The organism is Psychrobacter sp. VH5 (assembly GCF_050572635.1).
Taxonomy (GTDB): domain Bacteria; phylum Pseudomonadota; class Gammaproteobacteria; order Pseudomonadales; family Moraxellaceae; genus Psychrobacter; species Psychrobacter celer.
Genome location: NZ_CP192145.1, coordinates 2249185 through 2364527 on the forward strand (window position 1 = coordinate 2249185; position 115343 = coordinate 2364527).

General features: G+C 47.7%; 87 protein-coding genes, 2 tRNA genes, 1 other RNA gene and 3 pseudogenes (2 of these 93 only partly in view). 34 read left to right on the forward strand and 59 right to left on the reverse strand.

Features of this window, described 5'->3' with window-relative positions; all coding sequences use genetic code 11:
- The 3 genes from mfd to ACNFVB_RS09440 form a co-directional block, all read right to left on the reverse strand.
- Positions 1–1563: the start of a transcription-repair coupling factor gene (gene mfd / locus ACNFVB_RS09430; RefSeq protein ID WP_430737316.1), read on the reverse strand. 2121 nt of this gene lie to the left of the window's left edge; only the first 1563 of its 3684 coding nucleotides appear in the window; it begins with the start codon at positions 1561–1563; its stop codon lies off the left edge, out of view.
- 165 nt (positions 1564–1728) lie between these two features.
- A complete protein-coding gene (rraA, locus tag ACNFVB_RS09435) occupies positions 1729–2244 on the reverse strand; it encodes a ribonuclease E activity regulator RraA (protein ID WP_430738514.1) in 516 nt (171 codons plus the stop codon).
- Positions 2245–2343: 99 nt separating this feature from the next.
- Positions 2344–3045 (reverse strand): NAD-dependent epimerase/dehydratase family protein, encoded by a 702-nt coding sequence (locus ACNFVB_RS09440; protein ID WP_192994995.1) that lies wholly within the window; start codon positions 3043–3045, stop codon positions 2344–2346.
- Between the two features lie 509 nt (positions 3046–3554).
- On the opposite strand from ACNFVB_RS09440, the gene rpsT reads away from it, so the two are divergent.
- Positions 3555–3821: a 30S ribosomal protein S20 gene (gene rpsT, locus ACNFVB_RS09445; RefSeq protein WP_010200097.1), complete on the forward strand. Its 267-nt coding sequence runs from the start codon at positions 3555–3557 to the stop codon at positions 3819–3821.
- A gap of 198 nt (positions 3822–4019) precedes the next feature.
- Here rpsT and ACNFVB_RS09450 read toward each other — a convergent pair whose 3' ends face one another.
- The 20 genes from ACNFVB_RS09450 to ACNFVB_RS09545 all read right to left on the reverse strand — a co-directional run bounded on the left by ACNFVB_RS09450 (position 4020) and on the right by ACNFVB_RS09545 (position 27350).
- The gene (locus ACNFVB_RS09450) at positions 4020–4856 is read right to left on the reverse strand and encodes a histidine phosphatase family protein (RefSeq protein ID WP_198336506.1); all 837 of its coding nucleotides are present in this window, start codon (positions 4854–4856) and stop codon (positions 4020–4022) included.
- A gap of 126 nt (positions 4857–4982) precedes the next feature.
- Positions 4983–5780 carry a metallophosphoesterase gene (locus ACNFVB_RS09455; protein ID WP_430737317.1) on the reverse strand — a complete coding sequence of 266 codons (798 nt, stop codon included), beginning with the start codon at positions 5778–5780 and terminating at the stop codon, positions 4983–4985.
- Between the two features lie 182 nt (positions 5781–5962).
- Positions 5963–6661, reverse strand: coding sequence for an orotidine-5'-phosphate decarboxylase (gene pyrF / locus ACNFVB_RS09460; protein ID WP_430737318.1), 699 nt, complete (start codon positions 6659–6661; stop codon positions 5963–5965).
- A gap of 129 nt (positions 6662–6790) precedes the next feature.
- Positions 6791–7195: a lipopolysaccharide assembly protein LapA domain-containing protein gene (locus tag ACNFVB_RS09465; protein ID WP_430737319.1), complete on the reverse strand. Its 405-nt coding sequence runs from the start codon at positions 7193–7195 to the stop codon at positions 6791–6793.
- 134 nt (positions 7196–7329) lie between these two features.
- Complete coding sequence (locus ACNFVB_RS09470; RefSeq protein WP_075100701.1) at positions 7330–7635, reverse strand: integration host factor subunit beta; 306 nt, start codon at positions 7633–7635, stop codon at positions 7330–7332.
- A 355-nt stretch (positions 7636–7990) separates the two neighbouring features.
- Positions 7991–9673: a 30S ribosomal protein S1 gene (rpsA, locus tag ACNFVB_RS09475; protein ID WP_430738515.1), complete on the reverse strand. Its 1683-nt coding sequence runs from the start codon at positions 9671–9673 to the stop codon at positions 7991–7993.
- Positions 9674–9972: 299 nt separating this feature from the next.
- Positions 9973–10752, reverse strand: coding sequence for a (d)CMP kinase (gene cmk, locus ACNFVB_RS09480; RefSeq protein WP_105246338.1), 780 nt, complete (start codon positions 10750–10752; stop codon positions 9973–9975).
- A 199-nt stretch (positions 10753–10951) separates the two neighbouring features.
- The gene (gene tadA, locus ACNFVB_RS09485; RefSeq protein ID WP_430737320.1) at positions 10952–11596 is read right to left on the reverse strand and encodes a tRNA adenosine(34) deaminase TadA; all 645 of its coding nucleotides are present in this window, start codon (positions 11594–11596) and stop codon (positions 10952–10954) included.
- Between the two features lie 6 nt (positions 11597–11602).
- On the reverse strand, positions 11603–12340 hold the full coding sequence (locus ACNFVB_RS09490) for a uracil-DNA glycosylase (protein WP_430737321.1): 738 nt from the start codon (positions 12338–12340) through the stop codon (positions 11603–11605).
- A gap of 401 nt (positions 12341–12741) precedes the next feature.
- A complete protein-coding gene (clpA, locus tag ACNFVB_RS09495) occupies positions 12742–15306 on the reverse strand; it encodes an ATP-dependent Clp protease ATP-binding subunit ClpA (protein ID WP_430737322.1) in 2565 nt (854 codons plus the stop codon).
- A 426-nt stretch (positions 15307–15732) separates the two neighbouring features.
- Positions 15733–15900 (reverse strand): hypothetical protein, encoded by a 168-nt coding sequence (locus tag ACNFVB_RS09500; RefSeq protein ID WP_430737323.1) that lies wholly within the window; start codon positions 15898–15900, stop codon positions 15733–15735.
- A gap of 22 nt (positions 15901–15922) precedes the next feature.
- On the reverse strand, positions 15923–16321 hold the full coding sequence (locus ACNFVB_RS09505) for an ATP-dependent Clp protease adaptor ClpS (protein WP_430737324.1): 399 nt from the start codon (positions 16319–16321) through the stop codon (positions 15923–15925).
- A gap of 126 nt (positions 16322–16447) precedes the next feature.
- Positions 16448–17323 carry a hypothetical protein gene (locus tag ACNFVB_RS09510; protein WP_430737325.1) on the reverse strand — a complete coding sequence of 292 codons (876 nt, stop codon included), beginning with the start codon at positions 17321–17323 and terminating at the stop codon, positions 16448–16450.
- Positions 17324–17436: 113 nt separating this feature from the next.
- Positions 17437–18504 carry an N-acetyl-gamma-glutamyl-phosphate reductase gene (argC, locus tag ACNFVB_RS09515; RefSeq protein ID WP_430737326.1) on the reverse strand — a complete coding sequence of 356 codons (1068 nt, stop codon included), beginning with the start codon at positions 18502–18504 and terminating at the stop codon, positions 17437–17439.
- Positions 18505–18684: 180 nt separating this feature from the next.
- The gene (gene hemE / locus ACNFVB_RS09520) at positions 18685–19821 is read right to left on the reverse strand and encodes a uroporphyrinogen decarboxylase (RefSeq protein ID WP_288996685.1); all 1137 of its coding nucleotides are present in this window, start codon (positions 19819–19821) and stop codon (positions 18685–18687) included.
- Positions 19822–20101: 280 nt separating this feature from the next.
- Positions 20102–21274 (reverse strand): glutamate 5-kinase, encoded by a 1173-nt coding sequence (gene proB / locus ACNFVB_RS09525; RefSeq protein WP_201584713.1) that lies wholly within the window; start codon positions 21272–21274, stop codon positions 20102–20104.
- A gap of 78 nt (positions 21275–21352) precedes the next feature.
- The gene (gene cgtA, locus ACNFVB_RS09530) at positions 21353–22561 is read right to left on the reverse strand and encodes an Obg family GTPase CgtA (RefSeq protein WP_198336484.1); all 1209 of its coding nucleotides are present in this window, start codon (positions 22559–22561) and stop codon (positions 21353–21355) included.
- Between the two features lie 226 nt (positions 22562–22787).
- Positions 22788–24233 (reverse strand): glyceraldehyde-3-phosphate dehydrogenase, encoded by a 1446-nt coding sequence (locus ACNFVB_RS09535; protein WP_430737327.1) that lies wholly within the window; start codon positions 24231–24233, stop codon positions 22788–22790.
- A gap of 192 nt (positions 24234–24425) precedes the next feature.
- On the reverse strand, positions 24426–25673 hold the full coding sequence (locus ACNFVB_RS09540) for a lipocalin family protein (RefSeq protein WP_430737328.1): 1248 nt from the start codon (positions 25671–25673) through the stop codon (positions 24426–24428).
- 525 nt (positions 25674–26198) lie between these two features.
- The gene (locus tag ACNFVB_RS09545) at positions 26199–27350 is read right to left on the reverse strand and encodes an NUDIX domain-containing protein (RefSeq protein ID WP_430737329.1); all 1152 of its coding nucleotides are present in this window, start codon (positions 27348–27350) and stop codon (positions 26199–26201) included.
- A 323-nt stretch (positions 27351–27673) separates the two neighbouring features.
- Here ACNFVB_RS09545 and hemP point away from each other — a divergent pair, with 323 nt between their 5' ends.
- Positions 27674–27832, forward strand: a complete 159-nt coding sequence (hemP, locus tag ACNFVB_RS09550; protein ID WP_227672156.1) for a hemin uptake protein HemP — start codon at positions 27674–27676, stop codon at positions 27830–27832.
- A gap of 193 nt (positions 27833–28025) precedes the next feature.
- Here the strand turns inward: hemP and ACNFVB_RS09555 are convergent, their stop codons facing one another.
- Complete coding sequence (locus tag ACNFVB_RS09555; protein ID WP_430737330.1) at positions 28026–33020, reverse strand: translocation/assembly module TamB domain-containing protein; 4995 nt, start codon at positions 33018–33020, stop codon at positions 28026–28028.
- 67 nt (positions 33021–33087) lie between these two features.
- Entirely contained in the window at positions 33088–36705 is a 3618-nt protein-coding gene (locus ACNFVB_RS09560) for an autotransporter assembly complex protein TamA (protein WP_430737331.1), read from the reverse strand.
- Positions 36706–37036: 331 nt separating this feature from the next.
- Here ACNFVB_RS09560 and ACNFVB_RS09565 point away from each other — a divergent pair, with 331 nt between their 5' ends.
- The 7 genes from ACNFVB_RS09565 (at position 37037) to ACNFVB_RS09595 (ending at position 46369) form a co-directional block, all read left to right on the forward strand.
- The gene (locus ACNFVB_RS09565) at positions 37037–38368 is read left to right on the forward strand and encodes an MFS transporter (protein WP_430737332.1); all 1332 of its coding nucleotides are present in this window, start codon (positions 37037–37039) and stop codon (positions 38366–38368) included.
- A 115-nt stretch (positions 38369–38483) separates the two neighbouring features.
- Positions 38484–39128, forward strand: coding sequence for a 2-polyprenyl-3-methyl-6-methoxy-1,4-benzoquinone monooxygenase (gene coq7 / locus ACNFVB_RS09570; RefSeq protein WP_207968914.1), 645 nt, complete (start codon positions 38484–38486; stop codon positions 39126–39128).
- Between the two features lie 223 nt (positions 39129–39351).
- Positions 39352–40446: a tetratricopeptide repeat protein gene (locus tag ACNFVB_RS09575; RefSeq protein WP_430737333.1), complete on the forward strand. Its 1095-nt coding sequence runs from the start codon at positions 39352–39354 to the stop codon at positions 40444–40446.
- Between the two features lie 179 nt (positions 40447–40625).
- Complete coding sequence (locus tag ACNFVB_RS09580) at positions 40626–43091, forward strand: esterase/lipase family protein (RefSeq protein WP_430737334.1); 2466 nt, start codon at positions 40626–40628, stop codon at positions 43089–43091.
- 500 nt (positions 43092–43591) lie between these two features.
- Positions 43592–45088 (forward strand): cytochrome ubiquinol oxidase subunit I, encoded by a 1497-nt coding sequence (locus tag ACNFVB_RS09585; RefSeq protein WP_430737335.1) that lies wholly within the window; start codon positions 43592–43594, stop codon positions 45086–45088.
- Positions 45088–46104: a cytochrome d ubiquinol oxidase subunit II gene (cydB, locus tag ACNFVB_RS09590; protein ID WP_274631647.1), complete on the forward strand. Its 1017-nt coding sequence runs from the start codon at positions 45088–45090 to the stop codon at positions 46102–46104. The genes ACNFVB_RS09585 and cydB overlap by 1 nt, the downstream gene beginning before the upstream one ends.
- A 148-nt stretch (positions 46105–46252) precedes the next feature.
- Positions 46253–46369 (forward strand): DUF2474 domain-containing protein, encoded by a 117-nt coding sequence (locus tag ACNFVB_RS09595; protein ID WP_372046312.1) that lies wholly within the window; start codon positions 46253–46255, stop codon positions 46367–46369.
- A gap of 120 nt (positions 46370–46489) precedes the next feature.
- Here the strand turns inward: ACNFVB_RS09595 and murU are convergent, their stop codons facing one another.
- Together murU and ACNFVB_RS09605 are read right to left on the reverse strand one after the other, a co-directional pair.
- Positions 46490–47233: an N-acetylmuramate alpha-1-phosphate uridylyltransferase MurU gene (murU, locus tag ACNFVB_RS09600; RefSeq protein ID WP_274631646.1), complete on the reverse strand. Its 744-nt coding sequence runs from the start codon at positions 47231–47233 to the stop codon at positions 46490–46492.
- Between the two features lie 102 nt (positions 47234–47335).
- Positions 47336–48418, reverse strand: a complete 1083-nt coding sequence (locus tag ACNFVB_RS09605) for an aminoglycoside phosphotransferase family protein (RefSeq protein WP_430737336.1) — start codon at positions 48416–48418, stop codon at positions 47336–47338.
- Between the two features lie 398 nt (positions 48419–48816).
- Between ACNFVB_RS09605 and lptD the strand changes: the two genes are divergently transcribed.
- Both lptD and ACNFVB_RS09615 read left to right on the forward strand, forming a co-directional pair.
- Positions 48817–52071, forward strand: coding sequence for an LPS assembly protein LptD (gene lptD / locus ACNFVB_RS09610; protein ID WP_430737337.1), 3255 nt, complete (start codon positions 48817–48819; stop codon positions 52069–52071).
- A gap of 174 nt (positions 52072–52245) precedes the next feature.
- Positions 52246–53631: a peptidylprolyl isomerase gene (locus tag ACNFVB_RS09615; RefSeq protein WP_430737338.1), complete on the forward strand. Its 1386-nt coding sequence runs from the start codon at positions 52246–52248 to the stop codon at positions 53629–53631.
- A 325-nt stretch (positions 53632–53956) separates the two neighbouring features.
- Here the strand turns inward: ACNFVB_RS09615 and ACNFVB_RS09620 are convergent, their stop codons facing one another.
- From ACNFVB_RS09620 to ACNFVB_RS09640, 5 genes are all read right to left on the reverse strand, one after another.
- Positions 53957–54697, reverse strand: a complete 741-nt coding sequence (locus tag ACNFVB_RS09620; RefSeq protein ID WP_430737339.1) for a MauE/DoxX family redox-associated membrane protein — start codon at positions 54695–54697, stop codon at positions 53957–53959.
- A 103-nt stretch (positions 54698–54800) separates the two neighbouring features.
- Entirely contained in the window at positions 54801–55271 is a 471-nt protein-coding gene (locus ACNFVB_RS09625; RefSeq protein WP_226940946.1) for a DUF305 domain-containing protein, read from the reverse strand.
- Positions 55272–55397: 126 nt separating this feature from the next.
- Complete coding sequence (locus tag ACNFVB_RS09630; protein ID WP_430737340.1) at positions 55398–56306, reverse strand: copper resistance protein B; 909 nt, start codon at positions 56304–56306, stop codon at positions 55398–55400.
- A 164-nt stretch (positions 56307–56470) separates the two neighbouring features.
- Entirely contained in the window at positions 56471–58174 is a 1704-nt protein-coding gene (locus tag ACNFVB_RS09635) for a copper resistance system multicopper oxidase (protein ID WP_430737341.1), read from the reverse strand.
- A gap of 56 nt (positions 58175–58230) precedes the next feature.
- Positions 58231–58842: a DUF411 domain-containing protein gene (locus tag ACNFVB_RS09640; protein ID WP_430737342.1), complete on the reverse strand. Its 612-nt coding sequence runs from the start codon at positions 58840–58842 to the stop codon at positions 58231–58233.
- Between the two features lie 254 nt (positions 58843–59096).
- Here ACNFVB_RS09640 and ACNFVB_RS09645 point away from each other — a divergent pair, with 254 nt between their 5' ends.
- Complete coding sequence (locus ACNFVB_RS09645; protein WP_430738516.1) at positions 59097–59807, forward strand: heavy metal response regulator transcription factor; 711 nt, start codon at positions 59097–59099, stop codon at positions 59805–59807.
- Positions 59804–61285, forward strand: a complete 1482-nt coding sequence (locus ACNFVB_RS09650; RefSeq protein WP_430737343.1) for an ATP-binding protein — start codon at positions 59804–59806, stop codon at positions 61283–61285. Before ACNFVB_RS09645 ends, ACNFVB_RS09650 begins: the two co-directional genes overlap by 4 nt.
- A 132-nt stretch (positions 61286–61417) precedes the next feature.
- Here ACNFVB_RS09650 and ACNFVB_RS09655 read toward each other — a convergent pair.
- From ACNFVB_RS09655 to msrB, 4 genes and pseudogenes are all read right to left on the reverse strand, one after another.
- A tRNA-Asp gene (locus ACNFVB_RS09655) sits at positions 61418–61494 on the reverse strand.
- A gap of 49 nt (positions 61495–61543) precedes the next feature.
- Positions 61544–61619 (reverse strand) — tRNA-Val (locus ACNFVB_RS09660).
- Positions 61620–62115: 496 nt separating this feature from the next.
- Positions 62116–62280: pseudogene (locus tag ACNFVB_RS09665) on the reverse strand (glutathione peroxidase); the annotation flags it as partial.
- Positions 62277–62702, reverse strand: coding sequence for a peptide-methionine (R)-S-oxide reductase MsrB (gene msrB / locus ACNFVB_RS09670; RefSeq protein WP_430737344.1), 426 nt, complete (start codon positions 62700–62702; stop codon positions 62277–62279). The gene msrB and the pseudogene ACNFVB_RS09665, both read right to left, overlap by 4 nt.
- Before the next feature lie 541 nt (positions 62703–63243).
- Between msrB and ACNFVB_RS09675 the strand changes: the two genes are divergently transcribed.
- A complete protein-coding gene (locus ACNFVB_RS09675; protein WP_430737345.1) occupies positions 63244–64887 on the forward strand; it encodes an aminotransferase class I/II-fold pyridoxal phosphate-dependent enzyme in 1644 nt (547 codons plus the stop codon).
- Between the two features lie 170 nt (positions 64888–65057).
- Here ACNFVB_RS09675 and ACNFVB_RS09680 read toward each other — a convergent pair whose 3' ends face one another.
- A complete protein-coding gene (locus ACNFVB_RS09680; protein ID WP_430737346.1) occupies positions 65058–66665 on the reverse strand; it encodes an inorganic phosphate transporter in 1608 nt (535 codons plus the stop codon).
- A 352-nt stretch (positions 66666–67017) separates the two neighbouring features.
- On the reverse strand, positions 67018–68673 hold the full coding sequence (locus tag ACNFVB_RS09685; protein WP_430737347.1) for an ATPase: 1656 nt from the start codon (positions 68671–68673) through the stop codon (positions 67018–67020).
- A 782-nt stretch (positions 68674–69455) separates the two neighbouring features.
- Between ACNFVB_RS09685 and ACNFVB_RS09690 the strand changes: the two genes are divergently transcribed.
- The 5 genes and pseudogenes from ACNFVB_RS09690 to ACNFVB_RS09710 all read left to right on the forward strand — a co-directional run.
- The gene (locus ACNFVB_RS09690; protein WP_289056190.1) at positions 69456–70169 is read left to right on the forward strand and encodes an FFLEELY motif protein; all 714 of its coding nucleotides are present in this window, start codon (positions 69456–69458) and stop codon (positions 70167–70169) included.
- Positions 70170–70594: 425 nt separating this feature from the next.
- Positions 70595–71326 (forward strand): annotated as a pseudogene (ubiE, locus tag ACNFVB_RS09695) (bifunctional demethylmenaquinone methyltransferase/2-methoxy-6-polyprenyl-1,4-benzoquinol methylase UbiE); the annotation flags it as partial.
- Between the two features lie 171 nt (positions 71327–71497).
- Positions 71498–72202 carry a ubiquinone biosynthesis accessory factor UbiJ gene (locus ACNFVB_RS09700; protein ID WP_100749894.1) on the forward strand — a complete coding sequence of 235 codons (705 nt, stop codon included), beginning with the start codon at positions 71498–71500 and terminating at the stop codon, positions 72200–72202.
- An 83-nt stretch (positions 72203–72285) separates the two neighbouring features.
- Complete coding sequence (locus tag ACNFVB_RS09705; protein ID WP_430737348.1) at positions 72286–73938, forward strand: ABC1 kinase family protein; 1653 nt, start codon at positions 72286–72288, stop codon at positions 73936–73938.
- A 280-nt stretch (positions 73939–74218) separates the two neighbouring features.
- Positions 74219–74824 (forward strand): annotated as a pseudogene (locus ACNFVB_RS09710) (FAD-binding oxidoreductase); the annotation flags it as partial.
- A gap of 130 nt (positions 74825–74954) precedes the next feature.
- On the opposite strand, the gene ruvB reads toward ACNFVB_RS09710, so the two are convergent.
- The 5 genes from ruvB to ACNFVB_RS09735 all read right to left on the reverse strand — a co-directional run bounded on the left by ruvB (position 74955) and on the right by ACNFVB_RS09735 (position 80322).
- Positions 74955–75935 carry a Holliday junction branch migration DNA helicase RuvB gene (ruvB, locus tag ACNFVB_RS09715; protein ID WP_430738517.1) on the reverse strand — a complete coding sequence of 327 codons (981 nt, stop codon included), beginning with the start codon at positions 75933–75935 and terminating at the stop codon, positions 74955–74957.
- A 177-nt stretch (positions 75936–76112) separates the two neighbouring features.
- The gene (ruvA, locus tag ACNFVB_RS09720) at positions 76113–76733 is read right to left on the reverse strand and encodes a Holliday junction branch migration protein RuvA (protein WP_348549945.1); all 621 of its coding nucleotides are present in this window, start codon (positions 76731–76733) and stop codon (positions 76113–76115) included.
- A gap of 188 nt (positions 76734–76921) precedes the next feature.
- Positions 76922–77959 (reverse strand): class II fructose-bisphosphate aldolase, encoded by a 1038-nt coding sequence (gene fba / locus ACNFVB_RS09725; protein ID WP_075100769.1) that lies wholly within the window; start codon positions 77957–77959, stop codon positions 76922–76924.
- 502 nt (positions 77960–78461) lie between these two features.
- Entirely contained in the window at positions 78462–78848 is a 387-nt protein-coding gene (locus tag ACNFVB_RS09730; protein ID WP_430737349.1) for a hypothetical protein, read from the reverse strand.
- A gap of 271 nt (positions 78849–79119) precedes the next feature.
- Positions 79120–80322: a phosphoglycerate kinase gene (locus tag ACNFVB_RS09735; RefSeq protein WP_430737350.1), complete on the reverse strand. Its 1203-nt coding sequence runs from the start codon at positions 80320–80322 to the stop codon at positions 79120–79122.
- A 458-nt stretch (positions 80323–80780) separates the two neighbouring features.
- Between ACNFVB_RS09735 and ACNFVB_RS09740 the strand changes: the two genes are divergently transcribed.
- Positions 80781–81110 (forward strand): TraR/DksA C4-type zinc finger protein, encoded by a 330-nt coding sequence (locus ACNFVB_RS09740; RefSeq protein ID WP_430737351.1) that lies wholly within the window; start codon positions 80781–80783, stop codon positions 81108–81110.
- An 88-nt stretch (positions 81111–81198) separates the two neighbouring features.
- On the opposite strand, the gene ACNFVB_RS09745 is transcribed toward ACNFVB_RS09740, so the two are convergent.
- Entirely contained in the window at positions 81199–81879 is a 681-nt protein-coding gene (locus ACNFVB_RS09745) for a thiamine phosphate synthase (protein WP_430737352.1), read from the reverse strand.
- A 134-nt stretch (positions 81880–82013) separates the two neighbouring features.
- Positions 82014–83102, reverse strand: a complete 1089-nt coding sequence (locus ACNFVB_RS09750; RefSeq protein WP_430737353.1) for a serine hydrolase — start codon at positions 83100–83102, stop codon at positions 82014–82016.
- Between the two features lie 412 nt (positions 83103–83514).
- Between ACNFVB_RS09750 and ACNFVB_RS09755 the strand changes: the two genes are divergently transcribed.
- From ACNFVB_RS09755 to ACNFVB_RS09765, 3 genes are all read left to right on the forward strand, one after another.
- On the forward strand, positions 83515–84150 hold the full coding sequence (locus ACNFVB_RS09755; RefSeq protein ID WP_288999281.1) for a response regulator: 636 nt from the start codon (positions 83515–83517) through the stop codon (positions 84148–84150).
- A 92-nt stretch (positions 84151–84242) separates the two neighbouring features.
- A complete protein-coding gene (locus ACNFVB_RS09760; RefSeq protein ID WP_430737354.1) occupies positions 84243–86012 on the forward strand; it encodes a sensor histidine kinase in 1770 nt (589 codons plus the stop codon).
- Between the two features lie 130 nt (positions 86013–86142).
- On the forward strand, positions 86143–87858 hold the full coding sequence (locus ACNFVB_RS09765) for a sigma 54-interacting transcriptional regulator (protein ID WP_430737355.1): 1716 nt from the start codon (positions 86143–86145) through the stop codon (positions 87856–87858).
- Positions 87859–87910: 52 nt separating this feature from the next.
- Here ACNFVB_RS09765 and ACNFVB_RS09770 read toward each other — a convergent pair whose 3' ends face one another.
- Both ACNFVB_RS09770 and gpmI read right to left on the reverse strand, forming a co-directional pair.
- On the reverse strand, positions 87911–89365 hold the full coding sequence (locus tag ACNFVB_RS09770; protein ID WP_430737356.1) for a S41 family peptidase: 1455 nt from the start codon (positions 89363–89365) through the stop codon (positions 87911–87913).
- A 373-nt stretch (positions 89366–89738) separates the two neighbouring features.
- Positions 89739–91394, reverse strand: coding sequence for a 2,3-bisphosphoglycerate-independent phosphoglycerate mutase (gene gpmI / locus ACNFVB_RS09775; protein ID WP_288996626.1), 1656 nt, complete (start codon positions 91392–91394; stop codon positions 89739–89741).
- Positions 91395–91560: 166 nt separating this feature from the next.
- Between gpmI and ssrS the strand changes: the two genes are divergently transcribed.
- A non-coding RNA gene (gene ssrS, locus ACNFVB_RS09780) (6S RNA) lies at positions 91561–91756 on the forward strand.
- 125 nt (positions 91757–91881) lie between these two features.
- On the opposite strand, the gene ACNFVB_RS09785 is transcribed toward ssrS, so the two are convergent.
- Positions 91882–92502 (reverse strand): FxsA family protein, encoded by a 621-nt coding sequence (locus tag ACNFVB_RS09785; protein ID WP_192995148.1) that lies wholly within the window; start codon positions 92500–92502, stop codon positions 91882–91884.
- Between the two features lie 153 nt (positions 92503–92655).
- Here ACNFVB_RS09785 and ruvC point away from each other — a divergent pair, with 153 nt between their 5' ends.
- Positions 92656–93240 (forward strand): crossover junction endodeoxyribonuclease RuvC, encoded by a 585-nt coding sequence (gene ruvC / locus ACNFVB_RS09790; RefSeq protein ID WP_105243865.1) that lies wholly within the window; start codon positions 92656–92658, stop codon positions 93238–93240.
- A gap of 138 nt (positions 93241–93378) precedes the next feature.
- Here ruvC and ACNFVB_RS09795 read toward each other — a convergent pair whose 3' ends face one another.
- The 4 genes from ACNFVB_RS09795 to ACNFVB_RS09810 all read right to left on the reverse strand — a co-directional run bounded on the left by ACNFVB_RS09795 (position 93379) and on the right by ACNFVB_RS09810 (position 98667).
- Positions 93379–94311 (reverse strand): META domain-containing protein, encoded by a 933-nt coding sequence (locus ACNFVB_RS09795; RefSeq protein ID WP_430737357.1) that lies wholly within the window; start codon positions 94309–94311, stop codon positions 93379–93381.
- Positions 94312–94957: 646 nt separating this feature from the next.
- On the reverse strand, positions 94958–95620 hold the full coding sequence (locus ACNFVB_RS09800; RefSeq protein WP_430737358.1) for a glutathione S-transferase family protein: 663 nt from the start codon (positions 95618–95620) through the stop codon (positions 94958–94960).
- 295 nt (positions 95621–95915) lie between these two features.
- Positions 95916–96554 (reverse strand): peroxiredoxin, encoded by a 639-nt coding sequence (locus tag ACNFVB_RS09805; RefSeq protein ID WP_430737359.1) that lies wholly within the window; start codon positions 96552–96554, stop codon positions 95916–95918.
- Positions 96555–96939: 385 nt separating this feature from the next.
- Positions 96940–98667: a glutamine--tRNA ligase/YqeY domain fusion protein gene (locus ACNFVB_RS09810; protein WP_430737360.1), complete on the reverse strand. Its 1728-nt coding sequence runs from the start codon at positions 98665–98667 to the stop codon at positions 96940–96942.
- A 227-nt stretch (positions 98668–98894) separates the two neighbouring features.
- Here ACNFVB_RS09810 and ACNFVB_RS09815 point away from each other — a divergent pair, with 227 nt between their 5' ends.
- Together ACNFVB_RS09815 and ACNFVB_RS09820 are read left to right on the forward strand one after the other, a co-directional pair.
- Positions 98895–99410 carry a peptidylprolyl isomerase gene (locus ACNFVB_RS09815; protein WP_430737361.1) on the forward strand — a complete coding sequence of 172 codons (516 nt, stop codon included), beginning with the start codon at positions 98895–98897 and terminating at the stop codon, positions 99408–99410.
- A 57-nt stretch (positions 99411–99467) separates the two neighbouring features.
- The gene (locus ACNFVB_RS09820; protein ID WP_430737362.1) at positions 99468–100310 is read left to right on the forward strand and encodes a UDP-2,3-diacylglucosamine diphosphatase; all 843 of its coding nucleotides are present in this window, start codon (positions 99468–99470) and stop codon (positions 100308–100310) included.
- 145 nt (positions 100311–100455) lie between these two features.
- On the opposite strand, the gene orn is transcribed toward ACNFVB_RS09820, so the two are convergent.
- Positions 100456–101043 carry an oligoribonuclease gene (orn, locus tag ACNFVB_RS09825; protein ID WP_075100646.1) on the reverse strand — a complete coding sequence of 196 codons (588 nt, stop codon included), beginning with the start codon at positions 101041–101043 and terminating at the stop codon, positions 100456–100458.
- Between the two features lie 207 nt (positions 101044–101250).
- On the opposite strand from orn, the gene rsgA reads away from it, so the two are divergent.
- From rsgA to secB, 4 genes are all read left to right on the forward strand, one after another.
- Positions 101251–102354 carry a ribosome small subunit-dependent GTPase A gene (gene rsgA, locus ACNFVB_RS09830; RefSeq protein WP_430737363.1) on the forward strand — a complete coding sequence of 368 codons (1104 nt, stop codon included), beginning with the start codon at positions 101251–101253 and terminating at the stop codon, positions 102352–102354.
- A gap of 150 nt (positions 102355–102504) precedes the next feature.
- Positions 102505–102960 carry a rhodanese-like domain-containing protein gene (locus ACNFVB_RS09835; protein WP_093068718.1) on the forward strand — a complete coding sequence of 152 codons (456 nt, stop codon included), beginning with the start codon at positions 102505–102507 and terminating at the stop codon, positions 102958–102960.
- A 486-nt stretch (positions 102961–103446) separates the two neighbouring features.
- The gene (gene grxC / locus ACNFVB_RS09840) at positions 103447–103710 is read left to right on the forward strand and encodes a glutaredoxin 3 (protein ID WP_075100643.1); all 264 of its coding nucleotides are present in this window, start codon (positions 103447–103449) and stop codon (positions 103708–103710) included.
- Positions 103711–103940: 230 nt separating this feature from the next.
- Complete coding sequence (secB, locus tag ACNFVB_RS09845) at positions 103941–104393, forward strand: protein-export chaperone SecB (RefSeq protein ID WP_075100642.1); 453 nt, start codon at positions 103941–103943, stop codon at positions 104391–104393.
- A gap of 205 nt (positions 104394–104598) precedes the next feature.
- Here secB and adk read toward each other — a convergent pair whose 3' ends face one another.
- The 6 genes from adk to ACNFVB_RS09875 all read right to left on the reverse strand — a co-directional run bounded on the left by adk (position 104599) and on the right by ACNFVB_RS09875 (position 111584).
- The gene (gene adk / locus ACNFVB_RS09850; RefSeq protein WP_172953130.1) at positions 104599–105252 is read right to left on the reverse strand and encodes an adenylate kinase; all 654 of its coding nucleotides are present in this window, start codon (positions 105250–105252) and stop codon (positions 104599–104601) included.
- Positions 105253–105484: 232 nt separating this feature from the next.
- Complete coding sequence (ccmI, locus tag ACNFVB_RS09855) at positions 105485–106765, reverse strand: c-type cytochrome biogenesis protein CcmI (RefSeq protein ID WP_430737364.1); 1281 nt, start codon at positions 106763–106765, stop codon at positions 105485–105487.
- Positions 106762–107325 carry a cytochrome c-type biogenesis protein gene (locus tag ACNFVB_RS09860; RefSeq protein ID WP_430737365.1) on the reverse strand — a complete coding sequence of 188 codons (564 nt, stop codon included), beginning with the start codon at positions 107323–107325 and terminating at the stop codon, positions 106762–106764. The genes ccmI and ACNFVB_RS09860 overlap by 4 nt, the downstream gene beginning before the upstream one ends.
- A complete protein-coding gene (locus ACNFVB_RS09865; protein WP_430737366.1) occupies positions 107322–107981 on the reverse strand; it encodes a DsbE family thiol:disulfide interchange protein in 660 nt (219 codons plus the stop codon). The genes ACNFVB_RS09860 and ACNFVB_RS09865 overlap by 4 nt, the downstream gene beginning before the upstream one ends.
- Positions 107982–107985: 4 nt before the next feature.
- Positions 107986–110013, reverse strand: a complete 2028-nt coding sequence (locus ACNFVB_RS09870; RefSeq protein ID WP_430737367.1) for a heme lyase CcmF/NrfE family subunit — start codon at positions 110011–110013, stop codon at positions 107986–107988.
- Positions 110014–110249: 236 nt separating this feature from the next.
- Positions 110250–111584 (reverse strand): hypothetical protein, encoded by a 1335-nt coding sequence (locus tag ACNFVB_RS09875; protein WP_430737368.1) that lies wholly within the window; start codon positions 111582–111584, stop codon positions 110250–110252.
- 574 nt (positions 111585–112158) lie between these two features.
- On the opposite strand from ACNFVB_RS09875, the gene mrdA reads away from it, so the two are divergent.
- From mrdA to rplM, 3 genes are all read left to right on the forward strand, one after another.
- On the forward strand, positions 112159–114126 hold the full coding sequence (gene mrdA, locus ACNFVB_RS09880) for a penicillin-binding protein 2 (protein WP_430737369.1): 1968 nt from the start codon (positions 112159–112161) through the stop codon (positions 114124–114126).
- Between the two features lie 57 nt (positions 114127–114183).
- The gene (gene rsmD / locus ACNFVB_RS09885) at positions 114184–114888 is read left to right on the forward strand and encodes a 16S rRNA (guanine(966)-N(2))-methyltransferase RsmD (RefSeq protein WP_430737370.1); all 705 of its coding nucleotides are present in this window, start codon (positions 114184–114186) and stop codon (positions 114886–114888) included.
- A gap of 261 nt (positions 114889–115149) precedes the next feature.
- Positions 115150–115343 carry the 5' portion of a 50S ribosomal protein L13 gene (gene rplM, locus ACNFVB_RS09890; RefSeq protein ID WP_075100632.1) on the forward strand. 235 nt of this gene lie beyond the right edge of the window, so 194 of the gene's 429 nt are visible here — the first part of the coding sequence; the start codon lies at positions 115150–115152; its stop codon lies beyond the right edge, outside the window.

Genomic DNA, 115343 nt, shown 5'->3' on the forward strand with positions numbered 1-115343 from the left:
AGTCTCACTGATCACCACCAAACGCTCAGGAATATACACCCCGCGCTCGATAGGCGCCACCGTCAGCCCTACCTGCGGCAAGTTGTTGTCATTGAGGGTCGTGACCTTATCAGCGGCCAAAAACGCTTCAAAGCTATCATACGCTTTGGTGTCTATCTTACCCTTAAACAGCTCTATCAAAATCTCACGGCGCCCTGCTGTCTCGGCAACGATCAGCACCGGCGTCGCTGTTTGTGCTTGCTGTAGCAAAAATTCTAGCAAATCAGCCAATGGCTCTGCTTTTTGGTGATTGACCGCCAGCTGCGGCGGTTGTTGCGCCGTGAGTGTGACCAACCCTTGTCGACTAGAGGCAGCCTGTGCGGTCGATGAGGCATCATTGTCTATCGCCGCGCGCGTCTCATGCGCACTGAGTATCACCCGCGGATAGTGGTTAAGATGCTCGTTTAAGGTATTTGATAATAAATATAACAATTCTGGGGCGACAATAGGTTTGTCGATATCGTGCCTGCGCTCTTCATAACGGCGCTGAATCTGCGACCAATAATCCGCTTGTGTTTCGTGGATTCGCTCATCGATGATAAACAGAGCTTCATCTGGCAAATAAGTAAACAAGCTGCTGTCAGCTTGCCAGTCATCCAAATCAAAAAACAATGGCTGATAGTACTCAAGCCCGCTACTGGCGATACCCGCCATCACATCTTTATGCAGCTCAGACTTGCGACTGCTGGTATTGGGAAACATTGCAGCAAAGTTGGTCCGAAACGTCTCGCGCCCTTCATCGAGCGGAAACTCTTTGGCAGGTAGTATCTGAAACTGCTGAATAGGTTTTGAGATATCAGGTAGTTTATGCAGTAGCGACAGTGACTCTTTGCCGATGCTACTGTCGTTACCACTCATCATGTTTTTTAGATCGTCGACGGTCAGCGTACGCTGCGTCTGCGGATTAAAAAAGCGAATGGTTTCGATTTCATCATCAAACAAGTCTAAACGTAGCGGAAATGGCTGCCCCATGGCAAAAATATCGACAATACTACCGCGTACCGCAAACTCGCCTGGCTCAAAGACGTTTTCGACCGCACGGTAGCCTGCCTTTGCAAGCAGCTCGCGCTGGGTATTGATATCAAATCGATCACCGACACTCAAATCAAAATGCTGCCCTATCAGCCAACTTGGCGGGGCGACCCGATGCATGAGCGCCTGCACCGAGATAAGCAGCACGCCTTTAGTGGGCATATCGGTCAATAGGTTGATACGCTCGCTGACGATGTCTTGATGCGGGGACAGTTCATCGTAGGTCAGCGTCTCCCAATCAGGAAACACATAGGCATCGACGCCGCAAAACGCCAGCTCGGTTTCTATCTGATTGAGCTGGTTTTGATCGCGCGTTACCACTACTTTTAGACGCTCGGATACGTCCCATACCAACGCTTGCATCAAGCTTGCCAGCCATAGACTACTGACCGCACCATAAACAGGGGTCAGCCAGCGCCGCTCGGCATGAGTGATTGGAAACAACTGCTGGTTAATAGGGTCAAACGCGTCAGTCAAAGCAGTGATAGGCATAGAGGATAAGATCAAAGTTAAGAATCAGAAAGCTATTATACGAATATTTATGCAATTACCAAAATTTATGCCGTAACGGTTTGTCACTCAGCACATCACGCACAAAAACCTCGACGCTTAAGCCGAGGTTTTATATTGATAGTTGGACTAGGCTTGACCATAGGCTTAAAGCAGAGGCTTGTCGCTCGCGATAATGCCGTTGTTATCTGCATAGACAAACATGCCTGAGTTTAGGGTCAAATCCCCAAAGATAATCTCGAGATCAGTTTGGCCTTCGTCACGGCGCGTCGATTTACGCGGGATACAGCCAAGCGCCATGACACCGATATCCATCTGTGCCATATCATCGACATCACGGACACAGCCGTACACGATGACCCCAGCCCAACCATTATCAATCGCCGACTGAGCAATCATATCGCCGAGCAGCGCACAGCGCATCGAGCCACCACCATCGACCACCAGTACCTTTCCATTGCCCTTATTGTCTTTACCATCGCTGTTTAATAGTGACTTGACACGGCTGTTGTCTTCAAAACACTTAACCGTCACAATCTCACCGCAAAACCGATCTTTGCCACCAAAACTATAAAACGACTTACCTTCGATATTTGGCAGACACACCTGCGACTCAGGATTGGCATCCAATAAATCACAAGTCACAAAATTGTCTTGGTTCATGGTAGGCTCTGTTGCTGCGTTTGACATGAGTACACTCCTTGTTCGTTGTTGGCTAGGATTAAAGGGTATAAAAAGTATGATTGATATTTTTTACTTAGGCTATTTTTTGACTTTAGTCATTGCCAGCATTTGTTTATTTTCGATGATATCTGTGGTGGTAATCGCAGGCTCACGGCGGTACTTACTACGCTCATAGATATCATGAGCGCTCATAGCCATGGCGATAGCGACACGTTTTGCAGAAATAGGATGCAGGGGTAATGACTCCGGCACCAAAGGCGAGACGAGCTTAAAGGCTTTTTGACTTAGGCTCTCAAGCGGGCGACCTTTGTGCTTACCGAGCAACAACGACGGCCGAAAAATCACCAAATGGGCAAAATTTAGCGCCATGATGGATTGCTCGGTCTCTGCCTTGACTCGGTTGTATAAAAACCGACTGTCGATATCAGCATTCATCGCAGACAATAAGAAGAAGTTTTCTACCCCTTTCTCGCGGCACAGCGTAGCAAACGTCACATTGTAGTCATGATCCACTTTATGAAAGGCTTCATCACTGCCAGCTTGCTTTTTGGTCGTACCAAGACAGCTAAAAGCATCGGTGCTGCGATCAGCGCCGACACTGGCGAACACCTCAGCCAAGTTGTCAAAATCATTGACCTGATAAAACCTCATGCTAGCATTGATATAGCGTGGCGGACGCCGTGCAATCACAATCAACGTGTCATAAAGCTCACTTAGCTGCTTGACAAGATGTTGTCCTACCAATCCTGTCGCGCCAATCACAATTGCTTTTCGCTGCATATCTTGTCCATTCGTATCGTATGAGATATGAGAGCACTCTTATACAAAGCATTCTCTTGATTTATCGTATCCGCTTATCCGCCAGCATATCTGGGCGTTATTTTAACCTTCCGCTTGCGTATCATACCTAAAATCACTCAGCGGTGAGGGTATTATAGCGAATTTATTGTAAGAGATTTTATCCGTCAAGCCTTTTACTGGCCACGACCTTTGAGAGTAGATACATGAAAAAACCGAATATTGATAAAATAGCATAACTTCTTTACCGATTAACCATCAAATATATTGTCCTAAGCGCAATAATTTGCTAAGATAACCGGCTTTACACGTCAACGCTGTTTAATTATTCCAAACAGTTCTGACGCTTGCGATGACTACCGATATTAGATACTTTAGTATTGGACATCGACATCATGTTTGACGAGACGGCTGCTCGTCACCGATGATTGTTAAACCCATTATTGCAATCAACATTCATATTTTTATCTGTCTTTATCAAGGAGATACGCGTGGCTAATACTGCACAAGCTCGTAAACGCGCCCGTCAAAACACCAAACGTCGTCAGAACTCTGCGTCACAACGCTCTATGGTTCGTACTTACTTAAAACGTGTTGATGCGGCTATCGCAGCCAAAGATTATGATGCGGCTACCGAAGCTTACAAAAAAGCGGTACCTGTTCTTGATCGTATGGCTGACAAAGGTATTATTCATAAGAATAAAGCTGCTCGTCGTAAGAGCCGCCTAAACAAAACCATCAAAGGCTTACAAGCTTAAGATAGGTTGCGTTTAGACCGCATCACTCTGTTTGGGTGATGATCAAAACCTTGTCATTAGCTCTTATGCTGAGGCAAGGTTTTTTTATGCCCAAAAACCATAAACACAATGCCTTGTCTATAGAAAATAAACATTAAGCAGCCGTAAACAGTCACAGAATAAAAAGCGATAAACAAAAAAACCATGGCTGTGCTAAGCTTAGTCCCACTTCACCTCTGGTGGCAACAGCAATGTATTTGGATGAAACCCTGCTGCGCGGTACCCTTCTAACAATGTCACAATCGGCCGTATATAGACCTCACCGCGCCAAACGAAGTGGGCACTGGCTTGTTCAAATGGCTTATCATCAAACCACAAAAACACCCCTTCCATCATCTTTGGCCAATCATTCCAATCAATCTCTACCACATCAAACATCACCGCCAAAAATGCTGAAAGCAACGTATCGTGACTGACCGCCAGCATAAGATGCCCAGGCTGCGGCTGATGCTGATAAAACAACGATAAAATATCAAGCCCACCTTGATAGGCGTTTTTGGTGCCAGCAAGATTGCCTTGTAAAAAACGATTGATAAAGTTGAGCACGCCGATTTCTTTAAATACTGGATTGGCAATCTCAGGGTCAGTGACAAGACTACCAGGCTCTACCAACAGCGACTGGTGCATGATGTCACGCTGTAACCCTGCACCTGCTTGCATAAGCTGCGCGGTATCAATACAGCGGCCAATAGGGCTTGAGATGCTATCCACGTCTAGAGAATAAGGCAGATGACCTGCCAACCAGCGCCCCCAAGACTTGGCCAAGACGCGACCTTTAGGAGTCAATGGCAACTGATAACTGGCAAAGCCGTTACCGTCAGAGCGCTCACGCAGGGAGTGTCTGGTAAATAAAATCAGGCGCTTGTCTTCAGGCAACAGGCTCACTGAAGAGATCATACTATCAGGCAGGTGCGACGGCGCGGGCGCGCTTGGCGTATGACTGGCACGCCTTTCTGCAGATAGTTTCGATAAAGTGTTGTGGAAGTATTTGCTCATGCCAGCAAGCGTAGCAGATTTTTTGTGAAGAATGAACAAAATATAAATTCAGTTGCAAATAAGCAAAACCGAAATGAAAACCACCTAGCACTGCTACGCGCTTTATCTCAAGCAAGAGTATGCTATCTAATCAAGCTCAATCACTTTATCCCAAGCAAATGCGATCTCGGTACTACTGACTTCGTTGGGATACGCACGTGGATTGACAACCACTCGGGTACGACCAATACGATAATCAAAGGCTTCATGGGTATGGCCATGCACCCATAGCGCTGGCGCCCATTCCTCCCGCATCCAGCTTGACAAGTCACTCACAAAAGCGGCATTACTGGGTAGATTGGCATATTTCTCAGATACCGACAACGGGCTGATGCTGTGATGACTCATGACGACGGTCTTTTTGCCAAGCGGTTGAGCGGTTTTTAATGCTTGCTGTAGCCATTGACGCTGCTTAGCATGCAGTTGCATGGACACCTCAGGGGAAAACAACTCGCTACCGGCATAGATTTGTTTATAATCACGCATAAAACGCTTGGCAGCTGCCATGGTTTCTTCATTGGCCTGATACTGATAATCCGTCCATAAGGTGCAGCCCAAGATACGTACGTCTCCAATATCGATGTGTTGACACTGTAAAACCCGCACGCCTTGCTGCGACTTGGCATCATAGTTATCCCAAATGGCCAGCTTTTTATCAAAATGCAGCACGTCTTCATTGAAGTATTCATGATTGCCTGCAATGGTGATCAAAGGCACCTGCAGACGTGCCGCTTGCGCTTGTAACCACGGCATACCGCTATCGCTATTGGCCGTATCGCCTGCGACCAGCACCACATCGGCATCAGTCTTGGGGATATGTCCCATCGGATGCGACTGACGCGCATAGCTATCAATATGCAAGTCACTTAAAATCTGTAATTTCATACCTTCCAATAGTGTCTTAGGACATCACGGACAAAAATCAATCAGACGATGCGTAGAAGCATAGCGTATTTTTTGTCATAGATATCAACATAAATTTTAAGTAGTGTAGCACCTTTTATCTATCCGCAAAAAGCAAAAAGACAGCGGCTTAGGCTGTCTCTTTTCTTCGTTTTTGACTCAGGCTAGATACCCTCAAGTATCCGCTGCAGCTTGGCCGCTGGGTCGGCCGCCTGCGTGATAGAACGTCCGATCACCAGATAGTCAGCACCATCTTGTAGCGCTTGTGCGGGCGTACAGATACGTTTTTGGTCGTCAGCATTGTCCTCAGCGAGGCGAATGCCAGGCGTCACAAGCTTAAAATCCTGACCACATAGCGCCTTTAGGCTCTGAGCTTCTTGTGCTGAGCAGACCACGCCATCGAGACCTGCTTGCTTGGTCAGCTGTGCTAGGCGACTGACTTGTGTATCCAGCCCATCGGTAATACCCGTCTGCATCAATGCTTGATTGTCCATAGAAGTCAGCACCGTGACCGCAATCAGCAAGGTATCTAAGTTATTATTCAGCAAGCGCTGTTTGGCAAGCGACATTGCCTCTAAGCCTGCGCTCGCATGCACATTGACCATCCACACACCCAAATCAGCTGCCGCGAGTACCGCCTGTGCCGTAGTATTAGGGATATCATGAAACTTAAGATCTAAAAACACCTCAAATTGACGCTGATGTAGGGCTTTGATGATATCAGGGCCACAACGCGTAAACAGCTCTTTGCCCACCTTTAAACGGCACAGCGCTGGATCGAGCTTGTCAGCCAGCGCAAGCGACGCTTCCATTGTCATATTGTCTAAGGCGACAACGACAGGAGATTTGATTGTATTATTCATAGTGTTGCCACATTTATATCGAAGTTAAAAAAACCAAATAGCGACCAAACGCATGGCTATCAACTCACCTGTCTCGCAAGTTTGTATCATAAGGTGCCTAGCTGACGCTGTATTCAGACTTAGTCAGATTTAGTCGCGTTTTTGTTTGGTCAGTGTCGCCTCTTCCTCTTGAGCGGCGTGATTATCGTGCACGTTGGTCGCTGTCGAACCATACACCGCCTCTTCTACTGAAGGCGCAGTCGCTTGACGATCGATGACCACATTGGCTTGCGTCAGTTGTTCTTGCAGATTGGTATTGGCTTTTTGTAGACGTGATATTTCCCATTTGTTTTGTAAAACACGAAAAAGCAGCAGCGCAAGTAGCATACCAATCACAATACCTAGTATCAGACACAGGATCAGTAATAAGCCCAAATTCATCGTCGGCGCTTGTGAAAACAGTAAATTTACGCCAACCTCGGTATTATTGGCCAATACCAACCCTAATGAATAAGCAAAGCTTAAAAACAGTAGTACAAACAGTAAAAAGCGCATAAGACATATACCTTGGTTTGATGGGTTGCAAAGGACTCAAAGACCGCGTTTTGTCACAAACAGCGATGCTACTTTTTGACTGGCACGCTACTGTTAATGAATACTACCCAACGCTGCCATAACGATCGTATTATCTATCCATTAGCTACTTTGTCATTGACCGCTTCGCGCAGGGCTTTGCCTGGCTTGAAATGCGGAATGGCTTTGGCAGGTACTGGTACACTCTCCCCAGTCTTAGGATTGCGGCCCATACGGGCACGGCGATGATGTAAACAAAAGCTACCAAACCCACGCACTTCTACTCGGCCATCATTGGCCAGTGTATCGGTCATTAGGTTTAATATTTCACGCACTGCATCATCGACCACGCTATCAGTCATATTGTCACAGTTCGCACTCAAATTACTAATAAATTCAGACTTATTAATCGCTTGCTGCATTGTTACGCTTGCCTTGTTAATTGATGGATAAGATGATTGTAAACCAAGTTACTATTTTTTAAAGGTTTTTAAAGGTTTTAACCCTTCATATAGCCGTATAAGACCATACTGAAAATCGAAACAAAAAGCAAAATAACGATCAATAGTGCTAATACGGCTCTCATCAGTAAGCAGTGATTTACATCTCGTTACTCAATGCTGCAAATGATAGCGGATATTATCATAAATGGAAATAAGAGTTTGCTTTGTTTTTCGCAAAAACCTTGAAGATGTAACGCATACCAAACACCCATTCATAAAAAAAAGCGACCGGAGTCGCTTTTTTTATATTACTTTTATATCAATAACTTATCGCTTACTGCATTTGCTCTTTGATCAAATCACCAATGGTTTTTGGTTGAGCATCAGCTGCTTGTGGCGCATTGCTACCTAGATCTTTAATCGCTTGACGCTCTTCAGCTTCGTCTTTAGCTTTGATAGACAAGCTGATGTTACGCGTTTTGCGATCAACACTGATGATTTTCGCTTCAACGTCATCACCAACAGATAGATGCTTAGTCGCATCTTCGACGCGGTCACGTTGAATCTCAGAGGCACGTAGATAGCCTTCAACTTCATCAGCAAGTTCAACAGTCGCGCCTTTAGCATCAACTTCTTTGACTTTACCATTAACGATAGCGCCGCGATCATTAGCAACTAGGTATTCGTTGAATGGATCAGAGCTTAACTGCTTCACGCCTAAGCTAATACGGTTCGCTTCTGCATCTACAGACAATACCATAGCTTCAACGGTGTCGCCTTTGTTGTAGTTACGGATAGCTTCTTCGCCAGTCTCATTCCAAGAAATATCAGATAGATGAACCAAACCGTCGATACCGCCATCTAGACCGATAAAGATACCAAAGTCAGTGATTGACTTGATAGTACCAGTGATTTTATCGCCACGCTCATGTTTCTTATCAAACTCTTCCCATGGATTTGCTAGGGTTTGCTTGATACCCAAGCTGATACGACGACGCTCTTCATCAATATCTAGGATCATCACGTCAACTTCATCACCCACTTGAACCACTTTTGATGGGTGGATGTTCTTGTTAGTGTGATCCATCTCTGATACGTGTACTAGACCTTCGATACCTTCAGAGATCTCAGCAAAGCAGCCGTAATCAGTTAAGTTGGTAACGCGAGCTTTAACAATACTACCAACTGGGTAAGTAGCGCCAACGTTATCCCAAGGATCGGTACCAAGTTGTTTTAGACCTAGGCTTACGCGGTTGCGCTCACGGTCAAACTTCAATACTTTAACTTTTAGGTCTTGACCAACTTCAACTACCTCAGATGGATGCTTGATACGGCGCCATGCCATGTCAGTGATGTGTAGCAAGCCATCGATACCACCAAGATCAACGAACGCACCGTAATCAGTTAGGTTTTTGACGATACCTTCGATCTCGATACCTTCTTCAAGCTTGTTCAATAGCTCTTCGCGCTCAGCTGAGTTTTCAGCTTCCATTACTGCACGGCGGCTAACCACAACGTTGTTACGTTTTTGGTCAAGCTTGATGACTTTGAATTCTAGCTCTTTGCCTTCAAGATGTGTGGTGTCACGAATCGGACGTACATCAACCAATGAGCCTGGTAAGAACGCGCGTACTGAACCCACGTCTACAGTAAAACCACCTTTTACTTTGCTAGAAATGATACCTTTTACGATCTCATCGTTCTCATAGATTTTTTCAAGGACATTCCACGTCTCGACGCGCTTGGCTTTTTCGCGTGATAGTAGGGTTTGACCCATACCATTATCAACCGCTTCAACCACGACATCAACGCTATCGCCAACTTCAACTTCAAGTTCGCCTTCTTCGCTTAAAAACTCTTCACGAGCGACGATACCTTCAGATTTAAGACCAGTATCTACTGTGATCCAATCGCTATCGATGGCCACAACAGTACCTGTAATGACCGAGCCACGCTCGATATCCAGACCCTGCTCTTCAATGCTCGCTTCAAATAGTTCAGCAAATGATTCCATTATGTCTACCTTTGTATAGCCGTATCCTGTCCAGCACAGTACGGATCAAATTTATGATTGCATAAAACGAGAATACTGGTTTTATATCTTATGCAGTCATATAAAAAACCTTTGTTGCTAATAAGCGAGCATCTCATCACACTCATTAGCAACAACTGTCTTTACTGCCCGCTCACATTTCTACTCTTGGTTTAATGTTGGCTTTGGCTTATTGCACATCTCTACTTATACAATTTTATACTAAAACCAAAGCCTGTAGCAAATTTTTTGGTAGTGAGTTGGTAGTTACTGTATTGTTTTTATTAATTATTAAAACAAATGCCTTTGTCCTGACAGTATTTTTTGACCTGTGCATATACGCTGTCGGCATCCAAATATGAGCTGTCTAATAATAAAGCGTCTTTGGCAGGCTTCGACGGTGCTGTCGCGCGGTTTTCATCACGCTCGTCACGCGCTTTGATCGTTGCTAAAATCGCCTCAAAATCTGCGGTTTGCCCTGCACTTAGTAGCTGCGTGACACGGCGCTCAGCACGCGCTTTGGCACTGGCTGTCAAGTACACCTTAACATCGGCATCAGGGAATACCACTGTTCCCATATCGCGGCCGTCAGCGACCAACCCTGAGCGACTGGCCATTTTTTGCTGTAGCGTGAGCAGCGCCTGACGCACTTTAGGGAATACCGCGATCTTTGAGGCATAACCGCCAACGGTTTCGTTACGGACTTGCTCGCCAACGGCATCGCCATTGACGATGATGTCTACGCGGCCTGATGCCTCATTGGGCACAAACACAATATCTAAACCTTGGGTCAATGTCAGTACTGCCTGCTCGTCAATGTCTTGACAGCCATCGGCACCGAGCAATCCTGCTTCAAAGGCTTTGAGCCCGACGATGCGGTATAGCGCCCCTGAGTCTAATAACTGATAACCCAATGCTTGCGCTAAGCGCCAGGTGACTGTGCCTTTACCAGCCCCGCTTGGACCATCAATACATATCACAGGATAACGCTGTACCGCTTGCTCAGAGGGATCACAATCCTGCAAAGCATTATCAGGCGTAAAGTCAGGTGTAGAGACAGTCATCATGTTTACTCAATTATAAAAACAACATATATCGCCCACTGCTAAGAACAGCGCGATATTCACCACCTTATCAAACGCTTAACAGCCATCTGATAATCGCAGCGCCAAATAGGGCGGTATTATAGCAAGAAAACCCTATCATCACCATAACTGATGCTTATATTTGCAGGCAGTATGTTTTGTAGAGACGTAAAAGCCCTTATTTTTTAACATCTGATTTTTTTTGCTTGGCCAGCTGACGACGCGCTCGAAAAAACCCCTTAAGTAGCTGACTGCTATGCTCACTGCACAAACCCCGTTGTACGGTAATGACATGATTATAAAAATCTTGTGCCGATAGATCCATCTGACTACCCACCATACCAGCTCGCGGCTCATTGGCCGCATACACCAGCCGCGCCACTCGCGCATGGATTAGCGCGCCCATACACATGGTGCAAGGCTCTAAGGTCACGTACAAGGTGGTGTTTGATGGTAGGCGGTAGTTTTTTAGGTGGCTACAGGCATCTCTTAGAGCGACTATCTCGGCATGAGCGGTGGCATCATGGCGTCCGATTGGCTCATTAAAGCCTTTACCAATCATCTGCTGCTCATGTACCAGTATCGCGCCAACTGGCACCTCGCCCAGCTCAGCGCCACGCTGAGCCAATGCCAACGCTTGATGCATCCACTGTACATCTTCTAGCGTCCAAAACTGCTGAGTGCTCAGCTCAAGCTGATGTCGAGCACGGCTACCAGCAACGTCCACAGACAAGCTATCGGGGCTTGAGTGGTAACTAATACCATCAGGCAGACAACAATGATGTGCCTGCAGTGTCTCTGCGGCAAAAAAAGGAATGGTCATAGATAACTACTGTGGCAACTGCCAATCAATGGGGGTACGGCCATGCTGCCGGAGATAATCATTGGTCTTCGAAAACGGCTTGGTGCCAAAAAATCCGCCACGGTTTGCCGCCAGCGGCGATGGGTGGACAGCTGTTAAAATTAAATGTTTATCAGCATGGATGTATTTGCCTTTTTTCTGGGCTTTACTACCCCACAAAATAAACACCGTATGCTCTGTTTGTTCGTTGATCACATCGATCACTGCATCGGTAAATTGCTCCCAGCCTTGATTTTGGTGACTGTTTGGCTCACCTTCTCGCACAGTCAACGCACTGTTTAGCAGTAATACACCTTGCTGCGCCCAATAAGTCAAGTCCCCATGCGCTGATGGCTGAACACCGATATCATCGGCCATCTCTTTTAGCAAGTTGTTGAGTGACGGCGGTTTTGGAATGACTTTGGGTACCGAAAACGACAACCCCATGGCCTGACCTGGGCGATGATAAGGGTCTTGCCCTAAGATGACCACTTTAACGCGAGATAATGGCGTGAGATTAAAGGCATTAAACATCAGTGGCGCTGGTGGATAGATGCTATCTGGCGACTGATAAGCTTCCTTTAAAAAAGCCCGTAGGTTGTCCATATTCTCAGAAGTCAGCTCATCTGCCAAGGCCATCTTCCAGTCTTCTGGCAAACGTACTTTGTCTAAGATGGCTTTTTTTTGTGCGGCTGTTTTTGGCGCTTTTGCATCGAGAGGTTCCATACTGTGTCCTTTTTTAGTTGTTATAATCAATTGAAAATAAAACTGTTATATAAGTTTAAACGCGCTACTGGTATAAATTTTACTTGCGTGCTGCGTTCCCAGAGGCTGCGCAACCTACGTTTAAAAATAGCATCCCAGTAGCGCTATGACATTTTTAGAGTGTATCGACTATATATTCTTTTTAGAGTGCATCGGCTATATATAGGCCGTATCTTCAATTCAATCGATAGTTATCTAAACGGGTTCACTATCTATAAAAGTTGGCTGGCTACTACCTACAAGACCCTTACTTTTAGTAAAATCAATCAACATAAATAAAAATGAGTTGATGAATTATAACAATAAAAAAACGGCTACCGCACGAATATGGTAACCGTTCTTATTATCTTAGTAGCAAAGCCTTAGCTGGCTAATGACTCAGAGTCTGGGTGTGGCTCGTGCGTCTCCACCACCGTCAGCACGATACGACTGTCTGCTGAGCCTGTATTGGCGCTCTGACCTTTTTCTAATGCGACAGCGTTTTCGTCTGTTTCGTCTGTTTCGTCTTGTGCCTCAGGTGCCAAGGTCAGATGTACGACCCCGCCATTGACCAAGTCACCAAACAAAATCATACTCGCAAGCGGCTTTTTGATTTCATCCTGTATCAAGCGCTGCATCGGACGCGCCCCCATTAGACGATCATAGCCTTTGTCCGCCAGATAGTCACGTACGTCATCGTCGATCTCTAATGTCACTTGTTTGTCATCGAGCTGTACTTGTAGCTCAACCAAGAACTTATCGACCACTGAGACCACGACCGAGGTATCTAATGGATTGAACTGAATAATCGCATCCAAACGGTTACGGAACTCAGGGGTAAAAACCCGTTTTAACGCCTCAGTATTGTCACGGCTATGATCTTGCTGGGTAAAGCCCATGGACGAGCGGCTGATACTCTCCGCACCGACGTTGGTCGTCATGATGATAATCACCTGCTTAAAGACAGCAACGCGGCCATTATTATCCGTCAACGTACCATGGTCCATCACCTGCAGTAGCAAGTTAAAAACATCAGGGTGGGCTTTTTCGATCTCATCTAGTAGCAGGACGCAATGCGGATGCTGATTGATTTTTTCGGTCAGCAAACCGCCTTGATCATAGCCAACATAGCCAGGAGGCGCGCCAATCAAACGTGACGCGGTGTGCGCTTCCATGTATTCTGACATATCAAAACGTACCAGCTCCACGCCGAGCAGGTTGGCCAACTGACGCGATACTTCTGTCTTACCTACCCCTGTTGGGCCGGCAAACATAAACGAGCCAATCGGCTTATCTGGCGCTTTGAGTCCAGCTCGCGACAGCTTGATGGCATCTGCCAAAGTCGTGATGGCTTCATCCTGACCAAACACCAAGTGCTTAAGGTCACGGTCCAAGTGCTCCAAGATACTCTTGTCATCACTGGACACCGATTTGGGCGGAATACGGGCAAGCTTAGCAATGATGGCTTCGATATCTGCCACATCGATTTTCATCGGTGCTTTTTTCACCTCAGTGGCTTGAGAGTCCTCATGAGACTTCTCGTTCGCATAGGCTTGATCATCGGCTTTGGCAGTGTTTGCCTCCGCTTGCATCTCGCTGCTATAGTCTGTCTCAGCATCGTCCGTTGCTGCAACTGGTGTATCAAAATCCTGCTCTAAATCAGCGATGAAGCTTTCTTCTGCCGCGACATCATCAGCATCAGGGACGACACCCAAACGCTTATAGGCACCTGCCTCATCGATGACATCTATCGCTTTGTCTGGCAAAAAACGCTCATGGATGTGCTTGGCTGACAATTGAACTGCTGTGACCAATGCTTCATCACTATACTCAACATTATGAAACTCTTCGTAACGCGGTTTAAGCCCGCGTAAAATATCGATAGTATCGTCGACACTTGGCTCTTTTACGTCGATTTTTTGGAAACGACGAGAAAGAGCATGATCCTTTTCAAACACCTGACGATACTCGGTAAAGGTGGTCGAGCCGATACAGCGCAGCTCGCCGTTGGCAAGGGCTGGCTTGATCAGGTTTGAGACATCCATATTGCTACTCATCGATGACCCTGCACCGATAATCATATGAATCTCATCAATAAACAAAATCGCATTGGGTTTTTTCTTTAGCGCATCAAGCAAGGATTTCATGCGCTTCTCAAAATCACCGCGATACTTGGTGCCAGCGATAAGCGCGCCGATATCCAGACTATAAATCACGCAGCCATTCAACGGCTTTGGCGCTTTTTCGTTGATGATAAGCCACGCCAAACCTTCAGCGATAGAGGTCTTACCTACGCCTGGCTCGCCCACCAATAGCGGGTTGTTTTTGCGGCGACGGCATAGCACCTGTGCCGCCCGCTCAATCTCAGACGCGCGGCCGATAAGCGGATCGGTCTTACCTTCCGCGGCACGCTGGTTTAGATTGGTAGCGAACTCAACTAGCGGATCTTTACTGGTCTTTTCTGAGGCACCGCGGCGCTCACCTGTCATCGATGCACGTGGCTCTGATGGTTCATCTTTATCTTGACCATGCGAGAGATACTGCGTCAGCTCTAGACGGCTGATGCCTTGCTTTTTGAGCAAATATACTGCATAGGTGTCGTGCTCTGAAAACATCGACACAAGAATATCCGAGCCTTCTACCAGACGGCCGCCGCCGATAGACTGTACGTGAAAGATAGCACGCTGCAAGATGCGATCAAAGCTTTGGGTTGGCTGCGGGGATTGCTCGGTATCAGCATCCACCGTCGGCGTGTGCTTATTAATATAAGCCTCAAGCTCGGTGCGTAGCGCTGAAACATTGGCATTACAAGCGGTTAGGGTGTTGGCGGCATGAGTGTTTTCTAGTAGCGCCAACAATAGATGCTCAACAGTGAGATACTCATGCGATTTTTGGCGCGCAAGCGTCATTGCTAAACGCAAAGAAACTTCAAGATGACGACTTAACATAAGGGCTTCCTACGGTTGTACCTATCTTTATAATTGATAGCTTTATGAATGAGTTAGTAAGTAAATCAGGGCGATAGATGGATTGTTCAAGGGCAATGGCGGCATAATTGCTTGATATCAATCAATAATGCTGACCATAACCTCCTTGTTTTGGATACCCTTACCGATAAAAAGAGTCATCTATCGACGATTAAGCCTGCGCCGAGCAGTCGAGTACAGGGCATTATGACTCATATTCGCTTTTCTTTATCTCAACACGATATTTACCCATAGTCAATCTATTAACATCGACTAAAATGTATCGAAGCATATTGCGTCAAGACAGCAAGATAACAAGATAGACAAACAGGCAGGATAAGAAAGCAAACAACAAGGAGGCAGAGATACAGAAGTAAGGTGAAGAATGGGGATATGATAGCAAATTGGTTATAAGAACAGTACAGCGAGATAAAACATCATTTTATTATCTAACGCCGTAAAACCACGTCCTTCTAGGGCGTGGATATCAGGCATCAGTCGTTGTCGTACAATATTGTGAACCCCTTGATAACCAAACGTATTGATTTTTTGAGGCTTACGTAAAGGTGTTGGCATCAGACGTCGCTATTATCCTTTATTACCCTTCCCCTTGATGTGGTTCGATTTGGGTCAATAACGGATACCCTTCGCGGTGAGCCAGACTGTTGACTTTTTTGGCCTTAGTTTCAGCGATATCTTTTGGGTAGATACCCGCGATACCTTTGCTACTATTATGAATGGTCAGCATAATCTCCACAGCAGCATCCATACTATGACGAAACTCCGACTGCAGGACATACACTACAAACTCCATCGGTGTGTAGTTGTCGTTGTACATGACCACTGCATACATCGGCGGCTTGGCGATTTCTGGCTCAGCCACCAGTACGTCTGCTTGCGGTGAGGTTTCCTCTTCTGTATCACCATCTTGGGCACGGTGGGCGGGCAGGTTTGGAAAGTGCCAATCGCATACCGTTGGCGTATCTTGTAGTGTCATTTGTTTTATCATAATCAAAGTATAATTATAAGGTAAATTTGAAGTTGTAGAAGTGATAAAGGTGATAACAAGCAGGCAGACTATTATCGTCTATTACTGATGTCGATCTGAACAGACAGATGGCCGCTAGTCTGTCGCACTCTTTGGTTCAATCGGGCTTTCATCCACCTCAGGCAGATCCAACAAAGACAGCGGCATATTGTCCACCCTGTCGCCCAGCTTCCAGTCATACAGCTGCTCTACTTGCTGATTGCCTGCTTGCAAGCTGAGTTTGACTTGTAGAGGTTTAAAGCCTGATGGCATCATAAAGCGACCACGAATACGTACGATACCTTCTATCATATGGTTTGCCGGCTCAAGTGGCACTTCGACTAGCTCGCCATCATTGAGCAAGGTCAAAGTTGGTCTTAGACGTTTGGCTGAGCCATCCGCACTGAGCATACCAATATCAAACCCATACTCAAAAGCATTCTCAGGTAGCGGCTCAATCTTAGCCCCCAGTACTTTTAGTGGCATGCCGCCTTTTTCAGTGAGCGCCTCTGCATACACCTCATTTAGCTGCGTCAGTTGGCGATTTTCTACTGTCAGAGCTTGCTGGTTTTCACGCAGTTCATGTAAGTTTGCTAAGCTAATAGCCAGCTCTTGCTTAGCAGTGGCGGCTTGATTGGTCGCAATCTTATTACTCAGACGCAAATCCTCAAGCTCTTTACTGGCCTCTTTGCTATCAATGATCGCCTGCTTTGCTTCGTTTTGCATCGAGTGAGTACCGCGCTGATAGCCAAGTTTGTGACCAAACATCAGCCCCACAATCGCGGTGACCAGTATCACCACCACAAACAAAGCCAATACCAACGACGAAGCACCTTGCTGCGTGCGCCCGATATTGCTCGCCACGCTGTTTTTAAAAGACTGCTTTCTTTGCTCCATATCGCATGGAGCAAAGGCTTGGCATGATACACATGCTGACTGCGGGCTAAGGCGTAGTGCAATCTGAATACGCATTTAGACAGTATCTCTTAATAGTAAGGGCAAGTTAGTATAACGGAATTTATAATCAATACCTAGCACCATAAATGTGAATAATAAGGTAAGAAAAAAGCGAACAAAACAACACCTTAAGGAACAATAGGTGCAAAATTCAATCCCAATGACTCCTCAAGCCCAAACATGACATTCATATTTTGTACCGCTTGTCCTGCTGCTCCTTTTACGAGGTTATCCTGTACCACGATCACTGTCAGCTCAGCGCGCTCGTTGTCTTGATGTATCGCTATACGCAGACGGTTACTGGCGCGGACACTGCGGGTATCTGGATAATTGCCTTTGGGCATGACATCGATAAATAGCTCACTTGCATAAGCATTCTCAAAGGCTTGCTGCCAGTCAATAGCCGTCCCAGCCTCTGTCATCTCCATATGAATGGAGCTGAGCATACCGCGTATCATCGGCACCAAATGCGGTAAAAAACGAATACGATGCGTAAACTGACTGCCTAGTAACTGTGCCACACCCTGCTCGATCTCAGGCAGGTGACGATGCCCCTCAACGCTATAAGCCTTAAAATTATCTGTCGTTTCGGCATAATTGAGCGCAAGTTTTGCCTGACGTCCAGCGCCTGAGACACCAGATTTTGCATCAATGACAATACGCGGCTCGATCAGCCTATCTGCTTGGGTGTTTTGTTTTTCGATAATAGGCTTGAGACCTAAAATCGCCGTGGTAGGATAGCAGCCAGGGTTGCCTACGACCAGCGCCTCGGCAAGCTTGGCACGATTGACCTCAGGTAAGCCATAAACAGCCGTTTTTAGCCGCTCAGGGCAAGCATGCGACTGCTGATACCAGTGCTCAAAATCCGTCAAGGACTGCAAACGAAAATCAGCAGCCAAATCGATGACCTTAACGCCCACTTGCGTGAGCGCCTCGGCCTGCTTCATCGCCACTCCATGAGGGGTCGCAAAAAACACCACATCGCACTTTTGTAACGCCCCAAGTGTATCTTCACCCAAATCACTAAAAACGATGTCTGATATACCGCGTAAGCTTGGGAATATCTCATCAGCGCGCGTACCCGCCTCGCTACGTGACGTTAGCAAATCAAGAGACACGTTGGGGTGGGCAGACAATAAGCGAATAAGCTCAATACCTGTATAGCCTGTACCGCCGACAATAGCTGCTGAAATCATAAGATATCCTTTTTTACTTGTTTTTTTACTTGAGTAACATCATGCCTAAAAATAAAGTAGCCAGAAAACAAACGCAAGTATCGCTCTACTCTCATCAAGCTCGCTGATAGTACCCGTCGCGGGATTCGACTGGCGATAAGCATTTGCTCTCACATCAAAGCATGGCTCATACGCTATAAACTAAAGTTTATAGTCATGAACCGCATCAATAAATACCTTGGCATTGTCAGGGTTGACCCACTGCGTGATACCGTGACCTAAGTTTGCCACGTAGCCTGTTTTTTCGCCATCTGCATAGGCTCTATCGAGCATCGCCGTTACTTCTGCGCGGATGGTGGCAGGCGAGCCGTACAAGGTTGCTGGATCTAAGTTGCCTTGTAGTGCTTTGCTGCTCTGTAGTTTTTTGTGCTGCTTGGTCAATTGACGCTGGCTCTCATTGAGCACTTGGCGCGCGCGATCTAGCGGCATGGTCCAGTCTAGCCCGAGTGCGTCCGCCTGACTGTCTGCTTGCACATCGAGCCACAGGCCACCGCCTTTGGTAAATAGCACCACTGGGATCTGCGGGTGACGAATCTTTAGCTCAGCGACGATACGCTTATTATAGGCATGAGAGAAGTCAACGAACTGACGATGACCAAGCGTGCCGCCCCAGCTATCAAATATCTGTAAAATCTGAGCACCAGCGACCACTTGAGCATCCAAGTAATCCACCACTGCGCTAGCCAACTTATCCAATAACTGATGCAAAAACTCAGGATTGCTATACAAAAAACCTTTGGTATAACGATAGTCCTTTGAGCTGCCGCCTTCGATCATATAAGTGGCTAGCGTCCAAGGGCTACCAGAAAACCCAAATAAAGGTACTTGGCCATTTAGCGCCTGACGAATACTGGTCACCGCACGCATGACATAATCAAGCGAGTCATTCATATCCAGCACTGGCAGTCTATCAAGGTCTGCCTGCTGACGAATCGGGTACTTGAACTTTGGGCCTTCGCCTGTCTCAAAGTACAAACCCAAACCCATCGCATCAGGAATGGTCAAAATATCGCTAAATAAAATCGCCGCATCCAAATCATAACGACGCAGTGGCTGCAAGGTGACCTCGGTGGCACGCGCAGTGTCTTTACACAAGCTCATAAAATCGCCAGCCTCTGCCCGCGTGGCTTTATATTCTGGTAAATAACGGCCAGCTTGACGCATCATCCAAACAGGGGTGGTATCAACAGGCTCAAAGCGTAAGGCACGTAGCAATCTATCGTTTTTTAACGGCGCAAACGTTTGCTGGACCGAATGATTATTGTCTGAAGCACTCATGTACAAATCTCCAAAACCACACAGTATTTATATCTCTTTGCATACTGTACTGGATAAATAAAGTGAATAAAAAATGATAAACGCTGATAACGTATAGATGGCGGCATATAAATACTAAAAACCGTCTCATGAGTTGATAGGAGCGCCCAAAGCTTAAGCTTAAGATTAAATGCCATTTATTATTAGGGCGTGTCCTCAATCAAATATCTATCGATAGATATCGATAAAAATAAGGACACGCCTTCGTCATTGAAAATAGCGATCAGACCGCTAAATAGGATCAGACGGTCAGTGCTAGATTGTCTCGGTGCACCATGACTACGCGCTCTTCATGATTGCCAAGTATCTTATCAAACTCCTCAGTTCGCTCACGAGCTACACGGTGCGCATCACGAGATGAAAAGTTGACTTGGCCGACCGCGATACGCTCGCCTGTGTCTTGGTGCACCACTTCTACCACATCGCCTTCATCAAAATCGCCGCGTACCTCTACCACCCCGACAGGCAATAAGCTCTTATTATGCTCGACCACCGCCTTGGCCGCTCCAGCATCGACGATCAGGGTGCCTGACATGCGTAGATGGGCAGCCAGCCACTGTTTGCGGGCGATGATTTTGTCTTCATCATTGGTGGTCAATAGCGTACCCACCGCCTCGCCTGAGACCACTCGCGTGATGACATCATCGATCGCACCACTGACAATCACCGTCGGACAGCCGCCCATAGCAGCAAGGCGACCGGCGCGGATCTTAGTCAGCATACCGCCGCGCCCAAGCTTGCCGCCATCACCTGCGATATCAAACAAATAATCTGCCATCGCGCGCTCTTGGCGAATCATCTTGGCATTGGGGTTGTCACGCGGGTTGTCTGTAAAGACGCCTTCTTGGTCTGTGAGGATAATATACAAATCTGCATTGACCATCGCCGCTGCCATCGCGCCCAATGTGTCATTGTCACCAAACTTAATCTCATCAATAGTGATGGTATCATTTTCATTGATGACCGGCAGGACGCGCCAGTCCAACAATTGGGTCAAGGCGCCAGTAGTATTTAGATAACGACTACGGTTGGACAAATCATCGTGTGTCAGCAAAAGCTGTGAGCTTTGGATACCGTGTTGAATCAAAGCCGACCACCAGGTCTCAATCAAACCCATCTGACCAATAGATGCACACGCTTGCAAGGCGGCAAGCTTCCGTGGGCGCTCCTCAAGGTTCATACGTACCACACCTTCGGCAACTGCACCAGAGGACACCAGCAGCACTTCCACGCCTTGCTTATGCAGCTTTGCAATTTGCTTGGCCCATTCGTAAATGGCAGTTCGATCCAGCCCTCGGCCGTTATTGGTTAATAACGATGAGCCAATCTTGACAATAACGCGCTGAATATCAAAGTTGCGAGTTTGCTTAATAAACCTTGCTTCTTCGGTCGTATTTGCTATGTCATCTGCCATATAAACTCCTGTGTCTTGTGTCAATTGATTACGGGGGTTACTCTAAACATTTAAGTATATCAGCTTAAGCATCATAGCTTAAGGCACATAAACCACCTCAACGCCATCTTCGTCGTCATCTAAACGATCATCGCTGTTATCTATACCTTCACGCGCAGCTCGGCGAGCGGCTCTATATGCTTCGCGCTGGGCTTCGGTATTTAGGCGAACTTCTTCTTCTAAACGCGCGAAACGCTCTTTTTGTGCTTCAGCAAAGATAGGGTCTTCTATCTCACGCTCGCGCTCACGCTCAATATCGTTCATCAGGTGGTATTTGACCGCGTCCACCCCCTCCCCAGTCAAGGTAGAGGTGCGAAAGACCATACCTGTCCAGCCAAGCTCAGCCACGATATGCGTACACAGCTCGTTTAAGTCTTCATCATTAACCTGATCGATTTTGTTGAGTACCAAAATCTGCGGGAGGTTGGCCAGCTCAGGAGAAAAACGCTCAAGCTCATTTAAGATCACGCGGGCGTTTTCTACCGGATCACTGCCATCGACGGGCTTGACATCGACTAAGTGTAGCAGACGACGCGTACGAGCCACGTGCTTTAAAAAGCGAATACCCAGCCCAGCCCCTTCGGATGCGCCTTCAATCAAGCCTGGGATATCTGCCATGACAAACGAGCGATGGCGACCGATATCAACGACACCTAAGTTTGGCACCAACGTGGTAAAGGGATAATCCGCCACCTTTGGTTTGGCAGCCGAGACCTGACGGATAAAGGTGGATTTACCCGCATTGGGCAAACCGACCAATCCCACATCAGCGACGACTTTTAGCTCAAACTTAAGTACTTTTAATTCGCCCTCAAAACCTGAAGTCGCCTTGCGCGGTGCTTGGTTGGTCGAGCTTTTGAAATGGGTATTGCCCAGACCACCATCGCCGCCCTTAGCAACCAATAGCGTCTGACCAATTTCGACCAAATCTCCTAACACTTCGTCCGTCTCGGTATCGACCACCGTCGTACCGACCGGCACAGGCAGATAAATATCCTCTGAGCCTTTGCCTGAACAGTTTTTACTTTGTCCATTTTCACCGCGTTTTGCATCATAGCGGCGCGTATAGCGATAGTCCACTAGGGTGTTGGTGTTGTCATCAGCAATGACATAGACATCACCGCCGCTACCACCATCACCGCCATCAGGGCCACCACGTGGGACATATTTTTCTCGGCGAAAACTGGCGATTCCGTTACCACCGTCACCTGCTTTTACCGTTACGACGGCTTCATCAATAAATCGCATCTTACGTTCCTTAATTTACAATCCAGTCTATAACTGGCTACAACCAGCGGCTGTATTTTAGGTTTTTGCTAAGGGGTGTTGTCATGACGACTGCCAAAATCCTATTGTTGGTGCTTAGCGCTTAATAGTTAGCACTTAGCCTTCATGATGACAATAACACCCGATAACCAATCGGACTATCGGGTGCTTTATATTATATTTGAGTTTGCAGCGCTTAGCTTACGTTTTATGCAGGAATTTGCGTATAGCTAATGCCAGCCATCTGGGTAGCCAAACGCAAGACCTGAGTACTATAGCCTACTTCGTTGTCATACCAGATATATACGATAGCATGATTATCAGTCAAAATAGTTGCTTGCGCATCGACGATACCAACATGAGTGGTCCCAACAAAGTCGGTCGACACCGCTTCAGTCGAGTCTGTATAAGCGATTTGCGACTGCCAAGTGTGACTGTTGGCGATTTTGCGCATAAACGCATTTAACGCATCAGCACTCTCTGGCGCGGTTTTTAGATTTAAGTTCAAAATCGCAAGACTCACGTTGGGGGTCGGAACGCGAATGGCATTGCCAGTTAGCTTACCACTGAGCTCCGGTAATGCTTTACCAACTGCTTTTGCAGCGCCTGTGCTGGTGATGACCATGTTCAATACGGCACTACGGCCGCGGCGGTCTGATTTGTGATAGTTATCAATTAGGTTTTGATCATTGGTAAATGAGTGAATGGTCTCGACGTGACCGTTTTCGATACCGTACTCATCGTTTAGTACTTTTAGCGTTGGGGTAATAGCGTTGGTGGTACAGCTGGCTGCACTAACGATAGTATCATCGCCGACTGTGTCATTGTTGACACCATACACGACGTTTTTGATATCACCGCCTGCTGGTGCGGTTAGGAGTACTTTTTTGACACCAGTAGATTGTAAGTGCTTACCAAGGCCATCTTCGTCTTTCCAGATACCTGTGTTATCGATCACCAATGCATCAGCGATACCATAAGCGGTATAATCGATGGTGCTTGGGTCATTGGCATAAATCACTTGTACAAAGCGACCATTGATGATCAGGCCGTTGTTGTCTTCATCAACCGTCACGCCGCCAGCAAAACTACCATGGATAGAGTCGCGCTCTAACAACGACGCACGCTTGGCCAGATCGCCTGCTTTTGCAGGACGTACGACGATGGCTTTTAGCTGCAAGCCTTTGTCACTAGATGCTTGCGATAACAATAGGCGAGTCAAGATACGACCGATACGGCCAAAACCGTATAGTACCACGTCAGTGGCGCTGTTCATCGCCCCTTGCTCGTGATTGACGGCTTGCAGAGCAGCCTGTACGTCAGTGTCAGAGGCGATTAGCTGGCCGACATCGATACGAGCGGCTTGAAGGCCTTTATTTTCTGCCAAAGTTTTTACCATGGCCAAAGTGTCAGCGACCTGGATAGTCTTTGCGTCTTGCTCACGCAGTGCTACTTTTTGATGCAGTGCCAATATTTGACCCACTGAGCTGGTATCTAGCGTTTCGCCGAACAAAGTCACTTGTACGTCTTGCTCATTATAAAGCTTATTTAGCAGACCCATTAGCTCAATGGCTTGTTGTTCTTGGGTGTTGTAGTTGCTTAAGTGGTCTTGATGTAATTGGCGTAAGGTATCAGCGTTGCTCACGAGAAACATCCTTATGGTCAGTAATGTATGATCAGTAAAGTGTGAAGAAAAATAAATAGATGGGCAGTATAGGCTCTAAGCGTTGACACTTATGGAGTCATCAAGACTCTCGATTTTGGTTATTTGCGTTAGAGTATGTAGAGCGCCTAGATTTTAGCCTAAAACGCCCTATTTTGCCAGTCATTAACCACGCGAACAGGATTATGGGACCAAGTTGACCGTTTGTTTGGACTGCGGTGTCAGCTTAAATTCTTTTAAATCGTAGCCTTGTTGCTGGGCAATTTGACGATATTTGGCGTACGTTTCTTGAGCGATATCTGGTGAGCGTGCCAGCAACCAAAGATAGTCTTTGTCAGGCGTCCCTACCAAGGCAGTTTTATATTCGCCATCACGTGCCAGCACCCAATAGTCGGCACGACCCACTGGCAGCCAGCGTATCCACGATGGCAAAAACGTAACCTCGAGTTTACTACCAGTGGCATCGGCAGGTTTGGCCAAGCCGTCAGCAACGATCTCTGCGCCGTCACTATCCAAGCACTTGTTGGTGACGATAACGCCAGAGCCGTCCGTCTTTTGCGTATAGTTGGCGGTCACATCGCCTGCACAGTTACGTTGAAAATACATCGGCAAACGACCTATCTCATACCACGTCCCCGCGTATTTGTTTAGATCCACACTATCGACTGTGGTCGGCGTGGTCGCAGATTTATGGATGATATCACTTGGCTGCACAGCTAGTGCCTCTGTCATTTCAGCACTGCTGGTCTTTGCCACTGTGCTTGATTTTGCCGCTGTGGTTGTCTCAGGCGAAGCAGCATAAGCAGAAAATGCCGCCAGAGGTATGATAATCGCTAATGCTATGCCTGTGTGCTTGATCAATCCATTCATAAATACGCGCTCCGGTATTTCGCTGTATGAGTCTGTATAAGACGTAGAACCGTAGGATGTCTGTCCATCAGCTGTTGATGAGCTAGGCTTTGATGACGCGCCTACTTTCTTAGACTTGTCGTAGGTATTAAGGTCGTAGGTATTAAGAGCGTCTTGCTGCACAGTATTGTCCGCAGGCGTTTGTCCATGACCCGTCAGGCACTTTGACGTTGTGTGCTTATCTTTTGGCAGCGAGGTTGCTTGGATGTCATCCATCATGGCAGAGTCTTCTATTTTGGCAGGTTTTTTGCTCACCTTTTTATAACCAAAATAATTGTCTTGTAAAGACACCTGAGTGGGCGCTGGCTGCGAATACCTGCTGCTCGCTATCTCATCTACCAGATCATCACGATAGCTGGCATCATTGCTGGCAGCATGACTGACATTGTCTGTTTGCTGTGCGCTGCTTTTGGTCAATTCACTGTGTAAATAGCAGTCGCTAAATGAACTGCTCTGCTGAGATTGAGAACCAGCTTCCTGTGAATCAGACCAAGCTGATTTAGGTAACTTATTGGTTTTCATAGATATACCGTATTTATTATGTCTGTTAAATATGCTTGATACACTGTCAATTTTATACATTGTAGATAACACCTAATGGGTGTAGTCGTGGTCTTACGTCTTAACCTAAGCCTATAGTGGCGCTATCGTCGATTCTAAATAAAGCAGATACACTATATGTCAACGTGGGACTGGTATAAACACATAAGAATATCAGTAAGTATCAGCGCGCTTTTTTACTAAACGCTATTTACTAAATGCTGTGTCTGCCATACTGTTTTTATAATAAGGTATCGTTTGGATAAGCGATAAATAGTTAGCTGCTTAGGGGCGTTTTAATCGGTATTTAATTGACTTTGTTAGACGGTATATATTAAGACCAGCCACCCCACAAAAACAGTGTCGCAATGTAGGGAAACGCAACGGTTTGTAAGTAAATATGTGTTTATGATGCAATATAAATACATGTTTACCAAACAGATAAATACGCTAAAAAATCAGTGGCTTAGCCGACTTAATATTTGTTGTGTTTTCGCGGTTTTAGGCCTATAAAAACTGACGAATACCCGCCACACTGACGCCGCCGTATTGCTTGGCCTTATCGATCATTGACGGCGATAATCCACCCAAACCAATGACGGGCATGTCAGCCAGTTTGGTCAGTGCAGACCATGCCTGCCAACCAAGTGGCGCAGTATCGGGATGGGTTTGGGTAGACAGGATGGGCGATACAAAAATACCGATGACGGGCGGCAGTTGCTGCTGGATGCGCATGCGTGCCAGCTGATTGGCGGCGGCGATGCTCTCGGCATCATGACAGCTGACGATAAGTGGTTGCCCTGCGGGTATTGAGTCGGCAGCGGCCGTCTGACCATATTGGCTATGTTGCCAGCGCAGCAGCTCCGTGTGAGTCAGATGGTATGCGCTGATGGGCTGGTGTGCCATTAGCGCCTGAGAGGTGGGCGCCTCCCTGATCTCAGCGCTACTAGAGCCATCATTAGTCAATGGCAAAATAGCCTGAATATCTGGTCGCCTCTGCATGAGCTGGGCAATTGTGCGGTCAGCGCGTGACACACTTGCGTCTTTGAGCCGTACATACACCCACGCACTGGGCAAAAGGTGCTGCTGGTGGTAGGCCAGCCATGCTGCCGCTGGATCGGTGTGGCCGCCAAAATGCGCTAAGGGATAAGTGATGGCGATGGCAGGTGGCAGCTGCAGCCACTGTAAAATCGTACGATTGGCCGCTGGCAATGGGTACTCACCTGCCAGTAACGCTCGCTTATCCACCCACTTGAGCGCCTGACCCTCTAGACCATACTCAGCCAGTTTATGCTGCTCGTATTGCTCTGCTGTCAGCTCAACTTGATATACCTGCAAGCTGACCTGCTTGTCACCATAGTCGTGATGGATACGGCCAAGCTTGACTATTAAGTTATTATCGACGTTGATGCCTGTCTCTTCGGCGACTTCTCGTATTAACGCCCGCTCGGCACCCTCCTGTGCTTCGATCTTGCCACCGACAAACTCATAAAGATTGCCCTGATGCTGCGCGGCATGACGAAACCCAAGGAGATAGCAGTTTTTATAATAAATGACCGCCACGGCGACATTGACAACGTTGGCGCTAGCATTGGCTTTGGTGCTGGCAGGCATGTGGGCAGTGTTGGTAATGAGCGAAGGATGGTTTATGCGGGTCATGAGGGTCCTTGAGGGCATTAATAGCTACTTGGAAATAGTAATGATAGTAGTGATGGATGATATTGATGACGAAATACCAACTGCGCTCTGACTGTCTTTAGCGGTGCGCTGATTTTAGCAAACGGCTGGCTTTCGATATTCGGCGAGCACAAAAAAGTGGTTGATAGCAAGGGATTTATATAAGTTTACATAATAACTGCATTTTATTTTATCAATTGGCTTGCAAAATTATTAAATCTAAATGATAATTATTATCGTTAAAGGTAGTAGTTCTATTGCCACTTATTGTTTTATAACTTTATCAAAAGGAATTTATTATGAGCATGGTCATCTCTCGTTACTTAAACTGTCGCGAAAATCGTCTGCCTACTTTGCAGTCGCAGCACCTATTTGCCTTAACCAAAGAAGTCCGTATCGAACATGAGGGCGAAGAGTATCGCCTGCGCCTAACTCGTAATAACCGTTTGATTTTGACCAAATAAATTGATATCTGCCTGTTATCAGACATCCCCGATAATAAAAAACGCCTTGTATCAAAGGCGTTTTTTATTGCAGCGTGCCCCTGTTTTAAAAATAGGGATAGCAGTGAGATAGATTGCAGCCAAATAAGGAAAATGTATACCAGTCGCGACTCTCAACCTATAACTGTTTCATGTTCAACTAACCATATCCCTTTTAGAACTGCCAACTATACACCACATCCACTGCGTTTTCTGCAGCTGAGGTAGCCTCGACGTAGATGCGCCGTGTCAGCTGATAACGAATAGACAAGCTATTCTGGGCATTAAACACCCCCACGCCATAGCGAATATACAGATCCGGTGTCACATAACCTGTGACATTGACGTTGGTGTCTTCACTACTGCCTGAGGCATCTACGGTCAGACTTTGCAAACCAAACACCTGACCTATCTGGTTGGTCAAGCTGCGCGTGCCGCTAAGCCCAAAGCTCAAGCCAGCCGCCGCCAAGTTGTTGGTGACCTGCGACTTAAAGCCTTGCTCACTGATTTGGGTGGCGCTCTTGTTATTGATTCTACCGGTGACTAGAGCATTCATCGCTTGCTGCTGGGTGAGTCCTGCATTATTAAAGACGATGATATTTGGGTTTTCTGTATTACCCTTAACCCGTAAGCCCACCGTCTTACCACTGATGGTTTTGACCGCCTCGATACTAAGGTTGGGCTTCATCACATCGCCATTAAAGCGTACTTGCCCATAGTTTAGCTCCAGACTTTGACCAAAAGCGTTGATATTGGTGCGACGTGACACCTGCACTACCCCTTTTGCGCGCATGATACCAGTGCCATTTTGATTGATGTTAATCGCCCCAGCCAAAGGAATGACCGCGCCAAAGCCGCGGAAGTTAATATCGTCACCCAAGTCGACACCGATATCGGCATTGATCGACCAAGGCTTGGAGACTGCTAATACCTCATCGATATTGCCAATCAAGCGGCGGTCAAGAACGACAGCATCTTCTGTCTGAGTGATGATATCTTCGCTGGCCTCTGGCGGACGGATGGTCGCTGACGGCACGCTCACCGCCCCTTTGATATCGACATAACGATCGCCTGGGCGCACGATGATATCGATGTCAGGGTTGAGCTCAGCGACGAGCAAAGGCGGCTGGGTGATGACCAAGCGCTCACCGACGACACTAAGCTTGGCTTGCAGGTTTTGCTGCCAATTCACCGTGCCTGTCAAAGTACCTGTGCCCGAACCACTATTAAAGGTACCATCGATGGTCGCCTGTGTGCCGCGGATTTTGGCCTCAGTATTGACATTGGTCAGATTGACGGGCAAATCAAGCATGGCAATACGGCCATCTGCCAGTTTGACATCACCATAAAACTGCGGTTTATCCAATGTACCGCCTAGACCACCTGCCATCGTGACATTGCCCTCCAATACTCGCATGCCTGGGAAAAACGGCTTAAATATCGCTAAATTCAGCTCATTGAGTACCAGCGCGCCAGAGATTGGCTTGGGTGTCTTATAGGGGTCTACAATCACCTCAGCATAGCCACGGGCGCCGCGCCCTGTATTGATATCTGTGCGTAGCTTGATACCTTCAGGCACCGACAACGCAATCAGGGACACGCGTTTGTACGGTAATGTCACCGACGCACTATCACCATCTTGAATCAAGCCGATTTTGCCATTGTCCGAGTATAGCGTAGTATTGATGGTCGGTGGACGACCACGCTGCCAGCCGACGATGGCCTTACCATTTATCTTGCCATGCCATTCAATATCTTTGGGCAAAAACACTGAAAATAGCGTGGTATCAAGGTTTTGTAAGGCAATATTGACTTCGCCTTTGTCTGGTGAGGCAATTAAGTTGTCGCGTAGGCACAGCTTGCCACTTTGGTCAGACGCTTGCCAGCAGTGTGCGGCCAGCTGTACTTTAAAGTCGTTGCGACTGCCGTCTTGCTCATGAGGCAAGTTGACAATCAGTTGAGCAGGCTGCAGCTGGTTTAGGGTAGCGTATTTAGACTTTATACGCCCTTTACCGATGACCCCTGACCAGACAAGCTTGTCACGATTAAAGCCGCCTTTGAGTCTGGCACCAATATCGAGCTGCTCATTAACCACATCCAGATCGACCACATGGGCCTGCTCGGTACCATTAAAGGATGCTTTGACACTTTCAAAGCTTTGCTCTGCTGCATCCAGACCTTCTGCCGTCACGATAAGCTGGCTTGGACTGTTTGCTAAATTGACAAGCTTGCCGCGCACGCGGCCTTGACGCAGGATAAATCCTGGCAGCGCGATGCGCTCACCGACCAAATCGATATAAATGGTGGGCAGTGCCTGTCCTGCTGGCTGCGATAAGGTTGCGCCGCCTGTGACTTTACCCGCAAGTTTGTCTGATAGCTGATCAAGGCTTGTGATATTGATTTTGGTTTGTAGCTGCTGGGCGTTGCCATCAGCAGTGACGTAGTTGTCGCCCCAGCGTAGCACCAAATTATCGGCATTTAAGCTATCGATTAGCGCATTGACTTGTTTATATTGCGCTTGCGCATCCTGTGTTTGTAAGCGCTTAAAGTAGCTTGCTAGATCTTTTGGCAACCGCATTTTCGCCGTCAAGCTGCCTTTGGCACTAAGCGGCTGGCCTTTTAATCGACCACTTAGATCTACCTGTCTGATATTGACGGTTTGCTGATTGTCACCCCAGCGGCCATCCGTATCGATCGTACCAGTGATGAGGCTTGGCGTATCTTTTAGGAAGTATCCGATATTAAAACGATCCATGACCGCCTTGATATCCCACGCGATGCCTTGACGTACATCAACCGTACCTGTCGCATCGATGCTACCTGCAGCGCCTATATGACGCAGACGCTTGATACGAATCAACTGAGCATCGCCGTTGGCATCTATCGTCAGCTGACCCGCTGGCAGCTGCTCGGCGTCTAACACGCCATCGAAGTTTATGGCAAAACGCTGCAGCTTTCCTGAGGCGTTGGGGTTGTTTTTGGCAGCCGTTTGCCACGCACCGCTGGTGGTCAAGTCGCCTGTGATAATCGCTGGATTATTGGGTAAAAAATACCCCACATTAAACTTGTCAAAACGACCATCTACTGTCCAGCCGATATGGTTGCGCAGGTCGATGACACCCTTGGCATTGACCGCCCCTGCTTCACCGTTATAGGTTACGTTTCGAATACTGATGAGTTTTGGCGTGCCCGCTGCGTCAATTGAGAGGCGACCTTTTGGTACATCAGCGGTATCGACCTGACCAGCAAAACGAGCGTCAAACACCGACAGCTCACCTCCGACGATATCGACACTGGCATCGCCTGTGCCTGTCAGCCCAATACGACGGCCGTCTTGTGTGGTATCGAGCGCTGCTTGTAAGTCAGTATTGTTTAGGGTGACGATATGACGCTGGCCGCGCGCGCCGCCCTTATTGATATTGAGCAAACGACCGCGCGCGCTGATACTGCCAGTCAGGCGCTCTAGCGGCAAGTCGCTACGATACGCTTTTGGTAGCAAGCCATTGGTACGTGCATCTATCTGCCATGTCAGCGGACGGTTTTTGCGCGCCAATTGGATCTGGCCGGTGCCAGACAAGTCGCCCACCACACCATTGTAGTTGAGGCGATTGATATCAATGACGTCGCCAGCTTTACGCACGCGTACATCATAATTGCCTTTAGGGGCAGCGTTTAGCTCATTGATGGTGGCATTGGCATCGACCGACAGACGCGAGCCGCGAATGATGACGTCTGCTTGCCCACGTGGGCTGTCGATATTGCCGATGCTTGGTACATCACGGCGGATGAGGTTTTGCCAATTGGCATCGATATACCAAGGCGCGGCTTGTGTGGATTTGGCCGATACTTTACCACGCGCGATATTGGCGTTGACGTGCTCGCCATCACGCTGGCGCAAATCAGCATCTATCTGTAGATTACCATTACTGTCTTGCTGCTGATAATGGACTGACAGTCTGCCATTTAGTTTTTGCGGTGCATATGCTTTAAAGTCGGCGTAGTCATCTGGAATGGCACGGCGAATATCAAAGTTACTGCCAGTGGCGCGCACTTTGGCATCAAAGCTGTCTTGCCAGTCCAAGATGCCTTGTAATACAAGATTACCCGCGGGTACTTGAGCATATAAGCTATCGACGCGCAGCTGACTATTGGCAATGATACCGCGGCCTTGATAATGTCCTGATGGGATATCTTTGGCAGTCAGCTCGGTATTGATGCGCAGACGTATTTCGGAGATGACCCCTGTGGCTGTCGCTGTACCGCTTTGTAGGCGGATGTTTTGGCTCTCAGCATACGGAATCAAAATATCATCCCATTGCAGCTTTGCCTGAAACGGCGAGCCGTCATCTAAGCCCTGAGCGACAAAACTACCGCTGACGTCGCTGTCGTTATAGCGGCTACGCACTTTACCAACGGTGCGTTTTAGCGTACCTGTGGCCGTGACATTGAGCGGATCGATATAGGCTTTTTCTAGCGCGCTGACCTCTACGATAGCGCTCAAATCTAGCGGGTAATCACCCTGCAACTCAATCTCACCTTGCAATGCGCTGACGTTGACGATATCAGCATACTGCAAGTCGCCGCGACCCAAAGCGACCTGTGTACCAACCCACGTCAAATCACGGGCGGCGATATCATGCACCACGATAGGCTCTTTGGTCACTTGTTTATAAATGATGTTGTTTATTTTGGCCTGATCAAAACGCAGGTTCACTGGTAGTTGCAGGGTTTTATAATCAAATGGCTCGCCCGTTGGCGGCTGGTTGTTGATGATCTCGATGGTATGAATGTCTGCATCGCGCAAATGCACTTCTTTGGCAAACATCGCACGCCAGCCTATTTTGACATACGCCTTATCGACCAAAATCTCAAGGTCGTCAGTCGCGTTGATATCGATATCGCTGACCCAAATACCATCGCGTAGATTGCCACGGCCATATTTGAAATCAATGCCTGTCTCAGCGCTGACTTTTTCTAAAATAAACTTCGTGCCCGACTCAGTACCTGCAGCATAAAAAAACGCCACCAACATAATCGCCAAGACGATGGTGATGAGCACCAGCAGTTTGAGCAAAAAAGACAGCGGATACCAACGCCTGACAGCACGAGCATCGCGCTGTGCTGGGTCTTCATCTGGTGCGTTATTGGGCGGGGTGTTTTTTGTCAGCATGACACTCAACTACGTTAAAAAATGATGACCAGCAATGGCACGATAAATACGAAAAATGACAATAAAGCTATAAGGGCGAACCAATAAAGAAGTGCAGTCTAACCGGAATACTCTCCTCTGTCACACCCGCGGCGACATCCACCCGTACCACACCGACGGGGGAAGCCCAGCGGATACCGACACCGACGCCGACCTTGGTATCTGTCTCAAAGTCTTTGTCGTAGGCATTACCCACGTCCGTAAAGAAAGCGCCGCGAAACCCTGGTCTAAACTCATAGTTATACTCAGCGCTACCGACTGCCAGCACCTGCCCGCCTGTCAAGTAGCCCTTATCTAGCGGGGATAAACTCTCATAATCGTAGCCGCGAATGCTTTGGTCGCCGCCTGCAAAAAAACGCAGCTTATAAGGCACATCATAAAAATCATCTGCCCAAATATAGCCTGTATTGAGACTGCCTAATACCTGATGTTTTTTATCGTCACCAAAGCTATAAATACCACTGACACCAGCGCGAACGATGGCCAAGTCGGTGTCGCTCAGCGCTTTGTCAGTCCCAGCTTCGAGCGAGTAATACTGGCGGATACCGCGAGTCGGGTTGGTCGTACTGTCCACGTCGGTTTTGTTCATGCCATAGCCAAACAGTAATGCTCGCTGTTTGGGTTTAGAAGACGTAAAGCGAATGGGCAGGTCATCAAGCTCTGTCTCATCTACGCCCGTCTCTAGCTCATCTAAGCGATAACGCATAGAGTAGCTGCGGTTCCAGCCACTGTCGCGGCGGATGTTACGGGCAATGGCCGCTTTTAGCGTTTTGGTGGACAAATCAAAGTTACCTTCGCCTTGATCAATAACCTCTTCTTCATAGGTCAGACGTCCATCTAACTTATCATTGAGCGGATGTTTCCAAGGCCTACTGCCATAGACAGCGACATTTTTCGTGATTCTTGAAACCTCAGTCTCTGCCCCCGCTTGATAGCCTTGACGATTGAGCAAATTATAATCTATTTTGGCAGTGGCCCTGACACCTGTGTCTGTCCCATAACCTAGACCGACTTGCGCATCACGCGGCTTGTTGGAGGACACAAAAACATACAGCGGTACTTTTTTGCTTTCAGCTACGTCTTGCGGGGTTTTACGTCCTGCCAGCGTGGGCGGTACAAAGTTTTCGTCGGCCAGTAAGTTTTTTTCATCTGGAAATATCTTTTGTGCCACATTACTGATGGAGTCACTGATTTTACCCAAGATGCTATCCGCCTCTTGGTCTTTTTCATCGAGTACGCGATCGTTTGGCAAGCGGCTTAAACGCTCAGCTTTTTGTTTGATGACTTGTAGTTTATCCAGCGTGGCTTCGTCTGCCTCAAACTCGATGGCCGCGATATCGGCAGGGTCGACCGTCGCACCGCTATTACTGGCCGAGCTTTCGCTTGCGACACCGCCGTTTTCTGCACTCATACGCCCGTCATTACTGACTGTGCTGGCTGCCGTAGCGGCATTGTTGGTCGTACCATTATTGACATCATTGTCATTGACATCATTGTCCAACACCTCATCGCCATTGGCAGTAGGCGCATTGTCAAAAGCCAACGTGCTCGCCTCACTACTCTCATCAGGTGGCAAAATGGACTCTACGTTGACGGTGTTAAAATAACGGGTCGCCGACAAATCGTTACTAAATTTGGTCACCGCTGGCCGATAAAACTTGTCGCCCGGCTCAAAGCCGATGAGCTGCTGTAACAATGACATCTCAACAGGTAGCTTGTCAGGGTCTCGTGTCAGGGTGTTGGTCGCTTCATCATAAGTAAAAAACACCACGTCATCAAACTCGTAACGATCGCCTGTGTTATAAACCAAAGCGACGTCGGCGGTGTTGTCTGGCAAGATGATATCAACCGATTTGTTTAGCCAATACTCATCAAAATAACCATAAGTGTTACTCAACGACTCCAAAGCCGCTTTGCTGTTTTTGTAGACGCGGTGGTTAAAGATATCGCCCTCTTGTGGTGGCAAGTCCGGTTCAAGCGCAGCAAACTCCGGCTGCTCACCGCCTTCGCCGCGAATCTCGACGATGCGGCTGTCCACACGCACCGGCTCTCCCAGATTTTCGATGATGACATCAATCCTATCGCTGTTAGGCTGACGCAAGCGCAAAGTCACATCATAATACCCCACTGCTTTTGCCGCATCTAATGCCGTCTGACGCAGGCGAGGCAAAGCTGCAGTAAAGTCAACGACCGACTGAACTGTCGTATCATCCAGCGCCGCTTTGATGTTTTTTATCGGTTGGGTATCGTCATCAGCTTTTTTGAGCTTTGGTTTGCCATCGCCTGTATCTGCTGCCTGCTGTAGATAGACAGTGGTGTCGACATGCGGCAACGCCCTCACCCCCCCATTAAACAGGCGATTATAAAGGCGCTTGATGATATTGCCATTGTTACGGGCTAGCGGTCTTTTTTCATCAGCTTGCTCGATACTTTGGCTGACCGCCTGCGTATCGGTTTGATAATCTGGCAAATAGTCATCAGGATTGATGTCTTGTGCTGCGGCACTTTCTCCATTAGCGGCGCTGGTATTGGCCACAATCTCGCTATCAATCGCTTCATTAGTGCGGCCACTGCTGACCGAATCACTAACATCGATCGGACGCGACATCACTTCGTCTGTCTGCGCTTGTGTTGCCGCGCGCTCATCTTTCTCATTTTTACCCAGCGTCTCCAAGTTACTTGGGGTTGGCAAATTGGTGGCATCCAGCGCCATATCCAAACCCACAGGCGGAGTGGTATCATCCAAACTGGCAATCGGAGCGTCAAAGTCTCTGTCATAGCGACCAGCACCGTCAAGGGGGCTGACATTGCTATTGCCAGTCACCGTGCTATTACTCTCTAGCATGTCATTATTTTGACGATTAATAGCTGCCAGCTCACGCTCTATCTGCTCAGGCGTCATCATCTGATAACCCTGCTGCTGTACCTCAGCGGCCTGCTGCAACAGATTGTCGTTCGCGCCTGTATTAGACATATCACTAGCCAGCGCATCATTATTTAGAGCATTGTCGTTAGGTGAATTGTCGTTAATTGAGTTGTTATTCAGCGCATCGTTGTCGACACCATCTATCATACTTCCCTGATTTTTTTGATGACGGTCAGCGCCATTTGTGTTATTCGTCTGGTTATTCGATCGGTTTGAGGGGTCGTTAATTGAAGAGTTACTATTTACAGCATTTGACGTTTCAGTGTTTGAGTTTTTAACGGTTGATTTTTTGAGACCTAGACTTTGCTCACTATACTCATCGAGCACAGATTGATCGACAATACCTTGCTCCACCGCTTTTTTTAGGCGTAGCGCGTCTAGTGCAGCATCTACTTGCGAGCCGTCCTCTAACGGCTCACGCGGCGCTGAGCTAGCGCTTGCACGACTGTTAGCAGACTGAGTGGCAGGAGCTTTAACCATGACCGTAGGCGGCGCATCAGCCCATACCGTAGGCGCTACCCCAAAACCCACCAAGCTGGTCGTCAGCGCGGTAAATAATGCTGAGCGTGTAAAGTGCGCGCACACGGCGTGAGGTCGAGCGCTGTTATCAGAGCGGATAGCCGTACTGGCACTCGCGCTATGAATACTCACGCTATGAGTATAGGTATGCTGCGGCGTCAGCAATACGTTGTGCGTTAGAGTTGATGGCTGGTGCTTCATGATTGGTTCCTATCAGCTCACGCGGTACCGTATCAACAACGATGGCCATTGTTTAGCATTACCGGTGAATAAACTTATCGCAGTGGTCTGAATTATCACTATATTTGGCAATATAGCCATGTAAATTTACAAATCATAACTTAGATAATTATGAAATCATAGCGTTGTACGCATGTATTTTTGGCAAAGCCTTGCTATTATACGGCTTAACAGCTACAAACCCTATGCTATATTTTTATAAGTTATTGATATTAATAATAATCAAAATCATCCGACTGTTTTATTTGACGGTTTTTTACTCAGCAACCGCGACCCATCGGTAGGAATTTTCATGGCAAATCAGTTTCAATTATTTAAGCATCGCCGTTTTAGCGCCATGTTTTTTACGCAGTTTTTGGGCGCCTTTAATGACAATATTTTTAAGCAAGCGCTGATATTGGTACTGACGTATACGGCGGCAAGCCAGCTGGGTATGGAAGTCAGTATCTTAAACAACTTGGCCGCCATGCTGTTTATTTTGCCCTATTTTTTATTTTCAGCATTGGCAGGCCAAATCGCTGATAAGTTTGAAAAATCCAAGCTGACGCAGTTTATTAAATTACTTGAGCTGGTGATTATGGCGGTGGCAGCCGTGGGTTTTGTCTTTGAATGGTATGGTTTGCTGTTTGTGGCGCTGTTTTTGATGGGCACGCATTCGACGTTTTTTGGGCCGATCAAGTACGCTTATCTGCCACAAGCGATGAAAGAAAATGAGCTGGTCGGCGCTAATGGCTTGTTTCAGATGGGCACTTCACTGGCGATTTTACTGGGGATGATAGTCGCTGGGGTATTGACGCAACTCTCCGCATCGCTTTATTGGATCAGTGCGACGGTGCTGTTGGTGGCTATGCTCGGCTATTTGGCCGCGCGCTTTATCCCGCTGATGCCTGCAATGCAGCCGGCGCTGACAATCAACTGGAATATCTTTACCACCAGTTTGAGTACGGTACGCTATCTATATTCCTTGCCGTTTTTGTTTTTTGTCATTCTTGGCAACAGCTGGTTTTGGTTTTATGGCGCGACGTTTTTGACGCAGACGCCAGAGTTTAGCAAGGTCATCTTGCACGGCGATGAGTCGGTGGTGATTTTTTTATTAACGCTGTTTTCAGTTGGCGTATCGATCGGTTCACTGCTATGTAAGTCACTGACCAAAAACCAAGTCAGCTTGCGGCTACTGCCGTTTGGTATCGCAGGTTTGAGTATTTTTGCTGTCGATTTATATTGGTCCTTATCTAGCCTAAATATGGCTGTCGCTGATGGCACACTGCTGGGTATTGGTGAGTTGGTTGGGATGAGTGGCACGTGGCGCGTCTTTGCCGACTTATTCTTTTTGGGTTTTAGTGGCGGCTTGTACATCGTGCCACTGTATGCGTCGATGCAGGCATATGCGCCAAAAAGCCACCGTGCTCGTATCGTGGGTGCCAACAATATCTTTAATGCGATATTTATGGTCACCTCAGCGATTTTTTCGATTGTTATTTTAAACACCTTGGGTTTGACGCTACCGCAGTTGTTTTTGGTGACAGGCCTGCTAAATATCGCCTTTGGCGTGTTTTTGTATATCAAGCTGCATAAACATATCAAAGCGGCGGTCATCCAAACTCATGATGCGAGTGTTTTATAATACATTTCGCAGACGATATGTAGGCACGTGCATAATAAATAGTGGTGCTGATATTTTGGATTGTTTACTATAGTAATGTTTGTTGTTTTTGATTATAAGTCATGAGGAGTGAATTATGGCCCCGCGTCCTTTGTCCAAAGTCGACCAGTTGTTAGTTGGGGTCGATAAGGCGTTACGAGCTGTCGTCCCACATTCAAATCCTAGCACGCGCCCCTTACCGGTGAGTAGTGATGAGATTCCTGAGCTGAGCATCACCGAGGCGCGTCATGTCGCAGGGCTGATGCGCATCAATCACACAGGCGAAGTATGCGCGCAAGGCCTGTATCACGGTCAAGCCTTTAGCGCAAAAGACGACGGTGTCAAACAAGCCATGCAGCAGTCTGCCGAAGAAGAAGTCGACCATCTGGTATGGTGTGAGACTCGGCTAGACGAGCTTGGTAGCCATGCCAGTATTTTTACGCCGCTGTGGTACGGCATGTCTTTTGGTCTGGGTGCGGTGGCAGGTGCTATCTCCAATGAGTTTAGCTTGGGGTTTGTCGCTGAGACAGAAGCGCAAGTCAGCGAGCATTTACAAGATCATATCACCCAGCTACCAGAGCAAGACCAGCGTTCAAAAGAGATATTGGCACAAATGGATATCGAAGAGCTGCATCACCGTGAGCTGGCGCTCGCAAATGGGGGTGCGGCGCTGTCACCCGCTGTACGCCAGACGATGCGCTGGATGGCCAACCGTATGAAGGCCACCGCTTACCACTTATAAAGGCTGTCGTATTAACAATCCTACTACTGATAGCGATCAGTTTAATTTGCTAGGGTATGAAAAATTTGTACGCTTTTGCCCTGAGATGTCTCAGGTATCTGGTATTTTCAGATGAGTAAATACTGCCCATCAGCTACATTATAAAATCATACAACAACTGACCTATGAATACTAATAAACACTAACTTACTAATATTGACTTACTAATAAGGTAGCTATTTTTATGAAAACCACTACATTATCGACCAGCGTATCTCCCAAGGCGCCAGCGCTGGCAACTCTGACAGCCGTTGCTGCCGCTTGCGCTATGATGCTCTCTGCGCCTGCTCATGCAGCCGAAGCACAAGCTGCGAGCAGCGCGACTGATGCCACTAACGCCGCCTCTGTACCGAGCGCCATCGATTCAAGCAAACGTGTCATTCGTCTGGCTCAGCCAAAGGCAGATAACGCGGCTAGCACAAACAATGCACCAGCCCCTCAAGCTGCCGCACCGCAGCCACCCACCGTACAAAACCGCCCGCCGATGAGTACGTTGCAGCCACAAGACGTCAGACCACCAGCGACGCCTGAATTCACTGGTACCACACGTGTCTACGATCCAGGTCCGATGAATGCCACTGGCATCGACCTTCGTAGTGGTCAGCTGACCAACATCCCCACGCCGCAAGCACAACTGTCTGATGTCAGCTTTGTACCAACGGTACTGATTCCGCAACAGACGGGCGATAATAATGACAAGCTTGATGTCAGCCTACTCGATGACTTTATCAAAGATGTCTCACCCAACGCTCGTCATTACCCACCCAACTTCCCTAACCGCTCACAGCGTCACTACACCCGCGAAAAAATCAAGGTGTTGGCAGAGTGGATTGAGCCTTATGCCAAAGAGCCAAACGCGTCTTATGATGTACTGATTCGGGCCGCGAAGCTCAATGGCATGGGCCGTAACCTAGACTTGGGCTCGGACTATACCATCCGCGGTGGGCAGTATGTGGATCGCGCCATCAAAATTCAGCCAGACAGCGGCGAAGCCAACTTCTTATATGGCATGATGCTCTCAGAAGGTGGCGGGTTTAAAGAAGGTCAAAAGTACTTAGACCGTGCCGTCTCGTTGGGCTACACCGAAGCAGAGCAAAGCTTGGCACAATCAGACCTTCTTAGCGATCGCCGTGACAAAGCCTTGGAGCGTCTGCGTCGCCTCGAAAGTCAGAACCCCGACAACGACATTATTCCTCAGCAAATCAAACTTATCGAAGAAGGTAAGTTTTATATCTGGGATATTCCTGCCCCTGACATCAATGTCAAACCAAGCGTCTAATCTGCTGTACATCAGCCTGTTTGACCGATAGCCCCTATAGCGCCTTCATTTTCTCACTAAAAATGAAGGCGTTTTTTTGTTGGATAATAAATAGTCTAATCACAAAAGTTACGCTACACTTATCTGCACGCCTGCCGGCACTCCTTCGCCTTTTTGACACTCGTTTTTGGGATTGACTTATGACGCCGTTTAGCCTTATCAAACCGATGATGCACACCAATCAAAAAATGCGGTCGATGACCCTAGCAGTCTTGCTTGCCGCAGTAGCGCTACTGCCTGCCTGCAGCACGGTGTCTGTCAACAAACAAACCTCCGCAAAGACCATCACCGACCAGCGCGGCAATATCGTCACTGACAAAAAACTGAGTAGTGACACCGCCTCAGCGCTGCTATCTGCAGGGCTAAACGAGCAAGCCTGTATGCAGCAGTTTGACCTGTGCTTGACGCAGCTGACCGATAGCATACTAAATAAACACTACCGCCCTGCTTTAGCGATTTTTGCCGAGCTACACTATGCCAAAGCCCGTCAGCTGGCACGCTCGCAGGCTTGCCGCGACGCCTTGTCTCGTCCGCCGCTTGATCCCTACTATGCCAATGCGCCGCTAAGTGCAGAAGACGCCAAAGCCCAGCAACAAAACACCAGTCGCTGTCTCAATGACTATCAAGAGCGGCTATTTGATTCAGTAAAATCGAGCTACACCTATTTATTTTATGACGCGCTCGTACACGATTTTGAGGGAGCGGATAAGGCCAGCGGACAGTCGCAGCAACAAAACCGTATTCCCAATGATACGGATATTCAGACCCAAGACATATATAACGCGGCCAGCAACGATATTATCACTCAGCTGTACAAGTCCGCTGATGGCACGGACAAACTGATGGGCGAGGCACAGATAGAATACCTCCCCATCACCTCAAGCAAGCATGATAGCAGCGAGCAAGCAGCCATCGCCAATTCATCACCGCTCACAGGCAAACCCACTGACCAAATCAAAGTGATGAAAATAGCCGTCGATGACTATCAGCTTGGCGTCTATCTGCCAAACGAAACTAGCTACTTACAAAATGCGCACAAGCAAGCCTCAGCACTTGCTGACCTAGTCTCCACTTACGAGCTGCGCCTCTCTGGCCTAAACTCTATCAGCAAACGTCCGGGGCTGGGCATCAGCCTAGTGGCATCGTTAGATGATCGTTATACCACAACGATTCGGCAACTATTGGCGTCGTCGTTGGCGGGGCGCTTGTCCTCTGAGCAAAACAGCGACAGCGTCAATGAGAATGAGAGCGACCCAAGCTCGCGTATCTATCCTACAGGCCATTTGTTATTGACCGGTCTTATCAAGCCCAGCGGCAATAGCGTTTTAGACACGCTGAGCAGCCGCACGCTCGATATCCATCTTTATAACCCGTATCAAACAGAGCATGTCAATATCTTGGGTGATAACCACCCCATCGCAGCCAATTTTTCGGCAGGCTATGGTCTTTGGTTGGCAGAAAACCAGCTGGATGGTGTCGGTTATCTTAATCTCATCACTCGCCAGCCTGAAGCCCGACTGCCCAAGCTGTTTATGCTCGAGCCCTATGACCCTGATAAGCGCGTGCTGATTATGCTGCACGGCCTCGCCTCTAGTCCTGCAACGTGGGTCAATTTGACCAACGATATCTTAAACGATGATAAGCTGCGTGATAACTATCAAGTCTGGCAGATATTTTATCCCACCAATCTACCGATTTTAGAAAACCGCTATCAAATTCAGCGCCTGATCAATAGCACTTATGCCCAAACCGACCCACAAGGACAGAACCGCGCCAGTAAAAATAGCGTGATTATCAGCCACAGCATGGGCGCTGTCATCGCCCGTATGATGCTATCAGACGACAATCTGGTCGACGATTTAGACAGCTTAGACGATCAAAACCTGCTCTCTAATAGCGAAAAGCGGCAAATTCGCGATGCTCTTAAAGCCTCATTTGGTGAGACCGAGCTCAAAGAGCGCTTTGAGCTCACAACCTTACCGCAAGTGGATACAGCGGTGTTTTTATCAGCACCGTTTCGCGGCACCGATTATGCAGACCGCTGGTTTACCCGTGCGCTACGCCGCATTGTGTATCTGCCCGTTGGGCTGGTCAAGACGGTCACAGACAATCTGGCGACCATTGCCACCCAAGGCGACTTGGCACAAAACCCACTTGGCGCTTTATACCTACAAAACGGTGCCAGCCAACTGAGTGACAAATCCTCATTTATCCAACTAACCAAAGATATCTCTATTAACGATCGTATTACCTATCACTCCATTATCGCTAATAACGATTCAGATATCACCAAAGGGCTGGCACAGATGCAGCCAGGCAATGCCAAAATCGACTTGTCACAAGCCATAAAAGACGAGAAAGACAGTACCGCCGACGCTGCTAACGATAAAGCATCGACACAGCCGCTGGTGGCCGCAGTCACTGTCAATAAAAACATCAGTCAAGCGTTGACTGAACGTCTATCAGACGGCATCGTACCTTATACCAGTGCGCACTTAGACGGTGCAGCTTCTGAGACCATTATAAATGGGGGTCATAGTATTCAGAGCAACCCCCAGACCATCTTGACGCTACGGCGGATCTTGCACAAGCAATTACAAGAATAACACTCGAGCCGTTGCCGCAGATAATGAGCAGCTGACTGTAAGGAAATGTAGAAGCGCTACAAACTGATAACATGTTGCAGATTTGCATCTCACTCGATGATAGACAGGCATAATAGCCGCCCTGATAGTAGTGCAGAAACTTTATCACAACTAATTGTTTTTACTGTTATTTTAAAGAAGCTGTCTGTTTTTTAGCACAAATACTCGTGACTACTAGGTAGGCCACCAGGGTGCTGCATCGCTTGCGTGTGTACCGAGGGAGGCGCATAATATATTGAAAGCACATAATAGTCATGTATTAATTTATAAGGATGTAAATTACTTAATTCAGCTAAACAGTCGTTAGCTTAGCCACCATGTATCATTTAGGTCGCGTGCTAATCCATACTGAAACACAATCTGCCTATTGCCTATATATAAATAAAGACAGTATGCAGACTGTTATTTGAGCGTTTGAGGGAAGCCTGCGCTATTCAGCTAACAGATAAGGGTAACCGTTTATGTTCGCTACGTTTATGATTGACCAGCTCGATGCGCTGATGCTTGCGCGTATCCAATTCGCTTTTGTTATCTCATTTCATATTGTTTTCCCCGCCTTTTCTATTGGTCTGGCCAGCTGGCTGACGGTGCTTGAGTTCCGTTGGTTAAAGACCGGCGAGCCTATTTATGCTGAAGTCTATAAGCATTGGGTCAAAATATTTGCCGTGGTGTTCGGTCTTGGCGTGGTATCAGGCGTGGTGATGTCCTACCAGTTCGGTACCAACTGGGCGGTGTTTTCGGACAAGGCTGGTAACGTTTTAGGTCCCCTACTTGCCTATGAGGTATTGACCGCGTTTTTCTTAGAGGCGTCCTTTTTGGGGATTATGCTGTTTGGGTGGGGGCGCGTCAGCAAACGCATGCACTTTGCCTCGACGGCAATTGTCGCTGTCGGCACGCTGATATCAGCCACTTGGATTTTATCAGCTAATAGCTTTATGCAGACGCCGCAAGGCTTTATGATAGGCGCTGATGGCCTTCTGTATCCAACCAATTGGCTTGAGATTATCTTTAACCCCTCCTTCCCTTACCGTCTTGCACATATGGTGACGGCAGCATTTTTGACTACTGCCTTTGTCATCGGCGGTATTGGTGCCTATTACCTGCAGTCCAAAAAACATCAAGATCATCGCCAGCATGGCCGCGTGATGCTAGGTATGGCGATGATTATGGCGATATTTGTCGCGCCAGCACAGGTGCTCATTGGTGATGAGCATGGCTTGAACACCCTTGAACATCAGCCTGCAAAAGTGGCGGCGATGGAAGGTATTTGGGAAGATGAGCGCGGCGCGGCTCTGCGCTTGTTTGCGTTACCTGATCAAGAAAACCAAACCAATAAGTACGAGGTAGCCATCCCTTATGTTTCAGGCTTGATTCTCACCCATTCGTTTGATGGTGAGGTTAAGGGTCTCAAAAACTGGGCACCTGAAGATCAGCCCCCTGTGGCTATTGTATTTTGGGCGTTTCGTATTATGGTGGGTATTGGTATGCTTATGGTGCTTGTTGGCTTATTTAGTGTTTACAAGTACTTTAAAAAACAACAATTTAATCCTGATAGTAAATGGTTCCATAGGGCTTGGATGTTTATGACGCCGATGGGCTTTATTGCGATACTAGCTGGCTGGTTCGTCACCGAAACAGGACGTCAACCCTGGACCGTCTATGAAGTCATTCGTACTAGCGAGAGTATGTCGCCCATTGCAGCACAGCAGGTGGCGACGACTTTAATTGGCTTTATCGTACTCTATATCTTTGTCTTTGGCGCAGGGAGTTTTTATATCTTGCGACTGATCGCGCAGGGGCCAAAACCGTTTGAAGATCCCGCTGAGGACAACTTCTATGAGCACTCAGTCACAGAAAGTCAGGGACGGACACTAAGCGGTGATAGCAGTCCTGATCAAAGTACAAAAGAAAATATCGATACACCTGCTGATGATGTCGATGATGGAGGGTTACGCTAATGTTTAACTACGGTGATGTATTAGACTTACCTTTGATCTGGGGCGGCTTGATTGCCTTATCTGTCTTTATTTATGTGTTGCTTGATGGTTTTGACTTGGGCTGCGGGATTTTATTTCCTTTTGCAGGCTCAGACAAAAACCGTAGCCGCATGATGAACTCTATCGCGCCTTTTTGGGATGGCAACGAGACGTGGCTGGTACTGGGCGGTGGCGGTTTATTCGCAGCTTTCCCAGTCGCTTATGGCATTATCATGACAGGCTTGTATCTGCCGGTCATTTTTATGCTGTTTGGCCTGATCATGCGCGGCGTGGCGTTTGAGTTTCGTTTTAAAGCCTCCTCACGTCGGCACGTATGGGACAGTTTTTTCTTTATCGGCTCCGTGGTGGCGACTTTTTGCCAAGGGCTGATGTTGGGCGCGTTGATACAAGGGATTGAGGCAAGCAATCGTCTCTATACAGGCGGGCCTTTTGATTGGTTCACACCTTTTTCTATCATTTGCGGTATTGCCATGATTATCGGCTATGCGCTACTTGGCTCTACGTGGCTCATTATCAAAACCGAGCACACTTTACAAGTATGGGCACGCAAGGTTTCAGGCTGGATGCTATTGGCACTGATCATCGCAATGGTCGTCGTCACAGGCTTTATGTATTTTTCTGATATCAAGGCGCTTGAGGGCTGGTTTAGCTTCCCAGGCTTGCTATATTTGGCACCCATGCCGATTATCGCGCTGCTCTTGTTCTTTTTGATGCGTAAAGATTTAAAGACGGAGCGTGAATATCGCCCATTTCTCTTGACGGTGGCGTTATTTTTGATGGGTTATATCGGGGTCTGTTTTGCCGTTTTCCCTTATATCGTCCCGTATGAAATGACGATTTATGAAGCAGCAGCAGCGGACACCTCGCTATCCTTTATGCTGATTGGGGCCGCTATCATGCTACCGATTATCTTAAGTTATACTGCTTTTGCCTACTATACTTTTAAGGGCAAGACAGATCATGAGCATATGTACTAGGCGTAGTATATGTGCTAAGTCAGCACAAGTAGCATGAGAAACAAGTAGCACCAGAAAAATGACAGCTAAAAAGTGACAGGCTACCGCAAAAGGTGGCGGTCACTACGCCCGCTCGTATGGCGTATCTATAAAAAGGTAGGAGACGAATATGAAAAAGCTCAGTAAAAAGCAATCACAATGGGCATGGTTTATTGGTCTATATATCGCGGGTTTTTTGGTGATTTTTACCATTGCCCAATTGATTAAGCTGGCTATGGGTGTCTAGCTCATAGATACCTAGCGTTGGGTAACCCACCCTTTATGGCTTATCGTGCCTTAACAAACCAAAAAGCAGCGCCATAAATAAATGGTCGCTGCTTTTTTATTGTCCTATAGACAGTGAGCGCTAAGCGCCTTGATGACTGGCGGCTCCTTTATCATCGATAAACTCATTGACTTGCGTCAGACGTTCAGGTGTGCCAACGTCTATCCAGTTATCTGCTATCACCTCGGCGGTGATTTGAAACTTCATCATCGCCTGCTTGAGCAGCGGTGCCAGTGCCGCTGGCTGACCTGAGGCCAACCCATCGACCAGTCTTGGCGACATCACGCTGATACCAGCAAAGGTATATTTGTCCGCATTATCAATCGGCTGCTCGCTGGCAAGACCATTGTTAATGGCGAAATCTCCGCCACTATTATGCTCTGGATTATCAATCAGCAATAGATGCGCGCGCTGGTCCGCCCCCAGCTTATAATCAATCAATTGCGAAAAATCGTAAGTCGTCCACACATCCGAGTTGACTAAAATAAACGGCTCATCTCGTAGTTTGGCTGCCTGCAGCGCCTGAAATATCCCTCCTGCCGTCTCCAGTGGCTCATCGCTTTCGACCGACCAATGCAGGGTCACGCCATATTGTGCCCCGTCACCCAACCTCTCTATCAGGGTATCGGCAAGCCATGAGGCGTTGATGGTGATGTCGGTAATACCAGCCGCTCGTAGTGCCTTGATATGCCAGACGATCAAAGGCTGTCCACCGACTTCAACGAGTGGTTTTGGTGTCTCAAGAGTCAGCGGCCGCAGACGCGTACCCTTGCCAGCTGCCAAAATCATTGCTTGGGTAATCGTTGCTTGGTTGGTCTCAGACATGTGCGCTCCGTGTTTTTGTTATTGCTTTTTTAATACTGCTAAATACTGCCTAGGGTGTGCCTTCAATTCACTCGATAATTATCTAAATGGGCTAAAAATGGCCTAAATATATTGCTGCACAAACTGACGCTGATACGCTGGCAATATGTGCTCTCTTAGATAATCATTAAAAGGTGCCACCGCTTGCTGCATCTGCAGGCTGCCATGCGCCTCCAACCATTCTAGCTCAACCATAAAATCGCGCATCACTTTCGGAATATCGGCCAAATAGCGGTCTTTGCCATCGCGCTGCGATAGGCGGACAAAGATTCCCAGCACCTTTAGATGGCGCTGGACACCCATGACATTCATATCGTTTTCAAACTGCGCGATATCGGCAGCTGTGCTCACACCTGCTTGCTTTTGTAATTGCCAAAAATCACGTGTCCATGCAGATATCTGCGGCTCAGACCACTCCACATAAGCATCTCGCAGCAGCGATACCAAGTCATAAGTATAAGCGCCAATCACCGCATCTTGAAAGTCAATTACCCCCAAGCGTGAGTGATCGGCTTGATCTTGCATCAAGTTGCGGCTGTGATAATCGCGATGGACGACGACTGCTGGCTGCTGCAAAATCTCTTGTATCAATACCGCTTTTAGCGCCCGCCACAGCTTTGGATCAACTGCCACGCCGATATATGGCATAAACCATTCACTAAACAAATCCATCTCTCGGTCTAGCAGTGCACTGTCATAATCAGGCAGCTGATGCTCAGATTTTGCTTGTTCAACAGAGAGTGTTTGTAATGCGGCCAACGTCTGCATGGCCAGCTGATAATGGCGATCGACTTGCTCGGGTGTGGCTTTAACCAGCAAATGAGCAAACTCTACCGTACCAAAGTCTTGTAACACCAAAAAGCCTTTTGCCACATCCTGCGCGATCAGCGTTGGCACATTGATCACAGGTGCCATCAATTTGGCGACATTGATAAACTGACGCATAGCGTCTTGTTCATCAGCCGAATCCATGACAATATAACGTGCCGCTTGCGATTGAGGCTCTGTTGTCAGCTGCAGGCGATGATACTGACGCGCACTGGCATCTCCTGGCAGACTCTGTAAGTCAAAGGTCTGCTCTGTAAAGACTGCTTGTAGCCAGTCGTGCAATTGCTGCTGGCGGCTGTTGGGTAGCGGCTGGGTCATAGGGCTCTCTAAAATCGTATTATCGGTTATAAAAAAGTAAATGTCGGTGGTCAACAACTAAAGTAGTGATAAGTCTGGCAAAACCTTGCTAAAATAGTGACGCCTATCTTGGTCATCATCGCTTTTATCAGTAGATAAGCGCGCGTGTGGCACGATGGCTATTGCTGAGCATAAATGCAGCAGCCTGTGCTCATCTTATAATTTTTGGTAAATAGTGTAGCTGATTTGGTTTTTTTTGACTATGATTAGTCGTCATTATATGTAAAACCGCCTGACTGTTGACACCATTTAGCATAATAAGCTCAATCTGTCGGCGCTGATGTATGACAGTACCTAAAAGATACGGCCACTCAATTACGTATCGCAATCTAACCGGCTCTGCAATCATAGGTGTGCCCTTGCTATATTCTTCGCTCTACCAAAGCATTCGTTTGATCTTATTTGGCGCGTTAGGTTTATCGAGCCTTGCGGTCAATGCCGCACTCAGCGAGGCAGAACCACAGACACAAACGACCAAGCCCCTGTCTGCGGATAGCGCGCACCGTCCTGCTTATCTGGCAGCAAATCAGTCTACCAGTCGCGTGGCAAAAGACACCCACCATGCTTTTGACCAAGATATCCATTATCCTCAAAGCGCTCTTACGCCCAGCGCAAAAAATCCAACTGTAAACCATACCCATGCAAACAATGCCCGTGCATCGAGTGATAGCGACAGTACGCCAAGCCCGTCACTTGGGACAACAGCGATCAATAACCACGGCAATAGCAATGACGACAGTAGCGTCTCAGGCTCTGTCTTGCCGCCAGCATTTGTGCCAGCCCCTGCAATACCCGACACGCTCGATGCGCAGTATGGCGGCGACACTTTTTTTGATGAGCCTACCGGCACCATCAATACCGACAATGCCTCCATGCAAACGCCTGAGCAAGTGGCCAGCACTCTAGATATCGATACCACAGCCACTATGGGTCACCATGCCAATCCTGAGGTTGATACCAGTAACAGCATCCATAACAACGCTGGCTCTGATACCCATAACGATAATAATGACACTGATATCACTAACAGCGACGAGAGTATTCAAGACAGCCTCAAACGGTTGGCTGAGTTTTATGAGCTTACACCTGAGACTGAGACAGCGGCACCAAACACCAATAGCAGCATGAGTCTGCAAGGCGATGAGACAAATGCGCTACCAGAGGCGCTCATGCCGAGTGCACAAACCATTCCAAAGGTTGGCCGCAATCTAGAGCTGCTGCCTAGTGCGATCGATAGCGCCCAGCGCTGTGAGGGTCAATGGGTCTATCCTAAACGCAACCCCAATTATCAGCGGGCAGTCAATGAAGCAGGCGGCATCAATGGACAAACCGCACCGAATGTCAGTGAGATACCAAACCAGCAAGCGCCGCTATTTTCAGAGTCAGACTACGGCTATTATGACAATGTCGACTATGCTGAGCTATCAGGCAATGTCATTATCAATCAAGGCAGCCAGCATATCGAAGCTGACAAAGTATTGCTGGATTTAGGTAGCGGGGTGGCGGCAGCGCAAGGTAAAGTCATGTTTACGGACAAGGCAACTGGCAGGCGAGCAGCGCAGCGCAAGGCAAACCAAACCCAAGTCAATTTGACAGACAAAGCAACGCAAGGCGGCCTCATCGGGGTGGCCGATAGCCTCAATTACAACACCGAAACAGGCCAATCCACCGCCAAAGACGTGGCGTTTGCCAGTGTCGAATTACAAGCTCACGGCTATGCCAAGCAGCTAAACAGACCCAATGAGACGCAGTATGAGCTCGATGAGGTGATGTTTAGCACCTGCCCACCGACCAATCGCAAATGGCAATTTGACGCCAAAAGTATCGATTTAGATACTGATACCGGTCGTGGCGAGGCATATAATACGACTTTTCGTGTCGCTGATGTGCCCGTATTTTACTTGCCTTATTTTAACTTCCCAATCGATAGTCGGCGTAGCAGCGGGTTTTTGTTACCCAGCGCCAGTGTCAGTAGTGAAAACGGCTTAGAAGTTGATGTGCCTTATTATTTTAACTTAGCGCCCAACTATGATGCCACGCTCAACACGCACATCTATACCGATCGCAACCCTATGCTATCAGGTGAGTTTCGCTATTTGACCGAAAACTACGGCGAAGGTATCTTTAATGGCTCTTATTTGCCAAACGATCGAGAGTATGGTGATGAAGATCGCAGTAGCTTTTTTTATGATCATGCGTGGTCTTCTAAGAGCATTCCGCGGTTGAGTGGCGATGCCAAATACAGCTACGTGTCAGACTCAGATTATCTCGATGATTTTGATACCCTCGGCTTATCTGATAGTACGGTAAACTTACCAAGACGGGCGCGCCTAAACTACTATAACGACTATGTCAGCGGCGAGCTAAAAGTTGAGACTTTTCAGACGCTCGATGCGTTCAATGGTGATGGCGAGGCGTTGCAAGATAAGGACAAACCGTACTCACGCTTACCACAGCTAAGCGTAAACTATCGCCTGCCCACTGCTAATAATTTTGATATAACTGGTGTCCATGACTCCGCTTATTTCAAAAAATCCATCGATGATGGCTCAGAAAACGAAAAAAGCGGCACACGTCTTTATAATAAAATCAGCGCCGTCTACCCTATCGAAAGCTCATGGGGCTATGTCAAACCCAAGCTCAGCCTCCAGCACCTGTATACGTCTTATGACGAAGACAGCTTGGCGGACAATCAGCTGAGTAAAGAAGATGGTAGCCAGTCAGTCTTTGTACCGCAGGCCAGTATCGACGCTGGACTGAACTTCTATCAAGCAGGCTCACCATTTGGCGCATTTGATGAGACCATGGGCGGTTACCGTTTGCTCAGCCCGCGCTTAAAGTACACCTACTCGCCATACAAAGATCAAAACGACATCCCAAACTTCAACACCCGTATTGCCTCTATCAACTATGAACAGTTATTTTCTGACAGTTGGTTTTTAGGTCACGATCGTCTGCAAGATTTGCACGCCATCACGCCGGGTATAAATTATCGTTACATCGATGCAACGGGTGTGACACGTTTTGATGGTAGCATTGCAGAGCAGTTTTATATCGACAATGGACGCGTAACCTTAGAGAATGAGCAGCCAGTCTTTACCTCTTCGTCGTCAGGAATGGTATGGAATACCAGTACGCAGCCTTATAACAACTTTTGGGTCGATGTCAGCGGCGCTTTGACCAATGACTATGACCTAAACTATGTGACCACTGAGCTTCGTTATCAGCCGTCGGACAATAGTTTGTTTAACGTCGGGTTTGTCAAGCGTCAACGTGACGAAAACACCGATCAACTGCCATTGTCTGCCTTTACCGCCTCCGCCATTTTTCCTATCAACAACAATTGGCGAGTATTGGCACAGGGTCAATACGATTATAACCGTGATAAAATGCTCGACTCTTTAGTCGGTGTCGATTACGAAGACTGCTGTTTTGGTTTTGCAGTTTATGGTCGTCGTTACTATAATGACCTCAATGTAAAGGACGAACCAACCCAAGCGGTGATGGCTGAGATTAGACTAAATGGTTTGGGCAGTGGTAGCAGCCGTTTGACCCGCCTGCTCTCTGACAAAATCTTAGGTTTTGAGCCTGTACAAAACGCTTGGAAAGACTAAGACATGATAGGTACTATGTGACGCAGCAATGATACTGCGAGGCAATGGTACCGATATTTATAACCCTGTATTTTTAGGCTTTTAGGGACAACCCTGTCTATTATTTGATTATTAAGTGTATTGGGTAGAGTTAACCGACTACCATCCGATGCGATGACATTGATGAGGAGCATCATGAGATTTTTTTCTGTACGTCAGACCAGCCGCGCGGTACTGCTATCTACGGGTGCCAGCCTTGCGCTCACTTTGGGTGCTCAAGCGGCAACCGTCAAGCCTGCGAGCGTCCAAGCTGCTGATCCAACCAGCACCAGTCGTTTAACACCAGCAAACAGTACCGACGGCATCATCGCTTTGGTCAATGAAAACGCTATCTTAAAGAGCGAGTTGGTTGAGGCCATTCAGCAAACTCAGGCGCGCGCCCAAGCCGCGGGCGAGCCGATAGCCAACTCAGCACAGCTGCAGTCTGAAGTACTAAACGCCCTTATCTTGCGTGAGTTACAACTATCGATGGTCAAACGCATCGGTCTGACGCCCGACGACGCGGCCATCAATCAGCGTCTTGGCCAAATCGCACAGGCTGAAGGCTTAAATAGTATCGCAGCCTTGCAACAGCGCCTAGATGCCGCCCAACCTGGTAGCTATGCTGCTCTGCGCGCGAAACTGATAGAAGACGCCGCTATTCAGGCATTGCAGCAGCGCCAAATCAGTAGCCGCGTACGCATCAGTGAGCAAGACATCGATGCGTTTTTAGCCTCACCTGAAGCCAAACGCCTAAACCAAAGTGAATACCAAACCATTCATGTGCGCGTGCCTTATATGGACGACTATAGCCGCCTATCTGAGGCGCAGCGCGAAGAAGCACTAAAAGTCGCTCAAGCCTTACGTACGCGCCTGCTTACGCCAAATGTCGATGTCACAGAGGCAATCGCCGCCAGTCAAGGCAGCTACCCTATCCCGCTCCAAGGTGGCGATATGGGCTTCCATAAAGCAGCATCTCTACCGACAGAACTATCTAGCGAGATTACCAAACTCGATGTAGGCGCCGTCAGTGCACCGCTCATCACACCAGAGGGTATCGATATCATTAAACTGGCTGACAAAAAAGCCAGTGACACCATGCTGGTACCGCAGTGGCATACTCGTCATATCCTCGTCAAAGTCGATGAGCTGCAGACAGACGCCCTCGCCGAACAAAAAATCAATGACCTATATGAGCAGCTACGCGGTGGCGCTGACTTTGCAAGCTTGGCCTCGACCTACTCAGATGATCCAGGCTCTGCCGGACGTGGCGGCGATTTGGACTGGGTTAGTGAAGGCGATATGATAGGCCCATTTGAAGCCATGATGAAAAACACCACTGTGGGCGACTACTCTACTCCTTTTAAAACGCAATTTGGCTGGCATATCCTGCAAGTCGAAGGCAAGCGTCAGCAAGACGTCAGCGACGAATATCGCCGCAATATGGCACGTCAAGCCCTGTATCAACGCCTAGCGCCGCAAGCAAAAGAAGACTGGCTCCAAGAGCTACGCGCGGGCGCTTATATCCAAGTGCTTGGCTAAGCACCTATCGGTATATAGTGAGTTCAGTATAAAAACGATACAGTGGGACTGGGATAAATTTTACGCAGCATCGAGCAGCGCAGGCACAGCACGCAAGGAAAATTTATACCAGTTCCACGTTGATATATAATGTATCTGTTTTATTTAGAATCGACTATATAAACATAAGCTGTCGTATAAACATCGACAAAAACACCACTGTCAAAAAAAAGGGTATATGCCAGCGCTTGTACCCTTTTTTGTTGCTTAGTAGGCGGCAGATTATCGTAAGAAACACACCTAACGCTTGTATTTCTATTATCAATTCAATCGATTACAAACACGATTATAAAAACCTAACCAGCATATAAATCCCCATAGCGACCATCATGATGTTTTCGGTCAACGACACAAAACCAAGCGGTACATTTGAGTTACCGCCCACGCAAGCACATTTAAGCTCACGCTTGTCTATATACACTGCTTTGAACACCGAGACGCCATTGATACCGCCGATAACGATCGCAACGACAGCCGCTATGATACTCAGCCATGCCACATCTGCGAGCATGGCAATACCAACAAAAGCCTCGGCGAAAGGATAAACATACGCATAGCGCACAATTTTGCGTGCTAATAAATCATAGCCCAAAAACTGATTGGTAAAGCTTTCTAAATCTTGTAGCTTTTGAATGGCAAGCACAATCATCGATAAGGCGATAAACCAAATAAGCGTTTGTATCGTCAATAGCGTATCGCTCATGCCCCAAGTCAGCGAAAGGCTGGCCAGCGCGGTGGTAGCAAATATGGCAATCACTGGCGTGTAGCTAAAGCCCTCCTTTTGAGCAACCTTTTTACCAAAGTAGGCTTGCAGGTCATCATAGCCACCTACGCGCTCGCCATTAATAAGTATTTGCGGGGTGGTAGTGACATTGAACTTTTCTTTGACCGCTTGCGTCTCAGCATCATTGTTTAAAGGTTTGTCCTCAATCTCATAGCCTTTACGCTGCAATAAATCGAGCGCCTTTAATCCAAAGGGGCAAACGTGATCGGCTTTTACCAGACGGTAGACGGTTGCTGTTTTCATGCTCAATACTCCCTTCACTTTATTCTCACCGATAGCTCAGTGTGCAAACGTTGTAGTCAGTACGAATATGGACACATTAGCGGTCAAACCCACCTTTGCTCGACTACTCTAGCTCTTTTATCAGCTGCTGCATCTCACCGATTTCGCGCTTTTGAGCCTTGATGATGTCATCTGCCAATTGACGAACACGCGGGTCATCGATATCGGCGCGCTCACTGGTCAAAATAGCGATAGAATGGTGCGGTATCATCGCCTGCATCCAATCCACCTGATCGACGGTTTGTTGTGAGCGCACGCCCCAAAGACCAAAGGCAAATAGCACGACACTTAAGCCATAAATCATCAAATTGACTTTGGTTTTTTTGTACATATTACCCATAAAGGCGAGCATGATGACCGCCATCATCGCGCCCATATACAGCGCCATATAAGCACGCGTCTCACTAAAGTACACATGATCCCATTTATAGGTATTAAAATACATCATGATATACATAACGATGGTCGAGGTAAGTATCATCAAAAAAAACTTCAGATACGGGTTCATTTGCGATTTATTATTATTCATATCCATGTGATTATCTCCATAAATGACACCTATATGGATAGATGCCAGTAATGATCGTTATATTAATTTTAAGGAAGTTAGTAAGCACGTCTTTACAAAACTGATAGACTAAGACTGAGGTACGGGTCTAAATCAAAACCAGAATTTCACCCCTGCCGTGACGCTACTAGTATCAACATCTTCGTTGTTTTGGCGACGTAAGTCTCTTGTATCTCCTAACGCTGTCTCATAGCTAAAGCCTACATACGGAGAGAGCTGACGACTGAGCATCTCATAGGTGAGCCGAACTTCAGCTTCTAACTCATTAAAGCCTTTGGTAATGTTATTGTCAGTATCATCCTTGCTAAATACCGTTAACCCAGCTTCAGGTATCACCACCCAATGCTGGTCTAAGCGCCCTTCATACTCTGCACCAAGATCAAGCTGGACTTGACCATCAGTATAGACATAGGCTCTAGCATCAGTCTCAATGAAATACGGCGCTGTGCCGGCAATACCCGCCATCAGTGCTGACTTGTCGTTTTCAGTATTATAAGCGACGCCGGCTTCACCATTCCAAAAGATACCGAGCGGCTGCCAATAAGCAAGCGAGCTTAGGCTATCGATGGCTTTATCGTCTTTGGTCGCGGCGTGACCTTCAGTACGTAATCTAAGACGGCTACTATCATCACCATACCAACCCTCTATTTCAAAGTTGATTTGATCGTCCTCGAACTGATAGCCCAAATCATCTACCGATATGCCCCAAGTCGGCAAGCTACCCATCATCACAGGCTTAACAAATTCACCATAACCTACGCCGTTTGAATAATCAGGGCTACGAGCGTCAGCAGGCGGCTCGCCACCTTGCATACCCGACATATCCATATCACCATGATCCATACCTGACATGTCCATGCTGCTATGGTCCATACTCGACATATGCATGCGGCTGTGATCCATGTCTGATATGTCCATTTCAGCTGCCGCTGCTAAGGGTGACGTTAGCAATACCGCTGATGATAAGCCGATAAATGGCAGACCTTTTTTAATTGTTTTCATAATGAGCCTCATATAGTCTATTTATTTTGAAAAAATACAGTGAGGCTGCTAGAAATTTTTGCAGCCTCTGTCTGCGTAGGCACAGCACGCAAGAAAATTTTTATCAGCCTCACGCCATGACTCTTACCTGTATATTCTTCAGATAAATTAAATTCCACAATTCATTAAACGACAGCAACTTCTCTAAACATGCCGGCTTCCATGTGATAAAGCAGATGGCAATGCCAAGCCCAGCGTCCTGCCTCGCCCGTCACATCAAAACTCACCTTTTGCGCAGGATGTACTAAGATAGTATGCTTGCGTACTTGAAAGTCGCCATTAGGCGCACGCAAATCACTCCACATACCGTGCAGATGCATCGGGTGGCTCATCATGGTGTCATTGACTAAGGTAATACGCACGCGCTCGCCCGGTTTGATATTGACAGGCGGCGCATCCTTAAACATAATGCCATCGAGCGCCCAGATATAGCGCTCCATATTACCCGTTAGATGAATTTCAACCTCGCGAGTCGGTTTGCGCTGTTCGCTCATGATCTCGTTGCCGACAGAACGCAGCTGGCTATACGTCAGCACCTCTCTATCGATGTTACGCAGATTAATTCCAGGATCATCGAGATTCATGCGCGGACTATCGACGCGCATATCGGTCTTAAAGTCATACTCGGTCTTGGCATGGTGTGCGTCATAACCCTTGTCGCCCATCGCGCCCATCATATCAGCCATGGTGAGCCACTCAATGCTATCCATCTTAGGCGTGGCAGCACGCGCGCCCTTTTGAGTAGCTAGGGTCGCGGTCACATAATCGGTGCGATCGATGTTTTGCGCAAAGATAGTATGGGCATCTTTAGTTGGCGTGACGATGACATCGTAAGTCTCAGCAACGCCAATACGAAAATCGTCGACTTCTACTGCCGCGACATCGTTACCATCAGTGCCAACGACTTTTATCTTAAGACCGGGTATGCGCACATCGAATATCGTCTGCGCAGAAGCATTGATAAAGCGTAGTTTGATCGGCTGCCCTGCTTTGACCAGCTGCACCCAATTAGCGGCAGTGGTTTTACCATTGATCAGATAAGTAAAGGTTTTCTCACCCGATAAATCACTAAAATCAGTCGGCATCATACGCATCTGATTCCACATCTTGCGCTTATCAAAGGCCGCCTCTAAATCGGTGGCAGCGACATCCGAGAGGAGCTTTTTAAAATCGGGTAGATGATAATTATCAAAGTCAGCGCGCTGCTTGAGTAGTTTGAGTAACTTATGCGGATCGCGATGCGTCCAATCACTGAGCAAAATCACATGATCTTCTGCCACCGGATAGCGCTCCGCTCCTTTTGGCTCGATGACGATCGCGCCGCGCATACCCGTTTGCTCCTGAAAGCCTGTATGCGAGTGATACCAATAAGTCCCTGATTGTTTGAGTTTGAACTTATAAGTAAAGGTACTATTGGCAGGGATGCCGTCGAAGCTAATACCCGGCACACCGTCCATCTCAAAAGGTACGAGCAGACCATGCCAATGAATAGAAGTCGGCTCATTCATCTGATTGTGCACGCGGATGATGACTGTATCGCCCTCTTGCATCTTCAGCGTTGGCGCAGGTAGTGAGTCATTAATCAGCGTGGCCATACTGGATTTTCCATTAACGATAACAGGCTTTTTGCTGATATAAAGATCGAACTCGTTACCTTTGAGGATAGGCACTTTATGATCGGGTCTATCGCTATTAATGACCGCCTTGCTTTGCGAGCCCGCAAGCGCACTATTTGCCATCGTTGGCAGGCCAGATAACATGGACGCCCCTACCAAGGCAGACGATCCTGTCAAAAAATGACGACGGTTGAGCGTATTTTTATTATTCATAAGATGACTCGTAATAAGGAATTAATAAATACTAAAATCTCTAAAAACGCTTCAAACTATAGTTGCTGCTGCGGCGACTCAATTTGTGCATAAACCGTGCTGCTACCGTCTTTGTTAATTTGCATGATTTGATACGGATCAAATCTGTTTTGATACTCCATACCTGGACTGCCCATAGGCATACCCGGCACCGCAAGGCCAATCGCCTCGCTTGGCGGATTTTTTCGGAACTGTGCCATGTACTTGGCTGGTACATGACCTTCAAACACATAACCATCACTCGTCACCGCAGTATGACAGGAGCGCATATTATCAGGCACGCCGTAGCGCTGTTTAAACACCGCCAAATCGCTGACATCTTGCCCGTTTGCCGTCATGCCATGATCCTCGGCATGACCGATCCACTCTTTACAGCAGCCACAATTGGCATCTTTGTAGACGGTGGCCGAGACGTTTTGTAAAATGGTGGATGACGGCTGCAGGTCTGATGCCTTTGTGTTTGACTTTGTGTTTGACGCTGGGCTTATAGCCTCTACTGGTACTTGTGTGCTCGCCGTCGTTTGCTTATCAGCTGCATCGACATCTGGCTGACTACAAGCCATCAGCCCAACGCTCGCCGTCAATAAAACAACGCCACTCAACCACTTATGGTCTGTATTAAACCTCATGCTTTTATCCTTTTTTATCCCATTGCCTTGTATCAGATAATACTGTAAAGCGGGCGGCCTTTTACTAAGTCAACAGCCGTTATAAAGGCAGCGGCCGCCGATGCCGTTCATAGCCTATATACTAGCGACCCCATTCTGACCGGCAGATGACATGCAGATGACAATCCTGTCATCTTTGCCACCATCGATGTTCATAGCAAACAGAATCCTTTAGTATGGCCTTATGCTATGAACCTGATCTGCGAGGTGGAATGATGAAGGTATTATTGGTAGAAGACGAGATCAAACTTGGCGAGTATATAAAAAAAGGACTGACAGAAGCGGGGTTTGTCGTTGAGCATCATACAACGGGTCTAGATGGCTATCATGCACTCATGACCGATGAGTATAGCGTGGTGCTGATGGATGTCATGTTACCTGATATCAGCGGCTTTGAGCTGATACGCAATTATCGCGCTGCCGGCAAGCAGACGCCCGTGCTATTTTTGACCGCAAAAGACGAGTTAAGCGATAGAGTCAAAGGCATCGAGATCGGCGGCGATGATTATCTGACCAAACCTTTTGCCTTTGCCGAGCTGATCGTGCGTATAAAAAGCCTCTTGCGCCGCGCCAATCAAGCGGACTATAACAGCACGATATTACAGATAGCAGACCTACAGATGGATATCGCCAAGCGTACTGTGCATAGAGGCGATACAGCCATTAAGCTGACGGCCAAAGAGTTTGCTTTGTTGCAGTTTTTATTAGAGCGCCGAGGTGAGGTGCTCCCGCGCTCTGTCATCGCCTCACAAGTATGGGACATGAACTTTGATAGTGATACCAATGTCATCGATGTAGCTATCAGACGCCTACGGCTCAAAATCGATGATGGCTATGAGACCAAGCTGATTCACACCGTGCGCGGTATGGGATATCGCTTAGATGCGGCAGATACTGCCATAGCAGAGACGGATAACGCGCGATGAAATACCGCTTTGATAATCGGCGCTTACCACTATTATGGCGTACGATTTTTTTATTGACGATCGTTGTCGTCATCTCCCAAATCGTTATTTATATTTGGGTACAACGCTCGGTCAGCGGCCACTTTGAGCAAATGGACTCAGAGATCATCACACATGCTGCCTTTAATTTGCGCAAACGTGCCGATTATTTCAATGAACGCACGACGGCGACTTTGCCATTGTCCTCTACGCCTTCAGCGCCACTTTATCCTGATGACCTGCACGCCTCATGGTCAGACTATAATCTAAAAATCCTAGTGATTGACAGACAAGGGCATCGACTGTCCAGTGCGCCAAGTGGTTTTAACCATGAGCTGCCTGCGGACTTTGACCTTTGGTCATTGTGGCAAACGCATCGCGAGCAGCAATTTGTCACCAAAATCAACGACCGAAACTACCGCGCGTTGCTCATCAAAGACGAGCAGATCCTTGCCTTGATTGCCTTACCAATCGATGTCCATCATCAGTACCTTTTACAGTTCAATCGTCAGCTAAGCCTGATTTTACTTGCGATTACGTTGTTACTGGTTTCTGTTGCGGCCCTGAGTGTCTATTGGGGATTTGCGCCTTTATCCACCATTGTACAAAAGATGCAAGGCATCAATCCAGAGCGCTTGGATGAAAGAGTGAGCGTCAGTGACATGCCGCGCGAGCTACGGCCTTTGGCCGAGTCTTACAACCTCATGATGAGTAAACTTGAGGGTAATTTTGCTTCATTACTGCGGTTTTCGGACAATATCGCCCACGAGCTGCGCACACCACTGGCCACCCTTGGTACACAAACCCAAGTCATGCTGAGTAAGACCCGAGATACGGAAGAATACATCGAGCAGCTACACCATCAGCACGACACACTCCAGCAGCTATCAAGCCTCATCAATAATATGCTGCTGCTTGCCAAAACCCAAAAAGGGCTAAATGACTCACAGCTTGCGCCAGTAAATACTGAGGAGTTGATCATAAAACTACTGGATTATTTTGAGTTGATAGCCGAAGACCGCCACTTGCTCTTTAAAAAAACAGGCAGTTTTGAGGTGGTATTGGGCGATGAAGGTCTGCTACAAAGACTGTTTGCCAACCTTATGTCAAACGCCATACATTACGCCGCCAGTGACAGCGTCATTAGCGTCGACGCTGCCATCGAAGACCCATCAGAGCTGCAACCTACCAAACCCTCTAGCATCAGTACAGCTCATCGGTCAGCGCTCATCATTACCATTACCAATCGCATGGCACAGCCTATCAGTCAAGCAGAAGCAGACAAGCTGTTCGAGCGCTTTCATCGTCATCATACCACTACCAACATGCATGCTGGATCGGGGCTGGGGCTATCTATCGTACAAGCCATCGCCCAAGCCCATGACGGTACTGTCAGCATTCGCATCAGAGATCATGAGTACTTTGCTGTGAGTGTTAGGCTGTACCTGGCACAAGTATAGTGGAGTCCAAATACATCAGCTATGGATACTTGTCTTCTACCAACAGTTTTTACAGACACAAAAAAACCTCAAACAAGCTAATGTTTGAGGCGAAACTTGCTTAAACTTAATCGTTTAAATTCGTTTTAAATATGGCGCAGCGGACGGGACTCGAACCCGCGACCCCCGGCGTGACAGGCCGGTATTCTAACCAACTGAACTACCGCTGCTTAGGTCGTCTTAGCATCTTGCCTTTATAAAAGCCCACTTGCTAATAAGTGGTGGGTGATGACAGGCTCGAACTGCCGACATTCTGCGTGTAAGGCAGACGCTCTACCAACTGAGCTAATCACCCTGAGTGAGGATATAACGAAGCACTGCTTCGTCCGAGCGCAAGAGAATTTACATTTTCGTAAATTCTAAAAGCTATACATCCAAACTAGATATTGCTGAAAATTCCTTAAAGGGAAAATTCCAACAGAAGCTGACTGACTAAAGCCTCGCTCTGTGGGTGTGTATTATATAGATTTACACATGGCTGTCAAACGGTATTTTGCCTTTTTTTCATGATTTTCTTTTATTTTAAAAAAACAATCAGCAAACCTATGTTTTTATTGATTTTATATTTTTAAAAATTTACAGATATTTCTTATATGGACGCATTTTGGATGCACAGCGTGACTCACTATCCCATGTTATAGTGAGTTCAGTATAAAAACGATACAGTAGGACTGGGATAATTTTCACGCAGCATCGAGCGGCACAGGCACAGCATGCAAGGAAAATTTATACCAGTTCCACGTTGACATATAATGTATCTGTTTTATTGAGAGTCGACTATATCTATGAAAACCCTGACCTTTATACTGCGGGCACAACCCCTCTAGCCCTTCAAACTGCGGGGTAAATCGGCACTTGCTGGCCGTATTGACGACCAGCAAGACTTTTTTTATATCAAAAAATGCTGGCGCGATGCCATTCATACGCTCTGCGGTAAAATCATACAAGCAGGTTATTTTGCAGATTTATCCAAATCAATAGAGACCGAGTTGATACAGTAGCGCATACCTGTCGTCTCACGCGGTCCATCAGGGAACACATGACCCAAGTGCGCGCCGCAGTTGCTACAGGTCACCTCGGTGCGGCGCATACCTAATGAGTTGTCTTCATGCTCATCGATAGCGGCATTGTCGATACCTTGATCAAAGCTTGGCCAGCCGCAGCCTGCATCAAACTTGTTGTCAGCATCGAATAACTTTGCACCGCAGCCTTTGCAGCGGTAGATACCATCGTCATTGATATCATTATAAACGCCAGTAAACGGACGCTCCGTGCCTTTTTCGCGCATCACATGATACTCTTCGCTACTCAAACGCTCGCGCCAGTCAGCGTCAGTCAATTGACTGATTTCTTCTTTGCTAAGTTGGTTGTCTTGCATGATTTATCCTTATTTATCGGTTTTGTCTGATTTTTTGTGATTAATCGCTATAACATTATCTCGCTACAACACCATCTCGCTATAAAACTACCAAAATACAGAGCCAGTTAAGCCCATGATAATAATAACGATGCTGTGTATTTGTTGATACAACCAGCATTATTCAAGGTGTCTACTACAACAATATCATTCTACGCCTCAAGTCTGATGAGCACTGTAATAAAAATGATAAGAAAACAACGCTTCTCCCTTTGGCGACCTATAAGCGTCTTATATTTTATATAGTCAAATTGGCTAGGCAAATTGGTCATGCTTTAAAAACCGGACAGCTTGGCAAAAGCTACAGATATACATAGGGCACAACTTAAAGATATATTTTGCAAGTTATTCTTGCATTATGAAATAAACCAATAGATACAGCTTGCATTGATAGATAAAATGCAATAATATCTTGCATTGGCGTTAAACATTTATGCGCCGCAATCACAGATTTACTGATGCGTAAGACTCGCACTACCACATATATATAGGCTTAAACGTAATGGCTGATAACAATAAAAAGAGCACTCAGGCTGAGCGACTGGTGCAGCTGCGCCGTGATAAAGGGCTGACCGCCGAGCAGCTAGCTCAAGCGATGACTGCCGCTGGCGCTAAGGTCAGTCGCGGCGCTATCTCTAACTGGGAGCGTGGCACCAACGGTATCGTCTCATCCAAGCTGCCGACATTGGCACATATTTTGGGCTGTAGCGAAGGATATTTGCTGCGCGGTGAGAGTGCAGCCGATACAGAGCCGCCACGCCCTAGCAGCGCTCCTGAGGTAGTGATGGCGCAATCCGGTGGCCAGCTTCGCGCGTTAGACGAGCATATCAGTCAATCCCAAAAACCAATCAGCCAAGCTGATGCAGCCATGACACAAGCTCCTTCACCAACCAACCAGACAAGCGACCTCTTTATGAATACAATAAAAAAGTCTGACAAATTACAAAACGTCTGCTACGACATTCGTGGCCCCCTACTTCAGACTGCCAATAAAATGGAAGCAGAAGGCAAACGTATTTTGAAGCTCAACGTTGGCAACCCTGCACCATTCGGTCTAGAGGCGCCGCATGAGATTTTGCGCGACGTATCAATGAACCTGCCAGAGGCGACTGGTTACTCAGACTCGCAAGGGATTTTTTCGGCGCGAAAGGCCGTGCTGCAATATTATCAATCAAAGGGGCTGCTCTCTGCCGTCGATGTGCGCGACGTCTATCTGGGCAACGGCGTGTCTGAGCTGATTGTGATGACCATGCAGGCGCTGATGAATGATGGAGATGAAGTACTGATTCCAATGCCAGACTATCCACTGTGGACGGCCGCTGCAAATCTGGCTGGTGGCACCGCTGTCCATTATCGCTGTAATGAAGACGATAACTGGCACCCAGATATCGAAGACATCAAATCTAAAATCACGCCCAAAACCAAAGGCATCGTCGTGATCAACCCCAACAACCCCACAGGGGCACTCTACAGCGACGAGCTGCTACGACAGATTATTGAAGTGGCCAAAGCGCATAATCTGATCATCATGGCTGATGAGATTTATGATCGTATTCTGTATGATGATACCGTGCATACACCGATGAGCACGTTGACGGATGACGTGCTGGTACTCTCCTATAATGGTCTCTCAAAGTCGCACCGTATCGCAGGCTTTCGTGCCGGCTGGATGCTGGTTTCAGGACAAAAGCAACACGCCGCCGACTTTATCGAAGGCTTAGATATGCTGGCGTCCATGCGTTTGTGCTCCAACGTCCAAGGCCAGTACGCGATTCAAACGGCGATGGGCGGCTACCAAAGCATGAAAGAGCTGACCTCAAAGACGGGGCGCTTGTACAAGCAGCGTGAAATGGCCGTCACTCGCCTCAATGCCATTAAAGGCATTTCTTGCACCATGCCGCAGGGCGCGTTTTATTGTTTTCCCAAAATGGATCCTGAGGTTTACCCTATCGAAGACGACATGGCCTTTATGATGGATCTACTAGTAGAAGAAAATGTCCTGATGGTACAAGGCACCGGGTTTAACTGGGACAAACCTGACCACTTCCGCTTGGTATTTTTGCCCAATATCCATGACTTAGAAAATGCCATGGATCGCTTGGATCGCTTTTTTGCCAAAAAACGTCAGCAGTTTGGTACGGATTAGTCCCATCCACTATCTGTGACTGAGCGCCAAGATAGGATAGGTTCTACATTTATAAAAAAACGCTTATCGGCATTAGGCTGATAAGCGTTTTTTATGAGAGTGTGCTCGTGCACAACACTGGCCACCTATCTGCATGCGTATCTTTGCATGATGATTGCCGCTTTTGTTGGTTAAAAGATATTTATCAGAACCACATAGCTTATCGCAGACATCGTAGCGGCAGCTGGTAAAGTGACAACCCACGCCAGACCAATTGGCTTCATCAGCGCCCAATTGGTGTCTCTGTTGACAATACCAATCCCCAATACCGCACCGACCAACGTATGCGTACTCGATACTGGCAGACCCATGGTCGAGGCGCCCATCACGACGGCAGCGGCGGCCAACTCTGCCGAAAAGCCAGAAGCGGGATGCATTTTTGCCAAATTGGTACCGACGGTTTGAATAACTTCTTTACCAATAAACCAAAGACCGACGATCAGCGCCACCCCAAACGTCAACATCACCGCTGGTGGCACTGCCGCTTGTGAGGCAATCTCATTGGTACGGATGACATCCATAATAGCCGCAAACGGGCCGACGGCGTTGGCAATGTCGTTTGAACCATGACTAAAGGCAAAAGCGGACGCCGTAAATACTTGCATCCAGCTAAACATAATAAAGGTCGCTTTGGTCAAATCCTCTTTATGCTTACCGCGGATACTTTTGGTATAGATAAAGGTGGCCAACCAGACCAAGGCGGCAATCATGCCCATGATCAAAAAACCTTGTAGCGTCGTCAGGCTATTATTGACGTTTTTAAGACCTTTAAACACCACCAAAGACGTCATAATCGCGCCGCCAAGCGCAGCAATCATCGGCACCCATTGCTTGAGTGCTTTTAGTGTATCTAGACTGCTACGCTCATTTTCGATCTCATACAGCTTTTTGTAATAGTCCGTTTCTAAATCTTCGACGACACAATCATCATCTTTGTAGATTTCTTGGTCACGCAGCATCGCTGAGGTATAAGCCAGCTGCTCCGACTCGGTCAGACGCTCCAGATACTCTTTATGGTTTTGTTTTAAGACTTTTTTACTGGCCTTTAATTCACCAATATGAGCCTCGGTTCTATCATTATACTCGATGATATTTTTCTTAATTTGACCGTACAATATATAGGCCAAGATACCGCCCAATAAAGGCGATAACACCCATGAGATAGCAATGGTGCCAACCGTACCCCAATCGACTGTCGAGAGTGCCGTCGCGCTGCCACCCAAATCAAAGCCCAACACGATAGAGCTACCAACCACCCCGCCGATGATAGAGTGCGTGGTCGATACTGGCAGGCCTTTGCGTGTGGCAAACAACAGCCAGAATGCGGCCGCAACCAGAGCTGAGAGCATGACGTAAATGAACTGGTTGGGCGTGACGGTCAGACCATCTAAGTCTACGATGCCTTTGCGGATGGTGTCCGTCACTTCCCCGCCTGCCAGCACTGCGCCGGATACTTCAAATATCGCGGCAACCCCGAGTGCTTGCGGGATGGTCAACGTCCCTGCGCCCACCGAGGTGCCAAATGAGTTGGCAACATCATTACCACCGATATTAAATGCCATAAAGACACCAAAAGCGGTGGCGACAATAAATAGCGTCGTTTGTTGACGCATTGTGTAATCTAGACCCCACCATAAAAAGTAGGCGGTCATCGCAATCAGTAAAATGGCAAAAAATAGATTTATTCTCATAGAGCCGACTGATTTGGCGGGCTCTGTAGAGCTGCTGCTAATACCCATACGTTGATACGTCCTGCGTAAGCTGATTGAAATTATATGCGATTAAAGACAAGCGTGCCAAAGGTAAAACCCTTAATGCAACATGTCACAAAGCCGCAAGGGATATTGCTCAATCGTCTGATTACAGCATCTTGCGGCTTAGATTTTTTGTGATGATAATGTTAGCACTTGATAACTGCTAATTATGATAAGCGTTGTCAGAGCTGTGGTGTAGCAAGAAACGTTACGCGCCTATTATATTCAATATAAGCACATAATGCATGATGATATTACAAGATTTGTAACTGCTCATGGTTAGGGCAGATGATACCGTGTTTACCTGCACCATTATACGCTTATTTACGCCATACGCCTATAGTGACGATAGTTGTTCGATGGCATGATCCAAGACTTGCAGGCGCGCTTGGCGCTTTTCGTTGGTGGCAATGATGCACCATGGTGCCTTGTCTGTGTCTGTCCGTGCCAGCATATCAGCAGCCGCCTGTACATACCTCTCCCACTTATCGCGATTGCGCCAATCATCCTCCGTCAGCTTATACTGCTTGTGCGGTGTCTGCTGGCGTGCCTCAAAGCGCTGTAGCTGCTCTTTTTTGTCGATGGCCAGCCAGTATTTTATCACCAGCGTGCCTGCATCAGCTAGGTCGGCCTCAAAACGGTTGATTTCGTCATAGGCACGCTGCCATGCCGCCGCGTCAGCAAAGCCTTCGATACGCTCAACCAACACTCGCCCGTACCAAGTCCGATCAAAGATAGCAATACGGCTGATGCGGTCAGTGTGCTCGTTGGGCAGTTTATGCCAAAAGCGCCACAAATAAGGATGCTGCAGCTCATGAAGCATCGGTGCCCCGATATTATAAATCTGATACTCGCGCGGATCGAGCGGCGCCACCAGCCTTTTGATCGCCCCGCCCTTGCCAGCGGCATCCATGCCTTCAAAAGCAAAGACGACATGCCGACCGTTGCGCGCACGCAGTAGCGCAGCCAAACGCGCTTGCTTGGCCGCCAGCGCCTCTTTATAGTCAGACTTGTCTATTTTTGTGCTAGGGATATCTTGTAGCTGATTGGGAATGGCGACTGGCACGAAGGGGCTGGGATGAGACTTTGCCTTAGTGTCATCCTTAGTGTCATCCTTCGTCTTGCTACTTGCCAGCGCTTCTTGCATGGCGTGCAGCACCTCATGACAAAAATGATCGGCGGCAGCAGACTTGTCCTCCCCATCGACGATGACCCAGTCTGGTTGTTGTCTAAGCAGCGCGGTGGCCACCTCATTGAAGGTATCGACTACTTGTCTGTCGTGCCAGTCCATTTGATACAAAAACTGTGGGTCTTCTGTTTTGTCCGTCAGGCGTTTTTGCAACGTATCGACATCGACATGAAACCAGCACTTAAGCAGTCGCGTTTGGTTGGCCGCCAAATCCTGCTCAAAGGCAGTTAGTTTCGCCAGCTGCTGCTGTAGGTAGTCTTGCCACTTGGTCGTCATACGAGACATCAAAGATGACGGCGCATCGTCTTGTTTGTTTTGACTCTTTGTCCCAGCGGCTGTTTCGGTAGTGTCTTTTACGCAAGTCATACGCATGACGTCATACAGCAGGTCAGCATACCAATTCCCAAAATACACCATCACGTCACCGTGACGTGGCAACACTTTGGTATGCGTTTGCCAAATCGGCTGATAGTCCAGTGGGCAGTCGCCAACGGTCGCCTCGACTTTTAGTAGCCGCGGATCTACCCAGCCTCTTAACTGCTTGACTGCGGTGCCTTTACCAGCTTGCTCCATCCCGTTGACCAGTACCAGCAGCCCTGTGGCTTTGTCATGGGTAGGCGAGCTTTGTTGCCGCGTTGCTCGCAGGGCATATTGCGCCGTGACCAATGCCAGTCGCAGGGCATCTTTGTCCATAGAAAACTGGCTGAGCGGATTGGGCTTGAGACGCTGGCTGATGATTTTTTTATCAGCTGGCGTGCGTCCATCTGGTGCACTCTGCTCTGCGGCATGGTTGTTTTTTGACATCGCATCCTCCATCCTAGTTGGCTTTTTATAGGCTGATCCATTGCATCAATTTTGCAAAATTTTGAGCCATTTTTATACTAGCACTCAGCCAATAGACTAAATAACGTTGCTATGTAACCATTTGGGTAACAGTTTGGCATTTGTATTCTGTTTTGTTTTCTTTTAAGGTGAACACTTTTTACGATACGTTCGTTTGCTATAGGCCGTCATTTAGAGATACGTAAGATATAGCTGCGTCTAAGTAAATCAGATACATGGCTATAAAGTCGCTTAAAGTCGCTTTATAAAAAGTTGCACGTTGATATGAGCGTATCGATTTTATAGCGAATTGACCGTACTGCTTGTTGACCTTGTCTTTATAATGGCGGTATTTTCATACGGTTTTTAGGGCGTGTTGAACATTCGCAAATAGGCACTGCTGATCGCTAAAATTGTTCCAGACAAGGCACAAAGCGACGATAATGCAGATGCCTTAGCGAGATTTGTAACGCAGTATGGGGCAATTTTAGCATCAGCCCGCAGGGACAGGACTCTTTTTTGCCGCTTCATCGTTAAAAATAAGCACTTAGAATGACTAAACTTATTATTTTTAACATCGAATCGCCTAAAAAATAGTCGCTGTCAGTGCCATGGTCGAATGTTCAACACGCCCTAAAACCTTTATAGCGTTTTAAAAATTATTTTGCGCACAAAACCATTAAAATATGTCACTGACAGACAGATAACACCACGCCATTTATCAGCACTTTGATAATATTATTGATTTTATAGGATTGATTGCCATGGCCGCTTTAGCCAACTTACAACAACACTTGACCCGCTTTTGGGCGCTGCCCTATCATCAAGACGATGCCCTAAACAATAAACTAAAAGACGTACAGTCATGGCAACAAACACGCATCAAACACACGCACCATGAGCTGTTTTCTCAGCCCAAAAACCAACTGATGGCTGAGTATTTTTTGACCCAGCTATATGGCGGCGATGAATTTAAGCTACTGGCCAAACAGTTGGAGCGCATTTTACCCAAAGCGCAAAAGCTTGAGCGCTTGGCAAAAGAGTCGGCGCTGGAGGCTGGCAGTATGGGCATTCAAGCGGCGATTTTGGCGATTGAGCTGGATTTGCATTTGGCGCAGTGGTTACTGACCCAAGAGTTGCCAGTGACCGAAGACAATATGCTGGCCGCCTATCGTGCTGTCGATGAAGCAGAAGCACGCCGCGTCCAAATCGCCAACCTCAAAGACGTCTGTTATCGCACAGACAAGCATTTAAACTCATTTATGCTCAAAAAAGCCTTTGCCTTAGCCAAAGGCACTGCCTATCGCTATAATTTTCAGCCACTGTATGACTTTATTGACACAGGCTTTCAGGCCATAAAACCACTCAAAAGCGTCAGTCATTTTATCGAGCCATTTTGCCAGCAGGAGCTTTTGATTATCGAGCAAGTGCATGCCGCGGATAATGACGGTAAGCCAATGCGGTTTGGTGTATCATAGACTGATAGTGTAGATTGGCTAATACCAACACGCCCTACCAAGAAAGTCATAACAATAACGAATAGGACACAATGATGACCGACAGCACAGACAACGCCAACCGCGCCGCTAACACCCACGAGCCATCCAAGCAGGCCGAGCTGCAAGACAGTCTCGTCAAAGAAAGCATCCGTCATAATCAAGACATCACAGCGCAAGCACAAGCGCGGCAGACAGACGCTCAGCCCAGCCAGCACCATGACTTTACCCAAGTTCAAGACTTACCCACCGGAACCCCACAAGGTCAACAAACCACTATGCCTAATACGATCAATGACAGTGCCGACCCTAGCACTGCGCAAGCACAAACTACCAAGCAGACGCTATTTAATCAGCGCGATGACATCAACAACCCGCACACGCCTGAAACCGATGGTAATGAGCAGACACACTTTGGCTATAAGACAGTCAATAAAGCAGAAAAACAAGCACGTGTGGCTGATGTCTTTACTTCTGTTGCCAAAAAATATGACATCATGAACGACCTTATGTCATTTGGTATCCATCGTCTATGGAAGCGTTACGCGATTAGCTTATCAGGCGTGCGTGCCGGTCAGCAGGTACTCGATATCGCTGGCGGCACCGGCGACTTGGCCAAAGTGTTTAGCCGCGAAGTGGGTCGCAACGGCCATGTGGTACTATCAGACATCAACGCGGCCATGCTAGAGGTCGGCCGCGAGCGCCTGATCAATGCAGGCTGCAACAACGTAGACTTTGTATTGGCCAACGCTGAAACACTGGCACCGTTTGATGATGAAAGCTTTGATTTGGTGACCATCAGCTTTGGTCTACGCAACGTCACAGACAAAGACGCAGCGCTGCGAGCCATGTACCGCGTACTAAAGCCAGGTGGTCGCTTGTTGATTTTGGAGTTCTCAAAGCCCGTTTTTGAGCCACTATCTAAAGCCTATGATCTGTATTCATTTACAGCGCTACCGATGATGGGCAAGCTGATTGCCAATGATTCTGAAAGTTACCAGTACTTGGCAGAGTCGATTCGTATGCATCCTGATCAGCAAACGCTAAAGCAAATGATGCAACAAGCTGGCTTTGAAAACTGTGATTATCACAATCTCACCGCCGGTATCGTCGCGGTGCATCGCGGTTTTAAGGCGTAATATTGCTTAGTATTTAGTATTTAGCGTTTAGTAAGTAGTGCTTAATGCTGCGTCTTTTGCACTGCATGATGGGATAACGATGGTGACTATTGAGCCGCCACACTCTATAGTCGTTGATTATTATAAACTTAGCGCTGTTGTTAGGCGCTTCACCAAACACGCGAGAGCCTTATGCTGACTGTTTTACTTTTGGCTGGTGCCGAAAAGCTGATTAACCTTGCTATCGCTAGCGATGACATTACCAAAGCAGGATTGGCCCCGCTTGCGGGTAAAGTATTGCGGCTAGAGATGGCCGTGCCTGAGATTCATCTAGACGTGCTGTTTAGCCATGAGCGCTTGCGCTTTGAGCCTGTGACCACGGACAGTGTGTTTGAGCCAAGCGGCACTATGGATGAGCGGCAAAAAGCCAGTAGGCAGCGCGCGCGTATCGGTCACAGCCGACCAGATTGCACCATCACAGTCGATAATCCTGCCCAACTGCTCAACCTGATGCGCGGCACCGAAGGCAACCTGCCTATCGCAGGCGACTATAAGGTACTCATGCAGCTAAAACAGCTGGTCGCAGGGTTTGACCCTGACGTGGCAGGACAGCTGGAGCCTTTCATCGGCAAGCCCATGGCCAGCCAATTACACCTGCTCATCTCTCAGCTAAAAAGCAGCTGGCGACATAGTGCCAAACGCGCATTTGATGACGTCAGCGATTGGGCCAATGATGTGGCAGGCAATGCCGCACCTGACCCCGCTGAGGTGGCAGAGGTCAATGACCTCAGGCAGCAGCTCCTCAAGCTACGTGCTGATGTGGCGCGCGAAGAAGCGAGACTTGCAGCCATCAAAGAAGAGCAGTCACGTTTTCTTAACAACTCGTTTCATCAGTAACTGGTCTGGGGCGTGTTGAATATTTAACAAACCCTAAGCACCGCGCTACCCTATTTTTGAATTTTTTAGAGTGCTTATTTCTCATGCTACTATCTCACCGCGCCCGTCTATTTGAGCTTTGGCGTATCGCCGCCACTTATCGCATCGATACGCACCTGTCTTTAGAAGAGATGCCGCAGCTACAGCCTATCGCGCGCTTGATTCGTCTGCACCCTGCCGCGTGGGGCAAAAAACACCAGCCCAACGCCATCAAGTACGCCCTAGAAGACATGGGCACGCTGTTTTTAAAACTTGGCCAGCTACTCTCTACGCGCCGTGATTTGGTGCCACCCGAGATCATCGAGCAGCTGGTGCAGCTACAAGACAAAGTCAAACCCTTCAACGCTGATGTTGCCATTGCTCAGATTCAGCACCCAAAACACGGCCTCGGTCAACCAATCAACACATTGTTTGCTCGCTTTGATGTCAAGCCACTAGCGGCGGCATCTATCGCCCAAGTACACACCGCGGCCTTGCATGATGGTCGTGAAGTAGTGGTAAAGGTGGTGCGGCCTGATATTCGCGCCACCATCGTCTCTGACTTTGAGCTACTGCGCGAGCTGGCCGGCTGGGCATCGGCGCGTATCGAAGCGGCACGCGCGGTACATATCATCGATATCGTCGAAGACTACCGCCAAGTGATGCTCAATGAGCTGGACCTGACCTTGGAGGCGGACAATACCACGCAGATGCGCAATAACTTCTTAGGCTCGGCACTCATGTATGTGCCTGAAGTTTATGATGCCGCCAAAAACGTCATAGTCATGGAGCGCATCCAAGGCGTTCCTATCTCGCAGGTTGAGGTATTTGATAAGCTGGGTTATGACCGTGCAACACTGGCAGAAAAAGGCTTAACGATATTTTTTACCCAAGTATTTCGCGATAACTTTTTTCATGCTGATATGCATCCGGGTAATGTCTTCGTTGAGACGCCACCTGTCAAGGATTTATACGATGATACGGCAAAGCTTGGGCATGAGCCGCGCTATATCGGCCTCGATTGTGCCATCATGGGTACACTATCAAGAGACGATCAGCTGGTGGTGGCGCGGATGCTGCTGGCGGTGATGAATAACAACTTCACGGCCGTGGTAGATATTGTTAGCCGTGCAGGCTGGATACCACCTAACGCCGACAAGCATGCGCTCATGCGTGACATGAAACGTACCGTCGGTCCGATGCTACAAAAATCCATTAACGACATCGATTTTGCTGGAGTATTGATGCAGATTTTGGATATTGCTCGTCGTCATCATATGAGTATTCCGCCACAGTTAATGCTACTGCTCAAAACCTTGGTACATGTCGAGGGACTGGGGCGCGACCTATATCCTGAGCTTGATATTTGGTCGCTTGCCAAGCCCATCCTTAGCGGCTGGATCAAAGAGCAGCTCGATCCTGTACGCAACTTACAACAGCTGCGCCAACAGTTGCCAGAGCTGTTATTATCGACCACGGATATCCCAAAACTACTCGATCAAGGCTTACAGAGCCTTGCCACTCAAGGGTCGCGACAAGACAGTCAGCTCAGAGAAATACAGCAAATCCGAGCGGATATGCTCAATGACCGTCGCCGCGACTGGCTGGCACTCTCAGGCTTTGCTATCTTTATTGCGATTGCCACACAAGTCGGCTGGTTTGCGCCTGTCTTTTATCTATTGGCCATCGTCGTGGTTGTTTGGCGAGTACTGGCCTAATTGCTCTTTTAGCGCTCGTTATGCCATTGGCGTATATTGTTTTGGGGCATGTCCTCATTTTAAAAATGGCGATAAAAATGAGATAAATTGCCGCCAAACAAGAAAAATAGCGCCGTTAATATCGAGATATTCGTCAGCTATTTGACACCATTTGGCCAGATTTAGCCATTTTTAGCCCATTTGGATAGCTATCGATTGACTTGAGGACACGCCCTAGTCTACGTCCAAAAAAATAAAAACACATGCTGTCTAACAAATTATATATGTGTAGAAGTCATCCATATCTGCCCTATCCGCCTTACCCGCATCCGAGCCGCACGATAGCACTACGCCCGATCACAGTGCGGCCATAGCTGCGCTACAGATACGCTTTGGCAAACAGCTGAGTGTCAATAAAGTGGTACGCGAGCAGCATGGTCATACCATGACATGGCTTGCCAACCAGCCACCCGATGCGGTGTTGACCGTGCAGGATAAACATGAGGTCGCCGCGGCTGTCGAGATTTGCCACCAGTATCAGATGCCAGTGATTGCTTTTGGTATAGGCTCATCCTTAGAAGGTCATCTAAACGCGCCTTTTGGCGGGCTATGTATCGATATGCATACGATGGATACAATCTTACAGGTCAATAATGAGGATCTGACCGTGACCGTAAAGCCTGGCGTCACACGCGAGCAGCTCAATCATTACCTGCGCGATACGGGGCTGTTTTTTCCGATAGACCCAGGCGCTAATGCCAGTATAGGTGGCATGGTGGCCACTCGCGCCTCTGGCACCAACGCTGTGCGCTACGACACCATGAAAGATGTGGTGCTCGCTCTAGAAGTCGTGACCGCCAACGGGGAGATCATACGTACAGGCACACGCGCCAAAAAGTCGGCCGCTTTTCATTGAGCAGCTTAATAGCGACGTCTCTGATTTAAACGAAGAAGCGCCGCCTTTTAATCAACCAAAAGGCGGCGCTTTTTGTATAAAGGTGTTTTGGCCAGTTTTATATCATCTCACATGACATAGCCTATAACATCTGGTCAATGGCCATCTGCGTCAATACGCGACCACGAGCCGTACGTAATACGTAACCTTGCTGAATCAAATACGGCTCGATGACATCCTCAAGCGTGCCGCGATCCTCTGCCATCGCCGCCGCTACCGCCTCAACCCCAGCTGGCCCTCCATCAAAGCGCTCTTGCAATATCTCGATATAGCGCCTGTCTAAATGGTCAAGACCGCGTCTATCGACCGCCAGCATATCCAGCGCACTGCCTGCTATCGCGCCATTGATACGGCCATCGCCTTTGACCTCGGCATAATCGCGTACACGGCGCAACAAACGGTTGGCAATCCTTGGGGTGCCGCGTGCACGGCGCGCAATCTCGACCGCACCGTCTTCACTCATCGGCACGCGCATCAAGCGCGCCGCGCGTGTCACAATGGTAGTCAGATCTGCGATATTATAAAACTCTAACCGCTGAACGATACCAAAACGATCTCGCAGTGGTGAAGTCAAAAGCCCTGCACGCGTGGTCGCTGCTACCAGCGTAAATGGCGGCAAGTCCAGCTTGATAGAGCGCGCCGCTGGCCCTTCACCAATCATAATATCCAGCTGAAAATCTTCCATCGCAGGATAGAGTATCTCTTCGATGACGGAGCTTAACCGATGAATCTCATCGATAAACAGCACATCACCTTCCTCTAAGTTGGTCAACATAGCAGCCAAATCACCAGGTCGCTCAAGGACAGGCCCCGAGGTTGAACGCAGGTTACCACCCATCTCGCGCGCGATGATATTGGCCAGAGTCGTCTTACCTAGCCCTGGTGGCCCAAAGATAAGCGTATGATCCAACGCTTCATCACGGCCGCGCGCCGCCCCGATAAATACTTCCATCTGCTCACGCACGACAGGCTGGCCAATATACTCTGCCAGTAGTGCTGGGCGAATATTGTCATCAGGCGCATCACTGGCGCCCTCTAGCGGATTAATTAAACGATCTTGCATCATAGTTTTATCATTATATTAAAAAAGTGAAATCATACAAACATCATAAAGCACCGGCGCACGAAAGCACAGACGTAAACAAAAATAAGCGACAACTGATGTCGCTTATCTCAGGTCGCCTATGTCAGTTCGCTGTAAAGCGCATTCGGCATACCCTAATTAATAATAAAAACTGCCTCAAAAGCCTGACAACTGCTGCAAAGTCACTTTTAGTAAGCTTTGCGTATCAGCAAACGTATCTCCACTACGCTTAGCCGCTTTAATCGCTTGCTGTGCTTCTTTTTCTTTGTAGCCTAGGCTGATAAGTGCGCCCTCGACCTCAGCGATGATGCTGCCTTCGTGAGAGGCTGTGGTTACCTGCGTTGGTAGCTCTAACAAATCATTGTCGACTTCGATATTTTTTAGCTTGTCTTTAAGCTCGATTAATAAACGCTGCGCGGTTTTTTTGCCAATCCCTGGGATACGTGTCAATGCACTCTCTGACTCTTGCTCGACATGCATCTTAAGCTCAGCGGCCGACATAGCAGACAGCATCGCTAACGCCATTTTTGCCCCCACGCCATTGATTTTGATAAGCTGACGAAACACTTCACGCTCTTTGCGATCGATAAACCCATAAAGCAGCTGTGCGTCTTCGCGCACATGCAAATGCGTCCAGATGCGAGCCTGCTGATCGAGCTGTAACTGACAAAATGACGGCAATGGTAGCTCGATATCATACCCCACGCCAGACGCGGTCAAAATACATGCCGTTGGTGCCATCAGGTACGCGACCTGCCCTGTAATCAGTCCAATCATCATCCATTACCTATCATTATAAAAAATAAACCGCGCCATACTTACTCTACGCTTACTACTCAATATTTTGGTTTAAAAACGTACACATAAACCTCTTGCGCTTACACCCAGCCATTTAGAGCAAAAAGGCGTTCGCATATAGATATGACAAACGCCTTCTTTGATAAGCTCAGCCCTACTTGTCAGGCTCAGTTATAAAAATCAACCATACCTTCAAGACTGATTGGGCGAATCTTGTGCGCTTGACCAGCAGAACCAAAGGCCTCAAAGCGGTTGGTACAGATATCAGACATCGCGACCATAGAGGCTTTGAAATATTTACGTGGATCAAACTCACTTGGGTTTTCTACCAAAAACTGGCGGATAGCGCCTGTGGAAGCCAACCGCAAATCGGTATCGATGTTTACTTTACGCACACCATGTTTGATGGCCTCGACGATTTGCTCAACGGGCACGCCGTATGTCTCACCGATATCACCGCCATTTTCGTTGATGACTTTTAGCCACTCTTGCGGCACAGAAGACGAGCCATGCATGACCAAATGCGTGTTTGGGATACGGGCATGAATCTCTTTGACGCGCTCGATAGATAGGATATCGCCTGTCGGTGGACGTGTAAACTTATAAGCACCGTGACTGGTACCAATCGCAATGGCGAGTGCATCGACATTGGTATCTTTGACAAACTGCTCGGCTTCGTCCGCACTGGTCAATAGCTGCTCATGGTCCAACACGCCCTCTGCTCCTGAGCCATCCTCTTCGCCCGCCATGCCAGTCTCAAGGCTACCCAAACAGCCAATCTCACCTTCGACAGAAACGCCGCACGCATGCGCCATCTTGACCACTTCGCGTGTAACGCTAGCGTTATAATCGTAATCCATTGGGGTTTTGCCGTCCTCACCCAGTGAGCCGTCCATCATCACCGATGAAAAACCAAGCTGAATAGAGCGTTGGCAAATGGCAGGCGACATGCCATGGTCTTGGTGCATCACTACAGGAATGTGTGGCCATTCTTCTATAGCAGCGATAATCAGATGACGCAAAAACGCCGAGCCTGCATATTTGCGAGCGCCAGCACTGGCTTGGACGATGACCGGTGAGTCGCAGGCATCGGCCGCCATCATGATTGCACGCATCTGCTCTAAGTTATTGACATTAAAAGCAGGCACCCCGTAATTATGCTCGGCGGCGTGATCTAGAAGTTGACGTAAGGATATTAAGGCCATAAAACGCTCTCTGATTAAAATTTTGGATAGTATGTAAAATAGCTTTTGTAATGATAGCAGCAACATAGCGCTGCCTATATGACTCGCCCAAAGCTGTACACTCAATGATGTCAAAACTGCCCGTCTAGCAAAACCATTGGCAACTGGCAATAATAGACGCTCATTATCGTGCGCTGATTATAGCAAAAATTGCCTTGTCTTCGTAGCGGTTGCCTGACTATTTATTTTGTGACGGATTGACTATAAAGAAATGCTTGTAGTGTTTCGCCATCCCCATACAAAAAGCCTTGGCAATCGCCAAGGCTTTTTTAGTATTTTGAGGGCTTATAAAGCAGCTGTTTTATGAGACAATCATTATAGGGCAGTCATAAAAAACTGCTTATTTAGCGAGCTGTATATCAATCTATCAGTAGTCAAACAGTGATAAAAAAGGTTTGAATCGGTCAAACGATGCTTATTTACTAAGCGACTAGTTTTGACAAGCTACTGATTATCGAACCTATTAGTACTGCTGCTCAGCATCAACTGCGACATCATTTGCGCCGTCAGCCACTGCATTTGCGCCATCAGCTACCGCTTCGGCAGTGTTTGCTACTGCTTTGTTGGTACCATCAGCGATTGCATCACCTGTGTTTTCTAGAGCGTCTGTCGCAGCCGCGCCAGCAGTTTCAGCGCTTTCGGCGACTTCAGTGCCAGCATTTTGGGCAGCAACTTCTGCTTCAGCAGCAGCAGCTTCTGTCTCTGCAGCGGCGGCTTCAGTGTTGGCCGCAACATCATCACCGGCAGACTCAACAGCAGCTTCAGTGTTTTCTTCTGTTTGTTGGCTACACGCAGTGATAGCAAAAGTACCAGCAAGTACGCTAGCAAGTAACAAATGACGTTTTAACATAATAAACCTCTCGTAAATAAAGCATGTCAAAATACATGGTTGCGCTATTTTATAGAGTGCAAATAAGACATGCAATAATAATTTTCAGTGTATAAACAAATAAATACGACTTAATAATAATCGGCGGCCATCAATGCCGAAGTCTGTCATACAGAGTACTATATTGATGGCCGTCCTCTTATTTCCACAGCCTACCTTAGATGATTCATCATGGCTGTACATCTAGTGTTACTAACGTACTAAGTAACGTTAAAGGTTAAAGGTTAAAGGTTTACGCGTCTATTTGCAGAGCAGCAACTGCAGGCAGCACCTTACCTTCGACGAACTCTAAGAAAGCGCCACCACCTGTAGACATATAACTGACGCCATCCTCCACTTGATATTTATCAATGGCAGCTAGCGTATCACCGCCGCCTGCGATAGAAAACCCAGCACTGTCTTTGACCGCTGCGGCCAATATCTGCGTGCCCTGCCCAAAAGCATCCACTTCAAAAACTCCAACTGGACCATTCCATAAAATGGTCTTGGCATTGATGATAGCCTCAGCCAAGCGCTCAGCGCTTTTTGGCGCGATGTCCAATATCATGTCGTTGTCGCCGATAGCATCGACCGACTTAATGGTCGCAGTGGCTTGTTGTAATGAGGCAGTAAAGTCGGCAAAGTCGATATCGTCTTTATCGGCCACCACCACAAAATCAGGCAATAAAATCTCAGTTTTGCTCATAATATCGCGAGCGCTATCGATCAAATCCGCTTCATACAATGATGCACCAACGCTATGACCTTGCGCCGCCAAAAATGTATTGGCAATACCGCCACCAACGATGATTTGGCTACATACCTCAGCTAAGCTATGCAGCACTTCAAGCTTGGTCGATACCTTTGAGCCACCCACGATAGCCAGCATCGGCTGAGCTGGTGTCTCTAACGCCAAACTTAGCGCATCAAGCTCTGCGGCCAACAACGGCCCTGCACAGACCTTTTTGCCTGCTTGGTGCATGGCTTGAGTGACGCCCTCTGTCGATGCCTGCGCGCGATGCGCGGTACCAAAGGCATCCATCACAAACACATCGCACAAATCTGCGTATTTTTTTGCCAAAGCAGCTTCGTTTTTCTTCTCGCCTTTGTTAAAACGGACGTTTTCTAGTAGCACCACTTCACCTGCTTTGATAGACACGCCTTGAGTCAGATAGTCAGTGTCTAACCGCACAGGCGCAGCCAGTTTGTCGCTAAGATAATCAGCGACCGGTGCCAATGAATAAATGGCTTCAGGGCTGCCTTCGGTTGGCCGCCCAAGATGTGAGCAGACAATCGCAGCTGCGCCTTTTTCTAGCGCCATCTTAATGGTAGGCAAGCTTGCTTGTAGGCGCGCATCACTGCTGACTTTGCCATCTTTGATTGGCACGTTTAAGTCTTCTCGAATCAATACAACCTTGTCCGTTAAGCTCAGCTCACTCATACGCAAAAAATTCATTAACTGCTCCTCTACATCATCTATTGTTAATCTACAGTGGACTGCTCGATAAGTACTACTACCACATATTTATGGTCAATCCTAAATAAAACTGACACCATCGATACGATGCCGCACTATGCCACCTGAGTGGTAGCGCTCAGGCCGATCAAAATCACTCTAGTAAGAATTTGTGGCGGTGTATTCTAGCAGTTTTCTGCCACGCTCTCCTATCAAAGCGTGGATTAAATATTACTCAGCAGACAATCACACAAAACCGGCTCGACAAACTGATGATAAAAATCAGCATTTTATAAAACCAGTAACATTTCGTGGTGGCACTCATGGATTGCGCTGTTTATGATAAATCTACACTATGATGACCTTAGGCTAGACCAGAATAAACGCAGGCTCTGCCAAACACAGGCGCTAGCCTAACTGTTGAGTGAATAATAACAACAACCTACTAGGAGAAAACCATGAGTATCGATCTAAAAACAGCAAAACAAAACCTATTAAAACTCAAAGAAGAGTACGAAACTCGCATCGACAAAATCGAAGAACATATCCAAAACCCACAGGACGACCTCAATGAGCACTGGGAAGACCAAGCCATCTCCTACCGTCAAAACGACATGCGAAAAAACCTCATGGCTGAGGCGCGTCAAAATCTAATTTATGTAGAAAACGCGCTAAGCCGCATCGAAAACGGCAGTTATGGAGAGTGCGAAGTATGCGGCGAGCCAATCGAAGAGCAGCGCCTAGAAGCCCTGCCCTATGCTACGTTATGTATGCAACACGCCAAATAGCGAATGGCTTTTGACTTATTTCGTCTTGTGGTTTATATAGTTAACCTACTTTAGGGCGATTTTATATTGGATTGACGATACTTGGCCATCAGGCCTTTATGTCACCGGCAGCGGCATGCCACTTTGCAAACGCTTGCTGCCACTGCTGACAACGAGGTGCTATCTGCGCAATAGGCAAATCCATAATATCTCCAACGACAGCCACATATTTGATGGGCAAACCTGCCAGCGCGCCGACATTCTCAGCACTTAACCCGCCTATCACGCAGATATCGATGCCTTGCTGGCAGCCTTCTTTTAGCTGCTGGTACGAGATGGTATCGGCTTTGGGCTTGGTCGTAGAAGCAAAAACAGCACCCATGGCCGCATAGTCTGCGCCTTGCTGCTTGGCTTCTTTGACCAGCGCCACTTGTCCATGACACGTACGACCGATAATCTGATCCGGACTTATTTGGCGCTTGGCATCGACCATCTTGCCATCTTGCTGACCTAGGTGTACCCCGACACCGAGCTTGGCCGCCAGCGCACTATCATCATTGATCACAACTGGTACCTGATATCTTCGTGCCAGCTCGACGATTTGCTTGGCTTCTGCCAACAGTGTTTCCGCACCATCTGGCAATGCCGCTGTTTTTTTACGGCGTACTTGCAGCAGACCGACCAGCCCTGTTGCCAGCGCGGCCTCTAGCTTTTGATAGAGTCGCTCAAACTCATCGTCGTTCGTCAGTAAATAAAGCTGAGGTACGACAGCCGATTGCAAGTGATTCATACCACGAGTATCCTTTTTGATATAAAAAAGGCCGTTATATGATATAACAGCCCTTTGAATTATTTTACCTGTCTATTTTTGCTCTATATACGTGCGTATCTGTGTTTGTATCCTGACATCAGTGTCATTCGCACTTATACAGTACGACGCGTGGCCAAGCTGTTTAAGATATTTTTGGCATCACCCCAGCGCGTGGCTGAGCTGTTTGCGCCCAAAATAACAATAATGGCTGGGCGGTTATTGACCCTCGTTTCCATGACCACACAGCGCCCTGCTTCATTGATAAAGCCGGTCTTTGAGATACCAATAGGATAGCCACCCTCACGTACTAAGCTGCTGGTATTGTTGGCTTTATATGTACGGTTGCCGCGAGAGTAATTTGATACAAAGAAATTATAGCTTTTGGTGGTGGAGAAGCGGCGAATCACATCGTAGTTACCCGCAGCGCGTACCATCTTGACCAAATCATTTGATGACGCCACATTACGCTTGTCAAGACCCGTTGGATCACCAAAAAAGGCAGTCGTCATACCCAAGTCTTGCGCTTTGCGGTTCATCGCTCGCATAAAGGCACTATATCCACCTGGATAGTTACGCGCCAGACTCTTTGCGGCTGGGTTTTCTGACTTCATCAAAGCCATGAGCAACATTTCGGCACGGTTGAGGCGATCTCCTACTTTTAGACGAGAGCTTGCACGTTTGGGGCCGACAAAGTCTTCTGCGTCTAAGATAATCTCTTCACGCATATCCAGACCGGCATCTAGTACCACCATCGCGGTCATGACCTTGGTGATACTGGCCATTGGACGGGCAATATCCGCGTCTTTTTCGTAGATAGACTCGCCTGTTTCAGCATCGATCACAGCCACACTACGCGAGTCTGTGCTGATCGGAATCATATCACTACTGCCAAAGGCGCCGCGATAGGTGGTGTTGTAGCGATTGCTACTGGTATAGCTATTATTGCTGCTACCAAAGCTGTTGGTATTGGTGATATTGGTGGTGCCATAACCGGTATCGACTTTTTTGATAGCAGAGCCTGTCGATTTGTACATAATCTTACGGGCTTCAGACAAGCTATCAGCACCGCCCCAGCTGATACGCGCGCTAGATTCTGTATCAGCGCTACCATTAATCGTAAGTGCAGCTTGTGCCACACTACCCAAACTCAGTGAAATCATGGCAGCGATCAGTTGCTGTTTGGTTAATGGTAGTTGCTTCATTGTGCCTCCTGCTGTCGCTATCACGCCAGATACATACGATCTGACGCCAAAAACGTTCATAGTGTTTATGAATAGGTTTGTAAGTACTCGTATAGAGTTTTTGTATTTTTAGTGTATCATGGTTTGCTTTTAAGTTTAATGTATCAAGCTGATTTACTGGTTTATTTTGTCCCAATTCAAATTTTGCTACAACCACTTTATATTATAGAAACATTGGTTCACATTTCAGCAATATATCTTAACCCAAAGCATGGCAATTATTCAAAATTTGATATATTAAACAACAACATCCACATAATATATTAGCAGTATTTTACATCGTCAAAAACTAAAAAATACCTTAGACAGTTTTTTGTCTGTGATTTATGCTAGGCAACATCCCTTCTTCTGACAAATAGTAAAGAGTATAGTGATGATTAAAGTATTGGTAGTTGATGATCATGATTTGGTACGTATGGGTATCAGCCGTATGTTGTCAGACAGTGCGGATATTGAGGTGGTCGGTGAGGCCGATAGCGGCGACATGGCGATCAAAATGGCCAAACAGCTGCACCCTGATGTGGTATTACTCGATGTCAATATGCCCAATATTGGCGGGCTTGAAGCCACCAAACGTTTGGTCCAATTAGACATGGGCATCAAGATTTTGGCAGTCAGCAGTATGTCGGCGCAGCCTTATCCTTCTATGCTGATCAAAGCTGGGGTCAACGGTTATATCACCAAAGGCACACCCTTAGACGAGATGATACGGGCGATAAAAAAAGTCTATCAAGGGGGCCGCTATTTTAGCCAAGATGTTGCAGAGCAGTTAGCAGACGTCTTGCTATCAGACAATGCCAGCTCGCCCTTTGATTTGCTCAGTGATCGTGAAAAACAAGTAGCGATGATGGTCGTCAACTGCCAAAGCCCGCAGCAAATCGCGGATCAGCTGTTTGTCAGTGTCAAAACCATCAATACGTATCGCTACCGTATCTATGAAAAAGTCGGGGTCGATAGCGATGTCAAACTGACACATTTAGCGATTCGTCATGGTCTGATTCAGCCATAATCTTCGCCTACTTGCCTGCTTAGTAAGTCAACCAGCTAAGCCAGACAGCACTGTAAGCCAGCAAGTACTGATTGTCCCATGACGGTGAATTTATGAAACCTGCTATTCGTTTTTTCTCGACCATCACCCGCTCAGCGCCCCCCAATGACACCCTGCCATTGCGGCAGCTGCGTAAATTAGGACTGATTTATAGCAGTTATCGCTTTGCTGTGAGCTTGTTTTCTATGCTCATGGTCTATATCACCGCACGTGCTGATAGCGGCGCGTCTTTGCCCAGTTTTTTGCAACAAACCACCCTGAGCTTTTATGTACTGCTTAGCATGATATTGCTCGGTTTGTTTTATGTGGTCAACAAACACATGCGCCAGCAGCTGGCCTTTGGCTTGGCTTTGGATGTCATCATCTTAAGCTTGCTGCTTTATACCGCAGGTGCGCCTGACTTGCAGCTGACCATGCTATATATGGTAGTGGTAGCGGCAAGCTTTATGCTACTTCACAGCTCTCAAGCATTGATCATCACCTTACTGGCGATTATTTTTGTTATTTATCAGCAGTTTTTTTATGCCATTGCCAATAGTATGAGCTTGACCAACTTAGGCGATGCGCTGCTGATGTCTGCCAGTTTTTTGGCGGTGGGTGGCTTGAGCTGGTCTATCTCGCAGCGCTTAGTGCAGTTAGAAAAAGTGGCCGCCCGTCATGCCAAGGAAGTCGAGCGCCTAAATGTCATCAACCAAGAAGTCATCACTCAAATGGTCAATGGCGTTATTGTCATCGATCAGGCGCATATCGTGCTGGCAAATCTTGCCGCGTATCAGCTGCTCAGTATCCCTCATCGTCCATCACTCACCTTGCCTACTACCAGTGAAAGTCGTACGCCAAACGATAGGCGCAGGCTCGATAGCGCATCTGCTGCCCAATTAGCAGATTTTGAAGAGCAGCTTGACGAGCAGCATCCGCAGCTGCTTCAAGCCTGCTTGACTGTCGCAGCAGGACAGTCGCGTACCTTTACTTATGACTTACCTGCCGTGGCCAATGTATCGGTGTTTGGCAAGCTACGTGTACAGATTATCCCTCTAAAAGACGGCAGTAAACTGGTCATGCTCGAAGATTTGCGCCGTGAGCAAGCCAACGCTCAGCAGCTAAAACTGGCGTCTTTAGGACAGCTGACGGCCAGTATTGCTCATGAGATTAGAAACCCACTGGCCACCATCTCACAAGCCAGCCAGTTGCTCATGGAGGACGTCGTAGAAAGCTGTCACCCACCAGCAAATAACATGACAAGCCCTGCCCTTGATTATAGTGATGAGCAAATCGCAGCCAATCATGAGCTGTATAAAATGATATTTTCGCAGACCAAACGCGTCAATCGCATTATAGAAGACATCTTAAAGCTGTCGCGTCAGCAGCAAGCAAACCAGCAGCCCATCGTACTTGCCGAATGGATGCCTGCATTTTTAGAAAACCATTTTCAGGGGCATGACGTATTTTTGCGTGTTAAGACCCAGCCGACCATCTCCTTTGACACCCACCAACTAGAGCAAGTATTGATCAACTTAATCAAAAATGGTTTGCGTCATAGTAGCTACGCCCACCCTCATGCCTTTGTGGAAATCGAGATTTATTGTGCAGATAACGATGTTATAATCGATATTTTAGATGGTGGTACTGGGGTCCGCGAGCATGATTTACCGCACTTGTTCAATCCGTTTTTTACCACAGATCAAGCAGGGACAGGACTTGGGTTGTATCTATCACAAGCCTTTTGCGAAGCCAATCAAGCTCGCCTGCTATATGTGCCTGAACACACAAAAACCTGCTTTCGCCTCATCGCACCTGCCATCAATGCCTGCTCCCATGTATAAAACGCATTGGTACGACCTTACTATTTGTGTGCCAATACCGCACTGATAAGCTGAGCATTTGTAAGCACTTAACTGCAATTGTGATAGATGCTTTGATAATTTTTCGCTACCGAATACGATGAGATGATGTATGACAAAAACCGCGCTAGTCGTTGATGATGAAGTGGATCTGTGCCGATTAATGCAAATCACTTTAACCAAGATGGGCATCAAAAGTGATGTGGCTTATACATTGTCACAAGCAAGAGGCTACTGGCAAGAGCGTGAGTATGACTTTTGCTTAACGGATCTCAAGCTCCCTGACGGCTCAGGGCTGGAGCTGGTCAAAGAAATCAGTGGCAGCACCAACACACCCATTGCAGTTATTACCGCGCACGGTAGTATGGATTTGGCTATCGAAGCCCTCAAGCTTGGCGCTTTTGATTTTGTCAATAAACCACTTGAGCTGCCGCGCCTGCGCCAACTGGTCGAAAACGCCCTCAAAGTCACTCACCAAGGTGACGACCCCGAGGCCGCTCCTGAGTGTACCCCTGAGCAAAAACTCCTCGATAGTAGGCTGATCGGCGACTCAGCGGTGATGCTACCACTAAAAAACACAATTTTAAAACTGGCACGCTCGCAAGCACCGGTGTTTTTATCAGGGGCGTCGGGTACAGGTAAGGAAGTGGTCGCCAGACTGATTCATGATCTCAGTCCACGCCGTGATGGTAGCTTTGTACCTGTGAATTGCGGCGCCATACCCTCCGAGCTGATGGAGTCAGAATTTTTTGGCCATAAAAAAGGCAGCTTCACGGGCGCGGTCGCTGACAAACAAGGCCTGTTTCAGCAAGCTAATGGCGGGACTTTATTTTTAGATGAAGTGGCTGACTTGCCGCTAGCGATGCAGGTCAAACTACTGCGCGCCATTCAAGAAAAAACGGTAAGAGCCATCGGTGATACTAAAGAGATACCTGTCGATATTCGCATATTGTCTGCAACTCACAAAGATTTGGCCCAGCTGGTGCAAGCTGGCACGTTTCGCCAAGATCTCTACTACCGCATCAACGTCATTGAATTAAAACTACCGACGCTCAACGCGCGCCGTGATGACATACCTGTACTAGCGACACACTTTTTGGCCTTGATCGCTGAAGAGTGGCAATTGGAGACGGCGCCGTCACTGACGGCAGCCGCCTGTGAGCGTTTGCAATATCACGACTTTGCAGGCAACGTGCGCGAGCTGCGTAACCTGCTTGAGCGTGCAGTAACCCTAGCAGAAACGCCAAATATCGATATAAACCATCTGGGCCTGCCAGCGTTGACGCCGGCGGATACAGAGCCGCATGCGGTAAACGCAGCTACGCAAGGCGCAGCACCAACCGCTGAAACACCTGCCGCCCACACTCATCCTGCTTCAGCAGACACGCTTTTACCAAACAGCCCATCGGGACAAATGGCGCCTATAGACAGCTCAGCAGCACACGATGAGAAAGGGCAACCTATCCAAACCCCGACTTCGGCCAGCAACTTGCATCCTTATCGTACCCATACTCAGCACTACCCTTCTGTCATCAAAGGTGCGGCGGCCAATCACCCAAAAACGGCGCAGGGCGACAGCGCCGAAAACATAAAAACGGCCAATCAGGCCGTACAAGCGCCAAACGAGACAAAAAACATTAACAATACAGGCTTACCCGCCCAAGGCTTAGAGCATTATTTACAAGCGCAAGAAAAACAGCTGATCATCACCGCACTAAAGCAAACAGGCTGGAATAAAACCCAAGCCGCTGAACTGCTGGGCACGACTTTTCGCTCTTTACGTTACCGCATGAAAAAACTAGAAATCGATGAAGACCAGCTTGAATAAGGACCAGCGACGATCTATGGCATGGGCGACCATTATATGACTTAGATTGGGCTCACTGTGCGCGGTTGGGCTTTCGGACAAAACGAACGCCTGACGTTAAGGCGCGCTCTTTGAGCAGCTCAAGAGCCTGCTGTCGCCATGTGTTCTCATTTCCAGAGAGCATCACATCAGGTGTCACCCCGATCTCATCTATCTTTTGACCCGTGGCGGTCATATAGTTGGCGACCGTCAGTTTGACTGCTTGCTCATCGTTTAGCGGAATCACCGACTGTACCGATCCTTTACCATAGCTGACCTCCCCAAGGATAGTGGCGCGCTGCTGCGCCTGCAGGCTGCTGGCAAGCACCTCAGCCGCCGAAGCCGAGTAGCGATTTTGTAGCACCACCATAGGTAGAGGCTTAAGGATGGCCTCACCTGTCGTGGACAGCACGCGCGGCTCGTTTTGGCGCGCTTGTACCTGCACCACATCAGTATCATTCATAAACAGACTGGCGACATTCACCGCCGAGGTAAGCACGCCGCCTGGATTATCACGTAGATCCAACAAAATGCCTGAAACCGGCGCGTCTAGATTGATCAAGCCCTCAAGCAGCCTGTCACGACTATCGTTTTGAAAGGCTGGTAGCTTAACCACCGCGATACCATCGACCAGCTCTATCTCAATGGTTTGCGGATGGCTGTTATTTCGCTGCAAAGTGGTAGTGTGCTTACGGCGACCCGCTTTAGAAGTCACCACATCTACTTGCGTGCCAGCGATACCCGTCAACAGTTGCTCAACGTCGTTGGTTTGGCGATTTTCATCAAGCTTAAACTCACCCACCTGATGCAAATAATCGCCGACTGCGATGCCTTTTTTGTCAGCAGGTGAGTCATCGATGACCTCTGTGATGACCCAGTAGCCTTCTTGTGGCTGATAGCTGACCTTGATACCGACATCGCCTACGTCGCCTTCGGTAAAGGCGCGCAGGTTTTCATAAGCCTCAGCATCCAAAAACTCAGCATGACTATCGAGCTTGGTCAACATACCGCTCATGGCATTATTAAACAGCGTCTCATCGTTGACCGCATCGACATACTCACGGCGCACCAAATCGACCACAGCGACAAAGGTCTTGAGCGTCTCAGGAGAAATGGCATTCAATGACACATGCGCGACCTCCGACGGTATCGCGGTATCGATTACCTCAGCCTCGTCATTGAGCACACTTTCATCGGCAACGCTATCTATCGAGTCATCGATGTCATCGGCTGCCTCTAGCATGTCGGCGATATCTGATAGATTGTCTTCTGCAGGATCTATCTCATCCGTATTTAAGCCAATCAGTTGCAGCTTCTGCGCCGAATGATGACTGGGAGCCGCGGCCGCTTGAGAGAAATTGACACCGACCAGCCCTAGCAGCGCTGCCATAAAGACAGGCTTATATACAGCAGGCGTGCTGGATACACGTCTGATATCGCGATTGATTTTTTTGATGAGAAAAGAGCGTATGGCATAAATAGGACGCATAAAATACTCGTATTAATCATAAAATATCGTAATTTTTATTATAAAAATATCTGTGATAGCGACTTTATAAGATAGCATCAAGAGCAGAGCTAAGACTAGTAGTGTATTGCAAGTCCTCAGTATTTAAATCGTTAACTGTCATTGGTAGACTGCGGTCGTGACAATAAAAAAATATCTAAAAATATAGCAAAAAAAAGGAGAGACAATCATGATCTCTCCTTATAATATGGCGGTACAACGTCTGTCTGTCCTTATCGTACCATAGCCATATTACCGCTACAGCACAACTCACAGCATAGCCACAGTATCGTCATTCACCGCAATGAGCAATACGCCGCTACTCATGAGGGCGGCGTATGATCATAAAGCAGACTTACGACGCTGGAACCAGTAGGCTCTTACCTGTCATTTCAGCTGGTGTATCCACACTCATCAGGGTCAAAATAGTTGGAGCGATATCGCTGAGCTTACCCCCACTACGCACCGTAAGTTTTTGCTCGCCGATATAAATCAGCGGTACCAACTCGGTGGTATGCTGAGTATGCACTTGCCCACTTTCATAGTCCTGCATTTGCTCACAGTTGCCATGATCAGCGGTGATGAGCATATCGCCGCCAGCCGCGCGCACAGCAGTCTCAAGACGGCCAATACAGACATCGAGCGCCTCTACCGCTTGCACCGCGGCATCAAAGATACCCGTGTGTCCGACCATATCACCATTGGCATAGTTGACCACTAGCACATCATACTTGCCAGACTCAATCGCCTCGACCAGCTTATCCGTCACTTCAGGGGCGCTCATTTCAGGCTTCAGATCATAAGTAGCCACATCAGGTGATGGTACTAGGATACGGGTCTCGCCTTCATACTCCTCTTCGCGGCCACCACTAAAGAAAAACGTCACATGAGCGTACTTTTCCGTTTCGGCGATACGTAGCTGCGTTTTGCCAATGTTTCGCAAATACTCGCCAAGGGTGTTGGTCAATGAGGCGGGATGATAAGCGATGCTGGTGTACGGGTTGTCAGCCAGCACATCAGAGTATTTGGTCAGCATGACAAAGGCGGCCAGCTTTGGCTGCTTTTGACGGGCAAACCCTGAAAACTCATGATCTGGTAGCACAAACGCTTGGGTAAGCTCGCGAGCACGATCAGCGCGGAAGTTCATAAAGATCAGCGCGTCATTGTCTTCAACTGTATAAGGCACTTCATCACGACCAATCACGGTCGTCGGACTGACAAACTCATCCGTCTCGCGCGCTTTATAAGCGGCTTGTACAGCACCATCGGCACGCGTTGCCAAGCGATCAGCTTTGCCTTCAGTGATCAGCTCATAGGCTTTTTGGACGCGCTCCCAGCGATTGTCACGGTCCATGGCATAATAACGCCCGATGATACTGGCAATCTGTACGCGGCCACCTTCGTAGTGGGCGTTGAGCTTACCGATATGATCACGCAAGCGATCGATATATTTGTCAGCAGACTTAGGCGGCGTATCGCGGCCATCTAAAAAACAATGCACAAAGACGTTTTTGGCACCATGTACCAGCGCTGAGTGACACATCGCTTCGATATGGTCTTGATGCGAGTGCACCCCGCCATCAGAAAGCAAGCCCATGATATGCACATTACCGCCCAAGTCGTTTGCCGCTTTTACTGCATCGACCAGCGCTTGATTTTTATAAAACTCACGGTTGGCCAACTCGTTTGAGATACGCGTTGAGTCCTGATACAGGACGCGGCCAGCGCCGAGGTTCATATGTCCCACTTCTGAGTTACCAAACTGACCATCTGGTAAACCCACATCTTCTCCAGAGGCAGAGATCAGGCCATGTGGATACTGCTGATAAATTCTGTCTAAATTTGGCATATTTGCTGCAGCAATAGCGTTGTCTTTATCCTCTTCACGATGACCAAAGCCGTCCAATATCATCAACACATGCGGTGTTTTTTTATTTTGTCCGCCGGTTTTGTCATTAAGTGGTGCCTGATTGTCATCGATAGACTCTGATGGTTGCTGGTTCGTGGTCATATATTACCGCTCCTCAAGTGAATGAACGCCTATAATGCTGTCTTAGGGTGTTGAAAGCCCTCTATATTAGCACATATCTGAAAATTGCTGAAAAACTGACAAATTTTCACTACGTAGCAATCTGTAATTCACCCTTGCAATCACACTTTTCATTGGTTAAGATGAAACTATTCTGAAGTGTTGGCTAGTAGATGTTTATTCCCTGAGCCGATAATGCTTTACTAGGATGTGGTACCTATTGCCTCATTGTGTATGCCTGCACCGCTTGCGGTGTATCAGGAAACCTGCAGAGGTAGTGACGCATCCGCCCTGAACTTCACGGTTCATGGGTCACCATCTTACGGCGGCACTTCGGTTGTTCTATTCGGTCTTCTCTTTATTCTATCGCTCGTAAAATACAAAGGATAAATAAGCCATCAAGACCAGCAAAAAGCCCCTTTCGCTCATCACGAAAGGGGTTTTTTGCTATCTGCTTTACGACTTACTATCATTCATCATTGGCAGATTTGGTGATTTTTTTCACATCTTTAGGCACACTTTTGGCCGTACCATCTACGGTAGTATGCTGTTTAAAGACATCGCCAAACGGGTTTTGCGACTGCTGACCAAAGGGGTTTTGACCACCCATACCACCTGCACCGCCAAACGGGTTTTGGCCGCCCATGCCACCAAATGGGTTTTGACCGCCCATCTGTCCACCCATTTGTTTTGCCATCATTTCCATCATTTTTTGCTGGTTGTTCATGACATAGTTGTTGGCCGCATCTTTCAGCTTTTTTTGTACAGGCGGTAACACAACCAATAACGCTAGTAAATCACTGAGCACCCCTGGTATCAGTAATAAAATACCGGCTGCCGCCATCGCCACACTCTTTAGCATGGTAGACTCTTGCGGGCGCATCGCTGGATTCATCATGCCACCTGCTTTCATCTGCTGCGCCATCGGGTTGAGCGCGGCCATACCTTTGCGCATCAGTGACACACCGATGACAGCGGCGATGATAAACCACATAAATACCCACCAGCCACTCATAAACTGGGCAAGCAAATACCACAGCAGCATCTCAATAATAAACCAAACAATGGCGATACCAACGATCTGACCCATAAAGTGTCGTCCTATAAAATAAAAACCAATAAATAAAGCGCCATACAAATTAAGATGGCTAACATATGATGTATATGGGGATTGATTGCTATACTATCAAACTTATAGCGGATTTTTAAGATATAAAACAAAATGTAAGTAAGACGGAATACTATGGCAATTATTATTGGGATTGACCCAGGCTCGCGTATGACCGGTTATGGCATCGTGCAACAAACCGGCGACAAATTGACCTATATCGATGCAGGCACCATTCGCACAGAGACTAAGGAGATGCCTGAGCGCTTAAAGCGTATTTTCAATGGGTTGACGCGTATTACTCAGCATCATCTAAAATATACTGACGAGCCAATTCATACGGCAATCGAACAAGTATTTATGGCCGAAAACCCAGACTCAGCGCTAAAGCTCGGTCAAGCCCGTGGTGCCGCCATCGCCGCGATGGTAGCACTAGACTTAGAGGTGTCGGAGTACACTGCTCGTCAGATCAAGCAGGCGGTTTGCGGCTATGGCGCAGCGGCCAAAGAGCAAGTGCAGGAGATGGTATGCCGTATACTATCGTTAGACGTCGTGCCACAGCAAGATGCCGCCGACGGCCTTGCTTGTGCGATTTGTCATGCTCACTCCAGCCATTCGATGAACAAACTGATATTAAACAGCGCTATGCGCGGGCGCGGCAGCTCTAAGAAAAAAGGCCGCTGGCGGCTAACAGAAGAAGACTTGGGCAATTTACGTTAGGTTATCAAGCTATTTGTTTACAAGTCATCAGACATAAAAAACACGCGTCATTTGAACGCGTGTTTTTTTTAAGTCATTTTGGCTATCTAGGCCTCATTTTAAATAACCAAAACGACCAACCAACTTACTCAAGTAATCCTACTCTACCACGCTACTTTCTATCACGGCATCGAGTACATAAGCGTACTCTTCACCTGTTGATACTGCGTCTTCGGCATCCAACTGATAGCGCTGGAGACGCAGCACTTCATCATGCTTGCCGTCATGCTGATAGCCTTCGATTTCGCCCGTGAACGCAGCCCATTTACCTTCACTGGTCTTGATACCTTGATCATCATAAGTGATGGGTTTGACTTGCAAACACTGCTGCGTCCCCTCAGCGGTGCAAGGGGCTTTTTTGTCATTGACGGCCCAAAAGACGGTTTTTCCTTTGCTATTATATTTCGCCTGTGAGGTTAGCCGCCCTTTCCAAGTCAACGTCACCTCATCGCTGGTCACTTGCGTGAGTAAAGGCTGCTCATCGGTCGTCACGCTCAACTCACTCGTACCCTGCATCAAGGTGTTCAGACGATTTTCAGCCTCATTGAGATCTTGGCAGAGCATTTGTGTACTCATGCTCTCTTCGGTGGTCAACGTATTACCCTGCAGCTGATAAACCGCGCTCATAGCATTGCAGCCAACGCTATAGCTCAAAGTGTCTTGCCCTTGATTTTGATTAAACAGTAGTGTTACTTGGTCTTTGATATCAGCCAGCATAGACACCGAGGGCCCACTGCCAGCATTCTGAATATCCGATAGCGTCCAACGATAGCGCGATAGGTTTTCGATCATTTTTTGCTCTACCGTCAGCTTATCATCACGGCCATCGTCTGTATCCGTATTCTCTACATTCATCTCGTCTATTGGCGTATCGCCATCTGTTTCACTGGTTACCGCCGCTTCATGACGATCCACCGTGTCGCCATCAGCAGGCGCAGTGGATTTTTGACAAGCGCCCAGCGCTAGGCTTGCTACTAGCATGCTTGGTAATAGTAGCCATTTCGAAGCGGGTTTTGCGGTTTTACTTACCATACAACGTACCTCTTAGTAAGCTTGGTTTCTTTTTTTATATAAAACAGATGTGGCCAAAAAACTGTCAAGTATCATTTAAGCTCTATTACAAAGCTTTTTATGCAACGTCTAAAAACTCAGGATAGATTGCTCACTATAACGCTGTGTCTACTGCACTATGTAATAAAATGTTTATTTTTATTACATCTTCTAAAAACAGTTCCCAAATCTATGTTTTAGTGCTAGTAGTCGTGAGTTATAGTAGATTCAATTTAAAAATGTTATAGCGCCACTGGTATAAATTTTCCTTGCGTGCTGTATACACAGAGGCTGCGAAAAATTCATCCCAGTAGCGCTTTGGAACTTATGACAGTTTTTTTTGAACTGACTATACTATCTTGCAGCTTCTATCTTGGCTTGATTATAACGCCTTATTAACACTGCATAAAAAAACAGCCAATCATGAGATAAGCTGTTTTAATTGAATACAAGCTGTCAGCAGTTGAAAGGTTAATTAAGCAGCTAGGGCGTGTCCTAATTTGACCAGACTTAGCCATTTTTAACCCATTTAGATTACTATCGATTGAATTGAGGACACGCCCTAGTTAAGGATACACTTAAGAAGTAAGCAGCCGACTACTTATCAATCTCTTGTGTCAATCTCTCATCACTTACTGCTATCTACGGGCTTGGCTTTTGCCATATTTTTGATACTAAACTGCTCATTCATTTTTTGATAAAAGCGCGCTAGGTTTTCACCTTGCTTGCTTGGGTCAACTTTAAGTATTTTGCCAAAATCTAACCCTAAGTACAGCACAATATCAGCAAAGCTTAACTGCTCACCCACGAGATAGTCGCGACCTACTAAAGCGTTCTCAAAATAGCTCATGGCTTTGGTAGCACGGGCGATAGATGGCTGGACAAACTCGGGAACCTGCTCGACGCGCTGAGCCTTGGAAGGATGACTGTGCTGAAACGCCAGCATTAAGTTGTACAACACCTCAAGCTCAGCGATCCGGCGCATGGCGCAAACTTGCGCGCGCTGTACCACATCATTTCCCATCACTGAGCGCTCGCCATAGACGCGGTCTAGATACTCACAGACCGCTTGTGAGTCGTTGAGCACCGTCCCATCGTCTAAGGTCAAGACCGGTACCGTCTGCATCGGATTGATCTTGGTAAATTCCGCCGAAATCTGCTCGTTGGCTGCAAAGTCGATATCTATCACATCGACGTCATCCATGTCATCGACATCAATCCCTTTTGATGCCAAAAGTATCAAAGCCTTACGCGGGTTTGGGGCAGTACGAGTGACGTATAGTTTTTTCATAATAAACTCCTTGTAAAATAGATAGATAACGATTTAGCGCTGCCAGCCATTATTGTAATGAGTAACGAGCCTTGCTGAGCATTCGTATTGAGTGGCTACGACCCACTCAAATCTGGCTCACATCCTGACGCTCTATCATAGTTATAGCTTACTCAGCGCACCATAGCAAAGCTTTCTTGTCTTTTGCCACGGCAGAGGCCTAAAGCAAGATAAATACGATGATTGAGATATAAAAAAAGCCTCACAACTTTACGTCGTAAGACTTTGTATCATGCGACTTGCCATTCACTGCCACTTATTTATTAGGGGCAGGTGTGGTACGTAGATAGGGCTTAATTTCTGTATGGCCTTTTGGATAGTTGGCAGGGATGTCTTCGTTTTTGACACTTGGCGGGATGATCACATCGTCGCCATCTTTCCAGTCGACTGGTGTGGCAACATTATATTCATCAGACAACTGTAGCGCATCGATGACCCGAACGATCTCATCAAAGTTACGACCACAGCTGGCTGGATAGGTCAGGGTCAGACGTACTTTTTTGTTTGGATCAATGATAAACACGCTGCGAACTGTCGCGGTGTTATCAGCATTTGGGTGAATCATGTCATACAAATCCGCAACCGTGCGATCAGAGTCTGCAATGATAGGGAATTTCACCGCAGCGCCTTGTGTCTCTTCGATGTCGCTGACCCAGCCTTTGTGATCTTCTAAGCCGTCCACTGACAAAGCAATCGGCTTGACATTGCGTTTTTGGAACTCACCGCCCAATGCAGCGGTGCGGCCAAGCTCAGTAGTACAAACTGGCGTATAGTCGGCAGGATGCGAAAACAGCACCACCCAGCTATCACCCGCCCAATCATAAAAATTAATATCACCCTCTGTGGTGGTTGCATCAAAGTTTGGTGAGGTGTCGCCTAAACGTAAATGTGCCATACTAAATTCCTTATTTATATGAATAATGATGAGCGCCGATCTTACTGTCTTCTGCGCCCTATTATTATAAACCGATTATTGCAATGTGCGAGACGGTTTGATCATTTGCTTATCCCGTCTAGCGCATCAATAAAAACTCACTTTATAGTACCAAACTGGTTATGAATGTCTTGTGAAGGATTGTAATGCGTTTATTCCATTTATCACTAAATAAACCAGTATATAGGTAGCATAGCGCATTGAACTACCATGCCTGTATCCCACAAGCAAAGTTCATAAAAAACCCACCCCTAGCGCACTAGAGATGGGTCAGTATAAAAGGACAATGATTTGACATAATAATTTGACGTTAAGCCCTAATAAGGGCAAGCTCAAAGGCTATGCATTAAGCTGGCTTATAACTGTCGCGTAAGCTGACGATTTGGTTAAATACCGGCTTGTCACTGGTGTGCTCTTCGCTATCGGCGATGAAGTAACCTTCACGCTCAAACTGAAAGCGCGTGCCAGCATCTGCGTTGGCAAGTGACGGCTCAACCACTGCTGCAAGCTCAGTCAATGAATTGGGATTGAGTACTTGATGCACATCACTGGCACTACCTGGGTCCTCGACACTAAATAACTGCTCATACATACGCACGGTCGCAGGCACGCCAAGGCTGGCTGATACCCAATGAATCACGCCTTTGACCTTGCGGCCTTCAGGGTTTTTGCCCAATGTCGCAGGATCAATCGTCGCTTTTAGCTCGGTCACATTACCAGCATCGTCAGTAATATGCTCAGTCACGGCCAGCACATAGGTGTTACGCAGGCGGATTTCTGGCTTTGCTGGTGACAGGCGCTTATAACCGGCTGGCGGCTCAATCTCATAGTCGCCTTGGTCGATATAAAGGGTTTCGGTGAATGGAATCTCACGCTCACCCATATCGACGTTAGGATGTTTTGGCTGCTTGAGCCATAGAGTCTGAGCGTCTTCATCCCAGCGCGCATTGACGCTATCGGCTTTTTGTGACTCCCAGCTGCTAACCGCTTCATGGAAGTTAGTAATCGTCACTTTTAACGGCTTAAGCACCGCCATGCCGCGCGCGGTCGTCGTCTCGAGTGATTGACGAATGCTAAATTCTAATAGACGAAAATCAACCACACTATCGACTTTGGTCACGCCAACGCGCTCACAAAAATCGCGCAGACCCTCTGGCGTATAACCACGGCGGCGCATGCCTGCGATGGTCGGCATACGCGGGTCATCCCAGCCGCTCACCACCCCTTCATCGACCAACTGTTTGAGCTTGCGCTTACTGGTCATGGTGTGGTCGACATTTAAGCGACTAAACTCATACTGATGCGGCGGCACCTCAAAGCCGATTTTTTCTACCGCCCAATCATAAAACGGACGATGGTCTTCAAACTCTAGTGTACACAATGAATGGGTGATGCCTTCGAGCGCATCAGAGAGCGGATGGGCAAAGTCATACATCGGATAGATGCACCATTTATCGCCGGTTTGATGATGCGCTTGGTGCATGACGCGGTAGATGACAGGGTCACGCATGTTCATGTTTGGGCTGGCCATATCAATCTTGGCACGTAGCACCGCTTCGCCTTCGGCAAACTTGCCGTCTTTCATCTCATCAAAGCGCGCTAAGTTTTCTGCGACACTGGCATCACGTTGCGGTGATGGCGTACCTGCCTCATTAAATGAGCCGCGGTTGTCGCGGATTTGTTCAGGCGACTGCAAATCCACATAAGCGTCGCCCTGCTCGATAAGCTGCACCGCCCACGCATAGAGCTGATCAAAATAACCTGATGCATGATGCGCCTCGCCTGCCCACTCAAACCCAAGCCATTTGACATCGTTTTCGATATTGTCGATGAAGTCTTGTTTTTCTGCCGTTGGGTTGGTGTCATCAAAACGCAGGTTACAGACCCCGCCAAACTCCTCAGCAATACCAAAGTTTAGACAGATTGATTTGACATGACCCAAGTGCAAATAGCCGTTTGGTTCAGGGGGAAATCTCGTTACGATTTGGGGGTATTTTTGCGCCTTAATATCATCACGAATGATATTACGAATAAAGTCGTTTTTTTGTGCATTATTGCTTGAGTGCTCACTCATTACTCATTGCTCCTAGCGCAAGTATTCAGCGCGTGTTACCACGCTCAAAAATGATAAATTAAAAAAGACTGATAAAAGATAACGTTGCGTTATTCTATCAGCTTTTGCAAAGCCATTAACAGCCTGATACATGACAGACGACAAAAAAGCCGTTAGACTAGCCATAACTTTTTAACCACCACTTGACAGCGTCCTTTAAGGCGCTGCAATCAAAAAAGGAATATCACATGGTAGACATGCCGCCAGTAGTACAACTAGACACCAATATGGGTGCGATCGTCATCGAACTCAACGAAGAAAAAGCACCAAAAACCGTAGAAAACTTCTTAAACTACGTAAAATCTGGCCATTATGACGGCACGATTTTTCATCGCATCATCGATGGCTTTATGATTCAAGGCGGCGGTATGGACGCTGAGATGAATGAAAAATCAACCAATGCTCCTATCGAAAACGAAGCGGACAATGGCCTAAAGAATGACAAAGGCACTATCGCCATGGCGCGTACGCAAGATCCGCATTCAGCGACCAGCCAATTCTTTATCAATGTCAAAGACAATGACTTCCTCAACCATTCTGGCAAAAACATGCAAGGCTGGGGTTATACAGTATTTGGTAAAGTCACCAGCGGTATGGATGTCATCGACAAAATGCGCGGCGTACCAACCGGTCGCTTCGGCATGCATGCTGATGTGCCAAAAGAGCCTGTCATTATCAACTCTGCGACCATCGTTTCTCAGTAGGTCGTGATAAGTAAGTGTTACTGATAGTCTGACAATAGACGACAAGGATTATGATAAATGCAAACGTTTAATCATCTGATAACGACCCGCCCACATGAGGTGCGGCAAGTATTCATCAGCGATTTGCATTTATCGCCAGAGGAGCCTGCCTTAGTGCAGGCTTTTTTGGCGCTACTTGATGACTGTCTGGCCCTGCCCGTCCTCAAACGCTTATTTATCTTAGGCGATTGGTTTGAAGTCTGGATCGGTGATGACGCTTATTTGACGCTGTCAGATGCCGCGCGCCAAACCCACTGGCTCACCCCGCTTATCGCTAAATTAAAACAACTGCGCATCAAGGGCTGTGAGATATTAGTGATGCATGGCAATCGTGATTTTCTGCTGGGTCAGCCGTTTTGCAACCTGTTTGGCGGGGAGCTGATTGATGAACCGCATATGTTAACCATCGGGCAGCAACACTACCGTCTCGAGCATGGCGACGCGCTCTGTACCGATGATAAAAAATATCAGTTTTTTCGTAAAATCATGCGCAACCGTCTAACCCAGTGGTACCTGCTGGATAAATCCCTAGAAAAACGCTTGGCTATCGCGGAAAAAATGCGCCAAAAAAGCCAACATAACAACGCCAATAAGGCCGCTCATATTATGGATGTCAACGGTGAGGCGGTAATACAAGCCGTGGCTAATAGCGATGCGCTGCTACATGGTCATACCCATCGTCCAGATATCCATCAAGCAACGACAGATAAAAAACGCTACGTGCTGGGTGATTGGCGGCTGCTAAATAAAAATACCCGTAAACCAACCGTCAACGCAGTGATTGGTGTGATGATCACTAATGCACACTCAGATAGCAATAAAGCTAACTTTGAACTGGTTGAACTTAGCTCACTGGTCTAGCTTATTTTTTTTACAAACCAAACGATGTCATAAAATGATGTAATAAGATAAAGGGTCTGCTAACTATTTAGCAGACCCTTTATAATTGGCTATTCACTTATTAAGTGCAGGCTCATTACTTATCGAGCTTAACTTATCAATCTTATTAAGGCATGAGTTTAAAAAAGTGCTGACGATAATGCTTAAGCTCACGAATAGAATCGCGGATATCATCTAACGCCAGATGGCTGCCCCCCTTTTCAAAGTTTTTTAAGATATCAGGGCGCCAGCGAAAGCACAGCTCTTTAATCGATGACACGTCAAGGTTGCGATAATGAAAGAAGCGCTCCAGCTCTGGCATTTGCCGCGCCAAAAAGCGACGATCTTGACAGATCGAGTTACCGCACATCGGCGACTTACCGCTATCGACCCATTTATTCAAAAACTTAATGGTTTCAGCTTCAGCCTCTGCCAGCGTCACCTTACTACGGCGCACCCGATCGATCAGACCTGACTGACCATGTTGCTTGGTGTTCCAGTCATCCATTTTGTTTAGTACCTGATCGGATACTTTAATCGCAAACACCGGCCCTTCTGCAAGGACGTTTAAATCTTCGTCAGTGACGACAGTGGCAATCTCGATAATCTCATCGTTTAAGGTGTCAAGTCCGGTCATCTCTAAGTCAATCCATACCAGCCCTTTTTTGCCTTGATTTTTGATCTTAATTTTATTGGGATGGTCGCCGGTAGTCATAAAATATCCTATGGTCAATAATGTTTGGAGCAAGTTGTTATATAAAAAGTGCCGTTTTATCTACGGTGACAAGATGAGGGCTTGGGATTTAACACTGCCAAATCAGCCCTGATATTACAAAACCACTATCTGCCACGGACGGTTTAGGCTGTATGTTAGCAAATTTTCACGCTACACTTAGCAATATTTTTATAATAGGTCAAAACCATGGCATTAATACGGCAACGCAAACTGACTAAACAACAGATTCGTCGCATTGACAAACAGCAGCTCGACAGTCAAGACAGCCTCGATGACAGTTTGATGGATGGCGTGGTCATGGCGCATTATGGCAAGCAGCTAGAGGTACAAATCACCAGCTTGCCTGCGGTGCTACCGGTGCAGCCAGAGATTGCGCCTGATGATCCTGAGCCATTTTGGCAAGCGCTGGAGTTGGGCGATATATGGCGCTGTCATGTGCGTACCAACCTGCCTATGCTGGCGGCAGGCGACCACGTACGCTGGACAGCTGACCCCAATACCGGCTTTGGCCGTATCGAGTCGGTCAAACCGCGTACCTCTCTTGTCTCACGCCCAGATCGATATCATAAGCTCAAACCTGTCGCTGCCAATATCGATATCTTGGCGATCGTGTTTGCGCCACTACCAGCGGCGGCGGCGTCCCTGATCGATCGCTATTTGGTGGTCTGTCATCACGCGGGCGTCAAGCCGCTATTGGTATTGAACAAAGCCGACCTACTCGCGCAAGAAGACGGCGTCGATACCAGAGAGCTTTTGACTCAATACGCGGCTCTTGGTTACGAGAGCGTACTGACGTCGGTTGACTGTCCTGAAAACATCGCCGCTAGCGACGCCCAAACAGGTCTTTATGAGCTCAAGCGTCATATAGATAAAAAGCTGGTGATTTTTGCTGGACAATCTGGCGTCGGTAAAAGCAGTCTTATCAATGCGCTATTGCCTGAGTCAGGGCAAATGGTCAACGTCATCTCCGAAAACTCGAAACTTGGCCAGCATACCACCACCACCAGTCGCTTATTGCCGTTTAATCCAGACGATCTTACCCAAGGCGGTATCGTCGATACCCCTGGTATTCGCGAATATGGTATCTGGCATTTAGATCCTGACGATATTATTTCAGGCTTTATTGAGCTTGCGCCGCTTGCCGGTGACTGTCAGTTTCGTGATTGCAAACATACTCATAACAGCAAAGGCTGCGCGCTATGGCAAGCGGTAGCTGATGGTGATGTGCTACAGCGCCGAGTCGAAAACCTGGTGACCTTGAGCGAAGAGGCTGATACCAAGCCCTATTAACAACGCTATGTATCAAATCAGCATTATTAAAACGTAGGTTGCTCATCATACATTTACTATAGATGACCTAATCGGTATAATAGCGCCTTGTTCAAAATCATTGAGCTATCTTCTCGGCTTAATAGAACACTTATTTTTTGGAGGTATGGTTTGGATCGTGCGCTAGAATTTGTGGGCAACCACCCGTTTTTGTTTGGTATATTAGCCGTACTTGCTGTACTGTTTTTTACCATCGAAAACAAACGTAGTGGTAGAAAAATATCGCCCAACACGCTTGGTATGATGGTGAACTCGCAAAACGCGCAGCTGATCGATATTCGCGCCAAAAAGAAATTTTTGACCGGCTATATTCAAGGCAGCCGCAACATACCTTTTACTGAGCTAAAAGATCGCCTAGAAGAAATCCGCGCCATCCAGCAGCCAGTGGTCATCATCTGCGACATGGGCGTACAGGCAGGCGCAGCCATTCAAATGATTGGCAAAGATGACGTTTATCGCTTAGAAGGTGGCATTGGCGGCTGGCAGGCAGCTGGTATGCCACTCGTTGGCCTAAAAGATGCTAAGTCAAAAACCAAAGGCAAGGCCAAGCCGTCATTGCACAAATAGCTGGTGCTGCATTATTTAGTATCAGTAACCATCAAAAAGACACCGCATTTAGGTGTCTTTTTTTATGTGGTATATAGTCGATGCACTCTAAAAAGAATATAGCGCTACTGGGATGCTATTTTTAAACGTAGGTTGCGCAGCCTCTGGGAACGCAGCACGCAAGTGAAATTTTAGCGGCCTTGCTGGTTAATAAACACATGACTTTTTTGTTTAGAATCGATTATAGTTATATCACTGCAGCGCCTTTTTGGCCCATCCCGCTTGAATTTGCCTGACACATCCCCACTGTACTAATAAGCCCGACCCAATACCTCGCACGTTACTTGTGAGTAACTGATAATCATCATTTTTATCACATGATTTTTATCGTATTTTTTATAATCACTAGGGTCTGTTAAGCATTTCACTTTTTATTCATATTTTTTATGCGTAGTTTTTTATAATAAAGTCATTACTAACGACCATACTGACCAATAAGGATTTATCATGACTGTATCTGTCAAAGTTTATACCACGCCTATCTGCCCGTACTGCTCTAACGCCAAACAACTGCTAAAAACCAAAGGCGTCGATTATGAAGAAATTGGTATGCACGATATGACGAGCGAAGAGCGCCGCGCATTGATGCAAAAGACCAATAACTATCGCACCGTGCCACAGATTTTTGTGGGTGATACCTTTGTAGGCGGTTTTGATGAGCTCAATCAACTGAACCAACAAGGCAAGCTTGACGAGCTATTGGCTGGTTAATTTACAAGTTTTTTGCAACCTTGTTTTGCGGTTTGTCATCAGCTGTGTAATGATAAGCAGCGGCAAAATAAAACACGGTGTTATGCAATGCGTGTGATAAAACGGCGAGATTGGTCTTTTTGATTCAATCTTGGCTACTATTTCCATAAGGCTTTTATGACGAAGCTTTTGTTGTAGTATTTTTAATCATAACTTGCCCAATCATTTGATTTAATTTTAGAGGAATTATCATGGCTGAAGAACAAGCACAACCACAATTGGCACTAGAGCGCATTTATGTAAAAGACATGTCACTTGAGGTGCCAGGCGCGAGCGTATTTACCAAAGAGTGGAACCCAGAGCTTGACATCAATCTCTCTAGCAACGCAGAAAAGCTAGACGACGATCATTATCAAATCGTCTTGACCGTCAGCGTGACTGCAAAAAATGCAGGCGAAGCTGCATTTATCGCTGAGGTGCATCAAGCGGGTATTTTCTTATTAAAAGACATTCCAGAAGACCAAATCGGTCAAATTCTAGGCGCTTATTGCCCAAATGTGCTATTCCCCTATGCACGCGAAGTCATCAGCGACATCGTCACACGTGGTAGCTTCCCGCAGTTACTGCTCGCTCCTGTAAACTTTGACCAAGCCTACGCACAAAGCCAGCAGCAAGCACAAGTTGATGCGCAAGGTAATGCATAAGCAGTAAGCTGCTAAAGCAGAAAGCTGTTGTGCAAAATGCATATTAAAAGCCGCTTACTTGTCATAGGTAAGCGGTTTTTTTATGAGTATGGTTGTGTGTGGGCAGGGTTGTGCGGGCGTGGCTATATGAATGCGTATCAGCCACAAAAAAACCCTGCTAAGAAACAGGGCTTTCAATCACGGCATCGGTTATCTTATAACAAGATTAACCCTTTAGCGCCGTTAAGATTTGTTGTTTGACATCATCAATCGCTTGCGTGCCGTCAAACTTATCGTAGTTCGGCGCATCACCACCTTCAGCCGCTTTGTTTTGATAAAAATCTACCAGCGCTGAGGTTTGCTGATGATACGTCGCTAGGCGATCACGAATGGTTGACTCTTGATCGTCCTCACGCTGGATCAGCGCTTCACCCGTTACATCATCGATACCTTCGACCTTTGGCGGATTGTGATCGACGTGGTAAACACGGCCTGAGCCTGGGTGCTGGCGACGGCCAGACAAACGCTTGACGATTTCGTCATCAGGTACGCTGATTTCGATAACATGGTCGATTGCAACATCCGCATCAGCCAGCGCTTGCGCTTGTGGAATCGTACGTGGAAAACCATCTAAGATACAACCATTGGCACAGTCAGGCTTAGCGATACGTTCTTTCACTAGGTTAATGATAAGGTCGTCAGATACCAAACCACCAGCATTCATGATGTCTTTGGCTTGTTTGCCAAGCTCACTGCCTTCTTTGATTGCTGCTCGCAACATATCGCCAGTTGAGATCTGCGGAATATCATACTCTTTAGAAATAAACTGGGCTTGGGTACCTTTACCGGCGCCTGGTGGACCTAGCAAAATAATACGCATCATTACACAACTCTCCTTAATAGGTAGGATTTTGGGACTAATAAATACTTAGGGATTGGTTGGTTGCTAAGCTACCTTACCTTGTGGCTTAACAAAGCTCAAGTATTTTCATTATCTGCAGTAAAAAGTCGCAATGACTTCTCTGTTCATATAATGCAGTTGCGCGCTGCTGTGACGACGACAGCGCGCTTACTGAGCAGGTAGTAGTCGCTACTAACAACCGTTATAAATACTAGGGAATTTGTTGATTGATTTCAATATTGGCCTGATTTTGATCGGCACTAATGACCACAGGGTTGCCAGACAAGTCGCCTGACTCAGCCGCCGCGGTGCCGCTATGACTGATACGAGCGATCACTGCCAGCTGTACCTTGTCTGCACGCGCCGATTGTAAGGTGCGTTCAGGCATCATCGCATCGAGATCGCTTAGACTGATAGTGGCCTCGCCTTGTTTGATCACGCTGATCGGTAAACGCTTGGCGGCAAATGGCGGCCCACCGTTGACATCACGTATCGCCACAAAAAGTACATCGTCTGCCTTGACAAGTGGCAACAGGCTGGCGCTGATTCTAATGCTTACCTCTACCCCTTCTGAGGCTTGCTGCTGCTGCGCGCTGACATTGGCGCTGAGCTCATCTAGGCTGGCTAAGGCTTTTGTATGGTCGCCAGGTTTGGCCGCGATACTGCTTCGCAGACGTTTAATCCAGCCTTGTGCCTCCTCAAAGTTATTACTACGCGCCTCGCCCATGGCCATCAGCATTTGCGCGCCTTCGTGGCGTGGGTTTTTGGCCAGCACGTCCTGCAAGACGCGGCGACTGGTGGCGTCTAGTTGGCCTTTATTGGCAAAGAAGCTGATCTGTGCATAGGTCGTCGCAATCTCCTCGTTATCAGGCGATAAGCGATAAGCACGTGACAATGCCTCTAGCGCCGAGTCTGTCGCTTCTAATGACAAAAACAGCTCAGATAAACGCATCCAGCGATTGGGGTCATCAGCATGACGATAGACATTGGTCTGCATCGCGCTGATAAGCTGCTGGCCGTTTTCGATTGCCCATACAGGTGGCTGATCGATTTTGCCAGTCAACAAGTCATCAGCGACTTTTCCGACCTTGTCTTCGGCCGTCCACAGATCAAACACAGGCGTTCGGTCACCCACCATCAGATACGCCAGCGCAGCCAATACAGGCACCCAAACCATGAGGATCAAGCGGCTTTTGATACCAGGGGTGACCATCGGCGTGACTTCACGCTGGGCATCCAATAGTTGCCGCTCAAGCTCAAGCTTTTGGTTTTGGTAGTGAGCATCATCGATGGTGCCACTGTCTTTGTCTGTTTTTAGCTCTGCCAGACGCTCGCGAAACACCGCCACGTTGATATCTAGTAGCTGGTTGTCCACAGAAGTGCCTGATGTACGCGTGGCGCGCAGCCATGGCATGATGGTAATAACAGCAAGGAGTAAGGCAATCAGTAAGCTTAGAGCAATAAATAAGCCAGCAGTAGAGAATATGGTCATTTTTTGTCCTCGGGGCTTGTGGTGTCATGAGCGTCATTATCGGTGCTATTGGCACGCGATAGCAGACGATCAAGTTCGGCTTTTTCGGCGGCAGTCAGCTCCGAGGCGGTATTATCTACCGTCACTCTACTCTGACCGCTCGCTACCAGCTGGCGGCGACGGCTTTGCCAAAACCACCCTATCAATAATACGATCAGTAGCAATGGCGGAAAAAACCATAAAATCCATGTCGATGGACGTACAGGCGGCTTGTAGCTGATAAAATCGCCGTAGCGCTCTTGCATATAAGCGCGAATCTCACCATCACTACGACCGTCTTTTACCATATCATAGGTTTTTTGCTTTAAATCTTGAGCGATCGGCGCATCAGAGCCGGCCAAGTTTTGGTTTTGACATTTCGGGCAACGCAGCTCTTCGATTAGTCCTCGATATTGGGCTTCTTGTTGTGCAGAGTCAAAATCATATACCTCTATCGCCGCGTAACTTACGCTACTGAGCAAGCACGCTAGGACAACGCCTGCTAGCTTCAGTATCAGGGTAGATAAGTGATTGGCCATCATTTACATGCCTCCGCAACCTGAGCTGGATCTGGGCTGATGTTTTTATCATTGGCGTCATTGAGCACCATAAGACAAGGGGTGATACGGCTTTGCCAATTACTCTCGTTTACTTCCCCAATAATATGCTGGCGAATAACACCCTTCCCATCGACCACAAAGGTCTCAGGCGCACCGGTCAACCCCAAATCCAAAGCAAATTGACCAGATAAATCTTGAATAGACATCGAAAACGGATCGCCGCCGCGGTTGAGATAGCTGAGCGCATCACCGATATCGTCTTTGTAGTTGACACCCACCAAGTTGACACCGCGCTCCTCTAGCTGCATCAAGAAAGGATGCTCGATGATACAAGTGGGACACCAAGAGCCCCAGACATTGAGCAAAAACGGCTGATCGGGCAAATTTTCGTTGGTCATGATACGGCTGGTGTCTGACAATAATGGCAACTCAAAAGGCGGCACCGGACGCTCAAGCGCCGTATTGGTCACGATATCTGTGGGCTTACCCAGACGCATATACAGCATAACGAGTAAGCCGATAAACACAATCAGCGGAATCAAGAACCATACTTTTAGCTGCTTTTTGTTCATGGTTTTAGACCCCTGTACAGAGGTTTTTTGGGTGCTATTTTCAGAGGAATGATTGGATGAGCTCATGTGTTTACGCCCCTCTCTTTGGTGCTGGTGTGTCCAAGTCGGCAACCGTGGCAAAGCCTGATTTTTTGGCAGCGACTTGCGCAGGTGTCTTGTCTTTATTAAAACGATAACGCTTGTCAAGCATACTGAGCAGCGCACCTAACGCCATGATGATTGCGCCTAGCCATATCCAGCGAATCAGTGGCTTCACATAGATACGAATTGCCCATTCGTTACTGTCAGCGGCGATAGGCTCACCAAGCGCCACATAGACGTCACGCATGAGGCTAGCATCAACGGCAGCTTCGGTCATTGGCATCATACTGATGATATAGTTACGTTTTTCAGGATACAAAGTTGTGACATCGCGCCCATCTTTGCTGACCAATACTTCAGCTTGAGTAGCATCAAAGTTACTGCCTTTGACTTCGCGAAAGTCCTTAACCGTAAAGTCATAGCCTTGGACATGGACGCTCTCGTTTGGCCCTAGTGCCACATCACGCTCGATGCTGAGCGTGCTGGTAAAGGCCACACCAATGACAGCAATGATGACACCAATATGCGCAGTTTGTTGCCCCCAATAGCTCAGGCGCAGCTGGCGCAGCCCCTGCAGACGACTCGGGGCGTTTTTGGTTTTATCCTTGAAATCAACGACCATCCAAAACAACACCCAAAAACTAATCGCCAATGTCACGCCAATATTGAGCATAGCAGAGGGGCTAGCAAAGTAGGTGATAATCGCAGCCAGTACCAGACTACTTGCGGCAATCACCATGCCAGCGCCTAAGAGCGGACGGCTGTCTTTTTTCCAGCGAATGTTTGAACCCATACCCATCGCGATAAGCAGCAGCCACGTCAGTGGCACAAACAGCGCGTTGAAGTACGGAGGGCCGACAGAGACCTGACCGAGGTTAAAGGAGTCAGCGATAATCGGATATAGCGTACCCAGCAATACCACCAAGGTAGCAATTAAAATAATAACGTTGTTAATCACCAAAAACGACTCTCGTGAGATCAGCTGATACTGACTCTCAACCGTCAAGCGCCAACCGCGCACCGCAAACATCAACAGGCCGCCGCCCACAACGATACCAAGAATCATCAAAACCACCAGCCCGCGCGTGGGGTCGGCAGCAAATGAGTGCACGGAGGTAATCACCCCTGAGCGCACCAAAAAAGTACCAAGCAAGCTCAGCGCAAAGGCAAAAATAGCCAGCATGATCGTCCAAGCCTTAAAGACCCCGCGTTTTTCGGTCACCGCCAGCGAATGCAGCAAAGCCGTACCAGCCAGCCACGGCATGAGTGAGGCGTTTTCTACAGGATCCCAAAACCACCAGCCGCCCCAGCCAAGCTCATAATACGCCCACCAAGAGCCAAGAGCGATACCAATGGTCAAAAACCCCCAAGCCGCTAGCGCCCATGGACGCGACCAACGTGTCCATACTGCATCCAAACGCCCTTCCCACAATGCCGCCATACAAAAAGCAAATGGCACCGCTAAGCCCACATAGCCCATATACAGCATCGGTGGGTGAATGATCAGCCCAAAATCCTGCAAAAGTGGGTTGAGATCTACCCCATCTACGGGCAGATTGGGCAAGGTACGATCAAATGGCGACGAGGTAAAAATCAGCATCGCTAGCATCATGACCTGCACACCGGCCAATATCACGAGTACCCGCGCGCGCATCGACAACGGCAAGCCACGGCTAAAGTAGGAGACCAATGCACACCACGTGGCCATGATGGTCATCCACAACAAGAGCGAGCCTTCATGTCCGCCCCATGTCGCCGAGAGTTTATAGTACCAAGGCAACAAAGTATTAGAGTGCTGCGTGACATAGACGAGACTAAAGTCATTGAAATAAAAGCCTGCCATCAATGCAACAAATGAAAAAATCATGGCAGCAAACTGTGCCCACGCGAGACTGGGCGCGAGACGCTGCCAAGCAACGTGATCGCGCATGACGCCAACGGTTGGTAATACCACCTGCAAAATCGCCAATATAAAGGCGGCCAGCAAGGCAAAATAACCCAATTCTGTGATTAACATACGGTCTAACCTTGTTTACCTTGGATACAATTAAGGATTCGCCAATAGCCTTTTGGCCACTGGCAAACGCGAAATAGTCCTTTATGTGGTCATAGTTTACGGTTAAAAACGGCGGTTTTAATGGCTATAGAAGCTGTAAAACTCGCTACTATTGTCGTAATGTATCAATGGGAATCATTGATACAAAAAACGTATCTGCTATTTATACTGATACTCAGCGATGCGCCCATGACAGATCACTGTACTGAAGGAAAAAACACCAAGACCAAATGCAGCCAGCCTGCCAAAAACCCCGTCAAACCACCAAGGATGATCAGCGTCATCTCGTCCTCTTTAAAGGCAGGACGCAGCAGGTTTTGAAACTCACTTGGCGTCAGCGCCCGAATCCGATCGCGAAACATCCCAAATATTTTACTGGCACGGCTCTCATTGAGCTCAGGATCACGCAGCGGCACCATCGTGGCCACGATTGACTTATCAATAATGGTGTTTTTTAGCTGACCATACTCACGGCGGCCCAGCCCGACACGCAATGTGGTACTGATCACAGGCGACTCTAACACCTGATACAAATGCGACTTCATCAAGTCACGCGTCTGCGGCGCGCGCGCGCCATACATCATCTCATTCATGATGTTTTCTAACGTCACCAAGTCTCGCACCACAATCTCCGCAAACACCTCAGAGACCTCTTCTTGCCGCTTCATAAAACCGCCCTGCAAACGGTACTGGGCAATGTGCGGCATTTGCGGCTGAATAAACGGAAAGCGGCGCCGAACTGTAAAAAACTTCACATAAGGTATAAAATGCGGCTCAACGGGATTAAACACCATCCAAATCGCAATCCAATTGGTCAAAAAGCCCCAAATCGCCGCAAAAAACGGCACGGTCCAATGCTGCGGCACCACCAAAAAGATAAACATCTGGATAATACCAAAGACCAGCCCAATCAAAGCACTGATATGCCAGATAAAATCTATCTCTTTTTGGCCAACTTTCAAAAACATATTGACCATCAAGCGGCGATCACTCTCCATTTTATTGACAATCATCTGACGCATATCGACGAGATCTTCGACATGGTACGTCAAATCCGTCACCAAGGACTGCATGATGCTTGGCAGCTCTTTGTGCGCTTGGGCATAGACGCGGCGCTTGACAGCATATGGCAAGTTGCCCCATAAGGCTGGCGAATGATCGAGCATAATCTCATCAATCAACACCTCAAGGTTTTTATCGACCGTCTCCGTGATAAAGACCGCCATCTGCTCAGGCTCCATCGCCTGAAAAAATTCATCAAGCGACCCAAGCTTTGATAATGTCTGATCGACGATAACACCCGATATCTTACCGGCTTTACGCGGCACGATACCCTGCCAGCCAATACCTGGCAAACCAAAAAACGGAAAGTTTGGGATACGAATACCCCAAAACTTAATCGGATAAAACAGCATTTTGAGTGCCATCCACACGTGTGCCCAAGTGACAAAAGCGGTCACCGGCGGGATGGTTAGCATGGCAAAAAACTCTGGATGCTCAGCGATTGTCTGCCACAATGAAGTTACGTCCATGATTTATCTGGTTCCTGACAGGTTGATTGTCGGTGCTAGTAAATGAGCGTTAGCAAACTTCGAGCGCGGCAAAAAGACGCGCGGCCATCATAACGACTATAAAACAAATCGCCTGATTTTAGCATACTTGCCATTTATTAGCACACGTCGCAGCGCGCAAGTTGTGACTCATATGACAAATAACGGTGAGCCACTGCCAGCGCTGACAAGCCCATCCAACATAACATTCGCGCCCTTTAGGTCGTGTCTACTGATATTCACTTTATATGGACCTGATGATGGTGGTCGGCCAGATAGCGCCTGATAGCAGATAATCGTGACAAACACGCTGACGAGTACTGCGCCCGTGCATGGCTTCTGTTATAATTTGTCCACCAACCGCATAAGATATCAGCCAGTCAGTTGCTAAGATATCTTTTTGAGCAAAGACCATCTATGTGATTGAAACCCTTTGCATTATCCTTTATTCTTACCGCGCTTTGGCAAACCTGTCTATTTGTTTGCTTGTTTTTTGTTATCCATGTTTTGCTGACTCAGCTTTATTGACTCGCTGACCGTTTGGGCTTTGATTTTTATGAATAAACCGCTGACTCCCAATACCGAACAGGTCAATCGTATTTTTACCAATCGCATTATCATCTTTGGCGCTATTATACTTCTAGGCTTGGGTGGTCTGATACTGCGTTATGGCTATCTGCAGGTCTATGCGCATGATAAATATACGACGCAAGCGGACAATAACCGTATCAAGCTGATCTCAGCGCCGCCGAGCCGCGGATATATCTATGATCGCAACGGCATTATCTTGGCCGACAATCAACCTGTCTTTACCGCGATGCTCAGCCCTGATGAGGTCGAAAACCCTGAGCGCACCTTAAACTTGCTGGCGCCTATTTTTGATCTGACAGAGACGGACATCACTGATATTTTGGCGCGTCTGAATAAAGCCAAAAACGATCCAGTCACCATCAAGATTGACCTAACCGAAGCGCAGGTGGCACAGTTTAGCGAGCGTAAACCGTTTTTTCGGGGCGTGACGATTCGAAGTAAGCTGACCCGTTCCTACCCTTATGATGAGCTATTTGCCCATGTCATTGGCTATGTTGGCCGTATCAATGACAAAGAAACCAAGCGTATCGACAAGGATCGTTATGCAGGCACTGACCTCATCGGTAAAATCGGTATCGAAGATTATTATGAAGATATCCTCTTAGGGCAACCAGGCTATCAATCGGTTGAGACCGACGCACACGGCAATATCATCCGCCAACTAGACACCAAACCACCGATCGCGGGCAACGACATCACTTTGAGCTTAGATTATGGCCTACAAAAGGTCGCCCAGCAGCAGCTAGATGGCCGCCGCGGTGCCATTGTGGCTATTGACCCAAAAACAGGCGACGTACTGGCGTTTGTGAGCAACCCAAGCTACGATCCCAATCCCTTTATCTCTGGTATCTCCTTTAAAGATTATGGCGACCTGCGCGACGATATCGATCAGCCGCTGTACAACCGTGCGCTACAGGGCATGTATCCCCCTGCCTCTACCATCAAGCCCTTTGAAGGCTTGGGCGCGCTGCATTATGGCCTACGGGAGTGGGAGACCTCTATCTATGACCCAGGGTATTTTAGCTTGCCAGGCGACAGTCACCGTTTTCGTGACTGGAAACGCGGTGGTCATGGCTCAGTCGACCTCAAAAAATCGGTGGTGATGTCGGTGGACACGTATTACTATAAACTCGCCTATGAAATGGGCATTCAGCGCCTGCATGACTGGATGGTGCGCTTTGGTTTTGGAGAGCAGACGGGTATTGACTTGCCGCATGAGCGTTCAGGTATCATGCCATCGCCAAAGTGGAAAAAAGAAACTTATGATAAAGACTGGCTACCGGGTGAAACCATCTCAGTCAGTATCGGTCAAGGGTATTTTTTGGCGACGCCACTACAGGTAGCCAACGCCACCGCCATGACGGCCAGTAAAGGGCAACATATCACCCCGCATCTACTCAAAAGTAGCGACGGCGCAGCAGATGTAAAGATCATCAGCAAACCGGATGGCAAAATCGACTACAATGGCAAGCCCTCAGACTGGCTACGCATGCATGACGCGATGGAGAGCGTGATAAAAAACGGTACCGGACGCCGTATTTATACCTCCAAATATCGCATCGCAGGCAAGACGGGTACCGCACAAGTCAAGTCCATCGCCCAAGGCAAGCGCTATGATAAGTCTGCACTCGATAAGCGCCACTGGGACCACGCGTGGTTTAGTGGCTTTGCCCCTGTCGATGACCCACAAATCGCGCTGGCGGTGCTGGTCGAAAACGGTGGCGGCGGTAGTACCGTTGCCGCCCCAATTGGCCGCGCGCTCTTTGATTATTGGGTACTGCAGCGGCACGACGACCCTATCTTACCACCGACAGCAGACGAGCTAAAAGCTATTAAACGTCAAAAAGCGTTTGACAAAGCCATGCGTGATGCGCTGCGTGATAAAGAAGAAAAAGCACAAGCTGAGCAAACTGCTAATGCAGCGGCACAATAGGATACATAGGAATAATAAGCAAAATAAAGACCATGACCAGACACGGTAACCCAAGCCATGACAAAAAAACCCTCAAGCAGACGCGCCGCTAAAAACCGCACACCCAAAACCAGCCATCTGGCAAAGAGTAGCTCTGCCGGAGATGTCCGCATCATCGGTGGAGAACACAAGCGCCGTATCGTCCGATTCGTCGACGCCGAAGGCTTGCGTCCGACGCCCGACCGCCTGCGCGAGACATTATTCAACTGGTTACTGGCTGATATACACGGCGCTTATGTGCTCGACAGCTGTGCAGGTAGCGGGGTGTTGGGTTTTGAAGCACTGTCCCGCGGCGCCGCGCACACTACCTTTATCGAGCCAAATCCTGCCCAATGCCGCTTACTTGAGCAAAGCGCCACGCAGCTACGCTTAGAGACTCATCGTTATCAGATTATCCAAGGTACCGCCGAACACGTCCTGACGCACACTCAAACATTGCAACGTCACTTTGATATCGTCTTTATCGATCCGCCGTATGCGCAGGACTTATGGCAGCCTATCTTGACGACGCTCATCGAGCAGTCGTTGATCACAAGCGACACGCTGCTATATCTTGAGGCAGACAAAGCACTAGAGGATCAATTGCAGCAATTGGCCGACCATCTTAGCCAATCAACGACCGGAGCGGCGCCGACAGAACCAACAAGCATCAGCTTTGATTGTCTAAAACAAACCAAAGTTGGCCAAGTTGTCGCTGGACTTTATCAGCTGACACCGTCATAATTACAGCGTGCTTGCAAAAAGTGAGTGATGAGCAAATCGCTTTTCTTTGCCTCCCCGCTTTTAGCAACATCACGCAACACTTACAAAATGTCTAAAACCGCTTAAAAACTGGCCAAACGCTGCAGTTTGATGCATAAAGGCAAAAATAAACCCCAATGCAGCTTGCAAGCGTAGGCGCTACTGCTTATAATGTGCAGTCTGTTTTTTGAGAGCCCCGTTCCCAGCTAAACTCTCAACGAATTCTAATTTTAAGGTTTTATCATGAAAACACTTAGTGCAAAACCAGCTGAAGTGACCCATGACTGGTATGTCGTAGATGCTGACGGCAAAACCCTTGGTCGCTTAGCCACTCAAATTGCTACTCGCTTACGTGGCAAGCATAAAACTTCTTATACTCCGCACGTAGATACTGGTGACTTTATCGTTGTCATCAACGCAGAAAAAATCGCGGTAAC

Coding starts and splice junctions, on each gene's coding strand:
- ACNFVB_RS09490 (WP_430737321.1), bottom strand. CDS start 12,340: ATGGAACCTCTCGATGCAAAAGCGCCAAAAACAGCCGCACAAAAAAAA.
- ACNFVB_RS09505 (WP_430737324.1), bottom strand. CDS start 16,321: ATGACACTACAAGATACGCCAACGGTATGCGATTGGCACTTTCCAAAC.
- secB (WP_075100642.1), top strand. CDS start 103,941: ATGGCTGAAGAACAAGCACAACCACAATTGGCACTAGAGCGCATTTAT.
- ACNFVB_RS09745 (WP_430737352.1), bottom strand. CDS start 81,879: ATGAATCACTTGCAATCGGCTGTCGTACCTCAGCTTTATTTACTGACG.
- ruvC (WP_105243865.1), top strand. CDS start 92,656: ATGGCAATTATTATTGGGATTGACCCAGGCTCGCGTATGACCGGTTAT.
- ACNFVB_RS09810 (WP_430737360.1), bottom strand. CDS start 98,667: ATGAGTGAGCACTCAAGCAATAATGCACAAAAAAACGACTTTATTCGT.
- clpA (WP_430737322.1), bottom strand. CDS start 15,306: ATGTTAAGTCGTCATCTTGAAGTTTCTTTGCGTTTAGCAATGACGCTT.
- ACNFVB_RS09820 (WP_430737362.1), top strand. CDS start 99,468: ATGCAAACGTTTAATCATCTGATAACGACCCGCCCACATGAGGTGCGG.
- ACNFVB_RS09755 (WP_288999281.1), top strand. CDS start 83,515: ATGATTAAAGTATTGGTAGTTGATGATCATGATTTGGTACGTATGGGT.
- ACNFVB_RS09730 (WP_430737349.1), bottom strand. CDS start 78,848: ATGTTAAAACGTCATTTGTTACTTGCTAGCGTACTTGCTGGTACTTTT.
- ACNFVB_RS09640 (WP_430737342.1), bottom strand. CDS start 58,842: ATGAGGTTTAATACAGACCATAAGTGGTTGAGTGGCGTTGTTTTATTG.
- ACNFVB_RS09605 (WP_430737336.1), bottom strand. CDS start 48,418: ATGACCCAGCCGCTACCCAACAGCCGCCAGCAGCAATTGCACGACTGG.
- gpmI (WP_288996626.1), bottom strand. CDS start 91,394: ATGACCACGAACCAGCAACCATCAGAGTCTATCGATGACAATCAGGCA.
- ACNFVB_RS09800 (WP_430737358.1), bottom strand. CDS start 95,620: ATGAAAAAACTATACGTCACTCGTACTGCCCCAAACCCGCGTAAGGCT.
- ACNFVB_RS09440 (WP_192994995.1), bottom strand. CDS start 3,045: ATGCAGCGAAAAGCAATTGTGATTGGCGCGACAGGATTGGTAGGACAA.
- hemE (WP_288996685.1), bottom strand. CDS start 19,821: ATGAGTGCTTCAGACAATAATCATTCGGTCCAGCAAACGTTTGCGCCG.
- rraA (WP_430738514.1), bottom strand. CDS start 2,244: ATGAACCAAGACAATTTTGTGACTTGTGATTTATTGGATGCCAATCCT.
- ACNFVB_RS09540 (WP_430737328.1), bottom strand. CDS start 25,673: ATGAAAACCAATAAGTTACCTAAATCAGCTTGGTCTGATTCACAGGAA.
- coq7 (WP_207968914.1), top strand. CDS start 38,484: ATGGCCCCGCGTCCTTTGTCCAAAGTCGACCAGTTGTTAGTTGGGGTC.
- ACNFVB_RS09560 (WP_430737331.1), bottom strand. CDS start 36,705: ATGAAGCACCAGCCATCAACTCTAACGCACAACGTATTGCTGACGCCG.
- ACNFVB_RS09650 (WP_430737343.1), top strand. CDS start 59,804: ATGAAATACCGCTTTGATAATCGGCGCTTACCACTATTATGGCGTACG.
- ruvA (WP_348549945.1), bottom strand. CDS start 76,733: ATGATTGGACTGATTACAGGGCAGGTCGCGTACCTGATGGCACCAACG.
- ACNFVB_RS09630 (WP_430737340.1), bottom strand. CDS start 56,306: ATGAAAACAATTAAAAAAGGTCTGCCATTTATCGGCTTATCATCAGCG.
- tadA (WP_430737320.1), bottom strand. CDS start 11,596: ATGACCATTCCTTTTTTTGCCGCAGAGACACTGCAGGCACATCATTGT.
- ACNFVB_RS09635 (WP_430737341.1), bottom strand. CDS start 58,174: ATGAATAATAAAAATACGCTCAACCGTCGTCATTTTTTGACAGGATCG.
- ACNFVB_RS09760 (WP_430737354.1), top strand. CDS start 84,243: ATGAAACCTGCTATTCGTTTTTTCTCGACCATCACCCGCTCAGCGCCC.
- ACNFVB_RS09865 (WP_430737366.1), bottom strand. CDS start 107,981: ATGAGCTCATCCAATCATTCCTCTGAAAATAGCACCCAAAAAACCTCT.
- ACNFVB_RS09565 (WP_430737332.1), top strand. CDS start 37,037: ATGGCAAATCAGTTTCAATTATTTAAGCATCGCCGTTTTAGCGCCATG.
- ACNFVB_RS09675 (WP_430737345.1), top strand. CDS start 63,244: ATGGCTGATAACAATAAAAAGAGCACTCAGGCTGAGCGACTGGTGCAG.
- ACNFVB_RS09805 (WP_430737359.1), bottom strand. CDS start 96,554: ATGGCACATTTACGTTTAGGCGACACCTCACCAAACTTTGATGCAACC.
- mrdA (WP_430737369.1), top strand. CDS start 112,159: ATGAATAAACCGCTGACTCCCAATACCGAACAGGTCAATCGTATTTTT.
- ACNFVB_RS09545 (WP_430737329.1), bottom strand. CDS start 27,350: ATGACCCGCATAAACCATCCTTCGCTCATTACCAACACTGCCCACATG.
- grxC (WP_075100643.1), top strand. CDS start 103,447: ATGACTGTATCTGTCAAAGTTTATACCACGCCTATCTGCCCGTACTGC.
- rsmD (WP_430737370.1), top strand. CDS start 114,184: ATGACAAAAAAACCCTCAAGCAGACGCGCCGCTAAAAACCGCACACCC.
- murU (WP_274631646.1), bottom strand. CDS start 47,233: ATGTCTGAGACCAACCAAGCAACGATTACCCAAGCAATGATTTTGGCA.
- ACNFVB_RS09750 (WP_430737353.1), bottom strand. CDS start 83,102: ATGAAGCAACTACCATTAACCAAACAGCAACTGATCGCTGCCATGATT.
- ACNFVB_RS09645 (WP_430738516.1), top strand. CDS start 59,097: ATGAAGGTATTATTGGTAGAAGACGAGATCAAACTTGGCGAGTATATA.
- ACNFVB_RS09575 (WP_430737333.1), top strand. CDS start 39,352: ATGAAAACCACTACATTATCGACCAGCGTATCTCCCAAGGCGCCAGCG.
- ACNFVB_RS09770 (WP_430737356.1), bottom strand. CDS start 89,365: ATGCGTCCTATTTATGCCATACGCTCTTTTCTCATCAAAAAAATCAAT.
- ACNFVB_RS09870 (WP_430737367.1), bottom strand. CDS start 110,013: ATGTTAATCACAGAATTGGGTTATTTTGCCTTGCTGGCCGCCTTTATA.
- rsgA (WP_430737363.1), top strand. CDS start 101,251: ATGGCATTAATACGGCAACGCAAACTGACTAAACAACAGATTCGTCGC.
- ACNFVB_RS09595 (WP_372046312.1), top strand. CDS start 46,253: ATGAAAAAGCTCAGTAAAAAGCAATCACAATGGGCATGGTTTATTGGT.
- cgtA (WP_198336484.1), bottom strand. CDS start 22,561: ATGCGATTTATTGATGAAGCCGTCGTAACGGTAAAAGCAGGTGACGGT.
- ACNFVB_RS09735 (WP_430737350.1), bottom strand. CDS start 80,322: ATGAATTTTTTGCGTATGAGTGAGCTGAGCTTAACGGACAAGGTTGTA.
- ACNFVB_RS09795 (WP_430737357.1), bottom strand. CDS start 94,311: ATGGTAAGTAAAACCGCAAAACCCGCTTCGAAATGGCTACTATTACCA.
- ACNFVB_RS09875 (WP_430737368.1), bottom strand. CDS start 111,584: ATGGACGTAACTTCATTGTGGCAGACAATCGCTGAGCATCCAGAGTTT.
- cmk (WP_105246338.1), bottom strand. CDS start 10,752: ATGACTGTCTCTACACCTGACTTTACGCCTGATAATGCTTTGCAGGAT.
- ACNFVB_RS09685 (WP_430737347.1), bottom strand. CDS start 68,673: ATGTCAAAAAACAACCATGCCGCAGAGCAGAGTGCACCAGATGGACGC.
- adk (WP_172953130.1), bottom strand. CDS start 105,252: ATGCGTATTATTTTGCTAGGTCCACCAGGCGCCGGTAAAGGTACCCAA.
- ACNFVB_RS09585 (WP_430737335.1), top strand. CDS start 43,592: ATGTTCGCTACGTTTATGATTGACCAGCTCGATGCGCTGATGCTTGCG.
- cydB (WP_274631647.1), top strand. CDS start 45,088: ATGTTTAACTACGGTGATGTATTAGACTTACCTTTGATCTGGGGCGGC.
- ACNFVB_RS09765 (WP_430737355.1), top strand. CDS start 86,143: ATGACAAAAACCGCGCTAGTCGTTGATGATGAAGTGGATCTGTGCCGA.
- ACNFVB_RS09580 (WP_430737334.1), top strand. CDS start 40,626: ATGACGCCGTTTAGCCTTATCAAACCGATGATGCACACCAATCAAAAA.
- pyrF (WP_430737318.1), bottom strand. CDS start 6,661: ATGAATAATACAATCAAATCTCCTGTCGTTGTCGCCTTAGACAATATG.
- ACNFVB_RS09465 (WP_430737319.1), bottom strand. CDS start 7,195: ATGCGCTTTTTACTGTTTGTACTACTGTTTTTAAGCTTTGCTTATTCA.
- msrB (WP_430737344.1), bottom strand. CDS start 62,702: ATGCAAGACAACCAACTTAGCAAAGAAGAAATCAGTCAATTGACTGAC.
- ACNFVB_RS09620 (WP_430737339.1), bottom strand. CDS start 54,697: ATGAAAACAGCAACCGTCTACCGTCTGGTAAAAGCCGATCACGTTTGC.
- ACNFVB_RS09680 (WP_430737346.1), bottom strand. CDS start 66,665: ATGGGTATTAGCAGCAGCTCTACAGAGCCCGCCAAATCAGTCGGCTCT.
- ACNFVB_RS09470 (WP_075100701.1), bottom strand. CDS start 7,635: ATGCAGCAAGCGATTAATAAGTCTGAATTTATTAGTAATTTGAGTGCG.
- ccmI (WP_430737364.1), bottom strand. CDS start 106,765: ATGACCATATTCTCTACTGCTGGCTTATTTATTGCTCTAAGCTTACTG.
- orn (WP_075100646.1), bottom strand. CDS start 101,043: ATGACTACCGGCGACCATCCCAATAAAATTAAGATCAAAAATCAAGGC.
- ACNFVB_RS09860 (WP_430737365.1), bottom strand. CDS start 107,325: ATGATGGCCAATCACTTATCTACCCTGATACTGAAGCTAGCAGGCGTT.
- ACNFVB_RS09615 (WP_430737338.1), top strand. CDS start 52,246: ATGAGATTTTTTTCTGTACGTCAGACCAGCCGCGCGGTACTGCTATCT.
- ACNFVB_RS09455 (WP_430737317.1), bottom strand. CDS start 5,780: ATGAAATTACAGATTTTAAGTGACTTGCATATTGATAGCTATGCGCGT.
- ACNFVB_RS09700 (WP_100749894.1), top strand. CDS start 71,498: ATGCTGACTGTTTTACTTTTGGCTGGTGCCGAAAAGCTGATTAACCTT.
- fba (WP_075100769.1), bottom strand. CDS start 77,959: ATGGCCTTAATATCCTTACGTCAACTTCTAGATCACGCCGCCGAGCAT.
- ACNFVB_RS09450 (WP_198336506.1), bottom strand. CDS start 4,856: ATGAGCAAATACTTCCACAACACTTTATCGAAACTATCTGCAGAAAGG.
- ACNFVB_RS09705 (WP_430737348.1), top strand. CDS start 72,286: ATGCTACTATCTCACCGCGCCCGTCTATTTGAGCTTTGGCGTATCGCC.
- ACNFVB_RS09740 (WP_430737351.1), top strand. CDS start 80,781: ATGAGTATCGATCTAAAAACAGCAAAACAAAACCTATTAAAACTCAAA.
- ACNFVB_RS09510 (WP_430737325.1), bottom strand. CDS start 17,323: ATGCGTATTCAGATTGCACTACGCCTTAGCCCGCAGTCAGCATGTGTA.
- proB (WP_201584713.1), bottom strand. CDS start 21,274: ATGGCAGATGACATAGCAAATACGACCGAAGAAGCAAGGTTTATTAAG.
- ACNFVB_RS09690 (WP_289056190.1), top strand. CDS start 69,456: ATGGCCGCTTTAGCCAACTTACAACAACACTTGACCCGCTTTTGGGCG.
- ACNFVB_RS09785 (WP_192995148.1), bottom strand. CDS start 92,502: ATGGGTCAGATCGTTGGTATCGCCATTGTTTGGTTTATTATTGAGATG.
- ACNFVB_RS09625 (WP_226940946.1), bottom strand. CDS start 55,271: ATGGATATGAATAATAATAAATCGCAAATGAACCCGTATCTGAAGTTT.
- hemP (WP_227672156.1), top strand. CDS start 27,674: ATGGTCATCTCTCGTTACTTAAACTGTCGCGAAAATCGTCTGCCTACT.
- ACNFVB_RS09815 (WP_430737361.1), top strand. CDS start 98,895: ATGGTAGACATGCCGCCAGTAGTACAACTAGACACCAATATGGGTGCG.
- ACNFVB_RS09535 (WP_430737327.1), bottom strand. CDS start 24,233: ATGTTTCTCGTGAGCAACGCTGATACCTTACGCCAATTACATCAAGAC.
- argC (WP_430737326.1), bottom strand. CDS start 18,504: ATGATTTCAGCAGCTATTGTCGGCGGTACAGGCTATACAGGTATTGAG.
- ACNFVB_RS09555 (WP_430737330.1), bottom strand. CDS start 33,020: ATGCTGACAAAAAACACCCCGCCCAATAACGCACCAGATGAAGACCCA.
- ACNFVB_RS09500 (WP_430737323.1), bottom strand. CDS start 15,900: ATGCCAACACCTTTACGTAAGCCTCAAAAAATCAATACGTTTGGTTAT.
- ruvB (WP_430738517.1), bottom strand. CDS start 75,935: ATGCAAGATCGTTTAATTAATCCGCTAGAGGGCGCCAGTGATGCGCCT.